This window comes from Sphingopyxis jiangsuensis (genome assembly GCF_016734905.1).
In the GTDB taxonomy this organism is placed as follows: Bacteria; Pseudomonadota; Alphaproteobacteria; order Sphingomonadales; family Sphingomonadaceae; genus Sphingopyxis; species Sphingopyxis jiangsuensis.
Genome location: NZ_JAERPO010000002.1, coordinates 113,333 through 228,250, shown reverse-complemented (window position 1 = coordinate 228,250; position 114,918 = coordinate 113,333). Strand labels below are relative to the sequence as shown.

General features: G+C 64.0%; 106 protein-coding genes, 1 tRNA gene and 1 pseudogene (2 of these 108 only partly in view). 80 read left to right on the top strand and 28 right to left on the bottom strand.

Features of this window, described 5'->3' with window-relative positions:
• The 9 genes from JI743_RS07785 to JI743_RS07745 form a co-directional block, all read left to right on the top strand.
• Positions 1-49, top strand: partial view of a ligase-associated DNA damage response exonuclease gene (locus JI743_RS07785; RefSeq protein ID WP_201927662.1) — the 3' end only. It extends 968 nt beyond the left edge of the window; 49 of the gene's 1,017 nt are visible here — the last part of the coding sequence; its start codon lies off the left edge, out of view; the stop codon is at positions 47-49.
• A complete protein-coding gene (locus JI743_RS07780; RefSeq protein ID WP_201927661.1) occupies positions 46-1,725 on the top strand; it encodes a cisplatin damage response ATP-dependent DNA ligase in 1,680 nt (559 codons plus the stop codon). The genes JI743_RS07785 and JI743_RS07780 overlap by 4 nt, the downstream gene beginning before the upstream one ends.
• A 192-nt stretch (positions 1,726-1,917) precedes the next feature.
• A complete protein-coding gene (locus JI743_RS07775) occupies positions 1,918-2,532 on the top strand; it encodes a superoxide dismutase (RefSeq protein ID WP_201927660.1) in 615 nt (204 codons plus the stop codon).
• A 210-nt stretch (positions 2,533-2,742) separates the two neighbouring features.
• Positions 2,743-4,122, top strand: coding sequence for an L-serine ammonia-lyase (locus JI743_RS07770; protein ID WP_201927659.1), 1,380 nt, complete (start codon positions 2,743-2,745; stop codon positions 4,120-4,122).
• Positions 4,123-4,367: 245 nt separating this feature from the next.
• A complete protein-coding gene (locus JI743_RS07765) occupies positions 4,368-5,480 on the top strand; it encodes an S-(hydroxymethyl)glutathione dehydrogenase/class III alcohol dehydrogenase (protein ID WP_201927658.1) in 1,113 nt (370 codons plus the stop codon).
• A gap of 17 nt (positions 5,481-5,497) precedes the next feature.
• Positions 5,498-5,884 (top strand): VOC family protein, encoded by a 387-nt coding sequence (locus tag JI743_RS07760; protein WP_201927656.1) that lies wholly within the window; start codon positions 5,498-5,500, stop codon positions 5,882-5,884.
• A 1-nt stretch (position 5,885) separates the two neighbouring features.
• A complete protein-coding gene (gene purU, locus JI743_RS07755) occupies positions 5,886-6,758 on the top strand; it encodes a formyltetrahydrofolate deformylase (RefSeq protein WP_201927654.1) in 873 nt (290 codons plus the stop codon).
• 53 nt (positions 6,759-6,811) lie between these two features.
• Positions 6,812-7,192 (top strand): VOC family protein, encoded by a 381-nt coding sequence (locus tag JI743_RS07750; protein WP_201927652.1) that lies wholly within the window; start codon positions 6,812-6,814, stop codon positions 7,190-7,192.
• A 12-nt stretch (positions 7,193-7,204) separates the two neighbouring features.
• Positions 7,205-7,705 (top strand): prolyl-tRNA synthetase associated domain-containing protein, encoded by a 501-nt coding sequence (locus tag JI743_RS07745; protein ID WP_201927649.1) that lies wholly within the window; start codon positions 7,205-7,207, stop codon positions 7,703-7,705.
• On the opposite strand, the gene JI743_RS07740 is transcribed toward JI743_RS07745, so the two are convergent.
• Entirely contained in the window at positions 7,702-8,610 is a 909-nt protein-coding gene (locus JI743_RS07740; RefSeq protein ID WP_201927648.1) for a LysR family transcriptional regulator, read from the bottom strand. The genes JI743_RS07745 and JI743_RS07740 overlap by 4 nt on opposite strands.
• 123 nt (positions 8,611-8,733) lie before the next feature.
• Between JI743_RS07740 and JI743_RS07735 the strand changes: the two genes are divergently transcribed.
• On the top strand, positions 8,734-9,486 hold the full coding sequence (locus JI743_RS07735) for an SDR family NAD(P)-dependent oxidoreductase (RefSeq protein ID WP_201927647.1): 753 nt from the start codon (positions 8,734-8,736) through the stop codon (positions 9,484-9,486).
• Positions 9,487-9,567: 81 nt separating this feature from the next.
• On the top strand, positions 9,568-10,416 hold the full coding sequence (gene fghA / locus JI743_RS07730) for an S-formylglutathione hydrolase (protein WP_201927646.1): 849 nt from the start codon (positions 9,568-9,570) through the stop codon (positions 10,414-10,416).
• Positions 10,417-10,465: 49 nt separating this feature from the next.
• Here the strand turns inward: fghA and JI743_RS07725 are convergent, their stop codons facing one another.
• From JI743_RS07725 to JI743_RS07705, 5 genes are all read right to left on the bottom strand, one after another.
• On the bottom strand, positions 10,466-11,443 hold the full coding sequence (locus JI743_RS07725; protein ID WP_201927645.1) for a quinone oxidoreductase family protein: 978 nt from the start codon (positions 11,441-11,443) through the stop codon (positions 10,466-10,468).
• Positions 11,444-11,594: 151 nt separating this feature from the next.
• Entirely contained in the window at positions 11,595-13,430 is a 1,836-nt protein-coding gene (locus tag JI743_RS07720; RefSeq protein WP_201927643.1) for a DEAD/DEAH box helicase, read from the bottom strand.
• A 66-nt stretch (positions 13,431-13,496) separates the two neighbouring features.
• Entirely contained in the window at positions 13,497-14,675 is a 1,179-nt protein-coding gene (locus JI743_RS07715; RefSeq protein WP_201927641.1) for a BaiN/RdsA family NAD(P)/FAD-dependent oxidoreductase, read from the bottom strand.
• Between the two features lie 6 nt (positions 14,676-14,681).
• Positions 14,682-14,861, bottom strand: a complete 180-nt coding sequence (locus JI743_RS07710) for a hypothetical protein (protein ID WP_201927640.1) — start codon at positions 14,859-14,861, stop codon at positions 14,682-14,684.
• The gene (locus JI743_RS07705) at positions 14,858-15,334 is read right to left on the bottom strand and encodes a GreA/GreB family elongation factor (protein ID WP_201928710.1); all 477 of its coding nucleotides are present in this window, start codon (positions 15,332-15,334) and stop codon (positions 14,858-14,860) included. The genes JI743_RS07710 and JI743_RS07705 overlap by 4 nt, the downstream gene beginning before the upstream one ends.
• Positions 15,335-15,490: 156 nt before the next feature.
• On the opposite strand from JI743_RS07705, the gene JI743_RS07700 reads away from it, so the two are divergent.
• From JI743_RS07700 to JI743_RS07665, 8 genes are read left to right on the top strand one after another with little or no spacing between them, the layout of a single operon-like run.
• The gene (locus JI743_RS07700) at positions 15,491-15,787 is read left to right on the top strand and encodes a BufA1 family periplasmic bufferin-type metallophore (RefSeq protein ID WP_201927639.1); all 297 of its coding nucleotides are present in this window, start codon (positions 15,491-15,493) and stop codon (positions 15,785-15,787) included.
• 11 nt (positions 15,788-15,798) lie between these two features.
• A complete protein-coding gene (gene bufB, locus JI743_RS07695; protein ID WP_201927638.1) occupies positions 15,799-16,665 on the top strand; it encodes an MNIO family bufferin maturase in 867 nt (288 codons plus the stop codon).
• Positions 16,658-17,356, top strand: coding sequence for an HvfC/BufC family peptide modification chaperone (locus JI743_RS07690; protein WP_201927637.1), 699 nt, complete (start codon positions 16,658-16,660; stop codon positions 17,354-17,356). The genes bufB and JI743_RS07690 overlap by 8 nt, the downstream gene beginning before the upstream one ends.
• A gap of 3 nt (positions 17,357-17,359) precedes the next feature.
• Entirely contained in the window at positions 17,360-17,818 is a 459-nt protein-coding gene (locus tag JI743_RS07685; protein WP_201927636.1) for a DoxX family protein, read from the top strand.
• On the top strand, positions 17,815-18,336 hold the full coding sequence (locus JI743_RS07680; RefSeq protein ID WP_201927634.1) for a sigma-70 family RNA polymerase sigma factor: 522 nt from the start codon (positions 17,815-17,817) through the stop codon (positions 18,334-18,336). Before JI743_RS07685 ends, JI743_RS07680 begins: the two co-directional genes overlap by 4 nt.
• 2 nt (positions 18,337-18,338) lie before the next feature.
• Entirely contained in the window at positions 18,339-18,980 is a 642-nt protein-coding gene (locus tag JI743_RS07675) for an NrsF family protein (RefSeq protein WP_201927632.1), read from the top strand.
• Positions 18,981-19,038: 58 nt separating this feature from the next.
• The gene (locus tag JI743_RS07670) at positions 19,039-19,794 is read left to right on the top strand and encodes a head GIN domain-containing protein (RefSeq protein WP_201927631.1); all 756 of its coding nucleotides are present in this window, start codon (positions 19,039-19,041) and stop codon (positions 19,792-19,794) included.
• Between the two features lie 43 nt (positions 19,795-19,837).
• The gene (locus JI743_RS07665; RefSeq protein ID WP_201927630.1) at positions 19,838-20,548 is read left to right on the top strand and encodes a head GIN domain-containing protein; all 711 of its coding nucleotides are present in this window, start codon (positions 19,838-19,840) and stop codon (positions 20,546-20,548) included.
• A gap of 24 nt (positions 20,549-20,572) precedes the next feature.
• Here the strand turns inward: JI743_RS07665 and JI743_RS07660 are convergent, their stop codons facing one another.
• The gene (locus JI743_RS07660; RefSeq protein WP_201927629.1) at positions 20,573-21,868 is read right to left on the bottom strand and encodes an MFS transporter; all 1,296 of its coding nucleotides are present in this window, start codon (positions 21,866-21,868) and stop codon (positions 20,573-20,575) included.
• 113 nt (positions 21,869-21,981) lie between these two features.
• On the opposite strand from JI743_RS07660, the gene pgsA reads away from it, so the two are divergent.
• Genes pgsA through JI743_RS07645 form a run of 3 tightly spaced genes read left to right on the top strand, consistent with a single transcriptional unit; the run spans position 21,982 to position 23,259 of the window.
• Complete coding sequence (pgsA, locus tag JI743_RS07655; protein ID WP_201927628.1) at positions 21,982-22,554, top strand: CDP-diacylglycerol--glycerol-3-phosphate 3-phosphatidyltransferase; 573 nt, start codon at positions 21,982-21,984, stop codon at positions 22,552-22,554.
• Positions 22,555-22,558: 4 nt separating this feature from the next.
• Positions 22,559-22,810 carry a MoaD/ThiS family protein gene (locus tag JI743_RS07650; RefSeq protein ID WP_201927627.1) on the top strand — a complete coding sequence of 84 codons (252 nt, stop codon included), beginning with the start codon at positions 22,559-22,561 and terminating at the stop codon, positions 22,808-22,810.
• On the top strand, positions 22,807-23,259 hold the full coding sequence (locus tag JI743_RS07645; RefSeq protein ID WP_201927626.1) for a molybdenum cofactor biosynthesis protein MoaE: 453 nt from the start codon (positions 22,807-22,809) through the stop codon (positions 23,257-23,259). Before JI743_RS07650 ends, JI743_RS07645 begins: the two co-directional genes overlap by 4 nt.
• A 275-nt stretch (positions 23,260-23,534) precedes the next feature.
• Here the strand turns inward: JI743_RS07645 and JI743_RS07640 are convergent, their stop codons facing one another.
• Complete coding sequence (locus JI743_RS07640) at positions 23,535-24,440, bottom strand: hydrogen peroxide-inducible genes activator (protein WP_201927625.1); 906 nt, start codon at positions 24,438-24,440, stop codon at positions 23,535-23,537.
• A 135-nt stretch (positions 24,441-24,575) separates the two neighbouring features.
• Here JI743_RS07640 and JI743_RS07635 point away from each other — a divergent pair, with 135 nt between their 5' ends.
• Positions 24,576-25,043, top strand: a complete 468-nt coding sequence (locus JI743_RS07635; protein WP_201927623.1) for an EF-hand domain-containing protein — start codon at positions 24,576-24,578, stop codon at positions 25,041-25,043.
• 935 nt (positions 25,044-25,978) lie between these two features.
• Here the strand turns inward: JI743_RS07635 and trmFO are convergent.
• Positions 25,979-27,325, bottom strand: a complete 1,347-nt coding sequence (gene trmFO, locus JI743_RS07630; protein WP_201927622.1) for a methylenetetrahydrofolate--tRNA-(uracil(54)-C(5))-methyltransferase (FADH(2)-oxidizing) TrmFO — start codon at positions 27,323-27,325, stop codon at positions 25,979-25,981.
• Positions 27,326-27,399: 74 nt separating this feature from the next.
• Between trmFO and JI743_RS07625 the strand changes: the two genes are divergently transcribed.
• Positions 27,400-28,095, top strand: coding sequence for a lysoplasmalogenase family protein (locus tag JI743_RS07625; protein ID WP_201927621.1), 696 nt, complete (start codon positions 27,400-27,402; stop codon positions 28,093-28,095).
• A gap of 9 nt (positions 28,096-28,104) precedes the next feature.
• On the opposite strand, the gene JI743_RS07620 is transcribed toward JI743_RS07625, so the two are convergent.
• Positions 28,105-28,914, bottom strand: coding sequence for an SDR family oxidoreductase (locus tag JI743_RS07620; RefSeq protein WP_201927620.1), 810 nt, complete (start codon positions 28,912-28,914; stop codon positions 28,105-28,107).
• A gap of 110 nt (positions 28,915-29,024) precedes the next feature.
• Here JI743_RS07620 and JI743_RS07615 point away from each other — a divergent pair, with 110 nt between their 5' ends.
• The 7 genes from JI743_RS07615 to JI743_RS07585 all read left to right on the top strand — a co-directional run bounded on the left by JI743_RS07615 (position 29,025) and on the right by JI743_RS07585 (position 37,307).
• The gene (locus JI743_RS07615; RefSeq protein ID WP_201927619.1) at positions 29,025-29,540 is read left to right on the top strand and encodes a hypothetical protein; all 516 of its coding nucleotides are present in this window, start codon (positions 29,025-29,027) and stop codon (positions 29,538-29,540) included.
• A gap of 255 nt (positions 29,541-29,795) precedes the next feature.
• Positions 29,796-30,053, top strand: a complete 258-nt coding sequence (locus JI743_RS07610; RefSeq protein ID WP_236659825.1) for a hypothetical protein — start codon at positions 29,796-29,798, stop codon at positions 30,051-30,053.
• Between the two features lie 104 nt (positions 30,054-30,157).
• Complete coding sequence (gene secA, locus JI743_RS07605; protein ID WP_201927615.1) at positions 30,158-32,893, top strand: preprotein translocase subunit SecA; 2,736 nt, start codon at positions 30,158-30,160, stop codon at positions 32,891-32,893.
• A gap of 373 nt (positions 32,894-33,266) precedes the next feature.
• Complete coding sequence (locus JI743_RS07600) at positions 33,267-34,706, top strand: circularly permuted type 2 ATP-grasp protein (protein WP_438870681.1); 1,440 nt, start codon at positions 33,267-33,269, stop codon at positions 34,704-34,706.
• A gap of 63 nt (positions 34,707-34,769) precedes the next feature.
• Positions 34,770-35,714: an alpha-E domain-containing protein gene (locus JI743_RS07595; protein ID WP_201927607.1), complete on the top strand. Its 945-nt coding sequence runs from the start codon at positions 34,770-34,772 to the stop codon at positions 35,712-35,714.
• Between the two features lie 13 nt (positions 35,715-35,727).
• The gene (locus tag JI743_RS07590; RefSeq protein ID WP_201927605.1) at positions 35,728-36,531 is read left to right on the top strand and encodes a transglutaminase family protein; all 804 of its coding nucleotides are present in this window, start codon (positions 35,728-35,730) and stop codon (positions 36,529-36,531) included.
• 44 nt (positions 36,532-36,575) lie between these two features.
• Positions 36,576-37,307 carry a proteasome-type protease gene (locus JI743_RS07585; protein ID WP_201927603.1) on the top strand — a complete coding sequence of 244 codons (732 nt, stop codon included), beginning with the start codon at positions 36,576-36,578 and terminating at the stop codon, positions 37,305-37,307.
• 12 nt (positions 37,308-37,319) lie between these two features.
• Here JI743_RS07585 and JI743_RS07580 read toward each other — a convergent pair whose 3' ends face one another.
• Together JI743_RS07580 and acs are read right to left on the bottom strand one after the other, a co-directional pair.
• Complete coding sequence (locus JI743_RS07580) at positions 37,320-37,517, bottom strand: hypothetical protein (protein WP_201927601.1); 198 nt, start codon at positions 37,515-37,517, stop codon at positions 37,320-37,322.
• 99 nt (positions 37,518-37,616) lie between these two features.
• Complete coding sequence (gene acs, locus JI743_RS07575) at positions 37,617-39,581, bottom strand: acetate--CoA ligase (RefSeq protein ID WP_201927598.1); 1,965 nt, start codon at positions 39,579-39,581, stop codon at positions 37,617-37,619.
• Positions 39,582-39,740: 159 nt separating this feature from the next.
• On the opposite strand from acs, the gene amaB reads away from it, so the two are divergent.
• Positions 39,741-41,240 carry an L-piperidine-6-carboxylate dehydrogenase gene (gene amaB, locus JI743_RS07570; RefSeq protein WP_201927596.1) on the top strand — a complete coding sequence of 500 codons (1,500 nt, stop codon included), beginning with the start codon at positions 39,741-39,743 and terminating at the stop codon, positions 41,238-41,240.
• Positions 41,241-41,355: 115 nt separating this feature from the next.
• Here amaB and JI743_RS07565 read toward each other — a convergent pair whose 3' ends face one another.
• From JI743_RS07565 to fsa, 3 genes are all read right to left on the bottom strand, one after another.
• The gene (locus JI743_RS07565; RefSeq protein ID WP_201927594.1) at positions 41,356-42,852 is read right to left on the bottom strand and encodes an acetyl-CoA acetyltransferase; all 1,497 of its coding nucleotides are present in this window, start codon (positions 42,850-42,852) and stop codon (positions 41,356-41,358) included.
• Positions 42,853-42,966: 114 nt separating this feature from the next.
• Positions 42,967-43,761, bottom strand: coding sequence for an enoyl-CoA hydratase-related protein (locus JI743_RS07560; protein ID WP_201927592.1), 795 nt, complete (start codon positions 43,759-43,761; stop codon positions 42,967-42,969).
• 184 nt (positions 43,762-43,945) lie between these two features.
• The gene (fsa, locus tag JI743_RS07555; RefSeq protein ID WP_201927589.1) at positions 43,946-44,596 is read right to left on the bottom strand and encodes a fructose-6-phosphate aldolase; all 651 of its coding nucleotides are present in this window, start codon (positions 44,594-44,596) and stop codon (positions 43,946-43,948) included.
• 203 nt (positions 44,597-44,799) lie between these two features.
• On the opposite strand from fsa, the gene JI743_RS07550 reads away from it, so the two are divergent.
• The 5 genes from JI743_RS07550 to JI743_RS07530 all read left to right on the top strand — a co-directional run bounded on the left by JI743_RS07550 (position 44,800) and on the right by JI743_RS07530 (position 49,316).
• A complete protein-coding gene (locus JI743_RS07550) occupies positions 44,800-45,009 on the top strand; it encodes a hypothetical protein (RefSeq protein WP_201927587.1) in 210 nt (69 codons plus the stop codon).
• Between the two features lie 69 nt (positions 45,010-45,078).
• Positions 45,079-46,440 (top strand): DNA repair protein RadA, encoded by a 1,362-nt coding sequence (gene radA / locus JI743_RS07545; RefSeq protein ID WP_201927586.1) that lies wholly within the window; start codon positions 45,079-45,081, stop codon positions 46,438-46,440.
• 10 nt (positions 46,441-46,450) lie between these two features.
• Positions 46,451-47,002: a CvpA family protein gene (locus JI743_RS07540; protein ID WP_201927585.1), complete on the top strand. Its 552-nt coding sequence runs from the start codon at positions 46,451-46,453 to the stop codon at positions 47,000-47,002.
• Positions 46,999-47,424, top strand: a complete 426-nt coding sequence (locus JI743_RS07535) for an iron-sulfur cluster assembly scaffold protein (RefSeq protein ID WP_201927584.1) — start codon at positions 46,999-47,001, stop codon at positions 47,422-47,424. The genes JI743_RS07540 and JI743_RS07535 overlap by 4 nt, the downstream gene beginning before the upstream one ends.
• 53 nt (positions 47,425-47,477) lie before the next feature.
• On the top strand, positions 47,478-49,316 hold the full coding sequence (locus tag JI743_RS07530; protein ID WP_201928708.1) for a cation:proton antiporter domain-containing protein: 1,839 nt from the start codon (positions 47,478-47,480) through the stop codon (positions 49,314-49,316).
• On the opposite strand, the gene aroB is transcribed toward JI743_RS07530, so the two are convergent.
• Positions 49,305-50,414, bottom strand: a complete 1,110-nt coding sequence (gene aroB / locus JI743_RS07525) for a 3-dehydroquinate synthase (protein ID WP_201927583.1) — start codon at positions 50,412-50,414, stop codon at positions 49,305-49,307. The genes JI743_RS07530 and aroB overlap by 12 nt on opposite strands.
• Positions 50,402-50,977, bottom strand: coding sequence for a shikimate kinase (locus JI743_RS07520; RefSeq protein WP_201927582.1), 576 nt, complete (start codon positions 50,975-50,977; stop codon positions 50,402-50,404). The genes aroB and JI743_RS07520 overlap by 13 nt, the downstream gene beginning before the upstream one ends.
• Positions 50,978-51,228: 251 nt before the next feature.
• On the opposite strand from JI743_RS07520, the gene JI743_RS07515 reads away from it, so the two are divergent.
• From JI743_RS07515 to JI743_RS07500, 4 genes are all read left to right on the top strand, one after another.
• Positions 51,229-53,028, top strand: coding sequence for a hypothetical protein (locus JI743_RS07515; protein WP_201927581.1), 1,800 nt, complete (start codon positions 51,229-51,231; stop codon positions 53,026-53,028).
• 23 nt (positions 53,029-53,051) lie between these two features.
• Positions 53,052-53,963, top strand: coding sequence for a tyrosine recombinase (locus JI743_RS07510; protein WP_201927579.1), 912 nt, complete (start codon positions 53,052-53,054; stop codon positions 53,961-53,963).
• Between the two features lie 11 nt (positions 53,964-53,974).
• Positions 53,975-54,922 carry an acetyl-CoA carboxylase carboxyltransferase subunit alpha gene (locus JI743_RS07505; RefSeq protein WP_201927577.1) on the top strand — a complete coding sequence of 316 codons (948 nt, stop codon included), beginning with the start codon at positions 53,975-53,977 and terminating at the stop codon, positions 54,920-54,922.
• 159 nt (positions 54,923-55,081) lie between these two features.
• Complete coding sequence (locus JI743_RS07500; protein WP_201927575.1) at positions 55,082-56,584, top strand: M48 family metalloprotease; 1,503 nt, start codon at positions 55,082-55,084, stop codon at positions 56,582-56,584.
• 105 nt (positions 56,585-56,689) lie between these two features.
• On the opposite strand, the gene JI743_RS07495 is transcribed toward JI743_RS07500, so the two are convergent.
• Together JI743_RS07495 and JI743_RS07490 are read right to left on the bottom strand one after the other, a co-directional pair.
• Positions 56,690-56,854 carry a Flp family type IVb pilin gene (locus tag JI743_RS07495; RefSeq protein ID WP_201927574.1) on the bottom strand — a complete coding sequence of 55 codons (165 nt, stop codon included), beginning with the start codon at positions 56,852-56,854 and terminating at the stop codon, positions 56,690-56,692.
• A gap of 138 nt (positions 56,855-56,992) precedes the next feature.
• On the bottom strand, positions 56,993-57,169 hold the full coding sequence (locus tag JI743_RS07490) for a Flp family type IVb pilin (RefSeq protein ID WP_201927573.1): 177 nt from the start codon (positions 57,167-57,169) through the stop codon (positions 56,993-56,995).
• Positions 57,170-57,235: 66 nt separating this feature from the next.
• Between JI743_RS07490 and JI743_RS07485 the strand changes: the two genes are divergently transcribed.
• Positions 57,236-57,664, top strand: a complete 429-nt coding sequence (locus JI743_RS07485) for a (deoxy)nucleoside triphosphate pyrophosphohydrolase (protein WP_201927572.1) — start codon at positions 57,236-57,238, stop codon at positions 57,662-57,664.
• Here JI743_RS07485 and JI743_RS07480 read toward each other — a convergent pair.
• Positions 57,661-58,512, bottom strand: coding sequence for a methyltransferase domain-containing protein (locus JI743_RS07480; protein WP_201927571.1), 852 nt, complete (start codon positions 58,510-58,512; stop codon positions 57,661-57,663). The genes JI743_RS07485 and JI743_RS07480 overlap by 4 nt on opposite strands.
• On the opposite strand from JI743_RS07480, the gene JI743_RS07475 reads away from it, so the two are divergent.
• From JI743_RS07475 to JI743_RS07460, 4 genes are all read left to right on the top strand, one after another.
• Complete coding sequence (locus JI743_RS07475) at positions 58,511-59,440, top strand: ComF family protein (RefSeq protein ID WP_201927570.1); 930 nt, start codon at positions 58,511-58,513, stop codon at positions 59,438-59,440. The genes JI743_RS07480 and JI743_RS07475 overlap by 2 nt on opposite strands.
• Positions 59,427-59,687 carry a glutaredoxin 3 gene (gene grxC / locus JI743_RS07470; RefSeq protein WP_201927569.1) on the top strand — a complete coding sequence of 87 codons (261 nt, stop codon included), beginning with the start codon at positions 59,427-59,429 and terminating at the stop codon, positions 59,685-59,687. The genes JI743_RS07475 and grxC overlap by 14 nt, the downstream gene beginning before the upstream one ends.
• A 3-nt stretch (positions 59,688-59,690) precedes the next feature.
• Positions 59,691-60,161: a DUF1178 family protein gene (locus tag JI743_RS07465; protein ID WP_201927568.1), complete on the top strand. Its 471-nt coding sequence runs from the start codon at positions 59,691-59,693 to the stop codon at positions 60,159-60,161.
• Positions 60,162-60,209: 48 nt separating this feature from the next.
• A tRNA-Arg gene (locus JI743_RS07460) sits at positions 60,210-60,286 on the top strand.
• 472 nt (positions 60,287-60,758) lie between these two features.
• Here JI743_RS07460 and JI743_RS07455 read toward each other — a convergent pair.
• Positions 60,759-60,927 (bottom strand): annotated as a pseudogene (locus tag JI743_RS07455) (integrase core domain-containing protein); the annotation flags it as partial.
• Between the two features lie 189 nt (positions 60,928-61,116).
• Here JI743_RS07455 and JI743_RS07450 point away from each other — a divergent pair.
• The 10 genes from JI743_RS07450 to JI743_RS07405 all read left to right on the top strand — a co-directional run bounded on the left by JI743_RS07450 (position 61,117) and on the right by JI743_RS07405 (position 76,081).
• Entirely contained in the window at positions 61,117-64,083 is a 2,967-nt protein-coding gene (locus JI743_RS07450) for a TonB-dependent receptor (protein WP_201927567.1), read from the top strand.
• A 109-nt stretch (positions 64,084-64,192) separates the two neighbouring features.
• Positions 64,193-65,716: a tryptophan halogenase family protein gene (locus JI743_RS07445; RefSeq protein WP_201927565.1), complete on the top strand. Its 1,524-nt coding sequence runs from the start codon at positions 64,193-64,195 to the stop codon at positions 65,714-65,716.
• A 14-nt stretch (positions 65,717-65,730) separates the two neighbouring features.
• A complete protein-coding gene (locus tag JI743_RS07440; RefSeq protein ID WP_201927563.1) occupies positions 65,731-66,447 on the top strand; it encodes a SapC family protein in 717 nt (238 codons plus the stop codon).
• On the top strand, positions 66,440-67,465 hold the full coding sequence (locus tag JI743_RS07435; RefSeq protein WP_201927562.1) for a cupin-like domain-containing protein: 1,026 nt from the start codon (positions 66,440-66,442) through the stop codon (positions 67,463-67,465). The genes JI743_RS07440 and JI743_RS07435 overlap by 8 nt, the downstream gene beginning before the upstream one ends.
• Before the next feature lie 5 nt (positions 67,466-67,470).
• Positions 67,471-68,973: a tryptophan halogenase family protein gene (locus JI743_RS07430; RefSeq protein ID WP_201928707.1), complete on the top strand. Its 1,503-nt coding sequence runs from the start codon at positions 67,471-67,473 to the stop codon at positions 68,971-68,973.
• 8 nt (positions 68,974-68,981) lie between these two features.
• On the top strand, positions 68,982-69,917 hold the full coding sequence (locus JI743_RS07425; RefSeq protein ID WP_236659824.1) for a glycoside hydrolase family 16 protein: 936 nt from the start codon (positions 68,982-68,984) through the stop codon (positions 69,915-69,917).
• A gap of 3 nt (positions 69,918-69,920) precedes the next feature.
• Positions 69,921-70,976 (top strand): LacI family DNA-binding transcriptional regulator, encoded by a 1,056-nt coding sequence (locus JI743_RS07420; protein ID WP_201927560.1) that lies wholly within the window; start codon positions 69,921-69,923, stop codon positions 70,974-70,976.
• On the top strand, positions 70,963-72,192 hold the full coding sequence (locus tag JI743_RS07415) for an MFS transporter (protein WP_201927559.1): 1,230 nt from the start codon (positions 70,963-70,965) through the stop codon (positions 72,190-72,192). The genes JI743_RS07420 and JI743_RS07415 overlap by 14 nt, the downstream gene beginning before the upstream one ends.
• A 72-nt stretch (positions 72,193-72,264) precedes the next feature.
• Positions 72,265-74,742: a glycoside hydrolase family 3 protein gene (locus JI743_RS07410; protein WP_201927558.1), complete on the top strand. Its 2,478-nt coding sequence runs from the start codon at positions 72,265-72,267 to the stop codon at positions 74,740-74,742.
• 40 nt (positions 74,743-74,782) lie between these two features.
• Positions 74,783-76,081 carry a sugar MFS transporter gene (locus JI743_RS07405; protein ID WP_201927556.1) on the top strand — a complete coding sequence of 433 codons (1,299 nt, stop codon included), beginning with the start codon at positions 74,783-74,785 and terminating at the stop codon, positions 76,079-76,081.
• Positions 76,082-76,281: 200 nt separating this feature from the next.
• On the opposite strand, the gene JI743_RS07400 is transcribed toward JI743_RS07405, so the two are convergent.
• Positions 76,282-77,838 (bottom strand): MFS transporter, encoded by a 1,557-nt coding sequence (locus tag JI743_RS07400; protein WP_201927554.1) that lies wholly within the window; start codon positions 77,836-77,838, stop codon positions 76,282-76,284.
• A 1,029-nt stretch (positions 77,839-78,867) separates the two neighbouring features.
• Between JI743_RS07400 and JI743_RS07395 the strand changes: the two genes are divergently transcribed.
• The 12 genes from JI743_RS07395 to JI743_RS07340 all read left to right on the top strand — a co-directional run bounded on the left by JI743_RS07395 (position 78,868) and on the right by JI743_RS07340 (position 97,127).
• Positions 78,868-81,900 (top strand): TonB-dependent receptor, encoded by a 3,033-nt coding sequence (locus tag JI743_RS07395; protein WP_201927553.1) that lies wholly within the window; start codon positions 78,868-78,870, stop codon positions 81,898-81,900.
• A 205-nt stretch (positions 81,901-82,105) separates the two neighbouring features.
• Entirely contained in the window at positions 82,106-84,289 is a 2,184-nt protein-coding gene (locus JI743_RS07390) for a polysaccharide lyase 6 family protein (protein ID WP_201927552.1), read from the top strand.
• Positions 84,286-86,451: a heparinase II/III domain-containing protein gene (locus JI743_RS07385; protein WP_201927551.1), complete on the top strand. Its 2,166-nt coding sequence runs from the start codon at positions 84,286-84,288 to the stop codon at positions 86,449-86,451. Before JI743_RS07390 ends, JI743_RS07385 begins: the two co-directional genes overlap by 4 nt.
• Positions 86,452-86,470: 19 nt before the next feature.
• Complete coding sequence (locus JI743_RS07380) at positions 86,471-87,745, top strand: MFS transporter (RefSeq protein ID WP_201927550.1); 1,275 nt, start codon at positions 86,471-86,473, stop codon at positions 87,743-87,745.
• A 12-nt stretch (positions 87,746-87,757) separates the two neighbouring features.
• Positions 87,758-88,510, top strand: a complete 753-nt coding sequence (locus JI743_RS07375) for an SDR family NAD(P)-dependent oxidoreductase (protein WP_201927549.1) — start codon at positions 87,758-87,760, stop codon at positions 88,508-88,510.
• A 42-nt stretch (positions 88,511-88,552) separates the two neighbouring features.
• The gene (locus tag JI743_RS07370) at positions 88,553-89,374 is read left to right on the top strand and encodes a rhamnogalacturonan acetylesterase (protein WP_330902220.1); all 822 of its coding nucleotides are present in this window, start codon (positions 88,553-88,555) and stop codon (positions 89,372-89,374) included.
• 119 nt (positions 89,375-89,493) lie between these two features.
• Complete coding sequence (locus JI743_RS07365) at positions 89,494-92,337, top strand: TonB-dependent receptor (protein ID WP_330902219.1); 2,844 nt, start codon at positions 89,494-89,496, stop codon at positions 92,335-92,337.
• Positions 92,338-92,360: 23 nt separating this feature from the next.
• Positions 92,361-93,254: an alpha/beta hydrolase gene (locus JI743_RS07360; protein ID WP_201927545.1), complete on the top strand. Its 894-nt coding sequence runs from the start codon at positions 92,361-92,363 to the stop codon at positions 93,252-93,254.
• Positions 93,255-93,336: 82 nt separating this feature from the next.
• On the top strand, positions 93,337-94,083 hold the full coding sequence (locus tag JI743_RS07355; RefSeq protein WP_201927543.1) for a FadR/GntR family transcriptional regulator: 747 nt from the start codon (positions 93,337-93,339) through the stop codon (positions 94,081-94,083).
• Between the two features lie 109 nt (positions 94,084-94,192).
• Positions 94,193-94,888: a 2-keto-4-pentenoate hydratase gene (locus JI743_RS07350; RefSeq protein ID WP_201927541.1), complete on the top strand. Its 696-nt coding sequence runs from the start codon at positions 94,193-94,195 to the stop codon at positions 94,886-94,888.
• Positions 94,888-95,907, top strand: coding sequence for a sugar kinase (locus tag JI743_RS07345; protein ID WP_201927539.1), 1,020 nt, complete (start codon positions 94,888-94,890; stop codon positions 95,905-95,907). The genes JI743_RS07350 and JI743_RS07345 overlap by 1 nt, the downstream gene beginning before the upstream one ends.
• 203 nt (positions 95,908-96,110) lie before the next feature.
• Complete coding sequence (locus JI743_RS07340; protein ID WP_201927538.1) at positions 96,111-97,127, top strand: formylglycine-generating enzyme family protein; 1,017 nt, start codon at positions 96,111-96,113, stop codon at positions 97,125-97,127.
• Between the two features lie 126 nt (positions 97,128-97,253).
• On the opposite strand, the gene JI743_RS07335 is transcribed toward JI743_RS07340, so the two are convergent.
• Positions 97,254-98,165: an EamA family transporter gene (locus JI743_RS07335; RefSeq protein WP_201927536.1), complete on the bottom strand. Its 912-nt coding sequence runs from the start codon at positions 98,163-98,165 to the stop codon at positions 97,254-97,256.
• Between the two features lie 183 nt (positions 98,166-98,348).
• Between JI743_RS07335 and JI743_RS07330 the strand changes: the two genes are divergently transcribed.
• From JI743_RS07330 to leuC, 3 genes are all read left to right on the top strand, one after another.
• Complete coding sequence (locus JI743_RS07330) at positions 98,349-99,692, top strand: phosphotransferase (RefSeq protein WP_201927535.1); 1,344 nt, start codon at positions 98,349-98,351, stop codon at positions 99,690-99,692.
• A gap of 10 nt (positions 99,693-99,702) precedes the next feature.
• A complete protein-coding gene (locus JI743_RS07325; RefSeq protein ID WP_201927534.1) occupies positions 99,703-100,998 on the top strand; it encodes an acyl-CoA dehydrogenase family protein in 1,296 nt (431 codons plus the stop codon).
• Between the two features lie 139 nt (positions 100,999-101,137).
• Positions 101,138-102,571 carry a 3-isopropylmalate dehydratase large subunit gene (gene leuC / locus JI743_RS07320; protein WP_201927533.1) on the top strand — a complete coding sequence of 478 codons (1,434 nt, stop codon included), beginning with the start codon at positions 101,138-101,140 and terminating at the stop codon, positions 102,569-102,571.
• Here the strand turns inward: leuC and leuD are convergent.
• Positions 102,553-103,137 (bottom strand): 3-isopropylmalate dehydratase small subunit, encoded by a 585-nt coding sequence (leuD, locus tag JI743_RS07315; RefSeq protein WP_227340426.1) that lies wholly within the window; start codon positions 103,135-103,137, stop codon positions 102,553-102,555. The genes leuC and leuD overlap by 19 nt on opposite strands.
• Before the next feature lie 118 nt (positions 103,138-103,255).
• On the opposite strand from leuD, the gene JI743_RS07310 reads away from it, so the two are divergent.
• Positions 103,256-103,762, top strand: a complete 507-nt coding sequence (locus JI743_RS07310) for a MarR family winged helix-turn-helix transcriptional regulator (protein WP_201927531.1) — start codon at positions 103,256-103,258, stop codon at positions 103,760-103,762.
• Between the two features lie 26 nt (positions 103,763-103,788).
• Positions 103,789-104,400, top strand: a complete 612-nt coding sequence (locus JI743_RS07305; protein ID WP_201927530.1) for an NADPH-dependent FMN reductase — start codon at positions 103,789-103,791, stop codon at positions 104,398-104,400.
• Here JI743_RS07305 and JI743_RS07300 read toward each other — a convergent pair.
• Positions 104,397-104,816: a MarR family winged helix-turn-helix transcriptional regulator gene (locus tag JI743_RS07300; RefSeq protein ID WP_227340429.1), complete on the bottom strand. Its 420-nt coding sequence runs from the start codon at positions 104,814-104,816 to the stop codon at positions 104,397-104,399. The genes JI743_RS07305 and JI743_RS07300 overlap by 4 nt on opposite strands.
• Before the next feature lie 166 nt (positions 104,817-104,982).
• Here JI743_RS07300 and JI743_RS07295 point away from each other — a divergent pair, with 166 nt between their 5' ends.
• The 7 genes from JI743_RS07295 (at position 104,983) to JI743_RS07265 (ending at position 113,294) form a co-directional block, all read left to right on the top strand.
• Positions 104,983-106,617 carry a long-chain-fatty-acid--CoA ligase gene (locus JI743_RS07295; protein ID WP_201927526.1) on the top strand — a complete coding sequence of 545 codons (1,635 nt, stop codon included), beginning with the start codon at positions 104,983-104,985 and terminating at the stop codon, positions 106,615-106,617.
• A 64-nt stretch (positions 106,618-106,681) separates the two neighbouring features.
• A complete protein-coding gene (locus tag JI743_RS07290; RefSeq protein WP_227340430.1) occupies positions 106,682-107,812 on the top strand; it encodes an alpha/beta hydrolase in 1,131 nt (376 codons plus the stop codon).
• Complete coding sequence (locus JI743_RS07285) at positions 107,813-108,793, top strand: phosphotransferase family protein (protein ID WP_201927524.1); 981 nt, start codon at positions 107,813-107,815, stop codon at positions 108,791-108,793. It abuts the gene before it with no gap.
• Positions 108,790-110,088, top strand: a complete 1,299-nt coding sequence (eno, locus tag JI743_RS07280) for a phosphopyruvate hydratase (protein ID WP_201927522.1) — start codon at positions 108,790-108,792, stop codon at positions 110,086-110,088. Before JI743_RS07285 ends, eno begins: the two co-directional genes overlap by 4 nt.
• Positions 110,085-111,005 (top strand): NAD(P)-dependent oxidoreductase, encoded by a 921-nt coding sequence (locus JI743_RS07275; RefSeq protein WP_201927520.1) that lies wholly within the window; start codon positions 110,085-110,087, stop codon positions 111,003-111,005. Before eno ends, JI743_RS07275 begins: the two co-directional genes overlap by 4 nt.
• Positions 111,006-111,020: 15 nt before the next feature.
• Positions 111,021-111,713 (top strand): alpha/beta fold hydrolase, encoded by a 693-nt coding sequence (locus JI743_RS07270; protein ID WP_201927518.1) that lies wholly within the window; start codon positions 111,021-111,023, stop codon positions 111,711-111,713.
• A gap of 15 nt (positions 111,714-111,728) precedes the next feature.
• Positions 111,729-113,294: a long-chain-fatty-acid--CoA ligase gene (locus tag JI743_RS07265; protein WP_201927516.1), complete on the top strand. Its 1,566-nt coding sequence runs from the start codon at positions 111,729-111,731 to the stop codon at positions 113,292-113,294.
• A 70-nt stretch (positions 113,295-113,364) separates the two neighbouring features.
• Here the strand turns inward: JI743_RS07265 and JI743_RS07260 are convergent, their stop codons facing one another.
• The 3 genes from JI743_RS07260 to JI743_RS07250 form a co-directional block, all read right to left on the bottom strand.
• On the bottom strand, positions 113,365-113,958 hold the full coding sequence (locus JI743_RS07260) for a VOC family protein (protein WP_227340431.1): 594 nt from the start codon (positions 113,956-113,958) through the stop codon (positions 113,365-113,367).
• A gap of 17 nt (positions 113,959-113,975) precedes the next feature.
• Positions 113,976-114,593, bottom strand: a complete 618-nt coding sequence (locus tag JI743_RS07255) for a glutathione S-transferase family protein (RefSeq protein WP_201927515.1) — start codon at positions 114,591-114,593, stop codon at positions 113,976-113,978.
• Between the two features lie 127 nt (positions 114,594-114,720).
• Positions 114,721-114,918 carry the 3' portion of an SMP-30/gluconolactonase/LRE family protein gene (locus JI743_RS07250; RefSeq protein ID WP_330902218.1) on the bottom strand. It continues 648 nt past the right edge of the window, so 198 of the gene's 846 nt are visible here — the last part of the coding sequence; its start codon lies beyond the right edge, outside the window; the stop codon is at positions 114,721-114,723.

Genomic DNA, 114,918 nt, shown 5'->3' with positions numbered 1-114,918 from the left:
GGCGCGCGCGCTGCATCTCGTCGGGCGCGATATGGAGGAAGAGGCGTGAAGGCCTTTGCCGCGCTCATCGACCGCCTTATTTATACGCGCTCGCGCAATTCGAAGCTCGCGCTGATCGTCGATTACCTCCGCCACACCCCCGATCCGGACCGCGGCTGGGCGCTCGCCGCGCTCACCGAAGCGCTCGATTTCCCCGCGGTGAAGGCGGGGACGGTGCGCGCGTTGCTCGCGACGCGCGTGGACGAGGAATTGTTCCGCCTGTCGCGGCATTTTGTCGGCGATACCGCGGAAACGGCGGCGCTGCTGTGGCCTGAAAAGCCCCTCCCCTTCAGGGGAAGGGTTGGGGTGGAGGCCGCCGGACTTGAGCAAGGGGGCGGACCCCCACCCGCTGCGACGAAGGAGCGGAACTCCCAAGTCTCGCCGCCCTCCTCTGAAGGGAAGGGCGGATTGAGCGTCTCCGACGCCGTCGCCGCCCTTTCCGCCACCACGCGCAGCGATGCGCCGGCGGTGCTGACCGGATTGCTCGACCGTCTGGACGCCGACGGGCGCTACGCACTGCTCAAGATGGCGCTCGGCGGGATGCGCGTCGGCGTGTCGGCGCGGCTTGCAAAACAGGCATTTGCGCAGGCGTTCGACGTCGGGATCGACGATGTGGAGGAGTTGTGGCACGCGATCCCGCCGCCCTATGAAGCGCTCTTCGCCTGGGGTGAGGGGCGCGTCGCGCGGCCCGACCTTGCCGACGTCGCCTTTTTCCGCCCCTTCATGCTTGCGCATCCGCTCGAAGGCGAAAGCATCGACCTTGCCGACTATGCCGCCGAGTGGAAATGGGACGGCATCCGCGTTCAGATCGCGCATGGTGGCGGCGAAACGCGCATCTACAGCCGCGGCGGCGAGGAAATCAGCGCTGCCTTCCCCGAACTCGTCGCGGCGTTCGATCAGGATGCGGTGATCGACGGCGAATTGCTCGTGCGCGGCGAGGTGCAGGGGGGAGAGGCCGCAAGCTTCAACGCGCTGCAACAGCGCCTCGGGCGCAAGACGGTGACGAAGAAAATCCTCGCCGACTTTCCCGCCTTCGTGCGTGTTTACGATCTGCTTGCGGTCGATGGCGAAGATTTGCGCGGCCTGCCGTGGACGGGGCGGCGGCGGCAGCTTGAGGCTTTTGTTCCGCGCCTTGCCGCGAGCCATTTCGACCTGTCGCCCCTGATCGAGGCCGGCGACTTTGCCGAACTCGCGGCGCTGCGTGCCGGTGCGCGCGACGCGGCGATCGAGGGGGTGATGCTCAAGCGCCGCGACGCGCCCTATGTCGCGGGGCGCCGCGCCGGGCTCTGGTACAAATGGAAGCGCGACCCGCTCACCGCCGATTGCGTGATGATGTACGCGCAGCGCGGCAACGGCCGCCGTGCGAGCTTTTATTCGGATTATACTTTCGGCTGCTGGAGCGAGGCGGGCGAGTTGTTGCCCGTTGGCAAGGCCTATTCAGGCTTCACCGACGACGAGCTGAAATGGCTCGACAAATTCGTCCGCACCAACACCGTCGACCGCTTCGGCCCGGTGCGCGAGGTTGAAAAGACGCTGGTGCTCGAAGTCGCCTTCGATTCGATCCATGCGTCGAAGCGGCACAAGTCGGGCCTCGCGATGCGCTTTCCCCGCATATCGCGCATACGCCGCGACAAGCCCGCCGAAGAGGCCGACCGGATCGCGACGTTGCAGGCGATGGTGACCTAGCGGGTGTCGTCATTGCGAGCGGAGCGAGGCAATCTCCAGCCATCGATCGCGCGATGTTGCTGGCTGGAGATTGCTTCGTCGCTCCGCTCCTCGCAATGACGTCGCTAAAACCGCAATTTTTCCCCGTCATGGGGTTGCAACCGCAGCCTCCGATACCGAGTTAGCCAAGCGACAGCAAAAAAGGAGACTGCCATGACGATCGCTCACCCCCCGCTCCCCTATGCCCACGACGCGCTCGCGCCGCACATCTCGGCGGAGACGCTGCAGACCCATCATGGCAAGCATCACAAAACCTATGTCGACAAGGTCAACGCCGCGATCGAGGGCACCGATCTTGCCGACAAGAGCCTCGAGGAAATCATCCACCACGCTGAGGGCGCCGGCAACAAGGGGCTGTTCAACAACAGCGCCCAGTCGTGGAACCATGCCTTTTACTGGAACAGCATGGCGCCGGCGAAGACGGCGCCCGAGGGCGATCTCGCCGCCGCGATCGACCGCGATTTCGGTTCGCTCGACGAGCTCAAGAAGAAGCTGAAGGATACGGCGATCAATCATTTTGCGTCAGGTTGGGCCTGGCTGATCGCCAAGGACGGCAAGCTGTCGGTCACCGACACGCACGATGCCGGGACCGAACTGGCGGCGGGTATCAAGCCGCTGCTCGTCGTCGATGTGTGGGAACATGCCTATTATATCGACCGCAAGAATGTCCGCCCCGACTATGTGAATGCGGTGGTTGATGAACTGCTCAACTGGGACTTCGCTGCGGAGAATTTCGCGCGCGACGGGGCGTGGACCTATCCGGCGTAAACCAATGATCCTCCCTGTGCCGTAGGCATGGGGAGGTGGCAGCGCGAAGCACTGACGGAGGGGCAATGGCGCGATGTTGCCGCCCCTCCACCACCTTTGGCGGTCCCCCTCCCCATCGCTTCGCGACAGGGAGTAATTTTATTGTAATCCGTAACGAAAATTGGCTCGCGCCGCCTATCCCGACGATCGTAATCCGCCTATAGGCGCGCCATGACGATCAGCCTGTTCGAACTCTTCAAGATCGGCGTCGGACCCTCAAGCTCGCATACCGTCGGCCCGATGGTCGCGGCGCGGCGTTTTGCACTCTGGCTCGACGAGCATGGTCTGCTCGCCCGCGCGATACATGTCGAGGCCGACCTGTACGGCTCGCTCGCGCTGACGGGGAAGGGGCACGCCGCCGACACCGCGGTCGTCGCGGGGCTTGCGGGCGAAATCCCGGCCTCGACCAGCCTCGCCGCGATCAAGGCGCATTGGGACCGCGCCGAAGGCGAGGGGTTCCTCTACCTGCTCGGCCGCCAGCGCGTGCGTTTCCAGCCCTCGCGCGACCTGCATTTCCAGATGCGCCAGCGCCAGCCCTTTCACAGCAACGCGCTCAGCTTCACCGCGCGCGACAATGACGGCGAAGTGCTCGCGAAGCGCATGTATTTCTCGATCGGCGGCGGCTTCGTCGTCGACGAGGAGGAGGCGGGGCGCAACAGCCGCGGCGGCGAGGATGAAGTCGATCTGCCCTATCCCTTCACCTCGGGCGCCGACCTGCTCGAAATGGGCGCGGCGTCGGGCAAGAGCTTCGCCGAGATGATGCTCGAAAACGAGCTTGTCCATCGCAGCATCGAGGAGGTCGAGGCGGGGCTCGATGAAATCGCCGCGGCGATGGACGCATCAATCGACGCGGGCTGCTGCAGCACCGGGACGCTCCCCGGCGGGCTCAAGGTCAAGCGCCGCGCGCCGCAAATCGCCGCCGACATCCGCGAACGGCACGAATCGAACCTCTGCGACCCGATGCAGATGATGGACTGGATCAACCTGTGGGCGATGGCGGTGAATGAAGAAAACGCCGCCGGCGGCAAGGTCGTCACCGCGCCGACCAACGGCGCGGCGGGGATCATCCCCGCAGTGATCCGCTATTACCGCCGCAGCTATCGCGGCGATGCAAAGGGCGTGCGCACCTTCCTGCTCGCCGCGGGCGCGGTCGGCGCGCTCTACAAGCGCAACGCCAGCATCTCGGGCGCCGAGGTCGGCTGCCAGGGCGAGGTCGGCGTCGCCTGCTCGATGGCGGCGGCGGGGCTGACCGCCGCGCTCGGCGGCACCAACGCGCAGGTCGAGAATGCCGCCGAGATCGGCATGGAGCATAACCTCGGCCTCACCTGCGATCCCATCGGCGGGCTGGTGCAGATTCCGTGCATCGAACGCAACGCGATGGGCGCGATCAAGGCGATCGACGCGAGCCGCATCGCGATGATAGGCGACGGCACGCATGTCGTCAGCCTCGACACGGTGATCGCGACGATGCTGCAGACGGGCCGCGACATGCGCGACAAATATAAGGAAACGTCGAAGGGGGGTCTTGCGGTCAGCGTCGTGGAGTGTTGATAGCCCCGTTTCCTCCGGCGTGACGATATCAGGGGCACCGACCTCAATCCTCCCTGTCGCGGAGCGATGGGGAGGGGGACCGCGCCCACAGGGCGTGGTGGAGGGGCGGCGACGGTTGCGCCATCGCCGCTCCGTCAGCGCTTCGCGCTGCCACCTCCCCACGGCTACGCCACAGGGAGGACGATGAGCGTCTTGCATTGCCGCCCCATTTGCCTGATTGGAGCGCCCGAGAAGGAGACCGCCCCATGAAGACCCGCGCCGCCGTCGCATTCGAAGCGAAGAAGCCGCTCGAAATCGTCGAACTCGACCTTGAAGGCCCGAAGGCGGGCGAGGTGCTGGTCGAGATCATGGCGACAGGGATTTGCCACACCGACGCCTATACGCTCGACGGGTTCGACAGCGAGGGCATCTTTCCGAGCGTGCTGGGGCATGAGGGCGCGGGTGTGGTGCGTGAGGTCGGCGCGGGCGTTACCAGCGTCGTCCCCGGCGACCATGTCATCCCGCTCTACACCCCCGAATGCCGCCAGTGCAAAAGCTGCCTTTCGGGCAAGACCAACCTCTGCACCGCGATCCGCGCGACGCAGGGCAAGGGGCTGATGCCCGACGGCACGACGCGCTTTTCGTACAAGGGCCAGCCGATCTATCATTATATGGGCTGTTCGACCTTCTCGAACTTCACGGTGCTGCCCGAGATTGCGGTCGCGAAAATCCGCGAGGACGCGCCCTTCCAGACGAGCTGCTACATCGGTTGCGGCGTGACAACCGGCGTCGGCGCGGTGATCAACACCGCGAAGGTGCAGGTCGGCGACAATGTTGTCGTCTTCGGGATGGGCGGCATCGGGCTCAACGTGATTCAGGGTGCGCGACTTGCGGGTGCGAACCAGATCATCGGCGTCGACATCAACCCCGACCGCGAGGAATGGGGCCGCAAGTTCGGCATGACCGAATTTCTGAATTCGAAGGGCATGAGCCGCGAGGATGTCGTCGCGACGATCGTCCGGATGACCGACGGCGGCGCCGATTATACCTTCGACGCGACGGGCAATACCGAAGTGATGCGTATCGCATTGGAAGCCTGTCACCGCGGCTGGGGCACCAGTATCATCATCGGCGTCGCCGAGGCGGGCAAGGAGATTGCGACGCGCCCGTTTCAGCTCGTCACCGGGCGCAACTGGCGCGGCACCGCGTTCGGCGGCGCCAAGGGGCGCACCGACGTGCCGAAGATCGTCGATATGTACATGACCGGCAAGATCGAGATCGACCCGATGATCACCCACGTCATGGGGCTCGAAGACATCAACAAGGGCTTCGACCTGATGCATGCGGGCGAGAGCATCCGCAGCGTCGTCGTTTATTGATTGCGAAAGAGGAAGCTATGTTCAGCCATGTGACGCTCGGGTCGAACGATATCGAGGCTAGCCAGACCTTCTATGACGCGATCCTCGGCGCGCTCGGCATCCCCGCGGGGCGGATCGACGAGCGTGGGCGCCTCATCTACATGCACGCCGGTGGGCGGCTCGTCATCACGCGGCCGGTCGACGGCAGGCTTGCCGCGTGCGGCAACGGTCATACGCTCGGCTTCCTCGCCGCCTCGCCCGAAGCGGTTGACGCCTGGCATGCCGCAGGGGTCGAAAATGGCGGCACCACCGCCGAAGACCCGCCGGGCGTTCGCCACGCGACCGAGGGGCGCACCGTCTATCTCGCCTATCTGCGCGATCCCGACGGCAACAAGCTGTGCGCGTCGCACAAGATTTCGGGCTGACATGGGCGCGGACAGCGGTGCTTCCTATGTGCTGACCTTCAGCTGCGTCGATACCGTCGGGATCGTCGCGGCGGTGACGGGACTGCTCGCGGAGCGCGACGGCTTCATCCTCGACAGCCAGCAATATGCCGACCTCGATTCGGGGCGTTTCTTCATGCGCGTCGAGTTTCGCGGCGCCGGACCGCGCTTTCCCGACACGCTTTCGGGAGTCGAAGCGGCGTTCGCGCCGGTCACGCAGCGTTTTCAGATGGACGCGCGGATCAGCGATGCGAGCGCCAAGCCGCGTTTCGTTATCGCGGTGTCGCAGGGCAGCCATTGCCTCAACGACCTGCTCCACCGCTGGTCGACCGGCAACCTCGCCATCGACATTGTCGGCGTCGTATCGAACCACGAGGCGCAGCGGCGGCTGTCCGAATGGCATGGTGTGCCCTTTCACTATCTGCCCGTCAGCGACGCAAACCGCGCCGAGCAGGAGGGGGCGATCCTCGACATCATGGCACGCGGCGGTGCCGACTATCTGGTGCTTGCGCGCTATATGCAGGTCCTGTCGGCGGATCTGTCGGCAAAGCTCGCCGGGCGCTGCATCAACATCCACCACAGTTTTCTGCCCGGCTTCAAGGGCGCGAAACCCTATCACCGCGCGCATGAGCGCGGGGTGAAGCTGATCGGCGCGACCGCGCATTTCGTGACGAGCGACCTCGACGAGGGGCCGATCATCGAGCAGGCGGTCGAGCGCGTCGACCATCGCGACTCGATCGACGAGCTGATCCGAACCGGCCGCGATATCGAGGCACAGGTGCTTGCGCGGGCGGTGCGCTGGGTCGCCGAACAGCGCGTGCTGATCGACGGGCGCAAGACGGTTGTCTTCCGCTGAACCAAGGCTCAGGATAAGTCGCTAATCGCAACGAATCAGCAGGAGTGGGAAGGATGTACAGCCACAATATGGTCGGGTCGAACGACCTCGAAGCATCGAAGAAATTCTATGACGCGACCTTCCAGGCGATCGGCGGCAAGCCGGGGATCGTCGACGACAAGGGACGCCTCGTTTACATGCACAACGGCGGCTTGTTCCTGGTGACCGCGCCGATCGACGGCGAGCCTGCCTCGGCCGGCAACGGCTGCACCATCGGTTTTGCGATGGACGGTCCCGAGCAGGCCGACGCATGGCACAAGGCGGGCGTCGAAAATGGCGGGACGGCAATCGAGGACCCGCCGGGCGTTCGCGAGGGCGGATTCGGTCAGCTCTATCTCGCCTATTTGCGCGACCCGTCGGGGAACAAGCTCTGCGCGCTCCACCGCGTCGTTTGAGCGGGGGACTTGATGCGCGGTGAAGCGGGCTTGCTGGCCGACCTTGAAACGCTGGCGATCCCTTTCACCGCGCACGAACATATTGCGGTGTTCACCGTCGCCGAAAGCGATGCGGTGAACGCCGATATCCCCGGCGCGCACACGAAAAACCTGTTCCTCAAGGACGCTGGCGGTGCCTTCTGGCTCGTTACCGTCCCGTCCGAGGCGCGCGTCGATTTGAAGGCGCTGCCGGCGGCAATCGGCTGCAAGCGCGTGAGCTTTGGCAAGGCCGAGGATATGCAGCGCCTGCTCGGTATCGCGCCGGGGTCGGTGACCCCGCTCGCCGCGATCAACGCCCAGCCGGGAAGTATCACTGTGGTGCTCGATGCGGCGCTGGCGACCGTCGACCGGGTCAACGTCCATCCCTTGCGCAACACAGCGACGCTCGGGCTGGCGGGGGCAATGATCCTCGACCTGCTTCGTCATTGGGGGCATGCACCAGTAGTGGCAGCGATCCCGGTGCAGGCGGGCTAACGCTCGCCGAACAGCTCGGGATTCCGGAACGCCTTGGCCAGGTGATCGATCCACGCCCGCACCAGTGGCGGCAAGCCGGTGCGCGTGGTGAAGACGAGATGGACGATCCCGTTCTCGCTCCGCCATTCGGGCAGGACCCGGACGAGCGTGCCCGCGCGCAACTCGACGGCGCAGGCGTGGTCAGGGAGGAGCGCGACACCAAGCCCGGCGAGCGCGGCGGCGCGAACGGCGCTGAAATCGTCGCAGCGCAGGCGGGGGCGGTGCCGGATGCTGTCGATGGTCCCATCGCGGTGCTCGAGCCGCCAGATCACGTCCGCGCCATCGCTTGCCGAGCTTAATGTCGGCATCTGCTTGAGCGCCGCGAGGTCGCTGCCCCCGACCAGGTTGGCGAGCGCCGGGCTAGCGATCAATATGCGGCGGCTGTGCGCGAGCGTCCGCATTGTCAGCGCCGCATCGGTGTCGAGCCGCGTGCGGACGCGCAACGCGACGTCGATCCGCTCGGCGATGACGTCGACGGGGCGGTCGGCGGCGAGTATCTCGATATTGCCCTTGGGATAGAGCGTCAGAAATTCGGGAAGCATGTCGGAAATCATTGGCACCAGACCGCTCGGGCATGACATGCGCACAGTGCCGCGCGGTTCGGACAGGCTCGCCTCGACCAGCGCCTCGGCGCGATCGGCGGCGGCGACCGCAAGCTGGCATTGCGCGTGAAAGGCAAGACCGATGTCGGTGACACGGAAACGCCGCGACGATCGCTCGATCAACCGCGCGCCAAGCCGATCCTCTAGCGCCGCGATGCGTCGGCTCAGCTTCGATTTGGGAACATGCAGCGCGCGTCCGGCGGGTGCGAAGCCGCCATTGGTCACCACCGCGTCGAAAAAGCGCAGATCGTTGAGGTCCTGCATATTATCGTTCTATCAATGGAACGATAAGTGTCAATATATCCCCCTACAGCAGATATCGTTGCGGATTTACCTCCTTCTCATCGGACGGCGAACGGTTCGCCGCTCACGAAAAGGAGAATGACAATGACCTATGATCTGACCAACAAAGTCGCCGTCGTCACCGGCGGGAACAGCGGCATTGGTCTCGGCATCGCGCAGGAACTCGCCGAACGGGGCGCCAAGGTATTCGTGACCGGGCGTCGTCAGGAAGAACTCGATGCCGCCGTCAAGCTGATCGGCCATGGCGCGGTTGGCGTTCAGGGCGACGTCACCAGCTTCGCCGATCTCGATCATCTCTATGATGTTGTCCAGCAGCATGGCGCGCCGATCGACATCCTCGTCGCCAACGCCGGCGGCGGCGCATTCCAGCCGCTCGGTGAAATCACCGAGGAGGAATTCGACCGCACCTTCGGCCTCAACGTCAAAGCGACATTGTTTACCGTGCAAAAGGCGCTGCCGCTGCTTCGCGATGGTGCGTCGATCATCCTGACCGGCTCGACGACTTCGACGCGTTCGGAACCGGCGTTCAGTGTTTATGGCGCGACCAAGGCTGCGATCCGCAATTTCGCCCGCAGCTGGATTCTCGACCTCCGCGATCGCAAGATCCGCGTTAACGTGATCGCGCCGGGTGCGACGACCACCCCTGGGCTCAAGGGTCTCGCCTCGACCGATGAGCAATGGAATGCGCTCGAAGGCGAGTTTGCCGCCCGGGTTCCGCTCGGTCGGCTCGCCGACCCGCGCGAAATCGGCAAGGTCGCGGCTTTCCTCGCCTCCGACGCGGCAAGCTATGTCAACGGCGTCGAACTCTTCGTCGACGGCGGTTTCGCCCAGATCTGATCGTCACCGAATTTCGCCCGGCCCCGTTGTCCGCAAGGACGGCGGGGTTGCGCGTGCGGGGCGTGCGCGGCACAAGGCGCCATGACCCTCGAAACCCTCTCCACCGTTCGCAGCCACGGCGGCACGCAAGGCGTGTACAGGCATGCGAGCACGACGACGGGCACCGACATGACCTTCGCGGTCTTTGTCCCCGAGCATGAGCCCGGCGCAAAGCTGCCCGTACTCTGGTATCTGTCGGGGCTGACGTGCACCCATGCCAATGTGATGGAAAAGGGCGAATATCGCGCCGCGTGCGCCGGACATGGCGTGATCTTTGTCGCGCCTGACACCAGCCCGCGCGGCGAGGGCGTGCCTGACGATCCCGAGGGCGCGTGGGATTTCGGGCTGGGAGCGGGCTTTTATGTCGATGCAACCGAGGAGCCGTGGGCCAAGCATTACCGGATGCGCTCCTATGTCGAGGATGAACTGCCGTCGCTGGTGCTGCGCAATTTCGCGAGCGCCGACCTGACGCGGCAGGCGATCAGCGGCCATTCGATGGGCGGGCATGGCGCGCTGACGATCGGGCTACGCAATCAGGATCGTTTCCGTTCGGTGTCGGCCTTTTCGCCGATCGTCTCGCCGCTGCACTGCCCGTGGGGCGAAAAGGCGCTCGGCCATTATCTGGGCGACGACCGCGAGGAATGGCGCGCCTATGACGCTTGCGCGCTGCTCGATGACGGGCTGCGCGTTCCCGACCTGCTCGTCGATCAGGGCGATGCCGACAATTTCCTGACCGAACAGCTGAAGACCGAGCTGCTCGTCGCGGCGTGCGAGCGGAACGGCCAGAACGCCGAAATCCGGATGCAGCCGGGGTACGACCACAGCTATTATTTCATCTCGACCTTCATGGCCGAGCATGTTGCGTGGCATGCCGAGCGGTTGAAGGCTTGAGACAAATGAAAGGCTCCCGTCTCTGCGGGAGCACGCACGAGCTTGTCGGTCAGGGCAGCAACAGCGTCGAACCCGTCGTCCGCCCGGCCGCGAGGTCGGCGTGCGCGCGGGCGGCATCCTGGAGGCCATAGCGCTGCCCGATCGTGACCGTCACCGCACCGCTGCCAATCATCTCGAACACGCGCGCGGCGCCCGCCGCCCGCTCGCCGGGGTCGAGATAATAGTCGAACAGCGTCGGCCGCGTCACGAACTGCGAGCCATGCTGCGCGAGAATGCCCAGGTTGACGCCTGTCACCGGTCCGCCTGCATTGCCATAGCTGACGATCAGCCCGCGCCGGGCGGTAGCTTTCAGCGAGACCTCCCAAGTCGCCATACCGATGCCATCGAAGGTCACGGGCACGCCCTGGCCATCGGTGATCTCGCGGACATGCGCCGCGACATCGTCCTGCTTGTAGCGGATGACATGGTCGGCACCCGCTTCGCGCGCCGCATGTTCCTTGGCTTCGGTGCTGACGGTGCCGATGACCGTCGCGCCGATCGCCTTGAGCCACTGGACGAGGATCAGCCCGACGCCGCCCGCCGCGGCGTGGACGAGGACGGGCCAGCCCGCCTCGACCTTTGCGCAGCGCTCGACGAGCGCCTCGACGGTGCAGGCCTTGAGCAAAGCGGCGGCGGCAATATCGTCGTCGATGGCTGAGGGCAGCTTGAACAGCGACGACGCCTTGACGAGCCGCGCGCTCGCATAGGCGCTGCGTTCGGGGCCGAAGGTCGCGACGCGGTCGCCAGGCTTGAAGCCGTGGACGCCTTCGCCGACGGCAACGACCTCGCCCGTCGCCTCGAGCCCCAGCCCGCCGGGAAGGTCGATCGGATAGGTGCCGTCGCGGTGATAAATGTCGATATAGTTGAGCCCGACCGCAGTCTGACGGACGAGCAGTTGTCCGGGGCCGGGATTGTCGAGCGTCACCTCGCGCCACTCTATGACTTCGGGACCGCCCTGGGTCTCTATGAAGGCTTCGATGGCTTTCATGGCGCGCGCTCCTGCTGTCCGGCCCATCTGGTGGGCCGAACCGGGGAACGCAAGTGTCGTGCGACCGCGCCATGCGTCATTGCGAGGAACCGAAGGCGAGAATTGCTTTGCCACGCTCGCAATGACGAGGTTTCAGATAATGGCCTGCGGTCTATTTCGCCGGGCGCCGCGGGCTGCGCTGGCCATAAGGCTTGGGCTTGTAACGGTCGGTATTGTCGCCGGGGCCACGCGGACCGCGCGGTCCCGCACGGTCGCGGTCGCCGCCGGGCGCGCGACCCAGTGTCGGGCGCTGTGCACGCCCGCGCGGGGCTTTGTCGCGACGCGGCGGATAGGTCGGACCGTCGGGTGCGGGCATGATCGAAACGCCGCTGTCGTCCTCGCCATCGGCATTGGCGCTGCGCTGCACCGCCTCGGCGAAGCGATCGGCGATCGCCCGGGGAATGTTGAACATCGTTTCCTTGGGGCCGATGCGGATCGCGCCGATCTCTCCCTTGGTCACATGGCCGCGGCGGCACAGCAAGGGCAGGATCCAGCGCGGGTCGGCATTCTGGTGGCGTCCGATGTTGAGCTTGAACCAGACGCTGTCCTCGAACCCTTCGCGGCGGTCGGCGCTACCGCGTTCGGGGCGCTCGAACCGCTCGCCGCGTTCGGGACGGCCGGCGCCGTCGCGGCCGCGCGGACCGGTGTCGATCAGATCCTCGGGCGGGGGCATCAGCGCACGGTGCGCGCGCACGAGGCTCGCGGCGATGTCCTCGGGCGTACGCTCGGCCATCAGCCGCTGCGCGAGTTCGATATCCTCGGGCTCGTGCTCGACGGGGGCCAGCAATTTTTCGATCAACCGCTCCTGATCGCGCTGGCGCACGTCGGCGGCCGTGGGAGCGTCCATCCATTCGGCCTGGATGCGCGCGCCGCGCAGCATGCCGTCGACGCGTCGGCGGCGCGGATAGGGGACGATGATGACCGCCGTGCCCTTCTTGCCTGCGCGCCCGGTGCGGCCCGAACGATGCTGGAGCGCCTCGGCATCGCGCGGAATTTCGACATGGATGACAAGGCTGAGGGTCGGCAGATCGATCCCGCGCGCCGCGACGTCGGTTGCGACGCAGACCTTCGCACGGCGATCGCGCAGCGCCTGCAATGCCGAATTGCGTTCGTTCTGGCTATGCTCGCCCGACAGCGCGACCGCAGCAAAGCCACGTTCGACAAGGCTGGCATGCAGGCGCCGGACATTGTCGCGGGTTGCACAGAACAGCATCGCGGTTTCGGCGTCGTGCAGGCGCAGCAGGTTGATCACCGCGCCTTCGATATCGGCGGGGGCAACGGTGACCGCCTGGTAGGCGATGTCGCCGTGGCCGCGATCCTCGCCGACGGTCGAGATGCGCAGCGCGTTCTGCTGGTAACGCTTCGCGAGCTGAACGATCGGCTTCGGAATCGTTGCCGAGAACAAGAGGGTGCGGCGCGTTTCGGGCGTGGCGTCGAGAATTTCCTCAAGATCGTCGCGAAACCCCATGTCGAGCATTTCGTCGGCTTCGTCGAGCACCGCGACGCGCAGTGCCGACAAGTCGAGCGCCCCGCGTTCGAGGTGGTCGCGCAAGCGTCCCGGCGTCCCGACGACGATCTGCACTCCCTGGTTCAGGGCGCGGCGTTCCTTGCTCGCGTCCATGCCGCCGACGCAAGTGGCGATTCGCGCGCCGGCCTTGGCATAGAGCCAGCCGAGTTCGCGGCTGACCTGAAGCGCAAGTTCGCGCGTCGGCGCGACGATCAACGCGAGCGGCGAGGTCGCGAAGGGCAGGCGTTCGCCTTCGACAAGCTGGCCGGCCATCGCAAGGCCGAAGGCAACGGTCTTGCCCGACCCGGTCTGGGCGGAGACCAGCAGGTCGCGGTCCTGTGCTTCGGGTTCGAGCACGGCCGTCTGCACGGGGGTGAACTCGCTATATCCGCGCGCGCTGAGAGCGTCCGCGAGGACGGGGGGAAGATTATCAAAAGACATTATATTCTCAATAGAAAGGCGGTCACCGGTGCGATGACGAGCCGACGTGAAAGGGGCTCAATGGGCTCAAATCACCTTGCCGGCGGCAACACCGCTGGCCCATGCCCATTGAAAATTATAGCCGCCTAACCACCCTGTGACATCTACGGCCTCGCCGACCGCATAGAGGTTTGCGACGCTTTTGGCCATCATTGTTTGCGACGACAGGCCGGCGGTCGAAATGCCGCCCGCGGTTACCTCGGCTTTCGCAAAGCCTTCGGTGCCGTTGGGGCGAAAGCTCCAACGCCGAAGGCGCGCTTCGGCATCGGCGAGGTTGCGGTCTGTCTGTGCGGCAAGTTCGCCCGGCAGTGCGATCCGGTCGGCCAAAGTCTCGGCCAAACGGTCGGGCAGTATCGCGCCCAAGGCAGCGCGAAGGGTCGCGCGCGGGCGATCGCGTTTGGCTGCGAGCAACCAGCCGGGTGCCGCGTCGGGCTGGAAATCGATCGCAAGCGGCTCGCCGTGGCGCCAATAGCTGCTGATCTGGAGGATCGCTGGGCCCGACAACCCCTTGTGCGTGAAGAGCGCCGCCTCGCGAAACGCTGCCTTGCCTGCTCGCGCCTCGACCGGGGTGGCGACGCCCGACAATTCGCGGAACAGCACATCGTCGCCGCCGAGCGTCAGCGGTACGAGCGCGGGACGCGGCTCAACGACTTTCAGTCCGAACTGACGCGCGAGGTCATAGGCAAATCCGCTCGCGCCCATTTTCGGAATCGACGGGCCGCCGGTCGCGATGACGAGATTGGGTGCGGCAAAATCGGCGCTGCCAAAGCGCACACGGAATCGTCCATCGCCATGTTCCACTGCGCCGACGGGCTGTCCGCAGCGGACGTCGACGCCCCCTTTGGCGCATTCGTCGAGCAACATCGCGACGATCTGTTTGGCCGACCCGTCGCAGAAAAGCTGGCCCAGCGTCTTCTCGTGATAGGCGATGCCATATCTTTCGACGAGCGCGATGAAATCGGCGGGGGTGTAACGCGCGAGCGCCGATTTGGCGAAATGCGGGTTGGCCGACAGGAAGCGGTCGGGTGCGGTGTGGATATTGGTAAAGTTGCAGCGCCCGCCGCCCGAGATCAGGATTTTCTTCCCCACCTGGTCGGCATGATCGAGCAGCAGCACGCGCCGCCCGCGCTGCCCGGCGACCGCGGCGCACATCATCCCGGCCGCGCCGGCGCCCAGCACGATGGCGTCAAATTCGGTGGCGGGCATCGCGGATCAGTGCAGCTTGGCGATCGAGAGGCCGTCGGCCTTGGCGCGCGCCTTCACCGATTCTTCGCTGCGCGTCAGCGCCTTGGCGATCGCCTTGAGCGCCATGCCTTTTTTGGCGAGTGTGTGCAGCTTGTCGATCTCCGATGCGATCCACGGCTGCTTGTGACGTTCGAACCGGTCTTTCATGCCTGCACCTTTGTGTCCGACGTCGCGGCGAGCACCATGATTGCGTCATCAACGCCCTGGAAAGCGACCAACTCCCCGACTTCCGCGCCCATCAGCGCGCGACCGATTGGCGCGGAAAAGGCGATCAGACCGGCGGCCGGATCGGCCTCGTCATGTCCGACAATGGTGATCTTCTTTTCCGCGCCATGCAGCCGATAACGCACGCAGCTGCCGACCCCGACCACGCCGTCGGCCGGCGGCGGCTGTACATCGGCGGTCGATTTTCGCGTGCCGAAATAGCGTAGCTGGCGCTGCAGCTTCTTGCGCGCCGCTTCGTCGGATTCGGCGGCCACCGCTGCCTCGAGCCGCGCAACTTCGTCGCAGAGCAGGCGTAACCCGCGCGGCGTAACGAGGTTCGCTCCGAGCGGGATCGGAAGCTCAAATTCGGGCTCTTTATGTTCGTCGTCGCTCTCGCGGCGAAAGGCTACGCTCATCTCTGTCATCCAGATTCCGGAAGAATTAACGCTTTGCTCCGCGAAGGTGGCGACAAGATGGCGCACATCCGGGCGGTGTAACCATTGCCCCCGCAGCCACGAACCGGAAGGCGATGCCATCCCTCGCATCATCCATCATTCAAGGGAGTATTCGCTATGACCAACACACTCAAACTGTCGCTCGCCGCTTCGGCCGTTCTTGCGATGGCCGCAGGCGCTGCCACCGTTCCGGCCGCCGCCGCCGATGGCGCCAAGGAAAAATGCTATGGCGTGTCGCTGAAGGGCAAGAATGACTGCGCCGCGGGTCCGGGCACGAGCTGCGCCGGCACCTCGACCGTCGACTATCAGGGCAACGCCTGGAAATATGTGAAGAAGGGCGAGTGCACGAAGATGGGCGGTACGCTGACCGCACACAAGGGCAACGCCAAGCCGGTGCCGCAAAAGGCCAAGTAAGGCCGCAACGCTTGTCGTCGTTCCGTTCCCCCGCGCTGCCCCTGCGTTCCGGCATAGGGCTGAAACCCCGGCACTATCCCGATGTGCTGGCCGCGGTCGAGCGGGGCGACGCGCCCGCCTGGGCCGAAATTCACCCCCAAAATTATTTCGGCGCAGGCGGGCCTCCGCATCGCTGGTTGACGGCGATTGCCGAGCATCTGCCGCTGAGTTTTCATTCGGTCGGGCTGTCGTTGGGCTCTGCGGCAGGCACCGACCCGGACGAACTCGAAGCGCTCGCGGCGCTGTGCGCGCGATACGCGCCCGCGATGGTGTCCGACCATCTGAGCTGGAGCAACGGACCGGAGGACAAGTTTCCCGACCTGCTCCCCATCCCTTATACCCACGCCGCGCTCGACCATTTCGCGCGCGAGGTCGGCCGAGTGCAGGACCGGCTGGGGCGAACGATGCTGGTCGAAAACCCTTCGCGCTACCTGGCCTATGCCGAAAGCGATTGGAGCGAGGTCGATTTCCTGCACGAGCTGTGCCGCCGCAGCGGTTGCGGCCTTCTCCTCGACATCAACAATATTGAGGTGTCGGCATTCAACCTCGGGCTCGACCCCGTGTCGTGGCTCGATGCCTTCGATCCCGCGTTCGTCGGCGAAATCCATGTCGCGGGTCACGCCGTCAAGGACGACGACATGGGCGGCAGAATCGCGATCGACGATCATGGTTCGGCGGTGCGGCCGAGCTGCTGGGCGTTGCTCGAGCGCTTCATTGCGCGCGCGGGGCCGAAGCCGGTGCTCGTCGAGTGGGATACGGATGTCCCCGAATTTTCCGTGCTGATGGCCGAGGCGCGCGCCGCCGACAGGGTGCTGGCCCGCGAGGCGCTCGATGCTTGACCGCGATCAGGCGGCGATTGCGGCGACGCTGCTGCACGGCCCCGACCATCTGCCGGATGGTTTGTTCGCAGGGGATGAGGCGGCCGTCCTGCGCGGCTTGCGCGTCCATGCGACAACGATCTTTCATGCGCGGCTCGTCGCGCTGGAGGAGAGTTTCCCGCGCACGCGCGAATTGCTGGGCGACGCCGAGTTCAACCGCCTGTCACGGCTGTTCGTCGAAGACGGCGGCGCCAGCGGGCGGTCGCTGACCGACATCGGCGATGGCTTTGCCGAACGACTGACGAACCGCGACGCCGCCGATCTTGCGCGTGCCGAATGGCTGTGGCTGCAGAGCTATCACGCCGTCGAGGCGCCCGCGCTGCAATTGGCCGATCTTGCCGGACTCGACGAAGCGACGCTGCTCGACCGTCCGACGCGGTGCCACCCGGCGGCCCGCTGCCTGGCGTTGGACAGCAATATTGCGCCGCTGCTCGATCCCGCCTTGCCGCCGGAAGCGCGCACCTTGCTGTTCGTCCGGCCGGGCGCCGACGTCCGGATCGTTGCAATCGATGCTTCGGTCGCCGCCGTGCTGGCCGACGCCGAAGAAATTTTGCCGCTCGGTAACCTGATCGCCGGTCTCGACGAAGCGCATCCTGACGGCGGCGCTGCGATTGCGGCGCTTATCGACGCAGGGGCATTTGAAAAGGTTTAGGGCATGAACAGCATCCTGACATTATACGACCGCGGTGTCGCGCTGGCGTCGAGCCGCGTGGTCGAGGGGTTTGCGCTCTTTCTGTTGCGCCTCGCGCTCGCCGGCGTTTTCTGGCGCTCGGGCCAGACCAAGGTCGTCGAAGGCAGTTTCTTCGAAATCAACCCGATCACCTATGACATATTCGAGAATGAATTTTCGGGCCTGCCGCTCGATCCGGCTATTGCCGTCCCGCTGACGACCTTTGCCGAGCATTTCTTTCCGATCCTGCTGCTTTTCGGCTTTGCAACGCGCATCTCGGCGGGGGCGCTGCTCGTGATGACGCTCGTCATCCAGATATTCGTTTTCCCCGATGCGTGGTGGCCGGTCCATTCGCTGTGGGCGGCGATGGCGGCGATCCTGATCGTGCGCGGCGGCGGGCTGTTCTCGCTCGACACGCTCGGTGCTAGACTGCGCGCGAAATGAGCATCGACGAACCTTCGCTCGCGCGCCTGATGGCGGCATCGCAGCGGGGGGATCGTGCGGCCTATCGATCGCTGCTTGCCGATTGCCGTCGCTGGCTCGAGCGCTATTACGCGCGCCGGATCGCCCCGCATCATGTCGACGATCTGGTGCAGGAAACGCTCGTGTCGATGCACCGCAAGCTTGCGACCTGGGACAGCAGCCGCCCGTTCCTGCCGTGGCTCGCGGCGATCGCGCGTTATCGCTGGATCGATATGCTCCGCCGCCAGCGCGACGTAGCCGAACTCGGCGACAATGACGCAGCGGTCGGCGCCGAGGACGAGGCGGTCCACGCCCGCCTCAGCATCGACCGACTGCTCCAGTTCTTGCCGCCGGGGCAGGCGCAGGCCATCACGCTGGTCAAGATCGAAGGCGCCTCGATTGCCGAGGCGTCGCGCATCTGCGGCCAGAGCGAGTCGCTCGTAAAAGTGAATATCCACCGCGGACTCAAGAAGCTCGCGCTCATGATTGAAAGCGAATGACAATGAAGCACGCATCGATCGAAGACCTGATCGACGGCCTTGCCGGTGAACTGGAACCGGTCCGCCCGCGTCGCGTTCTGCGCGGCTCGATCTGGGCGGCATCGGGCTGGGCTGTGGGCGCTACGGCTTTATTGTGGCTTCTTGGTATGCGGAGCGACATTGCCAGCATGCCGCCGCTGTCGCTCCTTTCCTTTTGGCTGATCGCGTCGGCGGGCATTGCGGCGACATGGAGCGCTGTGCGCATGGGGCTGCCCGGTGTTGGTCGCGATTATAGCGGTTGGCGCTGGGCGGGGCTTGCGGCGCTTTCGCTGCCGCTCGCTGCTGTTCTGGCGGGCCTTGGCGATAGCCACGCTGCGACCGAGGCGATCCATCGGGGAGAAGGGCTCCGCTGCACGATTCAAGGTCTGGTCGCGGGTATCGGCGTTGGTGCCGCGTTGTTTGCTTGGCTGAAAGGCGGCGCGCCGACTTCGCCCACGCGAGCGGGCTGGGTCGTCGGCATCGCGGCGGGCTCCGCAGGGGCGACGATCGTCGCGTTGCATTGTCCGATCGACAATCTGATGCACATCTCTCTGTGGCACGGCCTGGCCGTCGCGGGCGCTGCTGTTGCCGGGCGCATCATCCTGCCGCCGCTGCTGCGCTGGTAACAACTGGACATCGCCCTCCTACGTGTGTTAGCCATGCAATACACGCAGGAGATTGTTGATGCGCAGATTGACCTTGGCCGCCCTGCCGCTGGCACTGGGCCTGATGGTTTCCGGCTGTAACGCGAAGGAATCCGAGCGGGGAAGGACCGGCGAATCGGGCGCGACCGATTCGGGGCCGCAAACGACGCGCGACTATGCGCTGTCAGATTTCAGCGCAGTCAGCGTGACCGGACCCGACGATGTTCGGATCACGATGGGTGAGGGCTTTTCGGTCAGCGCCAGCGGGCCGCAGGCTGAAATCGACGAGCTGGAGATCGAGCGCGATGGTGACCGGTTGTCGATCGGGCGCCGCAAGAATGACTCGCTTTTCGGCGGCCGCAATCATGTCGGCGTGAAGATTGCGGTCACCATGCCGCGACTCACCGCCGTGCGCCTGACGGGATCGGGCGAGGTCGAGGCCGACGCGATGGAGGGCGATGCCGTCGAGGCGGTCGTCACCGGGTCGGGCGATCTGAAAGTCGCCGGGCTGACCGCGAAAAGCGTGTCGATGGCGATTTCGGGATCGGGCGACATCGACGTCGACAGCGGAACCGTCGACAGCGGTGAATATCGCGTTACCGGATCGGGCAATATCGAGGCCGAAGGGCTCGCCGCCCGGACGCTCGACATTTCGATCGCCGGATCGGGCGATGTCGACGCGCGCGCGACCGAAACGGCCAGCGTGTCGATCATGGGATCGGGCGACGCGTCGATTGCCGGCGGGGCGAAATGTTCGTCGCGGACGCTGGGCTCGGGCGAGGTGCGCTGCCGCTGAGCGAGTGGTGGCGCGCGCGCAGCAAAGGCGATAGGACCGCAGGATGAACCCTGCGATGCACTGGGCCGCGACTGCGGCTGTCGCCCTTGTCCTGTCCGTCCCCGCGGCGGCCGCCGAAAAGCGCTATGGCCTCACAAGTTTCGAGGCGATCGAAATCAACGCCGACGTCGAGGTCGAGGTTGTCGATCGTGCGCCGGTGAGCGCCGTCGCGACGGGGCCACAAGCGTCGCTCGACCGGTTGGAGCTCGAAACGCGCGACGGACGCCTTATCATCGGCCAGCGCAAATTTGCAGGCGACGAGGAGCGCAGGGCGCCGCACGGCGCAGTGGTCATCCGAATCAACGCCGCAAACCTGCGCTCGGCGACGCTCGCGGGCGCGGGTTCGCTGACGATCGATCGGCTCAAAGGGACGCGCGTGTCGATCGGGCTGCGCGGGCCGGGACGACTGGTCGTTGAGGACATCGCGACCGACCGGCTGCAGGTTGCGATGATCGGCAATGGCAGCATCACGCTGAACGGTAAGGCGAAGCAGGCGCAGATGACGTTATCGGGCGCGGGAATGGTCGATGCCGGTGGCTTGACCATCGACGAACTGGTGAGCGACAGCGAGGGCGCGGGCGATCATGTGATGCGCGCGGTCAAAAGCGCCACAATCACGTCGCGCGGCGTAGGGAAGACGATCGTCTATGGCCGCCCGACCTGCACCGTGCGCGCGCTGGGGAGCGGGACCGTGACTTGCGGGACGACGAAATAGGCCCGGCAGGAGCCGAGCCCCCCTTCAATCGCAGGCGCGGTGGAGTTTCACTGCCAGCCACGCCGAAATCAGGCACATCACCGCGCTCATCAACAACTGGTCGACGACGCCGACGCCGATCATGCTCAGGCCGAGCGCGAGCAGCGATCCGACGACCATTGCGCCCGAATTGACGATATTGTTCGCCGCAACGGTGCGCGCCGTCTGGTCCTTGGGCACGGTGGTGGTGAGAAAGGCATAGAGCGGGACGACGAACATGCCGCCGCTGATCGCAATGCCGAGCAGCGCGGCGAGCAGCGGAATGACGTCGGCGTGTCCCAGGAAGCCGCCGATACCGTACATTGCGCCTGAGGGGTCATGCTCCCAATTGCGGCAAACCCAATAAAAGGCGACGACAAAGACCCCCATCACGATGACGCTCGCGGGGCTGTAGCGCGCCGACACCTGCCCCTTGAGCAGGCGGTTCACCGCGACCGAGCCGATCGCGATGCCGATCGAGAAAATGGCGAGGAACAGGCTGGCGACGCTCTTGTCGGCGTGGAGGATATTTTTGACGAGCGGCGGGAACTGGATGAACAGCACCGCGCCGATGGTCCAGAAAAAGCTGATCGACAGGATCGCGAGGAACAGACGAGGGATGTGCAGGGTCGCGCTGACCAGCGTGATCGACGAGCGGATGATGTGCCAATCGATCCCGCGTTCTTCATGCTCGGGCGGGGCAGGTGGCACCTTGCGCCCGGTCCAATATCCAATCGCGGCGACCAGGATGACGCCAAGCGCGGCCCATTCGACGTCGATGATGCCGGCAAGGATCGTTCCCGCCAGGATCGCAATATATGTCCCCGCCTCGACGAGGCCGGTGCCGGCGAGCACCTCGTCCTTTTCAAGGTGCTGCGGCAGGATCGCATATTTGATCGGCCCGAAGAAGGTCGAGTGGACGCCCATCGCGAACAGCGCGAGCATCATCAGCGGAATGGCGATCAGGTGAACCGCAAAGCCCATCCACGCGAGGAAGAGGCCCGCGCCCCCGACGAGCATGATCAATATCTCGCAGAACTTGACGATGCGTATGATGCGCGCCTTGTCGCGCGTGTCGGCAAGCTGCCCGGCCAGCGCAGAGAGCAGGAAGAAGGGCAGGATGAACACGCCCGTCGCCACCGCGCTGAACAATGTTTCGGACGCTTCGTCGTTGAACACGCCGTAAACGACGAACAGCACCATCGCATTCTTGAACAGATTGTCGTTGAACGCGCCGAGAAGCTGGGTGACGAACAGCGGGAGGAACCGGCGTTGCTTCAGCAACGAAAAGGAGCCGGTCATGCAGGGTCCATTCTTTTCAGCATCCTAGTTGTGGCCCGGGGGGCTTATCGGTTAGGGATGAAGGGGTCAAAGCCCATTTTGGGTCTTGCGAGCGCTGTGTCGGAACAGGGGTCATGCTGAGTCTTCCCAATATCCTGACCCTTTCGCGTATCCTTGCGGTTCCGATCCTCTTATTCCTCCTTTGGCCCGGCGTCCGGGTCGGGTCGCACCAGCCGCTGGCGATCGATTATGCGCTCGCCTTTGGGCTTTATTGCCTGATGGGCATTACCGATTATTTTGACGGTTATGTTGCGCGCTCGCGCGGCACCGTGTCGCGGCTCGGCGCCTTCCTCGACCCCATCGCGGACAAGATCATGATTGCGGCGGTCATCCTGCTGCTGGTGTTCACGCGCGACATCGACGGCTATCATGTCATCGCCGCACTGATCATCCTGCTGCGCGAGATTATCGTGTCGGGGCTGCGCGAATTCCTCGCGACCTTGCAGGTGTCGATGCCGGTGACGCAGCTCGCCAAATGGAAGACGACCTTCCAGCTCGTTGCCTTTGGCGCGCTGATCCTTGCCGGGGCATTGCCCGCGATGGCGTGGATCAAGACGGTCGGGCTCGCATCGCTATGGGGCGCCGCGGTGCTGACTCTCATAACGGGGTGGGATTATCTCCGCGTCGGCCTGAAGCATATGGATTGATTGCATGCGAATTGCTTATTTTGCCTGGGTGCGCGAGCGAATGGGCATCGCCGACGAAAGCGTCGATCTGCCCGCGAATATCGCGAATGTGGCGGCGCTCGTCGGTTGGCTGGCGGCGCGCGATGCGCGGGGCGCGCATGCCTTTGCCGACCCCGCGCGCGTTCGCGCCGCGGTCGATGGCGTGATGGGCGGTCCCGATGCGGCGATCGGCTCGGCCGAGGAGGTTGCGCTCTTTCCGCCGGTGACGGGCGGATGATCCGCGTCGCCGTCCAGTCGGGACCGATCGACGTCCCCGCCGAGCTCGACATCCACGATGGTGGCGGACATGGCGCAAGCGCGAGTTTCGTCGGGCGGGTGCGCGGCGAGGACGATCTTGTCGAACTGTTCCTCGACCATCATCCTGTGCTGACCGAAAAGGGGCTTGCCGAGCTGGCGCATTCGGCGACGGACCGCTGGAAGCTTTCGGCGTTGACGGTGATCCACCGCGTTGGCGCGATGGCGGTGGGCGATACGATCGTGCTCGTCCTCGCGAGCAGCCCGCACCGCGCCGAGGCGCTTGCGGCGACCGAATTTCTGATCGATCGGCTCAAGACCGACGTGATGCTGTGGAAGCGGCAGACATTCGCCGACGGCCGCGTCGAATGGGTCGAGGCGCGCGGCAGCGACCGGAAGCGGTCGGAGCGGTGGGACGAGGGGTTGAGGTAACCTTGTCCGACGGGATGTTTTGCGGCGAGATCCCGGCCTCCGCCGGGATGACGATGGAAAATATGTCGCATTCCGGTCCATTTCAGACCTTCGTCATCCCGGACTTGATCCGGGATCCACGACCGCGCTGAAGTCATGGACCCCGGGTCAAGCCCGGGGTGACGACGAACCGTGATTACGACTTGGTCGCTTCGGGACGTTCATTATTACAGGCCCGACGCGGGGCCCAGCCTCGCGCTTCGGCAATGCTCGCCCAACGGCGTCATGGCGTCCGCCTAATTCGCCTGATGCTTGCGGAAAATATCGGCGAGCAGCTTGAATTCGTCGGCGCGCGGGCTGCCCTTGCGCCAGACCAGGGCGATGGTGCGCCAGTCATGGTCCGAATCGAGCGGGCGCGTGTCGATGTCGGTGTGGTCTAGGATGCCGGCGGTGATCGCCATTTGCGGCAGCATCGTGATGCCGAGCCCATTGTCGACCATCTGCACCAGCGTGTGGAGCGAAGTCCCCATCATGCGCGCGCCGGCGCGCAGCTCGGGCCGGTTGCACGCGGCGAGCGCGTGGTCCTTGAGGCAGTGCCCGTCCTCGAGCATCAGCATCTGCGCGGGGTCGATCTGGTCGGCGCTGACGACGGCGGGGAGTTGTTCGGCCTGCTCGCCCGGAAAGGCGACAAAGAGTGCGTCGTCGAACAGCTTGTCGCTCTCGACGTCGCCGCAAGCATAGGGGAGGGCGAGGAGCACGCAGTCGACGACGCCGTGGTGCAGCGACTCGCACGCCTGCGCGCTCGGCTCCTCGCGCAGGAACAGCTTGAGCGACGGGCGCTCCTTGCGCAGCCGCGGGAGCAGTCCGGGGAGGAGGAAGGGCGCGATTGTCGGAATAACGCTCATGCGGAGTTCGCCGACCAGCGGCGCCGCTGCGGCTGCGGCCATGTCGGCCAGTTCTTCCGCCTCGCGCAGAACGCGGTGCGCCTTTTCGACGATCGCATTGCCGAGCGTCGTGAAGCGCACGACGCGGCGTGTGCGCTCGACCAGCGTCTGGCCGAGCAGCGTTTCGAGCTCGCGAATCCCCGCCGAAAGCGTCGATTGCGTGACGTTGCACGCATCGGCGGCGCGGCCGAAATGACCATGCTCGTGCAGCGCGACGAGATATTGCATCTGCTTGAGCGAGGGCAGGTAGTTGTGCATTAATCGAATATAGCAATCGCTGCGGAAAGTTTAAACAATCCGGACGATTGAAATTTTGCGGCCATTATGGCGGCGTCGGTTGCGCCGCGCCGATCCCGCGATAGATTGCCCCTCCGGGTTGGGCGAGGGCGAGCGATGGCGGTTTCGCGATTTCTGGTCGGTGGCTTGGCGAGCGCCTTGCTGCTGACCGGCGGGGTGTTCCTGTGGAAAGGCCATAGTCAGGGCGGCGATGAGGCGGTCGTGCCAGCGCCGCCACCGGCGCTGCCGGCGATTCCTGTCGCTGGAGCCGATGCGCCTACCCGCGGTCCGGCCCCGCCCGAACTTCCCGCCGCGAAGGAGGCATCGCGCGAGGAGCGGCGCTTCAATCGTTACGATCGCAACCGCGACGAACGAATCAGCCGGGTCGAGATGCTGTCGACGCGCACCGCCGCGTTCCGCAAGCTCGACAAGGACGGAAACAATCTGCTGACCTTCGAGGAATGGGCGGCGGCGACCAGCGAGCGTTTCGCGGGCGCGGACGCCGACAAGTCGGGCGACCTGACCCGCGCCGAGTTCGCAACGACCGCGCCGAAGCGAGCGGCAAAGCCGAAGTGTCGTTGCTGAAGAAGTAGAGACAGGGCGGACTGTCCGAAAAGCACCAAAAGTCGTAATCTCGGTTCGTCGTCACCCCGGGCTTGACCCGGGGTCCATGACTTCAGCGCGGCCGTGGATCCCGGATCAGGTCCGGGATGACGAAGGTGTTGTAACGACCGGTTGCGGACGTTCGATCCTCCCTGTGCCGCAGGCATGGGGAGGGGGACCGCCGCCATAGGCGGTGGTGGAGGGGCGGCGGCGTTGCGCCATTTGCCCCTCCGTCAGCGCTGCGCGCTGCCACCTCCCCATCGCTGCGCGACAGGGAGGATTCAGGGCGGCTGGCGAGTGATCGCGATCCTTTTTTCATCGTCATCCCGGACTTGATCCGGGATCCGTAGCCGCCCCCTCGTCGTGGATCCCGGATCAAGTCCGGGATGACGAAACTAAGTGGGCAAGTCCGCATTCCGCCCCGTTTTCCCCATTCGCTCCCGATCTAGTCGCAATGACGTGAATCGACCAATTGCGGACATCGATTGTCCGTCGAAGTAATGCACGATATGAAGCTTTAATGGTCCTGCTCATCGCAATCCCACCTGTGCTAATCATTCTGTCTAGCTTATTGCTAGGCAAAGCATTCAAGGAGCGTTTCCCAACGCGCTGGTGGCTTCTCCGCCTAGGCCTCGCTCCCCTGATTTTTCTGAGTTTGGCATGCTACATCATGGCCACTCCGACGCCGATACCTTACGACTATGACGAGAACATACATGGAGACTCGGGGCGGATGGATTTTCTTGCCATCATGGTGTTTGGCTTGGTTCTGCCGACGGTATACGTCGCCGTCGCATTTCCCGTTTCGGTTGCATATGCGCTTTGGAAGCGGCGAACTGCATCGCAGGCTGACTAACTCCGCGACCGCTTTCCAACCCAAAACCGCCGTTCCGACGCCCCATCCCAGCCGTGTTCGGTTAAGCCGCCACGCCCTGCGCGAGTTTCATCCATTCCGCCAGCGCCTTGCCTGCCCGCTGCGTGTAACCGAGTTTGCGGTCCTTCTTGCGGACGTCCTCGGCGAGCGGGGGGAAGAGGCCAAAATTGACGTTCATCGGCTGGTAGCTCGCCGCATCGGCGCCGCCGGTGATGTGGCCGAGCAGTGCGCCCAGTGCGGTCTCGGGCGGCGGCGGCGGTAGCGTGCGGCCCGCGAGTTCGGCGGCAGTGAAGCGCGCGGCGACAAGGCCGATGGCGGCGCTTTCGACATAGCCTTCGCAGCCGGTGATCTGTCCCGCAAAGCGAATATGCGGCGCCGATTTCAGGCGAAGCTGGTCGTCGAGCAGTTCGGGCGAACGAATGAAGCTGTTGCGGTGCAGCCCGCCCAGCCGCGCGAACTCGGCCTTTTCGAGGCCGGGGATGGTACGGAACAGTTCGACCTGCGCGCCATGCTTGAGCTTGGTCTGGAAACCGACCATGTTCCACAGCGTGCCGAGCGCATTGTCCTGCCGCAGCTGGACGACGGCATAGGGCCAGCGCCCGGTGCGCGGATTGTCGAGGCCGACGCCCTTCATCGGGCCGAAGCGCAAGGTTTCGACGCCGCGTTCGGCCATTACCTCGATCGGCATGCAGCCTTCGAAATAGGGCGTGTCCTTTTCCCACTCCTTGAACTCGGTCTTTTCGCCGTCGATAAGCCCCTGAACGAAGGCGTGATATTGGTCCTTGTCCATCGGGCAGTTGATATAATCCTTGCCGTCGCCGATCGGCCCGACCTTGTCCCAGCGGCTCGCCATCCACGCGACGTCCATGTCGATGCTGTCGCGATAGACGATCGGCGCGATGGCGTCGAAAAAGGCGAGCGCATCCTTGCCCGTCGCGGCGCCGATGCTCTCCGCCAGGCTCGCGGCGGTGAGCGGTCCCGTCGCGACGATCGTCATGCCCTCGGCAGGCAGCGTGTCGACGCGTTCGCGGACGATGGTGACGTTTGGATGTTCGGACAGCGCGCGCGTGACGCCGCCCGAAAACAGGTCACGGTCGACCGCAAGCGCCGATCCGGCTGGCACCTTTGTCGCGTCGGCTTCGCGCAGGATGATCGAGCCGAGCGCGCGCATTTCGCGGTGGAGGAGGCCGACGGCGTTGCTGTCGCCATCGTCGCTGCGAAAGCTGTTCGAGCAGACCATCTCGGCCAGCGTGTCGCCCTGATGCGCCGGGGTCATGTCGCCGCCACCGCGCATTTCGGAGAGGCGGACGCGGAAACCCGCTTCGGCGAGCTGCCACGCCGCTTCGGAGCCCGCGAGGCCGCCGCCGATGATGTGAATATCGTGACCCATTTACCGTGTCCGTTGACTTGCACTTCGTTCGCCGCGCACTAGGCCGGTTGGGACCAAGATGCAAAGGGGCGGGAATGAGCGGGGAATCGAGCTGGGATCGCGCACGCTGGCTGTGGCTCGCCGCGCTGCTGGGCGGCGCAAGCTATTTCGGCGCGGTGCTGGCCGGTTGGGACGGTCCGGCGGTTCATTTGTGGAAGGCGTCGGGTGTCGGTTTGCTCGCGGTCTGGGCCTGGGCCAACGCGCGCGATGGCGGCGGACGGATGATCGCCGCGGCGCTCGCGTTCGGTGCGCTCGGCGACTGGCTGCTCGACGCGGTCGGGATGCTTGAGGGCGCGGCGGCTTTCGCTGTCGGCCATTTGATCGCGATCACGCTCTACCTGCGGAATCGACGCCGCGCGCTCTCACCGTCGCAGCGTCTGCTCGTCTGGGTGCTCGTCCCGATGTCGCTGCTGATTGCCTGGTCGCTGACGCGCGAGGCGCCGTTGCTGCAGATGGGGGCGGCGATCGCCTATACCGGCGGCGTAGCGGTGATGGCGGCAGCCGCCTGGGCGAGCCGTTTCCCGCGCTATCGCACAGGCACCGGCGCGATGATGTTCCTGGCGAGCGACCTGTTCATCTTTGCCGGGGCGAGCGGCAATTTGTCGAAATCGGTGACGGTCTGGCTTGTCTGGCCGCTCTATTTTGCGGGGCAGGCATTGATCGGATGGGGTGTGGTCGGCACCCTGGCGCGCGAACGGGTCATCGATAACCGGTCGCCGAATTCCGACTGACCCGGCGTATCAATGCGGGGTGGACACCGCGCCGAGGCCGTCGATCTTTTTCGACTGTTTGGCGATCAGCCCGGGGAACCAGCGCGACAGGCGCGCGAGGCGTTTGGCGAGTTTGCCGACCGGGACATGGACGCGGTTGCCGTGGACTGCCTCCCACGCCGCTTCGGCAACGCGTTCGACCGGGGAGATTTCGAAACCTCCTTCGGCGAGCCGCGTGCGTGCGGGCTCGTTGCTGTCGGCGCTGACCTGATCGAGCAGGGGCGTGTCGATGAACCCGGGCATCAGCGAGCGCACCTTGACGCCATATTTCGCGAACTCGATTTCCAGCCCCTCGGTCAGGCCGCGTACCGCGAATTTGGTTGCCGAGTAGACGGCAAGCCCCGCGACGCCGTAAAATCCCGACGCCGATCCGGTGTTGAGGATCGTCGCCCCCGGCGTCGCGCGGAGCAGCGGCATCGCGGCATAGATGCCGTTGACGACCCCGCCGAAGTTGATTGCGATCAGCCGGTCGGCCTCCTCGGGCGGCATGTCGAGGAACTGGCCGCCCGAACCGATGCCGGCGTTGTTGAACAGCACATCGAGCCGCCCGCCCGACGCGGCGGCGAATTCGTCGAGCGCGGCGCGCCACTGGTCGCGGTCGCGCACGTCCATCACGTGGCGCGACGACGCGCCTTCGGGAAGAAGTGCAGCGGTCTCGTCGATCCCCGTGCGGTTGACGTCGGCGATGCCGACGAACCAGCCTTGCGCGGCAAAGTGGCGCGCGACCGCGCGGCCGATGCCCGATCCGCCACCGGTAATGAAAATCGCCTTGCGCCCCATCCTGTCCCTCCTGACATCGGTGTAAGTCCGAATTGATGCGAGCGCGTGGCAAAGGTCAAGCAGCAATCGCCGCTTGGCATCGTGGGCGCGGGATTGTTAGGAGGGCGGCGATGCTTCGCGGCCTGCGCCTGATCCTGTTGAGCTTGCTTGTCTTTTGTGCGGGCGCATCGCTTCCGGCGCGCGCCGATGTCGAGGTCAGTTTTTACAGCCATGATTTCGGCGACCGCTTTCCCCATGCGTTCATCGTGATGAAGGGTCGCCTCGACGCGTCGGGCGAAGCGGTCGATGCAAGCTATGGCTTCACGGCGACGTCGGTCAGTCCGGCGATCCTTTTCGGATCGGTCAAGGGACATGTCGAATCGTCGAATCCCGATTATATCGCGAAGAGCGACCGCCAGTTCAGCGTAACGGTCGACGATGCGACCCACGCGCGACTGGTCGCCAAGGTTCGTGAATGGAGCGAGCGCAAGCAGCCGAGCTATAATCTGGGCAAACGCAACTGCGTCCATTTCGTGATGGAACTCGCCGAAATCGTCGGGCTGAAGGTCAATCGGAACAGCAAATATTTCAAGAAGCCCAAGAGTTTCCTGGGCGAGGTTCGCGCGTTGAACCCGCAATTGGGATGAGGGTCGCTTTTGTTCCTCATGCGCGTCTTCTTTTCCTCGTCATCCCGGCGAAGGCCGGGATCTCACCCTCTCGGTTTTACGCACCGGCGCGGTCGCGGCCTTCGTCGGGATGACGGAAAGATCAGTGTTCGCGCCTCAGCCCAAATCGAACGACTCGCTCCCCTAGACTGAGCACTGCTTTCACCCTATGTTCAGGCTCTGGCGCGCAAAGCGCGTCGGCTGGACGTAATGAGGGGCCTGTCCTTGCGTTTGTTGTTGACCCTTTTGGCGCTGCTGACCGGTCTGGCGACTGCCGACCGTGCCGTTGCCGCACCCGCCGCACCCGCGGCGATGGGGTCGCTCGTCCTGATTACCGAAGCGGCGAACAAGGCTGAGGCGGACAACGCCAATCGGCGCCCCGCCGCGACGCCCGCGACCCGGCGCAGCTCGGACATGCCGTGCATCCGGCCGCGCAAGTCCGCACCGCCGCACACTCCCGGACTTTTGACGCGCAGCGACCGCGCGCTCGAATAGCAGGAAGCGCGCCGTTGGCGCGCTGACCGTCCCGTCCGCGCGGGACCCATCTCTATTTGCGGCCTCAGCGTCGCTTTCCCAAATTGAAATCCAAGGATAATTTGATGTTTTCTGGCATTGCCAAAAGCCTGTTCGGCTCGTCGAACGACCGTTATGTCGCGTCGATCCGCAAGATCGTCGACAAGATCAACGCCTTCGAACCTACGCTCGAAGCCTATGACGACGATATGCTGAAGGCGCAGACGCAGAAGTTCCGCGACCGGCTCGCTTCCGGTGAAACGCTCGACGATATTTTGCCCGAAGCCTTTGCGACCGTCCGCGAGGCGTCGAAGCGCACGCTCGGCATGCGCCACTTCGACGTCCAGATGATCGGTGGCGTCGTCCTCCACCGCGGCGAAATCGCCGAAATGGCGACGGGCGAGGGCAAGACGCTGATGGCGACGCTTCCCTGCTACCTCAACGCGCTTGAAGGCAAGGGCGTACATGTCGTCACCGTCAACGACTATCTCGCCCGCCGCGACGCCGAATGGATGAGCGCGGTCTATGGCTTCCTCGGCCTGACGACCGGCGTCATCGTTCCCAACCTCAATGAAATGCAGCGGCGCGATGCGTATAACAGCGACATCACCTATGCGACGAACAACGAACTGGGGTTCGATTATCTGCGCGACAATATGAAGTTCGACCGCGCGCAGATGGTCCACCGTGCGTTCAATTTCGGCATCGTCGACGAGGTCGATTCGATCCTGATCGACGAAGCGCGAACGCCGCTGATCATCTCCGGCCCGACCGACGACAAGTCGGAAATGTATGTCCGCGTCAACGAGGTCGTCCACCAGCTTACCGAAGATGATTATGAAAAGGACGAAAAGTCCAAGTCGATCAACCTGACCGAAGACGGCACCGAGCATGTCGAGCGATTGCTCGAAGCCGCGGGGCTGCTTCAGGGCAGCAACCTCTATGACATCGAGAACACGCAGGTCGTCCATCACGTCAATCAGGCGCTGAAGGCGATCGTGATGTTCAAGCTGGACACCGACTATATCGTCAAGGACGGCAAGGTCGTCATCATCGACGAATTCACCGGGCGCATGATGGACGGCCGCCGCTGGTCCGACGGCCTGCACCAGGCGGTCGAGGCGAAGGAGGGTGTCAAGATCGAGCCCGAGAACCAGACGCTCGCGTCGATCACCTTCCAGAACTATTTCCGCATGTATCCCAAGCTTTCGGGCATGACCGGCACCGCCGCGACCGAGGCGGCCGAATTCTTCGACATCTACAAGATGAACGTCGTCACGATCCCGACCAACCGTCCGATCGCGCGGATCGACGAGGAAGACGAGTTCTACAAGAATATCACCGACAAGTTCGGCGCCATCGCGCGCACGATCCGCGAGGCGCAGGAGCGCGGCCAGCCGGTTCTCGTCGGCACTGTGTCGATCGAAAAGTCCGAGCTGCTGTCGTCGTTCCTTGAAAAGGAAGGCGTCGCGCACAGCGTTCTCAACGCCCGCTTCCACGAAAGCGAAGCGCACATCGTCGCGCAGGCGGGCCGTTCGGGCGCGGTGACGATCGCTACCAACATGGCGGGCCGCGGGACCGACATCAAACTCGGCGGCAACGAGGAATTCCGCATCGAGGACGAACTGAAGGACATGCCCGCCGGTCCGGAGCGCGATGCCGCCGAGGCGCGCATCCGCGAAGAGGTCGCCGCCGAGCGCGAGGCGGTGAAGGCCGCGGGTGGCCTGTTCGTGCTCGCAACCGAGCGGCACGAAAGCCGCCGTATCGATAACCAGCTACGCGGCCGTTCGGGACGCCAGGGCGACCCCGGCCTGTCGAAATTCTACCTCTGCCTCGACGATGATCTGCTGCGCATCTTCGGTCCCGACACCTTGTTCGCCAAGATGATGAACAAGAATCTGGAGGATGGCGAGGCGATCGGGTCGAAATGGCTGTCGAAGGCGATCGAGACCGCGCAGAAGAAGGTCGAGGCGCGCAATTACGACATCCGCAAGCAGGTCGTCGAATATGACAACGTCATGAACGACCAGCGCAAGGTCATCTATGAACAGCGCGGCGAGATCATCGACAGCGAGACCGTCGACGATGTGATGGTCGATATGCGCGCCGAGACGGTGAACGCCATCGTCGCCGACGCCTGCCCGCCGGGAAGCTATCCCGAACAGTGGGACATTGCCCAAATGAAGGAGCGCGTCGCCAATATCCTCGACCTCCACCCGCCGATCGACGAGTGGATGCAGGAAGATGCGGTCGATCCCGAGGTGTTCGAGGAGCGGCTGCGCGAAATGGCCGATGCGACCGCTGCCGAAAAGGCCGGACAGGTCGAACAGGAAACGTGGCGCGGGATCGAAAAGTCGATCCTGCTCCAGACGCTCGACCATCATTGGAAGGAGCATCTGGCGACGCTCGACGCGCTACGGCAGGTCGTGTTCCTGCGCGCCTATGCGCAGAAGCAGCCGATCAATGAGTATAAGCAGGAGGCCTTTGCGCTGTTCGAGCGCATGCTGTCGAACATCCGCGAGGATGTGACGCGCACCGTTGCGCGGATCGATTTCCAGTTCCAGGAACCCGAACCGATGCCGCTCCCTGAACTGCCCGATTTCCTGACGACGCACATCGACCCCTTCACGGGCGAGGACAACAGCGCCGACCATGATGCCGGATCGCTCGGCGTCATCGCGAATACGCTGCCGCCGATGCAAGTGCCCAAGCACGACATCGCAAGGGGTGAAAATCCCTATGCGGCGCTCGAAATCAGCCGCAATGCGCCGTGTCCGTGCGGGTCAGGCCGCAAATACAAGCATTGCCACGGGGCGATTTGACGCAATCATGCCCTCCCCTTCAGCGGAGGGCAGCGAGACTTGCGAGCTTGCTCGCTTAGTCGCAGCGGGTGGGGACCATCGGCCTTGCGCAAGGCCGATGGTCCCCACCCCAACCCAGTGTCAGGTAAACCGTCCCTCGGACGGTTTAGGTCATGCCGGGGGCATGACCGGCCTGACACTCCTAAAGGGGAGGGGCTTAATGCGAGCAAACCCCTGATCCTGCCATATCAATCGGCGCCATGAGACCGCTTGCCAAAGCGCGGACGCCTGATTAGCATCCCTTTCATAAGCTCGACGGCCACGTAGCCGGAAAGCGCCCTGCAGCTGGAACAATGGGTGCCGCGTGCCGCGCGCCGCGCGGCCTGTCGATGGCATGCTGCGTAGAAAGGGCCAGCGCATTTCCTTCTTCGACGAAATGACGGGCCATGGGGGCGACACGAGGCCGCCTTATCGCGACTTTTGCGACTGGTTCGAGGCCGAGGATGTCGCTCGCATCCAGCGCAAGGCGCAGCAGGCCGAGGCCTTTTTCCGTACCACCGGCATCACCTTCAACGTCTATGGTGCCGACGACGCCGATGAGCGGCTGATCCCCTTTGACGTCGTGCCGCGCATCATCGCCGCGAGCGAGTGGCGGCGCCTGTCGCGCGGAATCGAGCAGCGCGTGCGTGCGCTCAACGCCTTTCTTCATGACATTTATCACCGGCAGGAGATTTTGCGGGCGGGGCGCGTCCCCGTCGAACTGATCGCACGCAATGAGGCTTTCCTGCCGATGATGATGGGAATGGACCCGCCGGGTGGTGTTTACACCCATATCAGCGGCATCGACATCGTCCGCACCGGTGCCAACGAATTTTATGTGCTGGAGGATAATGCGCGCACCCCGTCGGGCGTCTCCTACATGCTCGAAAACCGCGAAACGATGCTCCAGATGTTTCCCGAACTGTTCGCGAAAATCGACATTTGCGAGGTCAGCGATTATCCGCTCAACCTGTTGAAGTCGCTGGCGGCCTGCGCGCCCCCCGCATGCGGTGGCACGCCGACGGTCGCGGTGCTGACCCCCGGCATCCACAACAGCGCTTATTTCGAACATAGCTTTCTGGCCGACCAGATGGGGGCGGAACTGGTCGAGGGGCATGATCTGCGCGTCGTTGCCGGGCGCGTCGCGATGCGCACGACGCGGGGCTATACGCCGATCGACGTCCTCTATCGCCGCGTTGACGACGACTTCCTCGATCCGCTCAATTTCCGGCCCGACTCCATGCTCGGCGTGCCGGGTATATGGGACGTCTACCGTGCCGGGGGCATCACCATCGCCAATGCTCCGGGGACGGGCATCGCCGACGACAAGGCGCTGTACAGTTACATGCCCGACATCATCGAATTTTATACGGGCGAAAAGGCGCTGCTTCCCAATGTGCCGACGTGGCGTTGTTCGGACCCCGAGCATCTGCGCGAGGTGCTCGACAAGCTGCCCGAGCTGGTGGTGAAGGAGGTTCACGGGTCGGGCGGATATGGGATGCTCGTCGGCCCGGCGGCGAGCAAGAAGGACATTGCAGCATTCCGCAAGAAGCTGGAGGCGAACCCCGGCAATTATATCGCGCAGCCGACGCTGTCGCTGTCGACCGTTCCTATCTTTACCAAAGCGGGGCTCGCGCCGCGGCACGTCGATTTGCGCCCGTTCGTGCTGATGTCGCCGCAAGGTATCCGCATCACCCCCGGCGGCCTGACGCGTGTCGCGATGACCAAGGGGTCGCTGGTCGTCAATTCGAGCCAGGGCGGCGGGACCAAGGATACGTGGGTGCTGGAGGATTGATGCTGGATTCCATCTTGCCTCTTCGTTTCTCAGCCCGCTCTTCTGAAGGGGAGGGGTTATAAGATGCTGGGCAAGACCGCCGGATCGCTCTTCTGGATGGCGCGCTATCTTGAGCGGAGCGAGAATAATGCGCGGTTGATCGATGCGGGTTTCCGCATCGCGCTGACGCGGTCGAGCACCGCGCAGGCCGAATGGCGGTCAGTGCTCGTCACGGCGGGGCAGGATCAGCTTTTCCGCGACGCGCATGGTGAGGATTACAGCTCGTCGCGGGTCGTCGATTTCATGCTGCGCGACCCTGCGAACCCGTCGAGCATCCTCTCGGTGGTCAAGCACGCACGCGACAATGCACGCACCGCGCGCACCTATTTAACCCGCGAGGTTTGGGAGGCGGTCAATACGAGCTGGATGACGCTGTGCGCCGACCTCAAGCGGCAGGTGCGCGAGGATGATCTGCCCGACACACTCACCACGATCCGGCAACAGAGCGCGCAAGTGCGCGGTGCATTTGCAGGCACGATGCTGCGCAACGACGGCTACAATTTTGCGCGGCTCGGGACGTTCCTCGAACGCGCCGACAACACCGCGCGCATCCTTGACGTCAAATATTATCTGCTGCTTCCCTCGGTCGCGCATATCGGAACGTCGATCGACAATGTGCAGTGGGAGACGATCCTGCGGTCGGTGTCGGCGCACCGCGCCTATCGCTGGCTGTACGGCGCAGAGATCAGCGCGCTCAAGATCGCCGAATTTCTGATCCTCTATCGCCAGTTACCGCGCAGCCTCGCCTTTTGCTGCGACAAGATGAACAGCAATCTCGGCTGGCTGCACCGCAGCTATGACGAGGAGCCGGAGGCGGCGCGGATGGCGTCGTCGATGTGTCGCGACCGGCTTTCGCGGCCGATCCAGGCAATCTTCGACGCGGGACTCCATGAATATATCACCGAGTTCCTCTCAGCCAACGCCGCGCTCGCCCGCCAGATCGAGCGCGATTTCCGGTTCGTCGAATGAGCGAGGCAGTGAAATGCGCCTGAAGGTCGAACATGTCACCCATTATCAATATGATGTGCCGGTCTCCTATGCGCTGCAGCAGGTCAAGCTGACTGCCAAGGATCGCCCCGACCAGCAGGTCGTTCACGATTGGCAGATCGCGATCGAGGGTGGCGAGCACCAGCTTCATTACACCGACCATCATGGCAATGGCGTCGACCTGATCGCGGTCGACGGCGGCTCGCAAGAGCTCGTGATCCGCTGCACCGGCGATGTCGAGTTGTTGACGATCGACGGGGTGATCGGTCCACATCGCGGACCGATGCCGCTGTGGAGCTTTTTACGCTCGACGCCGCGGACGCGCGCGGGGCGCGGCGTGCGGGCGCTGACAGCACAGCTCGGCCGCGATTTCGCATCGGGCATCGAACGCGCGCACGCACTGTCGGAGATGGTGATCGAGGCGCTGCCCTATCGTATCGGGATCACGACAGCCGAGACGACCGCCGAACAGGCGCTCGCGGGCGAGGGCGGCGTCTGTCAGGACCATGCCCATATCTTCATCGCGGCGATGCGCCACCTCGGCCATCCGGCACGCTATGTTTCGGGCTATCTGATGATGGACGACCGGACGCATCAGGACGCGACGCACGCCTGGGCCGAAGCGCATTTCGACCATATCGGCTGGGTGGGTTTCGACATCAGCAATGGCCACTCGCCCGACCAGCGGTACATCCGCGTCGCGACCGGGTTCGACTATCATGACGCGGCGCCGGTGCGCGGCATGCGCTATGGCGTCGCCGAGGAAAATCTGGTTGTCCAATTGCAGGTCCAGCAATAAGCGGACCGGACGACCGGACAGGCGGGGCGGGGAAACAGGACAAGATGACCTATTGCGTGGGGATGCGGCTGAACAAGGGGTTGGTGTTCATGTCGGACACCCGCACCAACGCCGGCGTCGACGATATTTCGCAGGTCCGCAAGATGCGCAGCTGGCACGTGCCCGGAGAGCGCGTCATCACGTTGATGTCGGCGGGCAACCTCGCGACGACGCAGGCCGTGGTCGCGTTGCTCGACGAGCGCACCAAGGCGCCCGAGGAGCGCCATCCTTCGATCCTCGAAGCGCCGTCGATGTTCCAGGTCGCGACGATCGTCGGCGAAACGCTTCGCCAGATCGTCAAGCGGCATACCGACGAGGGGCCCGAAGCCGAGTCGCTGTTCCGCGCTTCGCTGATCGTCGGCGGGCAGATCAAGGGCGCCGAGCCGCGGCTGTTCCTCGTCTATCCCGAAGGCAATTTCATCGAGGCGGGCGAGGACAATCCCTTTTTCCAGATCGGGGAAACCAAATATGGCCGTCCGATCATCGTCCGCACCTATGACCCCGCCATGTCGTTCGAGGATGCGGTAAAGCTGCTCTGCGTCTCGTTCGATTCGACGATCCGCGCCAATGCGGGGGTCGACTTGCCGATCGACCTCAAGATCCACGAGCGCGACAATTTTGTCGGCGTGGTTGAGCGCCGCTTTGAGCGCGACGACCCCTATTTCCGCCGCGTGTCCGAGGCTTGGGCAGAAGCGCTGGGGATCGCGCTGGCCGAGCTTCCCGACTTTCGTTTTTGATGCGGCGCGCGGTCAGCCGTTGCGGCTGCCGCCGGTGGAGTTCTTGGTCGACCCGCCTTGAACGACATGTGCGAGCTCGTGCGCCGAGGCGCCGTCGCCATTGACGTCGCCGGTCGCGACATAGACGCCGCCAGTGAAACCGCCGCCCACCGCCGCTTCGAGATCGGTGTCGCTCAACTCGGCGGGCTTCTTTTCGGTCTTCTTGCTCATTCCACATTCCCTTCCATACCGTCGCCTGTTGCCTGCATGATGGCGGAATCGAACCACTGCCGCTGTGCTCTATAGCACAGAAGCGCAGAATCGGACATTTCAGCGGTTCTTCCGCCCCGCGATCAGCCCGTCGACAAGGGTGGGGTCGGCGAGCGTTGAGGTGTCGCCGAGCGACCCGAAGTCATTTTCCGCAATCTTGCGCAGGATGCGGCGCATGATCTTGCCCGAACGCGTCTTGGGAAGCGCGGGGGTGAAGTGGATATGGTCGGGCGTCGCGATCGGCCCGATTTCGGTCCGCACCTGCTGCCTCAGCTCGGCAAGCAGCGCGTCGCTTGGCTCGATCCCGGCGTTGAGCGTCACATAGGCATAGATGCCTTGCCCCTTGATGTCGTGCGGGAAGCCGACGACCGCGGCTTCGGCGACCTTGTCGTGGAGCACGAGCGCGCTTTCGACCTCGGCGGTTCCCATGCGATGTCCCGACACGTTAATGACGTCGTCGACGCGCCCGGTGATGCGCCAATAGCCGTCGGTGTCGCGGCGGCAGCCGTCGCCGGTGAAATATTTGCCGCGATAGGTCGAGAAATAGGTCTGGATGAAGCGATCATGGTCGCCATAGACAGTGCGCGCCTGCCCCGGCCAGCTGTGCGTAATGCACAGATTGCCCTCGGCCGCGCCGCCCGTCTGCTCGCACACCAATGTCTTGCCCTCGGCATCGACGAGCTCGGGACGGATGCCGAAAAAGGGCTTGCCCGCGCTGCCCGGTTGCATCGGATGCGCGCCCGGAAGCGTCGTAATCATGATCCCGCCGGTCTCGGTCTGCCACCAGGTGTCGATGACGGGGACGCGGCCCTTGCCGACAATCTGGTGATACCAGCGCCACGCCTCGGGATTGATCGGTTCGCCGACGCTGCCGAGCAGGCGAATCGAGGAGAGGTCGTAGCGCGTCACATAATCGTCGCCCTCGCGCATCAGCGCGCGGATCGCGGTCGGCGCGGTGTAGAGGATGTTGACGCGATGCTTGTCAACCACCTGCCAGAAGCGGTCATGGTCGGGGTAGTTGGGAACCCCCTCGAACATCAAGGTCGTCGCGCCATTCTGAAGCGGGCCATAGACGACGTAGCTGTGTCCGGTGACCCAGCCGATGTCGGCGGTGCACCAGAAAATCTCCCCCGGACGATAGTCGAAGCCATAATAGAAGGTGCTGGCGGTCCAGACGCTGTAGCCGCCGACGGTATGGAGCACGCCCTTCGGTTTGCCGGTCGATCCCGATGTGTAGAGGATGAACAGCGGGTCCTCGGCGTTCATCGGCTCGCACGGGCATTCGTCGCCGACATCGGCCGACAGCGCATCATACCAGTGGTCGCGACCCTCCTTCATCATGATGTCGCCGCCCGTGTGCGCGATCACGAGCACGGCTTTGACATCGACGCGCTCGAGCGCCTTGTCGACATTGGCCTTGAGCGGCACGGTCTTGCCGCCGCGCAGCCCTTCGTCGGCGCAGATCACCCAGTCGCTGCCGCAATCCTCGATGCGGCCGTGGATCGCCTCGGGCGAGAAGCCGCCAAACACGACGCTGTGCACCGCACCGATGCGCGCGCAGGCGAGCATCGCGACCGCGCCTTCGGGGATCATCGGCATATAGATGGTGACGCGGTCGCCCTTTTGGACACCCATTTTCTTGAGCGTGTTGGCGAAGCGGATGACGTCGGCGAGCAGCGCGGCGTAGCTGATATGCCGCGTCTCGCCGTTGGGCGCGTCGGGTTCGAAGATGATCGCGATGCGGTCGCCGTGACCCGCGGCGACATGGCGGTCGACGGCGTTGTGGCAGAGGTTGAGGACGCCATCCTCATACCATTTGATTTCGACGGGGTCGAAGGTCCAGCCCGCAATCTTTGTCGGCGTTTTGATCCAGTCGACACGCTTCGACTGTTCGGCCCAGAAGGTGTCAGGATCGGTGACGCTTTGCGCGTAGAGTTTCTCGTACTCGACAGCGGTGCAATGCGTGCGGGCTGCAGCGTCGGCGGGAACGGGAACCAACGGCTCGGAGGGGGGAAGGTCGGTCACGGCAGCTCTCCTGTATTTTCGACCATCCCCTTAGCCGTTCGCAGCGCGCGAAGTCGAGATGCCCTTATGCGTGCGTGCTGAGGCGCAGCCTGACGACACTCGACACGTGCAGGGGGAGGGGGTTAGAGGCAGCGCGCTGTCAAGATGAAAGGATAAGCCATGGTCGGGATCGGAGAAGAAACCGGACAATTGCTCGACGCTTTGGGCGTCGATCGCGTCCTGTGGACCGACGGTCCTATGCTAGCGCTCTCCCCCCTGACAGGCGAGCAGATCGCAAAGGTTCGTGTTGCCGCTCTCGTCGACATCGACGCAGCGTTCGACGCCGCGACTCGCGCCTTTGCCGCATGGCGCCATGTCCCTGCGCCGCGACGCGGCGAACTCGTGCGGCTGTTCGGCGAGGAGTTGCGTGCTGCAAAAGACGATCTCGCGCGGCTCGTGACGATCGAGGCGGGCAAAATCCCGTCCGAGGCCGCGGGCGAGGTGCAGGAGATGATCGACATCTGCGACTTCGCTGTCGGCCTTTCGCGCCAGCTCTATGGCCTGACGATTGCCACCGAGCGGCCGGAGCACCGGATGATGGAGGTGTGGCATCCGCTGGGCGTCGTCGGCGTGATTTCGGCGTTCAACTTCCCGGTCGCGGTATGGGCGTGGAACGCGGCGCTTGCGCTCGTCTGCGGTAACAGCGTGGTTTGGAAACCTTCCGAAAAGACGCCGCTTACCGCCTTGGCAACGCAGGCAATTTTCGAGCGCGCAGTTGCGCGTTTCGGCGATGCACCCGAAGGCTTGTCGCAGTTGCTGATCGGCGGCCGCGAGGCGGGCGAGGCGCTGGTCGACGATGCGCGCGTCGCGCTCGTCTCGGCGACCGGATCGACGCGCATGGGTCGCGCGGTCGCGCCACGCCTGGCGGCGCGGTTCGCGCGCGCGATCCTTGAACTCGGCGGAAACAATGGCGTGATCGTCGCGCCCTCGGCCGACCAGGACCTCGCCCTGCGCGGCGTGGCATTCGGGGCGATGGGAACGGCGGGGCAGCGCTGTACGACGACGCGGCGGCTGTTCGTCCATGATAGCATCTATGACGGCTTCGTCGCGCGGCTGAAGGCCGCCTATGCGAGCGTCGCGGTTGGCAATCCGCTCGAGCGCGACGTGCTCGTCGGCCCGCTGATCGACCGTGCGGCCTATGACGCGATGCAGGCGGCGCTATCGGCGGCGCGCGACGCGGGCGGCAGCGTCCACGGCGGCGAACGGATGGGCGAGGGCGACGCCTATTATGTCCGCCCAGCGCTCGTCGAAATGCCGGGACAAATAGGGCCGGTGTTCGAAGAGACGTTCGCGCCGATCCTCTATGTCATGCGCTACGACGATCTGGACGCGGCGTTGATCCAGCACAATGCCGTCGCGCCGGGGCTGTCGTCGGCGATCTTCACCACCGACATGCGCGAGGCCGAGCGTTTCCTCGCGGCGAGCGACTGCGGCATCGCCAACGTCAATCTTGGGACGAGCGGCGCCGAAATCGGCGGGGCGTTCGGCGGCGAAAAGGAAACCGGCGGCGGGCGCGAGAGCGGGTCGGATTCGTGGCGCCAATATATGCGCCGTGCGACGAACACCGTGAATTATTCGGACACACTGCCGCTGGCGCAAGGGGTGAGTTTCGAGATCTGATCTCAACCCTCGTCATTGCGAGGAGCCGAAGGCGACGCGGCAATCTCCAGTGCTCGGCCCTGCGCCGGGTTGTTAGCTGGAGATTGCTTCGCTTCGCTCGCAATGACGACGGCCGTTAAGCCTTCCGCCAACCATAACCATCCCCGATCGCCACGACCCGCCCTTCGCTCCCGACCGGTTCCGCCATTCCATCGGTCAGAAACCCCAGCATCGCTGCATCGCTCACATCGACATGCGCCAATGTCCGCTTTCCCTCGGGCGTGCGCGCGACGATCGCGCCGGCGCGCGGGCTGCCGTCGCGGCGGTAGAAGACGGTGTAGCTCTCGATCGTCGCCACCCCCGCATAATCCTCGACGAGGTCGGGCACCGGGCCACGCTTCGCTTCGGCTTCGGCCTGATAGTCGAAATCCTGCGGAAAGCTTGCAGCGGCGATCGGTGTTTTGCCCAGCACTATGCAATGATTGTCCGTAGCGAACCCCCCGTTGGCGAAGAGGAAGCCATAGCGGCCCTCCTTGCGAAGCCTTTCGACCATCGAGACGATCGCGTGGCTCATATAATTGGCGATCGGCCCGCCGCCGAAGGTGAGGCCGCCGAACACGCTCGCGGGGCGATCCCACGGCCAGCCGAGGATGCGCCGTGCCATTTTGGGGACGCAGGGAAAGCAGCTGTAAAGCTCGACGCAATCGAAATCGTCGGCCGCCATGCCGTTGAGGTCGAGCGTGCGGTCAATCGACACCTCCATGCTGACGCTATGGTCATAGCGGTCGCGGCGGAGGATGCTCGGCGGCTCTTTCGCTGCCGCGCCCATGCCCACGTAAATGAGCCTGTCCTCGGCAATGCCGCGCCGCCGCGCTTCGGCGAGGCTCGCGACGAGGAAGCCGGCGCCCTGGTTCACCGACGAATTGGCGACCATCAGCTTTGAGTAGGGAAAGGCGATCCGGCGGTTGCGTTCGTCGACGCGGAGGATGTCGGCAGGGGTGGCGGTCGTCCTGATCCACGCGCTGTCGTTTGCGGCAGCGACTTCGGAAAAGCGCGACCAGATCTCGGCGCTCTCGAACTGCGCTTCGGCAAGGCTTTGTCCCCAGGCGGCGCGCGTCGCATTTTCATAGAGCGGATAGACATCGACCGGCGCGGCGAGCCCGTGTTTCTGCGCATAGTCGGGTTCGCGCCGCGTCGCGACCTTGCGGATTGCGTTATAGCTTTTGTCCTCGCCGGTCGCGGCCTTGGCGGCGCGGCCCGCTGCGGTGCGCAGCGCTTCGCCGCCAACGATCGCGGCGAGTTTGACCTCGCCTGCGCCGATGCGGTTCGCGGCCTCGTTGAGCAGGCGAACCGGCGTGTCGCCGTGCGGCGCGGCGGACTGATAGTTGATCGCGGGCGCCGCGCCGATCGCAGCGGCTAGCGGTTCGCACAGCTTGCCGAGATGATGGAAGCTGATCTGGTCGACGATCGCAAGGCTGTCGATGGCGGACAGCGGCACGCCTGCGTCGTCAGCCGCCACGTTCAGCGCCGCGACCATCAGGCCGAGCGAGTCGAGCCCTTCGTCGGGGTCGTCGGGGCGGTCGTTGACCTGCCCGACACCGATAATCACCGGGATGCGTTCGGCGTCGGTCATCCAATTTCTCCGTTAGTGTCGAGCGAAGTCGAAACACCCTGAGGACAGGCGCCAAGTCGATGCGCATCTCGACTTCGCTCTACGCGAACCGAAACGGCATCAACCGTCATTGTGTCAGCGCGCTTTCCATTCGGGCTTGCGCTTCTCCGCAAAGGCGCGCGGGCCTTCGCGCGCGTCTTCGCTGCGCATCAGCGCGCTCCGTTCGAGCGTGTTATGCTCCCAATAGGGCGCGTCCGCGGCGATGCGGCCGTCCTGGATGCCGAGCGCGACGCGCTTGGTCGCCTGAACCGACAAGGGCGCGTTGGCGGCAATTTTTTCGGCAATTGCGAGCGCGGCGGGCATGAGTTCGGCGAGCGGGACGACATGGTTGACGAGGCCATAGTGCGCGGCGCGCTGCGCGCTGATCGGATCGCCGGTGAGCATATGTTCCATCGCCAGTTTGCGTGGGAGTTGCTGGGCAAGGCGAAAGGCGCCGCCCGCCGCGGCAAACAGCCCGACCTTCACCTCGGGCAAGCCGAACTGGGCATGATCGGCGGCGACGATGATGTCGCTCATCAGCGCAATCTCGCACCCGCCGCCAAAGGCGAAACCGTTGACCGCCGCGATGACCGGCTTTGAGATCGGATGCGCGACCATGCCGGCAAAGCCCCACGCCTGCTGCGCGGGATCATCGGGGTAGAGCCTTTCGCGGCGCGACAGCGCAACCAGATCGGCGCCCGCGCAAAAGGCCTTGTCGCCCGCGCCGGTGATGACGACTGCGCGGATTTCGGGGTCGGTCTCGGCCTCTTCGAGCGCGGAACCGATGCCAATATGCACGGCGGCATTGACCGCGTTGCGCGCCTCTGGCCGGTTGATCGTGACGATCAATATGTGGCCGCGGCGCTCGGTAAGGATGGTGGTGTCGGACATCGCGAATCTCTCCCTTTCGGGCGAGTATCGCGGGTGGTTGACGTTTACGTCAACTGGAAAGGTCGGCGTTACCCCTCCAGTTTTCGTCATTCCGGCGAAAGCCGGAATCTCGACGTCGCAAATTGATGCACTGGCGAGATTCCGGGCTTCGCCGGGGTGACGACTGGATGATGGAGCGAAAGCCTCAGATCGATTGGCCGGTCTTTGCCCAATCCGCAAGGAAGCCCTCGATGCCCTTTTCGGTCAGGACATGCTTGAACAGCCCCTTGATCACCGCGGGCGGCGCGGTCATCACGTCGGCGCCGATCTTGGCGGCTTCGAGCACATGGATGCCGTGGCGGACGCTCGCGACGAGGATTTCGGTGCCATAATCATAATTGTCGTAAATCAGGCGGATGTCGGCGATCAGCTGCATGCCGTCGAAGCCATTGTCGTCGTGACGACCGACGAAGGGCGAGACGAAAGTCGCGCCGGCCTTGGCCGCGAGCAGCGCCTGGTTCGCCGAAAAACAGAGCGTGACATTGACCATCGTGCCGTCACTCGTCAGCTTCTTGCAGGTCTTGAGCCCGTCGATCGTCAGCGGCACCTTGATGCAGACATTGTCGGCGATTTTGCGGAGGACTTCGGCCTCCTTCATCATCGTTTCATGGTCGAGCGCGACGACTTCTGCCGAGACGGGACCGTCGACAAGCGCGCAGATTTCCTTGGTCACTTCCTTGAAATCGCGCCCCGATTTGGCGATCAGCGACGGGTTGGTGGTGACGCCGTCGAGCAGGCCGGTCGCGGCGAGTTCCTGAATGGCGTCGATTTCGGCGGTGTCGGCAAAGAATTTCATAGGAGTGTCAGGGTTCCTGCTGGGCCACGCGAGGGCGGCGACGAATCGGTTTTGCTGCTATAACGTGAAAGCGGCGTCTTTGGGTGGTAGAATAGGACTTCAACTGTGTCGTTACGCACAGCGGTGCGTTGCGAATCGTGACAGACGGCCTGCGTCACGGAGCCGACCACATTGGCGCTCCAGATACGAAGAGGATGAACGTCATGGGAAAGAAGGATATTAAATCGGCGCCCACCGCCATCGACGAAACCGATCTGGACGCGGTTCAGGGTGGCGCGATCCAAAAGGTGCGCGATGCAGCATCGACAATAAAATGTGGTGTTACCGACGCCCCCGTCGATGGCGGGACGGCAGCGATGGGCGATGGCTCGGTCAGGTCCATTTCGTCGAACATTTCGACCAACGGCGGCTGACAGCCACAATCGGCCGCCCATTGCGGTAAAGAGGCTAGCGTTCCGTCTTTGTTCCCGTTAAGCGGGGGCATGGCCAAAGCGAAACGCCAATATGTCTGCCAAAATTGCGGGTCGGCGACCTATCGCTGGCAGGGGCAGTGCGCCGATTGCGGTGAGTGGAACACGCTGGTCGAGGAGGCCGCGGAAACGGCCTTTTCGGCGAAGCATGACCTGAGCAAGGGCGGGCGGACGATCGCGCTCGAAACGCTCGATGCCGCGAGCCCGATGCCCGAACGGATGCTGTGCGGGATCGCCGAATTCGACCGCGCGCTGGGCGGCGGCTTTGTTGCGGGATCGGCGACCTTGATCGGCGGCGATCCGGGAATCGGCAAATCGACGTTGCTGCTGCAGGCCGCGGGACGGCTCGCGAAGGCGGGCAAGTCGGTGGTCTATATCAGCGGCGAGGAGGCGGCGGCGCAGGTGCGACTGCGCGCGCAGCGGCTGGGGCTTGGCGATGCGCCGGTCGCGCTCGCGAGCGCGACGTCGGTGCGCGACATTCTCGCGACGCTCGACCGGCAGACCGTCGATTTCGTCGTCATCGATTCGATCCAGACGATGCACAGCGACCTTATCGACAGCGCGCCAGGGACGGTCAGCCAGGTCCGCGCAAGCGCGCAGGAGTTGATTCGCCACGCCAAGGACAGCGGCGCCGCGCTCGTTCTCGTTGGCCATGTGACAAAGGACGGGACGATCGCCGGTCCGCGCGTGCTCGAACATATGGTCGACACGGTGCTCGCCTTCGAGGGCGAGCGCAGCCACCAATATCGCATCCTGCGCGCGGTCAAGAACCGCTTTGGCGGGACCGACGAGATCGGTGTGTTCGCGATGGGCGATGAGGGGCTGGGCGAGGTCGCCAACCCGTCCAGCCTGTTTTTGACCGACCGCAGCGGTGACGTTCCGGGGTCGGTGGTCTTTCCTGCGCTGGAAGGCACACGCCCCGTGCTCGTCGAGGTGCAGGCACTCACCGTTCGCCTAGCGAGCGGCGCAACGCCGCGGCGCGCGGTCGTCGGCTGGGACAGCGGGCGGCTCGCGATGGTTCTCGCGGTGCTCGAGGCGCGCTGCGGGCTGCAGATGGGCGGCGCCGAAGTCTATCTGAATATTGCGGGTGGCTATCGGCTCACCGATCCGGCGGCGGACCTCGCGGTCGCTGCGGCACTGATCTCGGCGTTCAGCGAGCGGCCGGTGCCGTCGGACGCGATCGTCTTTGGCGAATTGTCGCTGTCGGGCGAAGTGCGCCCCGTCGCGCACGATGCTCTGCGCCTGCGTGAGGCAGCAAAGCTCGGCTTTTCAAGAGGATGGGGGCCAAAGGGAATGAAGGGTGTGAACGGGATCGGCGTCACCGGCTTCGGTCGGCTCGGCGAACTCGTTGACCTGATGCTCGGGCGCGACTAGCCCCCCGAACATGGGTAGTCTGACCGCTCTCGATATCATCGTGCTCACGCTCGTCGGCGGTAGCGCCATCCTCGGTTTTTCGCGCGGACTGGTGCAGGAGGTGACAAGCCTTCTCGCCTGGGTGCTTGCGATTGCCGCGGTGCGATTCCTGCATCCGCTCGTCACCGGCTGGCTTGTCGATTGGGTGGGAACCGATGGCGGCGCGGCGGTGCTCGCCTTCGTGCTTTTGTTCGGCGGGGTGTTCGCGATAGCCAAATGGGGTTCGCGCGCGATGGGCCAGCGCAGTCGCGCGTCGCTTGTCGGCGGGTTCGACCGTGGGCTGGGTGCGGGTTTCGGTGCGGTCAAGGGGCTGATGATCGCGACGGTCGGCTTCATGCTCGTCTCGTTCCTCTATGACATCGGCTATGGCAATGCGCAGCGCCCGGCGTGGCTGACCGAAAGCCGCAGCTTTCCGGCGCTCAACGCTACAAGCGCGGCGCTCAGCCGCGTCATCGCCGAGCGCCGCGCAGAAGCGCGCGAGGCGGCCGAGGAGCAGGCCGCTCCCGTCGGGGACGACGCATGAGCGCGCTCTATAACCGCGACATTTTGTCGCTGGCGGTCGCGACCGCCGAATATCCCCCGATACCGGCGGCGCGCCACCATGCGAGCGCCCGCGCACCACTGTGCGGCAGTGCAATCATCGTCGACATCGACAGCGACGCCGATGGACGCGTCGCGCGCGTCGGGCTGCATGTCGAAGCGTGCGCGCTGGGGCAGGCGTCGGCGGCTTTGCTCGCGCGCCACGCGCCGGGCCGCGCAATCGTCGATCTGCGCACCGCGCGCGACGGCATCGCCGCCTGGTTTGCGGGTGAGGGCGACTGCCCCGACTGGCCGGGATTCGATCTGCTGGCGCCTGCGCGCGATTATCCTGCCCGCCACGGTGCCATCCTGCTGCCCTTCGATGCAGCGCTCGTCGCGCTCGAAGGCGTCGGGGCAGCGGCGTGACGCCGCTGGTTCTCGCAACCGCGACCGCCGCCGCCGGATCGGCGACCGACACGATGCTGTTCGAAGGGGCGATCCTGCTGGGCGTCGCGACCTTGTTCGTGCTCATATTTCGTCGGCTCGGCCTTGGTGCCGTGCTCGGCTATCTGATAGCCGGAGCGCTGGTGGGGCCGCATGGGTTCGGTCTCGTCGGCGGTGCCGAATCGAAACTTGCGATTGCCGAAATCGGGATCGCTTTCCTGCTTTTCCTTGTCGGACTCGAATTGCATCCGCGCCGCTTGTGGCAGCTGCGCCGCGCGATTTTCGGCCTTGGCATGGCGCAAGTCGCGATCACCGGCCTGATCCTGACCGGGCTGATTTTCCTGACGCAGGGGTTCAGCCTTGCCGCCGCGATCGCGCTCGGGCTTCCGCTTGCGCTGTCGTCGACCGCGCAGGTTCTGCCAGGGCTCAAAAGTTCGGGGCGCATCAACTCGCCCTTCGGCGAAAAGGCCTTTTCGATCCTGTTGTTTCAGGATCTCGCCATCGTTCCGTTGATCACCATCGTCGCGGCGCTGTCGCGCGCGCCTGCCGATCCGTCGGCGCCTCCGGGCGGGACGCTTGCTCTCTATACGGTTGGTGCGATTATCGGACTCGTCCTCGCCGGGCGTTTCATTCTGAACCCCCTGCTCAAGCTCATCGGACGCTATGGCGAGCGCGAGCTGTTCGTGGTGGTCGGGCTGCTCGCGGTGCTCGCGAGTGCGGCGTTGATGCACAGCCTGCACCTGTCGACCGCGCTCGGGGCCTTTGTTGCAGGCGTCATGCTCGCCGACTCGCCCTATCGGCACGAGATAGAGGCCGATGTCGAACCTTTCCGCCTGATCCTCCTCGGCCTCTTTTTCCTCGCGGTCGGGATGGTGCTCGACATCAATGTCGTGCTCGCCGATCCGTTGCGCGTCGTCGGGCTCGCAGCGGCTCTCGTCGTCGTCAAACTCACCGTGCTGACATTGCTCGTTCGCATTTACGGCAAGTCGTGGAAGACCGCGCTCGGGCTCGGGCTGTTGCTCAGCCAGGGCGGCGAGTTCGGATTCCTGCTCTTCACGCAGGCGCAACAGGCCTTGCTCATCGCGCCCGAGGCCGCGAGCCTGTTCAGCGCCGTCGTCACCCTGTCGATGATTTCGACCCCCTTCCTGATGCTGTTCGCCCGCAACCTTGAATTTGCACCCGACCGCGACAGGCCGGCGATGGACGGACCGGAAGAGGCGCCGCGCGGCTCGGCGCTGGTCATCGGCTACGGCCGTTTCGGCCAGACGGTCGCGCAGATGCTCCACGCGGTCGATTGTTCGGTGACGCTGATCGACAAGAAGCCAAGCCAGATCGAGCGGTCGGGACGGTTCGATACCAAAGTCTATTATGGCGACGGCTTGCGGCTCGACCTGCTGCGGCGTGCGGGCGCCGACGAGGCGAAGCTCATCATCTATTGCATCGACGACGCCGCTTTCGACGCCGCGACTCTGAAGCCAGTGGTCGAGGCTTTTCCACACGCAAAGGTTCTCGCGCGCGTGTTCGACCGCCGTCAGCTGATTGCGATCGACGGCGCGGGGACGAGCGGCGCCGTGCGCGAGGTATTCGAAAGCTCGGTGGCGCTGGGCCTGATGGCGCTCGAACAGCTCGACATCGATCCACGCGAAATCGCCGATGTCGAAACCGCGCTGCGCCAGCTCGACGCAACGCGGCTCGCGGCGCAGATGGACGAGGGTAATTTGTCGGCGGGAATGGACCACCGCTTCAAGCCAGGCGGCGGGCGCGAGTCGGCGAGTGTGCTCGAAAAGCTGCGCCAGCGGCGACAGGCCGCAAAGACTGCGCATCATGGCGAAGAGGCGGAGCAGGCCGCCGACCCCGCACCGTCAGCTGGCTGAGCGTTCCGCGTCGAGAAAATCGGCGACGATATCGAGGCCATAATCCTCGGTAACGAACGAGCGGCCGATGCCGCGCGTCAGGATGAGCGGCAGTTTGCCCCCGCGCACCTTCTTGTCGTGCGCCATATGCGCGGCGAGCGTCTTGCCATCGGCCTTGATCCCCGCGCTCGCGAGGCCGTGCGGCAGGCCGACATCAGCGAGGTGCGCGGCAACACGGTCGGCATCGGCGGCAGGGCACAAGCCCTGCGCCGCCGAAAAGCGATGCGCGAGCGCCATGCCGGCAGCAACCGCTTCGCCGTGGAGCAGCTGGTCCGAATAGCCCGTCTCCGCCTCGAGGGCGTGGCCGAAGCTGTGGCCGAGGTTGAGGAGCGCGCGCACATCGAGCGTTTCGCGTTCGTCCGCCGCAACGATACGCGCCTTGGCCGCGACGCTGTGCGCGATCGCGCGCGTTCGGGCTTCGCTGTCGCCCGCGAGCAGCGCCGCACCATTTGACTCGCACCAGCCGAAAAAGTCGGCCTCGTCGATGAGGCCATATTTGACGACCTCTGCATAGCCCGCGGCGAGTTCACGACGCGGCAAGGTGGCAAGCGTTTCGGGATCGATGACAACCAGCGAGGGCTGATGGAAGGCTCCCACCAGATTCTTGCCCGCGGCAACGTTTATCGCGGTCTTGCCGCCGACGCTGCTGTCGACTTGTGCGAGCAGGGTCGTCGGAACCTGGATGAAATTGCACCCGCGCTTGACGATCGAGCAGGCGAAGCCGACCAGATCGCCGATCACGCCGCCGCCGAGCGCGATGACATGGTCGCCGCGCTCCACCCCTTCGGCAATCAGCCACTCGGTGACGCGGGAGAGTCCCGCCCAGCTCTTGCTCGCTTCGCCCGGATCGACCCTGAGCGAGGAAAAGGAAATGCTCTCGGCCGCCAGCCCGAGCCCGAGCGCGGCGAGATAGTGGTCGGCGACGTGGCTGTCGGTGACGATCATCGTTCGCGGGCGCTTCAGCAACGGCGCGACGTGCTCGCCGATCGACCGGATCAGGCCGTCGCCGATCAGGATGGGGTAGCTGCGCGAGCCGAGTTCGACGGTCAGGCTTTCCATGATCCAAGTGCCTCCATGATATCGCGGACCGTATATTCGTGCGGGCTCGACGCCGAACTGACGCGCAGATGCGCCTCGGCATAGACGGGGTTGCGCACCGCGGCGAGCTCGCGCAGCACTTCGCCCGCATCGCGCCCTTTGAGGAGCGGACGGTGGCTGCGCCGCGCCACGCGTTCGACGAGCGTCGGAATGTCGGCGTCGAGCCAGATCGACAGCGCGTCGCGCTGGATCAGGCTGCGGGTTTCGTCGTTCATGAAAGCGCCGCCGCCGGTCGCGAGCACGAGCGGCTTGCCCGACAACAGGCGCGCGATCACCCGCCGCTCGCCGTCACGGAAATGCGCCTCGCCGAACCGGGCGAAAATATCGGCGATGGTCATGCCCGCCGCGCGCTCGATCTCGTCATCGGCATCGGCGAACGGCATGCCAAGCCGCTGCGCGAGCCGCCGACCGATCGTCGACTTGCCCGATCCCATCAGTCCGACAAGCACGATCGGCCGCGCACGGATCGATGCGGGGATCGCCTTTGCGCTCAGCGGCGTGGGGCTTTTCGGGTTTCGCGACATGGTGGGCGCGGCTATACCGCCCGAGCCGCGCGGGACAATGGTTTTCGCCGGTTTGAAAATCGGACGAACTGCAGGCACGGGATATTGCGCGACGGGGGCAGATCGGGAAAGAGCCGGTGGATCACACGGGGCATCGTGTTGATTCTGACGCTGCTGGCCCTTTGGCTCTTTCTGCTTTTCATGGGGCGGCCGATCGAATCCCGGACGATAGAGGTGGACGTGACCGACGTTTTGGCCGAAAGCGCGGCGCAATGACGAAGAAATTGCTGACGCTGACATTGGGCCTCTCCGGCTCGGCGATTGCCGCGGCGCTCGTGCTTCCGGCGATTGCGCAGGAATCGCTGCTTCCCGAGGGTTTTGGCAGCCCGCCCGAAACCCCCGCGCCGCGTCCCGCACCGGCACCGACCGCGACGCCGACGCCTTCGCAGGGCACGCCGCCCGCCTCCGGAAGCGTCGCGCCGCCCGCCGTCACTCCCACCGTTCAGGCCGGCGACAGCGACGACGGCGAAGACGAGGAAGAGGTCGAACCCGGGACGCTCAAATACGACCTTCCGCCGGGCACGCGCCGCAAGCTGACGCGCGTTGGTCCGCTGACGCCCGACACGGGCGGACTAGTGCCCGATGCCCTCGGCGTGCGCGGACAATATGCCGCAGCGATCATGCGCCACACCAACGGGAATCTGGCGTCGCGTTGGGGTCAGATATTATTGCGCCGCGCGCTCGCGTCGGCGCTCGACACGCCGTCGACGATCAACGGCGCCGATCTTGCCGCCGATCGCGCCGCGCTGTTGCTGCGCATGGGGGAATCGATCGCCGCACGGATGGTCGTCCAGTCGGTCGATTATGACCGCGCGTCGCCGCGGCTCGTGCAGGTCGCGCAGCAAAGCTATCTCGCGACCGCCGATCCGGCGGGCATGTGTCCCTATGTCCCCGCCGGCCTGGCGCATGGCGACGAACATACTTGGCGGCTCGCCTCCGGTATTTGCGCAGGGTTGTCGGGGGAGGCGGGACCTGCCGGCTGGGCGATTTCACGCGTCCGGTCGAGCGGGCGGATCAAGAATTTCGACGTCCTCATCGCCGAACGCGTCCTCGGCGCAACGGGAGCCGGGCGTCGCTCGACGACCATCGAATGGACGAACGTCGACCGCCTGACGAGTTGGCGATTCGGCATGGCGACCGCGACCGCGGTCGAGGTGCCCGCCGAGCTTCGCGCCGCAGCTCCCGATTATATGCGCAGCTGGACCGTCCTCGCGCCGATGAGCGAGATGGCCGACCGCGTCGCCGCCGCGCCGACCGCCGCTGCGCGGGGCGTGCTGTCGAGCGATGCCTATGTGTCGTTGCTCAGCGCCGCATCGGAGGTGGCCGAGCCGTCGGCCGAACTCGCCGACCAAGTCGCGTTGCTGCGCACCGCCCATGCGGGCGAAACGGGTGCCGACCGCTATGCCGCGATGGAAAGCCTGTGGAGCGGTGCAACCGGGGCCGCGCAAAGCTATGCCGCGCTCGTCGCGACAGCGCGGGCAGCGGCGGGTGTGCCGACATCGGCCGACGTTGACGACGATCCGTGGCAACTTTTGGGCTCGATGCTCGCGGGCGGCTATGATCGCAACGCCGCAGCCTGGGCGCCGAAACTCGCGGCAGGATCGCGCGCGTGGGGCGTCCTGGCCGTTGGCGCGCCGCGTCCGCTTGGCGGCACCGATGCGGGTGCAATCGGAAATTTCGCGGGCGATGACGACAGCGCCGATTCGCTGCGCTCGAAGTTCCTGCTTGCTGGCCTGTCGGGGCTCGGGCGGATCGATGCGGGAGAGGCCGCGTCGGCGGCGCGCAGCCTGAACGCCGACCTTGGCAAGCAGACGCGCTGGACGCGTGCGATCATGGCAGCGGCCGAGCGCCGCGAACCCGCTATGGTCGCGCTGATCGCTGCGGCGGGGATGCAGGGCGAATGGGCCAAGGTGCCGCCTTATCATCTCTATTACATCGTACGTGCGCTGCGCGAGGTTGGGCTGGAAGCCGAAGCCCGCATGATTGCGGCCGAAGCGCTCGTCCGTGTTTGAGCGGCGCGCGGCGCTGAGGAACAATGGCTGACGGGTCGCTGATCGACCGTTTTCTCGAGATGATGGCGGCCGAGCGCGGGGCATCGCGCAACACGCTCGTCGCCTATCGCCGCGACCTTGAACAAGCCGCCGAGTTGGTGCGCGGGACGCTGGGCAACGCCGACCAGGCGGCGCTGCGCGATTTGATGGCGGCTTATTCTTCGCTTGCGGCGAGCAGCGCGGCGCGCAAATTGTCCGCGCTGCGCCAATTCTATGCTTTCCTGCTCGACGAAGGCGACCGCAGCGACAACCCTGCGCTCGACATCGCGCGGCCCGCGACGCGGCGTCCGCTGCCGCGCATCCTGTCGCACGCCGACGTCGAGCGGCTGTTCGCCGTGGCGAGCGAGGAAGCGGCAGGAGATGCCCCGCTTCCCGCGGCTGTTCGCCTGCTCCTCCTCCTTGAATTGCTCTATGGTTCGGGGCTGCGCGCGAGCGAACTCGTCAGCCTGCCACGCCGCGCGGTCGGCGGGGCGCGCGAATTTCTGATCGTACGCGGAAAAGGCGACAAGGAGCGGTTGGTTCCACTGTCGGCGCGGGCGCGGACGGCACTCGACCGCTGGCTGCCGCTGGTGGGCGACGCTTCGCCGTGGCTGTTTCCGTCAGGCAAGGCGCATCTGTCGCGCGTGCGCCTGTTCCAGTTGCTGCGCGATCTCGCGGCACGCGCCGGGATCGAACCGGCGTCGGTCAGCCCGCACGTGCTGCGCCACGCCTTTGCCACCCACCTGCTCGAGGGCGGGGCAGACCTGCGCACGTTGCAGACGCTGCTCGGTCATGCCGACATTGCGACGACCGAAATTTACACGCATGTCGACAGCCGCCGCCTTGTCGAACTGGTCAACCGGCGTCACCCGCTGGCGGGGATGGACGGCGTTGACCTGAAGCCGCCTTCGGCCTAGCGCTCTGCGCCATGACAGGCTTTCTTGATTTCGAAAAACAGGTGGCGGCGCTCGACCGGCAGATTGCGGAACTGCGCGAAATGGGCGGCGATCCGACGCTCAACATCGACAATGATATCGCAAGACTGGAGGATAAGTCCTCGAAATTGTTGCGCGAAATCTATGCCAAGCTGACGCCATGGCAAAAGACGCAGGTTGCGCGCCATCCCGATCGCCCGCATTTCAAACATTATGTCGCGGGACTCTTCGACGACTGGATGCCGCTCGCGGGCGACCGCAATTTCGGCGACGATCAGGCGATCCTCGGCGGGCTTGCGCGCTTCCGCGGACGCCGCGTGATGGTGATCGGTCACGAAAAGGGCGACGATATTCCCTCGCGCATGAAGCATAATTTCGGGATGGCAAAGCCGGAGGGCTATCGGAAGGCGATCCGTCTGATGCAGCTTGCCGACCGTTTCGGGTTGCCGGTGGTGACGCTGGTCGACACGTCGGGCGCTTTCCCGGGAATTCAGGCCGAGGAACGCGGGCAGGCCGAAGCGATCGCGCGTTCGACCGAACAATGCCTCGCGCTTGGTGTGCCGATGGTTGCGGCGATCGTCGGCGAAGGCGGATCGGGCGGCGCGATCGCGCTCGCGGCGGCGAACCGGGTGCTGATGTTCGAACATGCGGTCTATTCGGTGATCTCGCCCGAAGGCTGCGCGTCGATCCTGTGGCGCACGTCGGACAAGGCAGCCGATGCGGCAGCGGCGATGAAGATGTCGGCGCAGGATTTGCTGGCGCTCAAGATCATCGATGCGATCGTTCCCGAGCCGGTGGGCGGCGCACACAGGGCGCCGGAAATTGCGATCAAGTCGCTCGGCGACGCGATTGCGCGCGAGCTCGACAAGCTGTCGGGGCTGCCGCGCGATGCACTCCTCGCCGCTCGCGAAGAAAAATTCCTGGCGATGGGCCGCGCCTGAGAGCAGCGAGCCGCGCGCCGGAACCTGAACGGCGTTCGTCGCGTTCCCTATTGCATGACCGCCAAGCGACGGCCTGCTCGCCCCGCTTGCGCCCCATGCAATCAGGGATAAACAGACATGACGATCGCGAAACTGGGAGGTTCACGGATGGCTCGCTCGATGACGGCGCTCGCAATGGTCGCCGCGCTTGCCGGATGCGCAATGGCGGGGGGCAGCGCGACCGCCCCCGCCGATGCGCGCACCACCGGCGAAATAAAGACGGCGACGACCATTTCGGCCGCCGAGCGCAAACAGGGCGCCGATGCACACCCGCAGTTGCTCCAGGAATTCGGGGGCGCCTATAGCGGGTCGCAGACGGCCTATGTGGGCCGGGTGGGCCAGAATATCGCGGTGCAGTCGGGGCTCTCGAACGCGCGCAGCGATTTTACCGTCACCTTGCTCAACTCGCCGGTGAACAACGCCTTCGCGATCCCGGGCGGATATATCTATGTCACGCGCCAGCTGATGGCGCTGATGAATGACGAGGCCGAGCTGGCGGGGGTGCTGGGGCACGAGGTCGGCCATGTCGCGGCGCAGCACAGCAAGAAGCGGCAGAGCGCGGCAACACGCAACACCATCCTCGGTGTGCTGGGCGCCGTGCTGGGCGGCGCGATCGGCGACCAGGGTGGCCTGCTCGGCGGGCTCGGCGGCCTTCTCCAGAACAATGCGATGCAGGTCGCACAGCTGGCGACCCTTGGATTCTCGCGCGGACAGGAACTGGAAGCCGATCAGCTGGGCGTCCAGTATCTGCGTAGCGCCGGCTATGACACGCTCGCGCTGTCGACGATGCTGGCGAGCCTTGCGAACCAGACGAGCCTCGAGGCGCGCCTGTCGGGCGGCGATGCGCGCTCGCTCCCGGAATGGGCGAGTACGCACCCCGATCCGGCATCGCGCGTCCGCAACGCGCAGACGCTCGCGCAGCGCTTCGGCGGCAGCGGCGGTATGCGCAATGCCGACACCTTCCTCGCGTCGGTCGACGGTGTGCTCTATGGCGACGACCCGGCGCAGGGCGTGGTCGAGGGACGCGAGTTCATCCATCCCGACCTGCGGCTGCGCTTCACCGTCCCGAACGGCTATGGGATGCAGAATGGCACCACCGCCGTGACCGTCAGCGGCAACGGCGGGCAGGCGCAATTCACGACCGGCGCCTATAATGGCGACATGAACGCTTATATCGCGTCGGCCTTTCGCGTGGTGGCGGGCAACACGACGCTGTCGCCGGGGACGGTCCAGCGCACGACGGTGGGCGGCATTCCCGCCTATTATTCGGTCGCGCGCGCGAATACCCAGTCGGGACAGGTCGACGTCACCGTCTTTGCCTATGAATTTTCGGGCAGCAGCGCCTTTCATTTCGTGGCGCTGACGAAAGCGGGCGGTGCGGGGACGTTCAATTCGATGTTCAACAGCGTCCGGCGGCTGAGCGCGAGCGAGGCGTCGGCGGTACGTCCGCGGCGGATCGATGTGGTAACGGTGCAAAGCGGCGATACGGTAGCGAGCCTGTCGCGGCGCATGGCCTACACCAACTATCAGTCCGAACGCTTCCAGGTGCTCAACCGGTTGAATGCGGGGAGCCGACTGACGCCGGGGCAAAAGGTCAAGATCGTCGTTTACGCCAACCGTTGAGGCCAAGCGCCCGACATGGGAAGAATCGAAAAGGGCGGTGGATTGCTCCACCGCCCTTTCCTTTATCGTTCGTGCGCCGCGATCGAGTGCGGCGACGCGAATGGCTTACTTATCGAGGCCATCCTTGACTTCTTTGAACGTACCGCTGACGCTTTCGCCGACCGCGGTCATCGCGGTGATGCCGGCAACGGCGATGAGAGCGGCGATCAGGCCATATTCGATGGCGGTCGCGGCCTTGGTGTCGCGAACGAACTTTTTGATGAACTTCATGTCTGGTCTCCTGACAAGTCACTTACCCTGTTGACAGTCTGGTCGTGGTCAACACTGGCCGGTTTAAGTGGAATTGGTTTTGAAAAACTTAATGCCAACACGGGCAAATCGCTGGTTGAAGTCCCGAATTCGGACATTTCAGCGGCCTATGGCGTCGGCTGTCGTGTCGGACACATTGTTCCACATGGCGATCGCCGATTCACCGACCGCAGTCATGGCGCCCAGCGCCGCCATAAAGATGAGCGCCAGAATCAGCCCATATTCGACGGCTGTGGCGGCCCTGGTCGACCGCATCAGCCTGATAATGTTGCGCATTGTTCCACCCCTAACTGAAGTGATAGTTCCCGAGGCTGCCGACAATCGCACAGGAAGGTTAACAATTTGTCCGTAGAAAATGGCGGAAATCCGCCGAATAATTGTCTCATTGTAGTCGCGGCGGCGCTCGTCGATCGCGACGGTCGGCTGCTCGTTCAGCAGCGTCCCGAGGGAAAGCCGATGGCGGGGCTGTGGGAGTTTCCGGGCGGCAAGATCGAGCCTGGCGAAACGCCCGAAGCGGCTCTGATCCGCGAATTGCACGAGGAACTGGCGATCGATGTCGAGGCGGCGTGCCTTGCGCCAGCCTGTTTTGCAAGTGACACCCTCGGCGATCAGCACCTGTTGCTGCTCGTCTATGTTTGCCGCAAATGGCGGGGGGCGCCCACCGCGCAGCACGCGAGCGCGCTGCGCTGGGTCCGCCCCGTCGAATTGCACAGCCTGCCGATGCCGCCTGCCGACAAGCCGCTCATCGGGCTTCTGGAAGCGCTGGTTTAATCCTTCGATTTCAGCGCGTCGGCCAGCGACGCCGTACCGCTGCCGCGGCGTGCGGGCTTCGGCTGGTCGGGATGCGGTGCCCAACCGCTGAAATGGACAATTCGAAACTGTTCGGCGGTCCGGCCGTCGGGATCGGCTTGCGCAGCAAAGGCGGCAGCGACCAGCGCGGCCTCCTCGCGCGTCAAGGGCGGCGGTGCGGCGGCCATCTGGTTCGACAGGCCGGCCGCGCGCAGGTCGCGGACAAGCGCAAAAAAATCGCCATAACGCACCGTCAGTGCGTCGACATCGACGACAGGAAGCGCAAAACCGGTCCGCTGGAGCAGATTGCCCATCGCCGATAGGTCGATTTGGGGATGCAGGCGCGCGACTGAACGAACACCCTCGCTGACCAGCGCGCGCCGTAGTCGCGCAAGGCTGCCGTCGCCGACGAAAGCGCCCAGAAGCAGCCCGTCGGGTGCGAGCAGCGCGCGCATGCGAACGAGAGCGCCCGGCACGTCGTTGACGCTTTCGAGGCCGCCCGGCCAGACAATCAGGTCAAAGCTTTCGAACGGCAGATCGATCGCATCGGCCTCGCCGACCAAGGCACCGCGTGCGGCGGCGAGGCGCGGCCCCGCTTCGAATAGCGTTAGCGTGTTTGCCGCAGCACGCAACTGGTCAGCGAGAGCGGCATCGTGTGCGCCGATGAGCAGGACGCGCGGCAACGGGCGCGTCACCATCGCAAGCCGGTCGAGCAAGGTTTCGGCGATGATCGGCGCAAGGAAGTTCGCTTCGGCGGGCTGGACGCCCATCCGGTCGCGCTGCGCGCGGAGGCGTGCGGTCGAAAAAAGCGGGGCAGGGGGATGCGCCATGCGCGCGCTTGTGCCGTCGCACGCGATGCTTCACAAGCCCCTGATGGACACGGCAGCGGGGGACGCCGAAATCGCCGGGGTGACACGGGCGCCTGACCTGTGGCGTGCGCTGCGCGCTGCGGCGTCCGCGCTCGTCGATTACGCGCTGCCGCCGCGTTGCCCGGGGTGCGGCGTGATCGTCGGCGCCGACCGGCAATTTTGCCTTGAGTGCTGGTCGGCGCTCGATTTTCTCGACGGTCCGGCGTGCATGCAATGTTCGATTCCGTTGCCCACTGCGCTGGCAGCGGCGCCGCTGTCGTGCGGCGCATGCCTTGCCGACCCGCCGCCGTTCGACGGTGCCCCCGCAGCGGTCGCCTATGGGAAGATCGCGCGGACCGTGGCGCTACGTCTCAAATATGGACGACGCACCGGGCACGCGCAGTTGATGGCGCAGTTCATGGCGCGGCGGCTTGCGGCGCTGGGGCCAGTCGACGCGATGCTCCTTGTGCCGGTGCCGCTGCATCGCTGGCGGCTCTGGTCGCGGGGGTTCAACCAGGCGGCACTCGTCGTCGATGCGCTCGCGCGGCTGACGGGCGCCGAGTGCGACCACCGGCTGCTCCTGCGCACCAAATCGACCGCATCGCTCCGCGGCAAGCGGCGGCGCGAGCGTGAACGCATCGTTGCGGGCGCCTTCGCATTGGCGCCGCATGCCAAGGCGCGCGCGGCCGGACGCCATGTCGTGCTGATCGACGATGTCCATGCCAGCGGGGCGACTTTGCGCGCCGCGGCGCGCGTTCTGCGCCGCAGCGGCGCCGCGCGCGTGTCGGCACTGACATGGGCGCGCGTCGTTCCCGAATCTCTGATGACTGGCAACATATTTGACTTTGCGTCGTTGGATTCCGATATCAATGACGAAAGGATGACAGGTAAGCCAAATGGCGAAGATTGAAGTTTATACGAAATTCCTCTGCCCCTTCTGCACGCGCGCCAAGTCGCTGCTCGACAAGAAGGGAGCCGAATATCGGGAAATCGACGTGACCATGGACCGCGCCGGCTTTGATGCGATGGTCGAGCGCGCGGGCGGACGGCGGACGGTTCCGCAGGTGTTCATCGACGGACGCCACATCGGCGGCAGCGACGACCTCGCGGCGCTCGACGCGGGCGGGGCGCTCGATACATTGCTGGGATCGGCCTGACCCGTGATTGTCTTTGATCTTTGCTGTGCGGCCGGCGATCACCGGTTCGAGGCTTGGTTCGCGAGCAGCGAGAGTTTTGCCGAACAACAGCAACGCGGGCTGATCGCTTGCCCCGTGTGCGGCGACGGCGATATCAAAAAGGCAGTGATGGCGCCGCGCGTCGGTGCCAAGTCGAACAGCCGTGCTGTATCAGCACCCGCCACACCCACCACGTCGGGCGATACGCCGCTCTCGCCCGAACTTGTCCGCCGCGTGGTTGCCGAGATCGCGGCGAAGCAGGCCGAGCTTCTGCCCCAGTCGCGCTGGGTCGGCCGCGAATTCGCGGACGCCGCGCGTGCCATGCATGAAGGACGTGCGCCCGAAGATCTGATCCACGGCCAGGCGTCGCCCGACGAGGTGCAGGCGCTTCACGACGACGGGATTGCGGCGCTGCCACTGCTCGTCCCGATCGCGCCGCCCGACGCGGTGAATTGAGCGGCCTGATTGACGCTGCCCGCTCCGCGCCGCTAAACGAACCGCGGCGCGCCCGTAGCTCAGCAGGATAGAGCATCAGATTCCTAATCTGGGGGCCGTGGGTTCGAATCCCGCCGGGCGCACCATTTTTCAATGACTTACATTAATCTGGTCCCAAGACTTCTTTAACTGAGGTCTTGCAGACTTGGGCATTCGAAAGATCCCTCAGTTCTGGAGAGTTTTTGACCGAAGCGAACGTAGGCTACTTGCACCAGCAATCTCATAGCAATCACAGATTTGCGGCAGCGTCGTTCCTGCGTCAGCTTCGCGCCTCGTGTCGGTCCTTTAAGTCACCATTGTACAATGCCTGAAAGAGGTCATTCTTTCGTCGCTTGCACCGAGACGCGCTTGCGCGACTAATTCCGTTAGAACGGGCAAGCTCTCGTAGTTTGAGCGCAGATCGCGCTTCACGATAGACGCTGGAAACTCGGCGGTGCCGACAATGCTCGGAGCCTTGGGGGCGCGCGCCCTATATTTCCCCCACAGGTGGTGAGCCGGACTCGGCGATTTCGCAGGCCCCAACTTGATCGGATCCCACCAAGTGGCCCGGGCGGAATGTTAGTGCATTGACGCCTCCATCGCTGGCGTTGGCCGTAAGTGGAGCGAAGCGGAACCGGACGGCAACACTGGCGATGGAGCGGTCTCCGGCGCCGGTGGCGGTATCCCAGCGAGTTGTGCGGCTGAACAGTGTTGTAATGTCGCCGCAGGCCTCGATCAGGATGCGGGCCGCATGCCCGGCTTCGCGCAGGGCGGATCGCGCGTAGGCGGTTCGGGCAAAGATCGCAGGCCGCCGCTTTGCTGGACGCTGCGATCAGCACGACAGCGCTTGACGAAGTGAACGTTATCATTTAGGTGAACGTTCACAATTAGCGCGGCAACCGTGCGCAAACGCATAGTCCTGGGGAGGAATTCGCCAATGAATGATTCGCGGAAGCTCAATTTCGGTCGCTTGGCGATGAGCGCCTCGCTGCTCGCGATAGGTGTAGCGGCGCAGCCGGCATTTGCGCAGGATACGTCGGCCTCGGGAGACAATGAAGAAGATGTGATCATTGTCACCGGTATCCGTGCGAGCCTTGAGCAGGCACAGGATATCAAGCGCAATGCGCAGGGCATTGTCGATGCTATTTCCGCCGAAGATATTGGCAAGTTCCCAGATACCAATCTTGCAGAGTCGCTCCAGCGCATCACCGGCGTGTCGATCGACCGGGCGAGTGGCGAGGGCTCGACGGTTACGGTTCGCGGCTTCGGTCCCGAGTTCAATCTTGTCGTGGTGAACGGCAGGCAGATGCCTACGTCAACTCTAGGTGACGGTTTCTCGGCGCCCTCGACGCGCAGCTTCGATTTCGGCAACCTCGCCGCCGAGGGTGTCGCCGGGGTCGAAGTCTACAAGTCGGGTCGCGCGTCGTTGCCCACGGGCGGCATAGGTTCGGTGATCAACATAAAGCTGCCGCGTCCGCTGGATCGTCCCGGACTTAAAGGCAGCATCGGCGTCAAGGGCGTTTACGATACGTCTCAGCTATACGGAACCGATATAACGCCTGAAATTTCGGGCATCGTCAGCAAGACCTTTGCGAACGACACGATCGGCATTCTGCTCGCAGGCTCTTATCAAAAGCGCAATGGCGGCCAAGCGCAATTCACTGTTGGCAATTGGCGGCCGGGCTATACGGGCGCGGAAAACAACTGGGGTACGCTGGCGCAACCGGGTGACCCGCGTTTTGCGAACATCGAGAACCGGCCTGGTCCCACCGACATTTACCAGGTTCCGCAGAACGCGGCCTATGATTTCTATGATTTCCAGCGCGAGCGGATCAACGGCCAGGCGGTCTTGCAGTTCAAGCCGACCGATACGCTCGATGTGTCGTTCGATTACATCTTTGCGCAAAATACCTTCGAAAGCCGCCAGAGCAGCATCGGGGTATGGTTCAATCACAATGACACGTCCAGCAGCTGGACCGACGGTCCGGCGGCGGGCGCCAACTTCTATGCCGAGAATTTCTTGGCAGCCGAAGGCAAGGATCTGGCGATAACCGGCGCCGTCGGATCGAACCGCAATATCAACCATTCGCTCGGCGGTAATATCAAGTGGGAAGGCCCCTGGGGGCTGCGCCTCGAACTCGATGCTCACCATTCCACCGCGGAATCGAAGCCGACTTCGCCCTATGGCAGCGGGATTGCCGTCGGTACGGCGATCTTCGGCGTGGCGAGCCAGCGCGTCGACTTCACCACCGATATGCCCGTCATTTCGGTCGCAATGCACCCCGGATCAGAGGTCGAGGCAGAGAATATTCGGCCGGCAGGCAATGCTTTCCGCAACGCCTATATGAAAGATACCATCGATCAGGTCAGCCTGCGCGGCGGGTTCGATTTTGATGCCTCCTTCATCGAGAGCCTCGACTTCGGTGTCAGCTATATCGAAAACGATGTGCGCACCGCATTCGGTGTCATCCAGAATGACACATGGGGCGGGACGCTCTCGGCGGCCGACACGCCCGATTCGCTGTTCACTCCGCGTGCACTTTCGCCGGACCTGGCCGGCATGAACGGGTCGAACAGCCAGGGGATCATCCCGACCTATTTCTTGATCGATACCGAGGGGCTTATCTCGCTTCTCGACGACAGGCTTGGAATCTGCGACGCTGCGCCGGGCGACACCTGCCTTGCGCCCTATTCAACCGACCGCCGCATCCTCGAAAAGTCGATCACGCCGTGGGTGCAAAGCTTCCACAGCTTCGATCTGGGTGAAGCTAGGGCCAATCTGCGCCTTGGGCTGCGCTACGAAAAGACAAAGGTCACGTCGCGCGCGCTCGCCGAGATTCCGACCGGCACGATCTGGGTCGCGCAGAACGAAATCAGTCTTGTCAAAACCCCTGGCACCGATTTCACCACGCTTAAGGGCGAGTATGAAAATTGGCTTCCCGCGATCGATTTCGACCTGTCGCCATTTGAAAATGTGAAGCTGCGCGCATCGTATAGTCACACGATTACCCGTCCTGACTATGCCAGCATGCAGGGCGGAATCACGCTCGCACAGCCGCTCCGCGTCGGCGCTGGCGGCAGCCAGGCAAGCGCAGGCAATCCGGCATTGCTCCCCTACAAATCCAAGAACGTCGATTTGTCTGCGGAATGGTATTATGACCGCGGCAGCTACGTGTCGGTGGGCTTCTTCAACAAGAAGGTCAGCAACTTCATTGCAAACGACACGACCCAGACTCCCTTGTTCGACCTGCCCGACCCTTCGCAAGGCGCTGCTGCCACCGCGGCACGCCAGGCGATCGGGCCGAATGCGACCTTCGACCAGATCGTCGCCTGGGTGCAGGCCAATCGCCCGGCGGACTATGTGGCCGGCGTTGGCACCGCGGGCGGCATTGCGGGTCGCTCGGGCGATCCCGACGTCATATTCACCTTTACCCAGCCGTCGAACAGCGACCAGCAGGCGCGGTTGTGGGGTTGGGAGTTCGCAATCCAGCACAATTTTTGGGACACGGGCTTCGGTGCAATCCTCAATTACACGATCGTCAACAGCGATACGGCGTTTGACAACACACTGCCGTGGACCACGACGCAGTTCGCGGTGCCAGGCGCAAGCGACAGCGCGAATGCCGTGCTCTATTATGACAAGGGCGGCCTGCAGGCTCGCATAGCCTACAACTGGCGCGACCGGTTCCTGTCAGGGAAGGATCAGGACCCCTATTATATCAAGTCCTATGGCCAGTTTGACGCCAGCCTGAGCTATGAATTCCGCGAGGGTCTCACGGCATTTGTCGAAGGCATCAACATAACCAACGCCGACCGAACCGGGGTTCGGCGCAACGATCGCGCCATATTTTTCGCGGCGCCAGGCTATGCGCGCTATTCGGCAGGCGTCCGCTTCACCTTCTGATGAAGCCGGCGTGACCCACAGACTGTAGTGATGACGATGGGCCGCATTGCTTCTGCAGTGCGGCCCCATTGTTTTGTTTCCTCGTCAATGTCGGATATCTGAAAGCGCAATGGAGCGTTCGATTCAAAATGTGGTGATCGTGGGAGGAGGGACGGCCGGCTGGCTGACGGCTTGCGTCCTTGCCGCGCGCAGGCCCGATCTGTCGATCACCTTGATCGAGGCGCCCGACATCGCATCGATCGGCGTGGGCGAGGGTACATGGCCGACAATGCGCGAGACATTGGCGACGGTCGGCATCGCGGAAGCCGAATTCTTGCGCGCGTGCGACGCCTCGTTCAAACAGGGGTCCCTATTCTGCGGCTGGGTCGATGGTGCACCCAGCGACCGCTATCTCCACCCGTTTTCGCCGCCGCCGCACGGCGACATGCGTGACCTGTTGGCGGGCTGGCGGACCAGCGAGCCCGTCATGCCCTTTGCTGCGGCAATGACGCCGCAGGCTGCGATCTGCGAACGCGACCTTGCCCCGCGTCACCCGGCAATGCCCGATTATGCCGGAACCGTGAATTATGCTTATCACCTCGACGCGGGGAAGTTTGCGCAGCTGCTCGCACGCCACGCGACAAGCCGCCTCGGTGTGACGCATATTGCCGCCGAAGTTACCGGAACCGTCGCCGGGAGCGGCGGCGATATCATGTCGCTTACGCTGCGCGATGGCGCGTCGGTCGAGGGCGACCTCTTTGTCGACTGCAGCGGACAGGCCGCCCTTCTCATCGGCGGGCATTTTGGCGTCGAATGGATCGATCGCTCGGATGTTTCGTTCAATGACCGCGCGCTTGTGGTGCAGGTGCCCACCGAAGCTGACAATATCATCGCTTCGCAAACAGTCGGCACCGCGCATGAGGCCGGCTGGATCTGGGACATCGCGCTGCCGACGCGACGCGGGGTCGGCTGCGTCTATGCGGCACGCTTCATGAATGATGCCGAGGCCGATGCGGTGCTGCGCAATTATATCGCGGCGCACATGCCCAAAGTCGATGCAGCCAGGCTGACGCCGCGCGGCTTGTCCTTTCGTACGGGGTACCGGGCGCGGTTCTGGCAGAACAATTGCATCGCCATCGGACTTTCTGCAGGGTTTATCGAGCCGCTGGAGGCTTCGGCGATCGTCATGATCGAACTTTCGTTGCGGGCGCTTGCCGACAATTTCCCGGCCAGTCGCGCCTCAATGGACATTCATGCGCGGCGCTTCGATGCGCTTTTTCGCTATCGCTGGGAACGCATTGTCGACTTCCTCAAGCTCCACTATGTGCTGAGCCGGCGCAAGGAACCCTATTGGCAGGCACAGCGCGATCCCACGACGATCCCCCCCCGGCTCGCCGAGCAGCTTGCCCTTTGGCAAGACCAGCCTCCATCGACTTGGGATTTTCCGCAGATCGACGAAGTCTTTTCAGCCGCAAGCCAACAATATGTGCTCTATGGCATGCGTCCAGGCGAAACGGCGTCGGCGCCTCGCGGTCGGTCGGACGCATCCGCCCGCCTGGCTGACATATCCGAGCGTGCTCGCACACTGGTTGCCGCGCTGCCAGCGAACCGCGCCTATCTCGCAGCGCTTGCGGCGCAGCCCGCATCGAGTTGAAAGCCTTAATGTCGATGAGCAACCACCAAATCCTCAATCCGGCCGACCATGCCGAGTTGCGTGTCCATACGAGGACAGGGTCGGAATTTGGCGACAAAGTCATGGCGTGCCTCGCGGTTCCCAATGAGTTTCGCCGCCTGGCGACCGACTATCCGATATTGTTCCACTACGATCGAGAGCGAAGCAGCTTTTCCGCGCTCGCACTCATGGGGTTTGAAAAGGGCGAAAACCTGTTTCTCGACGGGGATGACTGGCTCGCTCCCGCCAAACCGATGGCGCTGGCGATCCAGCCATTTCTCATCGGGCGTTCGCGCGATGGCGGTGCACAGGCACAGGTACATATCGACCTCGACCATCCGCGCATCGCGAGCGGGGGGGATGGAGTTCGCGTGTTCGACGATGCAGGCCGTCCGACACCCTATCTCGAACAGGTCATGTCCATGCTCGCCGAGCTTGATGAGGGACATCGGGCGAGTGCGGCGTTTTTCGCGGCGCTCGACCGCTATGAACTGCTCGAACCCTTCGCGCTGGACGTCCCCCGCGAGGGCGGCGGCGAGCACCGGCTGGTCGGTTACCAGCTGATTAACGAGGACAGACTGCGTGCGCTTGAACCCGGCGCCATAAGCGAGTTGCATGCGGCAGGGCATCTGCTTCCGCTGTTCATGGCGCTCGCCTCGCTCGGCAACCTTGGTAAACTTGCGCGCCGCCGCGCTTCGCGAAATGATGGCTGAAGGGGAAAGCCTCTTGGACGGTCTCCCTCGGGTCCCCGAACAGCTCGTCACGCCTGGCGCACTCGACGCCAAATTGTCCGAAGCGCAAAAACCCTTCGTCGTGCGCGGTCTTGCGGCGCATTGGCCGTTGGTCGAGGCGGCGAATGCAGGCGATGCTATGGTGCGCAACTATCTGGTTGAACACGCGCGTCCGCGCAGCTTTCCTGTCAATATCGGCGAGCCGGGCGGCGGTGACCGGCTTTTCTACGATGCACAGATGGGAATGAATTTCAGGATGGCGCAGGGTCCGCTCGGCGAAATAATCGACGGAATCCTTGCCAATATCGGCAAACCCGACGCGCCGGTCATCTATCTCTCGTCGATCGACATGGATGGATATTTCGACGGTCTGCGCGAAGAAAACCGGTTGCCGCTCGGGAATCGCGTTCCGATCGAAAGTGTCTGGATCGGCGGACGTACACGCATCGCCGCGCACAATGACGTGCCCCACAATCTCGCGATCTGCGCGACGGGGCGGAGGCGATTCACCCTGTTTCCTCCTGAAGAATTTCCCAATCTCTATCTTGGGCCGCTTGAAAATACCCCAGCTGGTCGTCCTGTCAGCATGGTCGATTTTGCGGCGCCTGACTTTTCTCTCCACCCTCGCTTTCGCAATGCCCTTGAGTGCGCCCAGGTCGCGGACCTCGCGCCGGGCGACGCCATTTTCATACCTTCTCTCTGGTGGCATCATGTCGAAGGCCTCGCGCCGTTCAACATACTCGTCAATTATTGGTGGAGCGATGCCCCCAGTTTCCTTGGAAAGCCGGAAGATGCGCTGTTTCACGCGATCCTCGCACTGCGCGATCTGCCGGATGCAGATAAGGCGCGCTGGCGCGCGCTGTTCGATCATTATGTTTTCGCCAATGGAGCCGAAGTGACTCAGCATCTGCCTCCCGATGCGCGCGGGATTCTTGCGCCGCTCACACCGCACAGCGCGGGACAGATCCGCGCGCGGCTGCTACGCAGCCTGTCCCGATGACGCGTATGACCGGTCCTTCCGCCAAGCTCCAGGTGGTCATTGCCGGCGGCGGCACCGCAGGTTGGATGACCGCGGCAGCTTTGTCCGGCACATTGGGCGCGGCCATCGACCTGACGCTGGTCGAATCCGATGCCATCGGCACGATCGGCGTTGGCGAAAGCACAATTCCGCCGATCGTCCTGTTCAACCGACTGATCGGGATAAACGAAGCCGAATTCATGCGCGCGACCCAGGCGACGTTCAAGCTCGGTATCAAGTTCGAGAATTGGAAGGATGTCGGCAGCAGCTATTTCCATTCCTTCGGAACCACGGGCAAAGATCATTGGTCGGCAGGCTTCCAGCATTTCTGGCTTCATGGCCTGACCCGCGGGCACGACCAAGCTTATGATGATTATTGCCTGGAGCTGAAGGCTGCGCTCGCGGGCAAGTTCGCCCATCTGCCCGACGACCGCATGAACTACGCCTACCAACTCGATTCAGCGCTTTATGCCGCCTTTTTGCGCAAGCGCGCCGAGAAGGATGGCACCAAGCGCATCGAAGGGCGGATCGCCGCTGTAGAACTCGATGGTGCAAGCGGCGATATTGCCGCGCTGGCGCTTGATGGCGATCGGCGGGTGGAAGGGGATCTGTTCATCGACTGCACGGGCTTTCGTGCGCTATTGATCGAAGGCGCCCTGCATGCCGGGTTCGACGACTGGACCCATTACCTACCCTGTGATTCCGCGATTGCCGTGCAAACGGCGAGTGTGGCGCCGCCCATCCCCTATACGCGGGCGATCGCACATGATGCCGGTTGGCAATGGCGCATCCCGTTGCAACATCGTCAGGGCAATGGAATCGTCTATTGCAGCCGTTATCTTGGCAAGGGCCAAGCGCTCGATCGGCTCCTCGCTTCCGTCGAGGGTGAGGTGCTGACGGAACCCAACGTCATAGGGTATCGCACCGGGGCACGGCGCAAACAGTGGCATCGAAACTGCGTGGCCGTGGGGCTGTCGGGCGGATTTATGGAGCCGCTTGAGTCGACGTCGATTCACTTGATCCAGCGCGCGGTATTGCGCCTCATCCGGATGCTGCCTTCCGGGCCGGTGAGTGATCGCGACATTGCCGAGTTCAACGACCAGCAGTTTGCCGACATGGAACAGATCCGCGACTTTCTCATCCTTCACTACAAGGTGACCGATCGGCGCGATTCTCCCTTCTGGCGCCAGTGCGCGGCGATGCCGGTCCCGCCGAGCCTCGAACAGAAGATCGAGCTGTTTCGCGAAACCGGCAGGGTGTTCCGCAAGAACGAAGAGCTTTTTGTCGAGAATAGTTGGGTTCAGGTGATGATGGGCCAGGGCATCACTCCGCAGCGCTACCATCCGATCGCCGCCAAACTTCTTCCAGAAGAACTTGAATCATTTCTCGCGATGTTACGCGACGGCGTCACCCGCACGGTGGCGAACCTGCCCGCTCACGACGCGTATATCGCTCAATATTGCGCGGCCGGCGAACCGCAAAACGCATGACATTGGCTTTGGTCATCGCGCTCGCTCTGGAGGCTGGGCAGGCGCCCCCCGCGAAGCCGGAGCAGCATGGCTGGGCACTGGTCTGGTCGGACGAATTCGATGGCAAAACGCTCGACCCTGCGAAGTGGGGTTTTGACGTCGATTGCTGGGGCGGGGGCAATGACGAGCGGCAATGTTACACGGCCAGCGCCCGCAATGCCACGATCGAGAATGGCAGTCTGGTGATCACCGCGCGCCGCGAAGAGGTTAGGGGGCCCGCACTCCCGCAGCGCATGCGAAAACAGTCGCCAAGTCCGGCGGCCGACGTGACGCGTGAATTCAGCTCTGCCCGGCTAACCACGCGCGGCAAGGCCTCGTGGACCTATGGCAGGATCGAGGTGCGTGCCCGTCTTCCGCAAGGACAGGGCACCTGGCCTGCCATCTGGATGCTCCCGGAGGAAGATATTTACGGGGGCTGGGCGGCGTCGGGCGAGATCGACATCCTCGAAGCGGTGAATCTTGGTGTGACCTGTGATGCCTGTCCCGGGGGTCGTGAAACCAGGATATTGGGGACACTCCATTTTGGTGGAGAATGGCCCGGAAACAAGCACAAGGGCGATGAAATGGCGTTCCCCGACGTGCTTGACGGCGATTTTCATACCTATGCACTTTTCTGGTATCCTGATCGCATGGTCTGGCAAGTGGACGGCCGGACATTTGCCGAACGCAGGCTTGGCGAATGGTCGACAACCGCCTCGGATCGCCCGACAGCACCTTTCGACCAGCCGTTCCATCTCATCCTCAACCTCGCGATCGGTGGACGGCTCGCCGAGTCTCGGGGGCTAGGCGGCGTAGGTCTCGGCGGATATCCCAAGCGAATGGAGATCGATTGGGTTCGGGTCTGGCAAATCGGAGGCACAGACGTTAGCCCCGCAACTGGCCAACCGGCTGAAAGGGGCAAATAGTAGATGGCGAGACGCCGCCAAGCGGTGACGATCAAGCATGTGGCAGCCGATGCCGGCGTGTCGCTGCAAACCGTCAGCCGCGTGATCAACGATGAACCCAACGTGCGCTCGGCAATGAAGCGACGCGTCCAGGCGTCGATCGACAAGCTCGGCTATGTGCCATCAATCGCCGCTCGCAGGATGAGCGGATCGCGCTCCTACCTCATACTTGCGATAAACGACCGCGATCGTACCATCGCTGACTGGACGGCAAGGCAGGGTACCGATTGGGTGGACCAGATGCTGCTCGGCGGTATGCTCAAATGTGCCGAATATGGCTACCGGCTTATATTTGAACTCGTCGATACGCATAGTGACCATGTTGAGCGCGAACTTCGTGCGACCATCGCGGCGCTGCAGCCCGACGGCGTGATCCTGACGCCTCCCCATTCCGACAACCCGCTGATCGTGAAGCTTCTTGAGCGACAGCGTATACCATTTGTGCGGATCGGATCGCGGAGCGAAGGGGCCGGATTCGCATTGGTGATGGACGATGAAGGAATGGCACGCCGCGCAACGCGTCACCTCATCGACCTTGGTCATCGACGCATTGCTTTCATTTCGGGTTCGGATGAATATCCGCTAAGCCAGTGGCGTGTCGACGGGTGGGAAAGCGAGATGCAGGCCCAGGGCCTGGAAATAGGCGGACTCATGGCGCGAGGCGATTTTACGTATGAATCGGGTGCTGTTGCAGCGCGGCGGCTTCTGGACCTCCCCGACCCTCCATCCGCCATCATTGCCAGCAATGACCAGATGGCGCTTGCCGCGCTCGAGGCTGCGCGCGCGCAGGGCGTCGACGTTCCGTCGCGGCTTTCGCTTGTGAGCTTCGACAATACCCCGATCGTCCGCTTTACCCGGCCAACGCTTACCGCGGTCGACCAACCTGTCGCAGAAACGGTGTCGCGCGCCGTTGAACTGATCATCAAGGCGCAGCGAGGCGAGGGGCTACCGCTGCAGCCCGTGGTGGTCGAAGGCGGCTTCGTCGCGCGCGAGTCAACGGCGGCGCATGCACAGGGATGATTTCGCGCGCCGGGACCCGGCCCAGCGCAGCCATCAGTCGCTCGTCTTCATGCTGCTCTATGCCTTGGCGGTCGCCGGCGGGACCATGGCCTATGTTCCCTTTCTGACGATCCTGCTTCCCTCGCGCGTTGCGGAGCTTGCGGGCGCCGCCGATGTCGAATGGCTTGGATTTCTGACTTTCGCCGGCGCGATTGCAGCAAGCATAGGCGGCATATTCTTTGGCTGGCTGAGCGACGTGACCCGGAATCGGCGAGGGTGGATATTGACCGGTCTTCTCCTGACGGTGGCCCTACTGCTCGCGATGCCGTTGGCAAAGGATATCGTCTCGCTCCTCGCCATCATTATTTGCTGGCAGTTTTCGCTGAACATGATGCTTGGACCGCTCGCGGCCTGGGGTGGAGATCTCGTCCCTGACGACCAGAAAGGCCTGCTTGGTGGGCTGCTTGCGTTTGCTCCGGCGCTAGGGGCATGGTCGGGAGCGCTCGTCACCCTGTCGGTTCTTGTCACCTTCGAGACGAGACTTCTCACATTAGCGTTGCTGATCAGCTGCGCGGTGCTGCCCGCGACGGTATTCGCTCGTCCACGCCGTTTCGAAGACCTCACGCGTCCTCCGTCGATCGGTCCCGACGGGCGCATCGACGTCCTGCCGAAAGGACCTGCGGTTCGCATGTGGCTCGCACGTTTTCTCGTGCAGATTTCCGAGGCCGCGCTGTTCGCCTATCTCTATTTCTGGTTCAGATCGATCGACCCTGACATGGGCGACAACGAAAAGGCACAACTGTTCGGGATCGCGGTTTCCGTTGCTATTCCGATTGCCCTTTACCTGGGGCGCTGGTCCGACCGTAACGGTCGTCCCTTTCTGCCTTTGATGGTCAGCAGTGCGATTTCAGCAGCAGGCATGCTTGCCATGGCACTGGCCAACTCGGCCGACTTCGCCAAGCTCGCCTATCTCCTCTTCGGGATCGCCACGACTGTATTCCTTGCATTGCATGCCGGCCAGACGCTCCGTATCCTCCCCCGTTCAGACCGCCGTGGACGTGATCTCGGCATCTTCAATCTGACCAACACGCTTCCTTCTCTCATCATGCCGCTTCTGACGCTGTCGGTCGTCCCCGGTTTTGGGTTTGAGGTCCTGTTCCTGCTGCTTGCCGGATTGACCGTGGTCGCGACGCTGATTTTAGCGACGATTTCGCGTCGCAATCCCGATCGCACCTAGCCCCCTTGATTTTGGACGGCGTTTCTGACAGTCAGTTATGAGAACGTTCACAATGATCAAAAGGGAGAGACGATGCGGCTGAAATCAACAGGAGCGGCCCTTGCATTCCTGCTTGCCGCGACCGCGGGCGCAGCTGTCGCGACGGAAGACAAGGCGATGCGGGTCCATCCGGAAATCTGGCCCGCTGCACGCAGCCCCCACGCGATCAGCAATGCCTCGACCGAGCGCCGGATCGACGCGCTTCTCGAGCGTATGACAATCGAACAGAAGGTCGGGCAGCTGATCCAGGCCGACATTAGCGCGATCACCCCTGAAGATCTTGAAACCTATCCGCTTGGTTCAATCCTCGCCGGGGGCAATAGCGGTCCATATGGCAACGAGCGTTCAACCGCCGCCGACTGGGCTCGTCTCGTCGGCGAATTTCGTGCGGCCTCGCTACGGCCGCGCGCCAACGGCGTCGCGGTGCCGATTATCTTTGGGATCGATGCCGTCCATGGTCATAACAATATTCCGGGTGCGACGGTCTTTCCGCACAATATCGGGCTCGGTGCGGCGCGTGATCCCGGTCTAATTCGCCGCATCGGCGAAATCACGGCTTCCGAGATTGCGGCAAGTGGTATCGAATGGACCTTTGCGCCGACACTTGCCGTGCCGCGCGACCTGCGCTGGGGCCGTTCCTATGAAGGCTATGCGGCCGATCCGCATCTCGTCGCTCGATACGCAGAAGCCATGACCCTGGGACTGCAGGGATCGCTCGTGCCGGAACAGACGATCGCGAAGGACCGCGTCGCTGCCACGGCAAAGCATTTTCTGGCCGACGGTGGAACCGAGCTTGGCAAGGATCAGGGCGATGCGAAAATCGGCGAGGCCGAACTCGTGGCCGTGCATGCGCAGGGCTATCCGGCAGCGATCGACGCTGGAGCGCTAACGGTCATGGCAAGCTTTTCAAGCTGGCACGGCACCAAACACCACGGCAACGAAGACCTCCTCACCACCATCCTCAAGAAGCGGATGGGCTTTGAAGGATTTGTCGTTGGCGACTGGAACGGCCACGGGCAGGTTCCCGGTTGCAGCGTTACCGATTGTCCGAAATCGATCCTTGCGGGACTGGATATGTTCATGGCCCCCGACAGCTGGAAGGGACTTTACGCGTCGACCCTCGAACAGGCGAAGGCGGGGACCATTCCGGCGGCGCGGCTCGACGATGCAGTCCGCCGGATTCTGCGGGTGAAGTTCAAGCTGGGACTTTTCGACGATGGTCGGGCTGTCCAAGCGGATCCCTCGAAGATCGGTGCGCCGGACCATCTGGCCGTTGCACGCGAGGCGGTCGCCAAATCGCTCGTCCTCCTTAAGAATAACGGCAACTTGCTTCCCATTCGGCCAGGCGCGCGTGTGCTCGTGGCCGGCGCGGCGGCCGATAATATGGCGATGCAATCGGGTGGTTGGACGATCAGCTGGCAAGGTACCGACGTAACCCGCGACGATTTTCCCAACGGCCAGACCATTTGGGAGGGAGTGGCGAAGGCGGTCCGCGAGGCTGGAGGCAAGGCGACACTTTCGATTGACGGAAGCTTTGCAACCAAACCTGACGTAGCGATCTACGTATTCGGCGAGGAGCCTTACGCCGAGTTTCAGGGCGATGTGCCGACACTTGACTACCAACCGGTCGATCCTGTCGATCTTGCCCGGCTCAAAAGTCTGAAGGAGGCAGGGATTCCCGTCGTTGCGGTCTTCATATCGGGGCGTCCGCTCTTCACAAATCCCGAGATCAATGCCGCCGACGCTTTTGTTGCGGCATGGCTGCCGGGCTCGCAGGGGGCGGGTGTGGCCGACGTGCTGGTCGCCCGCCGTGACGGCAAGCCGACACGTGATTTCAGCGGCACATTGCCCTTCGCCTGGCCGGCGACGGCGGTTTCTCCCGTTTCAGATGCGCTGTTTCCGATCGGATACGGACTTCGCTACGATGCCCCTGCCATGGTCGGAATATTGTCCGAAGACCCCGGCATCGACGTCGCAGCAGCGCTCAATCTTGAGAATTTCTTTGCCGGCGGACGTGCGCGTACCCCCTGGACGATGACCATCGGAGACGATGGCGGTGTGAGGCCCGTCGAATCCGCCTTGGCAGTCAGTCCGAATGCGATGATTTCCGTCAGGTCGGTAGACGTTATGGCGCAGGAAGACGGCAAGCAGTTCCGATGGTCGGGACCGGGAACCGTCCAGATTGCGGGGCCGAACGCCGATCTTACACGTCATCTCGACCAGGACATGGCGTTGCGCCTCGATATTCGCGTCGATGCCATAGGTGAGGATCGCGTGAGCGTCTCACTCGGAAATGCCGCTGTCGATGTGACCGATTGGATCGGCGCCGCTCGCGCGGGCAATGTATCGTCGCTGCGGATACCTCTGCGCTGTTTTGCCGATCGCGGCGCCGATCTCCAGCGGGTAGGAAATCCGCTCACCCTTGCGGGGCATGATCGTCTGGTGCTGACACTGCTTGCGGCACGAGTTGAGGCCGGAACGGCGTCATCCTGTCCTTCCGAAGCGGAATAAAATTCCGCCACTTTGCAACCAAACCAGAAGGAGAGAGACGATGGCTCTGGCGCCCGACATTTCATCCAGCACCGATCCCGTCGCCATCGAAGGCGAGGGGACGCATGTCGACGCGCCCGAATTGCGCCTGTTCGTCATGGGGCTGTTCTTCATTTTCGGGGGCATCACCAGCCTCAACGATGTCCTGATCCCGAAACTCAAGGAGCTGTTCACGCTCAACTACACCCAGGCGATGCTGATCCAGTTCTGCTTTTTCACCGCCTATCTGGTAATCGGAATTCCGGGCGCAAAGCTGGTCAAGAAGATCGGTTACATGCGCGGTGCAGTGGCCGGACTTCTGACGATGCTGGTCGGCTGCCTGCTGTTTATCCCGGCGTCACAACAGGCGGTTTACGGACTCTTCCTCCTCGCGCTGTTCGTGCTCGCGAGCGGGGTGGTTATCGTGCAGGTCGTCGCCAATCCGCTGATCTCGCTGCTCGGCAAGCCGGAAACGGCGCACAGCCGTCTGACCTTTGCGCAGGCGTTCAATTCGCTCGGCACGACGGTCTTTCCTTTCTTTGGCGCGACATTGATCCTCGGCAGTCTCGCGACGGTCAGCGCCGACGAGCTGTCGGGCGCGGCCCTTGACGCCTATCGCACCGCGGAAAGCCAGGCGATCGTCAACGGCTATCTGGGCATAGCGGCGGCGCTCGCGGTGGTCGCAGCGGCGGTGTGGATGTTCCGCAACCGGCTGAAGGGAGAAAAGCACGAGGAAAGCGCGGGTCTTGCCGGGCTCGACCTGATCAAGCGCCCGCGCTTCGGCTTCGGCGCGCTGTGCATTTTTCTCTATGTCGGCGCCGAAGTGTCGATCGGCTCGCTGATCATCAATTATCTGGCGCTCGAGCGTGTGCTTGGCGAGCCCGAGGCGGTCGTCGGCTGGATGATCATCTTCTACTGGGGCGGAGCGATGGCTGGTCGATTCATCGGGTCGCTGGCGATGCTACTGGTCAGCCCCGGAAAACTGCTCGCCAGCGTCGCGGCAGGCGCGATCACCCTGATCCTCGTCTCGTCGAACAGCAGCGGCGAAATGGCGGCGAATACGCTGCTTGCGATCGGGCTCATGAATTCGATCATGTTCCCCACCATATTCAGCCTCGCGTGCGAAAAGCTCGGGCGCCGCGCGGCCGACGGGTCGGGGATCATCAATGTCGCGATCTTTGGCGGCGCGGTCGTTCCGCTCGCGACCGGCGCGCTTGCCGATCTGACCGGAAACCTCGCCACGGCATTGCTGCTACCCGCGCTCTGCTATGCCGTCATCGCCTGCTTTGGCATTTATGCAAGGCGACCAGCCGCCGCTTGAACGAAAAATCGGGCGGCGACCATCCGGTTGGTCGCCGCCCGCTGGTCCGCCCATTTGCGGCAAAACAGTCATGCAACTCTATGCGAATGCGCCTGCCATCCTTGGCCTGGTACAGCGCGTCATCTGCCGCCATGCGCGTGCGGCGCGCCTCAGGCGACCTTTCTGGTCGACGCGACGGGTGAAATACGCCGACCCACCGTTCAAAGGCCGGCCTTATCGAATATATGCCCTTGAGGGTCGAGATCGCGCAGGTCGGTTCCGCGGGTTTCGCGGCCATAACGGGCGAGGAGAATGATCGCGACGGCCAGCACCGGCATAATTGCCAATATGCTCGCCCTCAGCGACGGGACGATTGCGAATATTGCGAGACCCGTCGCAAAAACGCCTCCCAATTTGCTCGATGCCGCGACCCAGCCGGTGTTCCGGGCGCGGACCTTCAGCGGAAAATTCTCGGCGCTGTAGGGAAGCAACATAGCGATGATGGCATTGCTCCCGATGATGAGAAGTGCAGCCGGCAGCAACGGTGATGCCGCGTCGACAAGCGCAAACCAGAGCATCCCGCCAAGCCCTGCAAGCGTCGCAAGCGACGCAGCAAGGAGCGACAATTTCGTACTCCATGCGTGATAGAGCCAGGCAACGAAAAGCACCGTGGGAAACGCGACAAGCGCGGAATCGGCCAGCAGTCGGCTCGACGATGAAACGCTGTATCCCCGCGCCACCAGTTCGGCAGGAAGCCATAGCAGCAAGCCGAAATTGACGAGACTCCATGCAATCGCCGTGAGGTTCAATGCCGCCATGCCGCCCGCAATTCCGGATCGTCGAGTTGCCGGTTGCGGGCGCGGCGGCGCTTGCTCGGCGGTTCGCACACCTGATCCAAAACGCGCCATGACCCGCCGCGCTTCTGCGTGCCGTCCGCGCGCCATGAGGAACTTGGCCGACTCCGGGATGAGCGCCCCAAGCGCAACGAGGGCAAGGCCGCTCGGCAGATTGACCAGCCATAAAATTCGCCAACTCAGCAGCGGTTCGAGCCACGCGGCAACGAGACTCGCGGCGGCGTAACCACCGGCTGCGCCAAGGCCGCCCACGAGTACAAGACTCCAGCCCCGGTGAGGACTGGGCATCATTTCGGCGAGCAGCGCATAGCTCACGGGCAGCATGCCGCCCGCCGCCGCGCCCATCATGAAACACATGGCAATGTTCCAGGCCAGGGAGGGCATGGTTCCACAAACCGACGTGCCAACGAACATGACGGCAGAAAGAAGGATCGTCGCCTTGCGACCGTAAACGTCCGCAATGGCGCCCCAGACGATCGACCCGGTTACCGTTCCGACAAGGGCCGCAAACGGGACGAGCGAAACGGCTTCGCGTGACAGCCCATATTCGTCCATCATTCCGGGAATGACAAATCCAAGACTTGCCGGTTTCATGATATCGATGACAAGCGCGAGGGCCAGCGCTGCCATCAGTCGCCAATGGGCGGGTGACAGCGGGGCATCCTCTGGCGCCGAAACAGACAGACGATTAGCCTCCGCAACCTGCCGGGCAATATTGGGGGGAAGCAGTCCCCATGCTGCTATTCCGACACCCGCCGCGACAAGCACCATCCCCGCGATCATAAGACCGTCCATCGGCATTCCGCTCATGCGGAATCCCATGTCGCGGCCCATCCAGAACATCGGCGCATGGGCGATCACTCCGATCGTTACCGCTGCTACGCCTGCAAGGAAGAGCGAAGGGCTCCGACCATTTTCTACCATATTGACCTTGGCAATCTGATGGCGCGTGATGGACGGAACCATAGCGTGATAGCGGACCGGCACCGGTGCACCCTTGGACCTACAGTATTTCTTCTTGGCATCAAGCGTGCATGCGTGAGGCTCGTTGACAGTGATGGGAGGTATCGGGAGTTACCCGCGCATCCAAGCATCAACGATCCAACCTTCGTCCAACTTGTGGATCGCATCCGAACCGCATTGATACCAGAATCGGCCAATTATGGTCATTTACGACGCGTCAGCCAATTCAACCTGGCCGAGGTTCGCGAGCGTCGAGAACTATTGCAGCTACGTGCCGATCCCACGTGTTCAAGGCTTCGCGCTGTTCGTCCTCATACTCGTAACGCTGGTACGTGTCCGCGACGCCCGCCCGCGGCCCTCCCATTTGCTAATCTGGGAGCCGTGGGTTCGAATCCCGCCGGGCGCACCACGCACATGCAAGAAATTGATATGGTTCACTAAATTGCCACTGCGGTCAGCGGATCGGCGCCCTTTTTGCGCGTCTCTTGCAGGCGGATGCGATGCCGTGGCCGGAGACGCAGGTTTCGGAGCGAGGATTGAGCGCATTATCCGTGCGCGTCTCTGCAAGCGATTTTTGCGGCCACCGAGACATGGATAGCGCCAGATAAAACCCAGGAGCCGGTGCTGGTCGGGCCCACCGAGCGGGAGCGCGGGCAGCATGAGCAGGCGCCTGCTGGCAAGCGTTGCGGGCTGGGTGTCATCGAGAATGACGGTGGTCTTGTCGAGTGCGAGATAGGCGAGGCGCGCGAATCGCCCGACATGGCGGTTGCCACATTCATGGGCGCATGTCCGCCGGCACTTCTTCGGCAAATACGGATTTCGCGACCGCCCCCAAGACCAAATGCTGGCGACAAGCCATTGGGCAAAGGCTGTTCCGACCGCGGCAGACCAAATTGGTATGACAATATTGGCGGCATAATTCATAAAATTGATTGACAAAAATGGACTGGCCATTATGCCTGACAAAAATAGTCAACGAGGGAGAGGTAAATGTCGATGTCTGTCGGCGGCACCGTTTCGGCCGCGCCCAATTTTCGCCCGCTCGCAAAATTTCTCGTCGGAACGGCGTTGGGGGCGATGCTGGTACCGGGGATTGCTTTCGCGCAGGGGCAGCCCGCCGAAGCGAGCGATGACGATGCGATCGTCGTGACCGGCATCCGCAGTTCGTTGCAGAGCGCCCTTTCGGAAAAGCGCAATGCCGACAGCCTGATCGAGGTCATTCAGGCCGAGGATATCGGTAAGCTGCCCGACCAGAACCTTGCCGAAGTTCTTGAGAATATCACCGGCGTTCAGATCACACGCGAGGCAGGCGTCGGCACCGGCGTTCAGATCCGCGGTACCAATGACAACCGCGTCGAGATCAATGGCGTATCGACCGTCGGGTCGGGTTCGGGCCGCGGCGGTATCAGCTTCGAGGACGTCAGCGCCTCGATCATCGCCTCGGTCGAAGTGACCAAGGCCCCCGAAGCCAAAACGATCGAAGGGTCGGTCGGCGGCACGATCAACCTGCGTACGATTCGCCCGCTCGACTTGCGCGAACCGCTCATCGCCGCACGGGCGCAGGGCGAATATAGCGAGCTGTCGAAGAGCGTGACGCCCCGCCTGTCGGCGACCTTCGGCAATAAATGGTCGACCGGCATCGGCGAGATCGGGATTGTGCTCAGCGGCAGCTATGCCCAGCAGGAAGCGACATCGTTCCGCCCGCGCGTCGACCTTGACGGCGGACTTGTCGAAAATGTCAACGCGACGGTCATCCGGAACGGCGTGACGGAAAATCAGGCCACACAGCGCCCCGCGGCGCAATCCTTCGATTTCGTCGGCATCCAGTTCCTCAATCAGGAGCTCGAGAATTTCGAATATGATACCAAGAATTTTGCCGGCACGATCGAATGGGCGCCGAGCGACAATCTGAAATTCTATTTCGACACCGTCTATAACGACCAGGAACGGCGGCAGGACAGCTCGCGCGTCCAGGGTTCGGGCGTGAGCGTGCTGGTGAACCACAGCGTGCCCACCTCGTTCCGGACGGTCGATTTCGGGACGCTCGACGGCGTGAAACTCGGGAGCATTCAGGTCGCCGAGACGGGCGTGCTCGAACCCGATCTGGTGGTCGACCGCGACGACCCGAACCTGCGCTTTTCGAGCGACGTCGGCGCCCGCCTGACCAAGAGCGAGATTTATCGCCTTGGTACAGAGTTCAGCTCTGGTCGTTTCTCGGGCCGTGCCGAAGCATCGCGGTCGGTTTCGAACACGTCCAACCCCGACCTCAGCACTACGTTGAATTTCATCAACCCCAATGCGCCCGTCTTCACCGGCAACGACAATGCGGTGCCGTTCAAATATGACCTGTCGGGTGGGTCGCTACGGTTCGGGATCAATTTCGATTCGCCGCTCGCGCCGACGGTCGCCCAGTTGCTCGATCCGAACAATGTCGTGCTGCAACAGGTCGTCATCGGCAACGACAGCACGCGCAACAAGGAAGACGCCTTCCGCCTCGATATGGCGCTCGACACAGAGGATTTGACGCCTTTCTTCAAATCCTTCGACATCGGTTATCGCTATAACAAGTCGACCAGCACGTTCAACGACGTCGGCACGACGCTGACGCTCAGCGCGCTCAACGACAGCCCGCGCGGAACCTTGTTCGCCGACCTGCTGGTGCCCGGCCCGAATAATTTCGGCGATGGCGACGGGCGCGATCTGTTCTTCAAGGATTTCATCCTGATCGATCCGGACCGTGCGTTCAGTGACCGCGAGGGGACGATCGACATCCTGCGTCAGGCGCTTCTCGCCGCCCCCGGCGGTCGCGTATTGAACGACGCGTCGGCCAATTCGGCTGGCTTTTTCACGATCAACGAAACGACGCACGCGGTTTATGGTCAGGCCAATTTCGAAGCCGGTCCGGTGCGCGGCAATCTCGGCTTGCGCTGGCTCGACACGCGTCTCGATTCGATCGGCAATTCGGTTACCGGCAATACGGTGACGCAGGTCGTGACCCGCGGCGGTTACAGCAAGCTGCTGCCGCGACTGAATGTCGTAGCCGACCTCAGCGACGACATTCTCCTTCGCGGCAGCTGGGGCAAGGACATCAACCGCCCTGATTTCGACCTTTTGTCGACTTCGGTCTCGTTCGTGACGAGCGAAAATGCTGCGGTGTCGATCGGGAACCCCAATCTGCGGCCGGAGACCGTCACCTCCTATGACGCGTCGGTCGACTGGTACTTCGCGCCGGCGTCGGTGCTCAGCATCGGCGTGTTCCACAAGAAGCGCACCGATCTGTTCGTAACGCAGCTGGAAGATGCGCCGCTCGACGCCAATGGCTTCCGCGACATTACGGCGCCGTGCGAAGGCGGCGGCATCTATAACCCCATCGCATTCCGCAACCAGCTGTCGCCGATCGGCGGTTCGGGCATGTGCGTGCCGATACTGACGACGGTCAACGACACCGGCAACACGACGCAGACCGGCATCGAGGTCGCCGTCCAATATGACCTGTCGCAGTTCGAGGATGCGCTCGGCTTTGCATCGGGCTTCGGCATCGTCGCAAACTATACGTATCAGAAGTTCGGCGGCGGCGACGCGGTTAATGAATCGGCCGTGCGTGGGACCGACATCTTCAACGCCATCAACGGCATCTATAACGACGCCAATTTCGTGCCGGTCGTCGCTAAGCAAGGCCTGCTCGATTTTTCGAAGCATGCGTACAACCTGACGCTTTACTACGAGAAATACGGGCTGTCGGCGCGCGCGCGCTACACTTGGCGCAGCGCGTTCCGCACGCTGGATACGGTGGGCGGCGCGACGCTGGCGAGCACCTTCGGTTTCCCCGTTGTGACCTCGGCGCGCGGGCAGCTCAATGCCAGCGTCAATTATGACGTGACCGATTTCCTCAACATCGGGGTCGAGGGCGTGAATCTGACCAAGTCGAAGATCTCGCAATATTGTGTGAACGACGGCGCGCTGCTGTGCGGCGAGGGGCTGCCCGACCGCCGCATAACCTTTGGGGCATCGCTGCGCTTCTAACGCGGAGCATGCGGGCCATCCGGCAGCCGGTCACCGTCCAGACCGCGCTGCCGGAACCGCGGAAACGTGCGCGAGTGGATAGACCAATCTGGCAGTTTGACAGTAAGAATTTGTTGCCATTGTCCTACCTCTTGTATAGACCAGTTTTAGATAGACAATGTTGGGAGAGGCAGTGATACTTCGTTCGGCTTTGATGGCTGCGCTCATGGTCTCGGCATCCGGGACCGCATTCGCCCGTGACGTGCTGGTCCGCGATCCGGCGCAGTTCAAGGCTGCGGTCAAAGCCGCCCAGCCCGGCGACACCATCCTGCTTGCCGATGGCGAGTGGCGCGATTTCCAAGCGGTGTTCACCGGCGCCGGAGTTGCGGACAAGCCGATCACCCTTGCTGCACAGACCAAAGGCAAGGTGGTGCTGACCGGCCAATCGAATCTGCGGCTCGGTGGCCGGCACCTCGTCGTTTCCGGCCTTGTCTTTCGCGACGGTTTCAGTCCGACCGGCGAGGTCATATCTTTTCGCCGTGACTCAAAACAGGTCGCCACCGATTCCCGCCTGACCGAGGTCGTCATCGACGGGTTCAGCAAGCCCGATCGTCGTGCCGAGGATATTTGGGTGGCGCTTTACGGGACGGGCAACCGTGTCGACCATTCGCATTTCGAGGGCAAGACCAACGCCGGTGTCACGCTCGCGGTCATCCGTCCGAAGGGGCAGCCGGGCGCGAACAGCCACCGCATCGACCACAATTATTTCGGGCCGCGTCCGCCGCTCGGGTCGAACGGCGGCGAAACGATCCGTATCGGCACCAGCGAGGAATCGCTGACCGACAGCAAGACGATCGTCGAGCGCAACATTTTCGACCGTTGCAGCGGCGAGGTCGAGATCGTTTCGGTCAAGGCGGGCGGCAATATATTGCGCGACAATCTCATCCTTCGGTCGCAAGGCGCCTTTGTCTTGCGCCATGGCAATGGCAATCTGGTCGAGCGCAATGTCTTTCTTGGACACGGGATACCCGATACGGGCGGCGTGCGCGTCATCAATCGCGACCAGATCGTCCGCGACAATTATTTTGAGGGACTTGCCGGCTCGTCGTTCAAAAGCGCGATCACCGTGATGAACGGCGTGCCGAACTCGGTCATCAACCGCTACCATCAGGTCGCCAATGCGCGCATCGAGGGCAACAGCATTGTCGACAGCGCGCGCATCACACTTGCGGCGGGCGCCGATGCCGAACGCTCGGCGGCGCCGGTGGGCAGCCGGTTCGAACGTAACCTGATCGTCGGTGCGAAGGGCGGCGACCCGTTCCGCGCCGAGGGCGATGCGAGCGGAATCGCGATGGCGGGCAATGTCGCTGCCAGCGTCGACAAGCCAATGTTTTCCAGCGGGATCGTCTATCGCGAGATCGAGCTGGAGCGCGCCGCGAACGGCTTGCTCTATCCGGTCGATCCGGCGCTCGCCTCGGTCGGCGCGCCGCGCGACCTTGTACCAGTGAAGCGTGAGGAGGTCGGCGTTCGCTGGTATGGCGCAACCGGGTCAGGGGCTGCGTTCGGCAGCGGGCGCACCATATCTGTAGTCCCTGGCGCGCTCGCCGATGCAGTTGCAGGCGCGAGCGCGGGGGACACGCTGTCGCTCGCAAGCGGGACCCACGACGTTGCGGCGCCTCTCGCTGTACAGAGCCGGCTGACCATCGCGGGCGCCCCCGGTGCCAAGCCGATGCTGCGTCTCGGCGGAACGGGGCTCGCGCGGATCGCCGCGGGCGGCGGTCTGCGCCTCGAAAATCTGGACATCGATGCCCGCGGCGTGCGCGGCGACGCGGTGCTGATCGCGGTGGAGGCAGGCGTCGCGCCCAATTACGAGCTGGCGTTCCACGGCGTGACAGTTACGGGTCCGGGCAAGGATACGGGGCTTGCGGGGGTCCGCATTGCACCGTCGACCTTCGCCGACGCGATCACGATCAGCCAAAGCCGCTTTGCCGATATGGACATCGTCGTCGACGGCACCGGCGAGCAGGAGCCGAAGGGTTGGTATCCCGCCGAACGACTGACGATTGAGAAGAGCGAATTCGTGCGCGTCGCGATGGTCGCCGATCTTCTGCGCAAGGGTACCGACGAAAGCACCTTCGGACCGTGGTTCGCGATGCGCGATTCGCGCGTTGCCGAAAGCGGCGGAGATGCACCGTCGCTCCGCGTCACCGGCGCGCAGCACGTCAAGATCGCGCAAAACCACTTTACCCAATCGAGCGGCGTCGAGGTGATCCACACGGTCGGCGCGCCCGATACGAAGATCGTCCGCAACCGCTTTACCGCCACCCCTGCGCCCCGGATCGGAGAGACGATGTGGAAAGGTGCGCCGCGTGGTACTGTCGCCGACAATCAGGTGGAGGGGCAGCCGTGACCCGCCTCCTCGCCCTTTGTCTCGCGGGAACCGCGCTGACGGCAAGTGCTGCGGCAGCTTTTGCAGCGCCGCCCGAAGCGGTCACAGCCGACCATGCCCCGATCTTCGCCGCCGAAATCGAGCGCGCGGCGCGAGAGGTCGATGCGTCGATCCGCGCAGGCATCAACGTGCCGGTGCCGAAGGACCCCGGCGGCGGCTTCACCCACGAACAGCATAAGCGCAACTATCGCACGATCTTCGCGGCGGGCCAGCTTTACCGCTTGACCGGCGAAGCGCGCTACCGCGACCATGTGCGCGACCTGCTGCTCGCCTATGCCGATCTCTATCCCGGCCTTGGCCCGCATCCCGCGCAGGCGAACCAGACGGCGGGGCGGCTCTTTTGGCAAAGTCTGAATGACAGCGTTTTCCTCGTCAATGCGGTGCAGGGCTATGCGCCCGTTCGCGCGGCGCTGAGCGCCGCCGATCGCCAGCGCATCGACGATCGTGTGATCCGCCCGATGGCGCAGTTCCTCTCCGACGGGTCGCCGGAGGTCATCGGGCGGATCCACAACCATGCGACCTGGGCATGCGCGGGCGTCGGGCTCGCGGGCTATCTGCTCGGTGATCGCGAACTGGTCGACAAGGCGCTGCTCGGGCTCGACAAGAGTGGCAAGTCGGGCTTCCTGCGCCAACTCGACCTGCTTTTTTCGCCCGACGGCTATTATGCCGAAGGGCCCTACTACCAGCGCTATGCCATTCAGCCGTTCGCGGTCTTTGGGGCAGCCATTGCGGCGAACGATCCCGACCGCCGCATCTTCGACTATCGCGACGGGATACTGAAAAAGGCGATCCGTACGACGGTCGACGTTACGCACAATGGCCATTTCCTGCCCATAAACGATGCGATGCCCGACAAGACGCTGCGGACCGAGGAGCTCTATCACGCGGTCGCGATCGGCTATGCCGCGACGAAAGACCCGGCTTTCTTGTCGATCGCCAAATGGCAGGGGCGCACCGTATTGACGCCAGAAGGACAGGCGCTCGCCGCCGACCTTGCGGCGGGCAAGACCGCCCCGTGGAACTTCGGCTCACGGCTGCTCGGAGACGGGCCGGAGGGCAAGGACGGCGCGCTCGTGCTGCTCCGCGCGCGACCGACGATCGACGGGCCGCTGCTCGTCGCCAAGAACGGCGTGCAGGGAATGGGGCATGGACATCTCGACCGGCTCAACTGGCTCTATTTCGACGATAATGGACCGGTGATCACCGATTATGGCGCGGCACGCTTCCTCAATGTCGAGGCCAAGCAGGGCGGGCGCTATCTTCCCGAAAACGACAGTTGGGCGAGCGCGACAGTCGCGCACAATACGCTCGTCGTTGACGGCAAAAGCCAGTTCGACGGCAAGTGGCGCGTCGGCGAAAACCATCCCGCGCGGCAGCTGTCGACCGGCCTCGAAGGCCCGACGCGCTGGTCGATCGGCGCGATCGATCAAGCTTACAAGGGCGTCGCGATCCGCCGCGCGCTGGTGATGCTTGACGTCGACGGCCTCGCCGAACCCCTGATCCTCGACCTCCTCCAAGCCTCGAGCAGCGGCAGGCATGTCTATGACCTGCCGCTGCATTTTTCGGGGCATATCATCGACAGCGACATCGAATTCGCGCGGAACCTTGCCGAGCGGCCCGTGCTGGGGAGCGCGCACGGCTATCAGCATCTGTGGGTCGATGGCGAAGGGAGCAAGGCGGGCAAGGCGCGGCTGACCTGGATGAAGGCGAGCCGTTTCTACTCCTATCATGCGCTGCCTCCTGCGGGCGCGCGCTATCTGATCGTCGAAAGCGGTGCGAACGATCCTGCGTTCAACCTGCGGCGCGAGCCGGCCCTGATCCAGCGCGTCGAGGGCGCGACCGACGCGAGCTTCGTCGGACTGCTCGAACCGCATGGCAGCTATGACGCATCGGCCGAAACCGTCGTCGCGAGCAGTGCGCGCGTCGCCGCGCTCGATCATCGCCGCGTGCCGGACGCCGACCTCGTCATCATCACGCTCGCCGACGGGCGCCGCATTGCCGTGGCGGTCGCGTCTGACGTCGCGGCGGGCACCGCGCATCGCATCACGCTGGACGGGCGCCAGCTTGGCTGGACGGGTCCGGTCGGACGCTTCGACCTCGCTCCGGCGGGCGCAAAAAAATGATTCCGAAGGGAAAGATATAATGCACGGACGTTTGCGCTGGTGCGTCATCGGCCTGATCGGCCTCGCCACCGTCATCAACTATATCGATCGCAACGCGCTCGCCGTGATGTGGCCCGAAGTGTCGAAGGATATCGGCGCGACGAAGGAGGATTATGCTCTCCTCGTCACTATCTTCATGATCTTCTACGCGCTCGGACAGTCGCTGTTCGGACGCATTTTCGACGCCATCGGCACGCGCATGGGCTTCACCCTGTCGATCGTCGTCTGGTCGCTGTCGATTGCCGCGCATGCGTTCGTCCGATCGATGCCGCTTCTCGTCGTGCTGCGCGCTTCGCTGGGGATCAGCGAGGCGGGGAACTGGCCCGGCGCCGCCAAGGCCAATGCGCTGTGGTTTCCGTCGCGCGAACGCGCTTTTGCGCAGGGGATATTCAACGCCGGCGCGTCGCTCGGCGGGATTATATCGGCGCCGCTGATCGCGCTGCTGTTCGTGCAGTTCGGCTGGCAGGGAACCTTCCTGCTGATCGGCGTGCTCGGCTTCATCTGGCTTGTGCCGTGGCTCTGGTTCTACAAGGCCGACCCCGAAGGTCACCCGCATATCAGCGCCGAAGAGCGCGACTATATCCTTTCCGGCCGCACCGAGGCGGGGCAGGACGATGCGCGCCGTATCCCGCTCGGCGAACTGCTGCGCCACCGGCAGAGCTGGGGCGTCATCCTCGCGCGCTTTTTCCTCGATCCGGTCTGGTGGCTGTTCGTCTCGTGGCTACCGATCTATCTCGCCGAAACCTTTGGCTTCGACGTCAAGCAGATCGGGCTGTTCGCCTGGGTGCCCTTTGTCGGCGCGATGCTCGGCAGCCTGTTCGGTGGCTGGCTCGCGGGCCGGATCATCGGCGCAGGCGGCGGCGTCCACAAGGCGCGTACCACGGCGATCGCGCTCGGCTGTGCAATCATGCTGCCTGCGCTGCTTTTCACCATCCGCGCCGACGATCCGCTGACCGCGGTGCTGCTGATCGCCTGCATCCTCTTTGGCTTCCAGACCGCGATCGGCAATATCCAGACACTGCCCAGCGACTTTTTCGGCGGCGGCGCGGTCGGCAGCCTTGCCGGGATCAGCGGCACTGCTGCGGTGGCGGGGACGCTGATCACCACCTGGCTGGTGCCCGTGCTCACCAAGACAAGCTACGCGCCGATCTTCGCGCTTTCGGCGGCGATTGTGCCGCTCTCCTTCCTCGCTTTCCGCCTGATTGGCGGTCGGGTCGAACCGGTCGCTGCCCGGGCAGCAAACTCTCCAGAATAAGGAATGAACAGAATGAACTTCGAAGGCAAAACCGCACTGGTAACCGGTGGCGGACGCGACATCGGCCGGTCGGTCTCGATCGCGCTGGCACGCGGCGGGGCACGCGTCGCGATCAATTACAACAGCGGGCGCGAGGCGGCCGAAGAGACGCTGAAGGCCATCAAGGATGCCGGAGGTGATGCTTTCCTCGTCCAGGCCGACGTCACCGACAGCGGTGCGGTGCGCGCGATGCTCGACGAGGTCGGGGTGGCGTTCAGCGGACGGCTCGACATCCTCGTCAACCTCGCAGGCGGCATGGTTGCGCGCAAGACGCTCGGCGAAATGGACGAAGCCTTTTTCGACCATGTGATGACGCTCAACATGAAGTCGGTGTTCCTGGTCATGCAGGCGGCGCTGCCGTTCCTTGGCGAAGGGTCGGCGGTCGTGAACGTATCGTCGCAGGCGGGCCGCGATGGCGGCGGTCCGGGCGCGTCGGTCTATGCGACCGCGAAGGGGGCGTTGATGACCTATACGCGCGCGATGGCGAAGGAACTGGGTCCGCAGGGCATCCGCGTCAATGCCGTGACGCCCGGCCTCATCGGCACGAGCTTCCACGACATCTTCTCGAAACCCGAAGGGCGCGCCGCAGTTGCCGGCAACACGCCGCTGCGCCGCGAAGGTCATCCCGACGAGGTTGCCGAGACGATCGCCTTTCTGGCGTCGCCAGCCGCAAGCTTCCTTGCGGGCGTCTGCCTCGACGTCAACGGCGGGCTCTACTTCTCTTAAAACTGGCCGCGGGGGATGGGACTCATGCGACATTGTGCTTTGGTGGCTGCCGCCGTCCTGCTTGCAGGCGGCGCGCAGGCACAGGAACGCCACCGTACCGATGCCGAGCCGATCGCGCCCTACAAGATCGTCCTCGTCGGCGACTCCACCATGGCGCCGCACAGCGGCTGGGGCGGCGCCTTTTGCGCGAAGCATGTGAAATCGTCGGTCGCGTGCGTCAACGCGGGACGCGGCGGGCGGAGCACGCGCAGCTATCGGCAGGAGGGGTCATGGGACATCGCGCTCGCCGAAGCGCGGGTCCCGGGGTATCGTGCGACCTATGTGCTGATCCAGTTCGGGCATAACGACCAGTCGAGCCAGCCCGAACGCTGGACCGACGAGACCATCGAGTTCCCGGCGAACCTGCGCCGCTTCGTCGGCGACGTGCGCGGGGCAGGGGCAATCCCCGTGCTTGTCACCCCGCTGACGCGGCGTGATTTCAAGGACGGCAGGCTCAAGAATACGCTCGCAAGCTGGTCTGACCAAGTCCGCGGCGTCGCAAAGGCGTTGGACGTGCCGCTCGTCGACCTCAACGCGCTCAGCGTCCGGCAGGTTCAGGAGATGGGCGCCGAAATGGCGACCAAGCTGGCGCAGGAGCCGCCGAGCGACACCGAACTCGCCGCCGCACGCGCTGGCACGACCTTGCCCGCGCCGCCTACTCCGCCGACGCCTCCGCTAATAGAAGGCAATGGTCCGCGCGGTCAGGTGACGCGCAAGTTCGATTACACGCACCTCGGCGACATTGGCGCCGAAGTAACCGCGCGGCTGGTGACGCAGGCGCTTGCGCATGCCGTACCGGGATTGCGCAGCCAACTCATAAAATGAGGAAATTGGCCTGAAAAATTGGCCAGTCCATACCGGCTTACAAAATGGTTGACATAAACGCGATTTTGGCTGACGACATTGGTCAGAACAGAATCGATATGCCTACAGGGAGAGATGAAGTGATTTCGCACAATCGGGCCTCGCTGCGCGCGCTGCGCACCGCCATGCTGACCGGCGCCGCATCGACGATGCTCGCCTCCGTTCCTGCCGTCGCTCAGGACGATGCCGACGACTCCGATGCCATCGTTGTCACGGGTATTCGCGAGACCATCCAGAATTCGATCAACACCAAGCGTGAAGAGACGGCGATCGTCGACGCACTGTCGGCCGACGACATCGGCGATCTTCCCGCGCTGTCGGTTGGTCAGGCGATCCAGACGATCACCGGCGCAACGACGCACCGCGAAAAGGGCGATGCGTCCGAAATCGCGCTGCGCGGCCTCGGCCCTTTCCTCAGCAATTCGACCTTCAACGGACGCGACGCCTCGAATGGCAGCGGCGACCGCTCGGTCAACTTCAACCAGTTCCCCTCGGAGCTCGTGAACAACATCAAAATCTACAAGACGCAGCAGGCAAGTCTGATCGAAGGCGGCGTTGCGGGGACGATCGAGATCGGCACGCTACGTCCGCTCGACTTCGGCAAGCAGCGTCTGCAGGGTGAAATCAAGGCGCAGTATAATCCCTATGGCGATCGCATCGTGGGCGAAGGCGGCATCGGCTGGCGCGGGACGCTGAGCTATGTCGATCAGTTTGCGAACGACACCATCGGCATCGCCATCGGCGTTCAGCGCAACGACACGAACAACCCGGAAGAAACGTTCGCCGCGTCGACGACCTGGACCGCGTGCGAGGCTGCGGTTGTCGTCGCCAACAATAATTGCAACGAATATACGCGCGCCGAATATGCGCAGCCGCGCGCATTTTATCTGGCGCCGAACGCCTATACGTTTCGCCAGATCAGCGAAACCGATCGCCGCGATGCCATTTTCGGCGCAATCCAGTGGCGTCCGTCCGACAGGGTCAACGTCAACCTCGACGTCCAATATTCGGACCGCACCTATGTGGAGAACCGCCGCGACCTGAATTTGTCCGAAGGGCGCTATGGCATCACCAATGCCGTGTTCGATGACAATGGCGCGCTTCGCAGCTTCAATGGTCTGTCGTCGATCGAATCGAACACGATCGAACTGTCGCGTTCGGAAGAATATCTGGGCGGCGGCCTGTCGGTCGAATGGATGCCCACCGACCGGCTGACGATCACGCTCGACGGCTCCTATTCGCGCACCATCCGGGTTGAGGATGAACGCAACGCGCGCCTGCGCACCGACGCGTTCGATGTCAACGGGGTGCGGACCGCCATCAACAACCAACGCATTCCTTACACCTATGAACTGAAGCCGGGCAGTTTCATCCCGACGATCACGATCGATCCGCGTTTCGACCTCAACAACCATGACCTCTTCTGGGACGATGCGCGCTTCCGCCGAGACCAGAGCCGCCGGTACAACCGGATTGTCGCGGGCCGTGCCGACGCGCGCTATGAAATGGATGGCTTCCTGAGTTCCATTGCCGCTGGCGGCCGCTGGTCCGAACTTGTGTATCGCGACTATGATGTCCGCAACGGCGACTTCAATTTCAATCCGCCGATTACCGAAGACAACCGGATCAACAATTTGTGCCGCGTTCAGGCCTTTCCGCAGCGTGATTTCCTGTCGGCTGCAGGCGACGCCAACGGCATCAACAGCTGGGCGACCTTTGACCTCGATTGTCTGTTCCGCGAATATATGGGGACCGAGGACCCCGGCGCGCTCGACGACAAGCGTTCGGTCGCCAATCGCGATGTCACCGAACGCACGCTCGCGGGCTATATCATGGCCGAATATGACGCCGACCTGGGTTCGATGCCAGTGCGCGGCAATTTCGGGGTGCGCGTCGTCAACACGCGCGTGGTGTCGAACGGGTTGCGCAGCGACCTCGATGTGATCGTGAACCCCGACAGTTCGCTCCAGCTCGTCACTACGGGCGATTTCGAAACGGTTACGATCAAGAGCTCGACCACGCGTATCCTGCCGAGCGTCAATGCGATCTTCGAGATTGCGCCGAATACGCTGTTCCGCCTCGCGGGCTATCGCGCCATGTCGCGTCCGGCGCCGAGCGCGCTCGGCGCGGGGCGCACGATTACGCTGGAAAGCGGCAACAGCTTCACGTCGATCGAGGATGCGATCAACAATATCAACGCGAACGGCAGCCCGCGGCTCAAGCCGCTGATGTCGTGGAACGCCGATGCCGCGATCGAATGGTATCCGAACAAGGATAGCATCCTGTCGGCGACCGCCTATTACAAACAGTTCAACGGCGGTTTCCAGCCGGTGATCATTGATGAAACGTTCAACATCGGCGGGCAGGACGTTGTGGTGCCGGTGGCGCAGACGCGCAACAGCCCCGACAAGTCGCGTATCTACGGCTTCGAACTGACGGCGGCGACGCGGTTCAGCTTCCTTCCGAAGCCGCTCGACGGGCTCGGCGCCAAGGTCAGCTACAACTATGCCGACTCGAACTTCGTGACGCACGACATTCGCCTGGGCGATGCCTATGATCCGGTCACCGACAGCGTCCAGCCGGGGATCATCGCACCGGCGAACCTTTCGGGCTATTCGAAGCATGTCCTGTCAGCTCAGGCCTATTATGAAATCGGCCCGATCTCGCTGCAGGGCATCTATAATTATCGCGCCAGCTATTATCAGGATTTCGTCGGCGGCAACGCGCAGCTGCGTTACGTCGGACCGAGCGAAACAGTCGACCTGCGCGCTTCGCTGGCACTGATGAAGGGCGTTTCGCTTCGCTTCGAGGCGATCAACATCTTCAACGACCCCAAGGAAACCTACATGCCGGTATATGGCAACGCGCGTCAGTACCATTATTATGGCGCGAAATATTTCATCGGCATCCGGGCGCGGATCTGAACCGGCGCGGCGTGAAAGGGGCTATGCTCTCGTGGGTCGCAGCGGCGACTGCGGTGCTTCTGGTGCCGCAGTCTGCCATTGCATTCGAGGGCGAAGCGCCAGCACGCGCGGTGCGAGATGTCGTTTATCGCCAGATCGGCGATACCGCGCTGCATCTCGACGCCTATATCCACCCGGCCGCGGCGAAATCGCCCGTGCCGGTGCTCATCCATTTCCACGGCGGCGGATGGGCGCGGGGCGCGCGGCCTGATGACTGGACGGGGTTCCGGTCCTACCTGGCTTCAGGGTTTTCGGTCGTAACTGTTCAATACCGGCTCGCGGGCGAAGCCAAGGCACCTGCGGCGGTCGAGGATGCGCGCTGCGCGCTCCACTGGGTCGAAGCCAATGCCGCTGCGCTGGGCTTTGACTCCGATCGCATTGTCATATCCGGGACCTCGGCGGGGGCGCATCTGGCGCTGATGGCGGGCTTGCTTCCCGAAACCAACGCCATCGATGCACCCGAATGTCGCAGCCCGCCGCGTGCGGCTGCGATTATCGACCATTATGGACCCACCGATCTTGCTGCGCTGGGGGCGCGCAGCGGCGGACTGCACCCGACAGTTACCAACTGGATAGGCGCACATCCCGATGCGGCCGATCTGGCGCGGCAAATGTCGCCCGTAAATTGGCTGTCGGCGAGCAGTCCGCCCATATTCATTGCGCACGGCGATGCCGATCCGGTCGTCCCCGTCGCCCAATCGCAAATGCTTGCGCGGCGGCTGGGCGAATTGGGGGTGGCACACGACTTGTTCGTTGTTCCGCAGGGAGGGCATGGAAAATTCGACGTCGCCTCGCGGGACGCGATGACGAAGCGGATATTCGCTTTTCTGTGCGCCTTGGAAATCGTGGACAAAGGAGCGTGCGGCGATGAAAATTGATCCGGGCACACGGTTATGCTTCAAAATTGTCATACCGGATTGTATGGACTCTCTCCACCATAAGCGGGGAGACGATTGAGACATGGCTGAACGCCGCCTTTTCGAAGAGATCGCCGACGCCATTCGCGGCATGATCGAGGACGGAACCTATCCGCCCGGAACGCGCCTGCCGGGCGAGCGTGAGCTGTCGGAGCAGTTCGAGGTGAGCCGCGTGACGATCCGAGAGGCCGAGATCGCGCTGCAGGCGACGGGATGGATTCACATTCGCACCGGTGCGGGTGCTTATGTCGAATCCGAACTGCCGAGCGACAGCAAGAGGCTGCCGCAGGTCAGCGCGTTCGAGGTGACCGAGGCGCGTTCTTTGTTCGAAGCCGAGGCCGCGGCGCTCGCCGCACCGACGATCGCGGCCGAAACGCTTGAGAAGCTTGACGAGCTGCTTGCCGCCATGGCCGACGAAAAGGCGAGCGAGGATGAAATCAACGCGATCGACCGCGAATTTCACCGGACGATCGCGGCGGCATCGAACAACAAGGCAATCATCCACGTCATCGAAAATCTGTGGCGGATGCGCACAGAGCTGCCCGAGGTGAAGGAAAGCCACTCGCTCGTCTGCCGCAAGAACAGCAAAGCGCGGCAATCCGAACATGCCGACGTTGTCGATGCACTGCGCAAGCGCGACCCGGCGGGTGCCCGCCTCGCCATGCGGCGGCACTTCAACCGCCTGCTCGAATCGATGCTCGACGAAACCGAGGAGCGCGCGCTCGACGAGTTGCGTCGCCGCGCCGCCGAGAGCCGCGAACGCTATCTACTGAGCGCAAAGCTCGCCTGATGCTGCGTTTGCCGCGCTCATGAGCATTTCTGTGCGTGTCGGCGACGCGGCTGCTGTCTTGTTGGATGCGCGCCGGTCGGGAACAGCGTTGCCGGCGTTCCCACAACCTTTGCCCAAGACGCTGGATGCCGCCTATGCAATCCAGCAGCAGATGATTGCGGCGCTTGGATTGCCGGTTCTTGGCTGGAAGGTCGGGCGGATTCCCGTTCCGCTGATCGTGTCGCTCGGCGCCGAACGGCTTGCCGGTCCGGTATTTCGTTGCGCCGAGATCGCCGACGGCGCGCTTGCCGAAGCGTCCGTGTTCATCGGCGGCGCAGGGGCGATCGAAGCCGAGGTCATGCTGCGCCTCGACCGCGTTCCGGATCATATTCCGTCGCCGGAGGAGGCAAGGAACCTTGTAAGCGAAATTCGCGCGGGTTTCGAGATCGCGAGTTCGCCTGCACCCGATGTCCATGATCACGCACCCTTCGGCATCATTGCTGATATCGGGATCAACAACGGCATCCTGCTGGGGCCGGCACTTGACGCCGCCAGCTTCGACCGGCTGGAGGTCGACACGGCGATCGAAGGCGCGAGCGTCGGAACCGGACGGGCCTGCGATGTGCTCGACGGCCCGTGGGGATCGCTCCGTTTCCTGGTTGATTTGCACCTGCGCGGCGTTATCGCGCTGGCGCCCGGCCAGTGGATATCGGCTGGAGCGATCACGGGTGTCCACCCCATTCTTCCCGGCCAATGCGCGACCGCGTCCTTTGGTCCGGCGATCCATATCGGCTGTACCGCCGTCCCCGAAACCGGAATATCCTGATGACCCTTACATCCCGCCGCGTCGCCTGTTTTGGCGAAATCGTCATGCGCGTCTCGGTTCCCGCGGGCGAGTTGCCGCTGCAATCGCCCCGCTTCGACGCCTGGGTGGGCGGCGCCGAAGCCAATGTTGCGGTTGCACTGGCTGCGATGGGTCATGGCAGCCGCATGATCAGCGCCGTGCCGACCGGTCCTATTGGCGACGGCGTCCTCGCCGAACTGCGCCGCCACGGCGTCGACACCGCGCGCGTCGCGCGCGGCGATGGGCGGATGGGCCTTTACTATCATATCCCCGGCGGTCCGATGCGGGCAGCCGAGGTGGTTTATGACCGCGCCGCATCGGTATTTGCCGAGACTGAGGCGCATAGCTGGGATTGGCCGGCGTTGCTGGATGGAGCCGAATGGCTGCATGTCTCGGGCGTGACGCCTGCGCTGGGGCCGCGTTCGGCCGAAGCCGCGCTCGCGGCGGTGCGCGCCGCGCGCGCCGCAGGGATGGGGGTCTCGTTCGACGGCAATTGGCGCGGCCGGCTGTGGGAGCGCTGGCAAGCCGAGCCTGCCGCAATTCTGTGCGCGATCGTCGAGCAGGCGACCGTACTGTTCGGCAACCATCGCGACGCTTCGCTGCTTCTCGGACAGGAGTTTTCGGGCGAGGGTGAGGACCGGCGACGCGCCGCGGCGTTGGCGCTGCTTGAGCGCTTTCCGGCGCTCGATCTCGTCGCGTCGACCGCGCGCCATATTGTCGGCGCCGCCGAGCATCATATCGCTGCGCGCGTCGATTCGCGCGACGCCCATTCAACGACCGGCGATGCCGTCATCGCGGCCATCGTCGACCGGGTCGGCACTGGCGATGCTTTCGCAGCGGGGGTGCTCGATGCGCTTTGGCAGGGCAGCTCGCTCGCGACGATCGCAAATCAAGGTTTGTTGCTATCTGCGCTCAAACACGGACTGCGCGGCGACCTTGCACCCTTTTCGCGTGCGTCGGTCGAACAGGCGTCGATGCAGACCGGCGACGTCGCGCGCTGAATTTGCCGCGTAACGGCAGGGTCGCTGCCCGTTCAGCGGGGAGCGGTCGCTCAACTCTCAGAGAGCCATGGGATGGGGCAGTTGCGGTCGCGCAGCTCCTTGCCAAATGGGGCACGTCAAGTACGGTAACGTATCACTTGTCGAATTCACCCCCGCGCGGCTGCGAAGGGGGAGCGCACAGTTGAAGACGGAGTAGGCAAGGCTTGTCCAGATTTTTTGCGTCGACGGCCGTCACTGCGGCGATCCTGCTGACTGTGGCCGCCGGTTGCAGCGGCGACGACAGCAGGGGTGAGGCCGCGCAGGTGTCAGCCACGCCGCGCAGCTGCCCGGCAATTGCCGACACGCCGGTTCAACTCGCCGGCGGCAGCTTTGCGATGGGTGAAGAGGATGTCTATGCCGAAGAGGGACCGGTGCGCCAGACGACGGTCGCGGGATTCTGGATCGACCCGCACGAAGTGACCAACCGCCAGTTCGCCGAATTCGTCGCGGCGACGGGCTATGTAACGGTTGCCGAAAAGCCGGTCGATCCCACGCAATTCCAGGTTCCGGCGGATCAAATCCCCGCGCATATGCTGGAACCCGGCTCGGCGGTCTTCACCCCGCCCGACTTTCCCTCGAACAACTACGCCGACTGGTGGGAATATATGCCGGGCGTCAACTGGAAAAAGCCGTACGGTCCCGACGGCGCCGATGCCGTACCGAACGAGCCCGTCGTCCACCTCGCGTGGGACGATATGATCGCCTATGCCAAATGGCGCGGTGGGCGTATTCCGACCGAGGCCGAATGGGAATATGCGGCGAGCGCGGGCAAGCGATCGACGAATGTCCAACCCAAAGAGGCGAACAGCTGGCAAGGCGCTTTCCCCAACCACAATGCCGAAACCGACGGGTTCAAGGGCGTCGCGCCGGTCGGCTGCTACAAGCCCAATGCCAACGGCCTTTACGACATGGTCGGCAATGTGTGGGAGGTGACGTCCGACTATTTTCGTCCGGGGCACGATCCCGAGGACAAGGTGAACCCGAAAGGGCCGAGCGAAAATGCGGCCTATGATCCCTATAACCCCGGCATGGCGTCGCGCACGGTGAAGGGGGGCAGCTATCTCTGCGCGCCCAACTATTGCCAGCGCTATCGGCCGGCCTCGCGCCAGGGGCGCGACCCGGGCCTCGGCACGAGCAATGTGGGATTCCGGCTGGTTTACGACAGCGAACCAAAGGCCTGAGCTGATCGACCGAGGACATTTCGTTGGCGCTGTCGCAACTGCCGGCGGCGCTTCACCTTTCGGTCCCGATCGTTCGGAATGCGAGTTTCACGGGGCTTTTGGAATCGATGACATGCCCGCTCGATCTCAGGCTGCGGCGAGTAGCGCCATGATGACGCCCGCTGCGACGAGCAACAGGCCCAATATTTCCTGCACGCGGACCTTGTCGCGCAGATAATAGCGGGCGAACGCGATGGTGAATATAACCTCGACCTGACCGACGATCCGCACGAGCGCCGCCGGGGCGGCCGCAAAGCCGATGTACCAGCAGGCTGATCCGAGCGCCGAAAGCAGGCCGACCTGACTCGACGTTCGGAACGACCGTTTGACACCGCGCAATGTCTCGCGGTCGCGCAGGCTCGCCCATGCAAGATGCAGGCTGGATTGTATCGCCATGACCACAACCAGCGCGACAAGCGCTGAACCGACCGTATCGACACCGGAGAGTTCGGCTGTCGCGAGTTTGATGGTAATCGCCGCGCATGCGAACATCGACCCGGCGCCGAGACCGCAGAGGGCGGCAGGTTGCCTGAATGCTTTCCACGCCTGTCGCGCGGTCACGCCCTGACCGACAAGGGCGAGAATGAGGACGCCGGTCACGCCGACTATGATGCCGGCCCAGGCGAGCAGCGGAAGTTGCTCGTCTAGGAAAAGGGCGGTCACCAATGCGACCTGAATCGCCTCGGTCTTGGAAAAGGCCGTGCCGGCCACGAAGCCGCGATGGCCGAACGACAGGATTAACAGAACCGTCCCCGCCATCTGGGTGACGGCCCCGGCAGACGAATAGGCGAGAAACGCGGTCGTGAGCGGTGGGACCGGTGCGCCGAGGATGGCGAGCCATGCCGCCGCGAAGAGGCAGGCAAAGGGAAGGCCGAACAGATATCGCACGAGCACGGCGCCGCTGACGCTGAGTTCGGCGCGCAGGCGCTGTTGAAGTGCTGTCCGCCATGCCTGGAACAGTCCGCCGAACAATGCGGCGGGAAGCCAGATAGGATTCATGCGTGCGACATCCAGGTAACAACTCTTGCAAACACTTGTGGAATGTTGAGCCTCCCTCTTGCATGTTTTGGCAAGGCGCGCCTATATAATTAGCGTTCTAAGTATTGTCGAGCCGGTCGCGGCTTCATTGGGGCGGGGAGTGGATTGGCAGATGACCGCGCGGGAAATGTAGAGCTGGGAGTGATGACCGGTCTGATCGACCTGCCTGCTGCGCTAGCGGTAACGATGCGCCGCCTGCTCGGGGATGGCGACCTCACCGACTTGCGGCGACTTTCGGGCGGCGCGAACATGGAGAGCTGGGCTTTCGATTGGGGAATCGAGGGCTATGTTCTCCGCCGGGCGCCGTCGGCCGAATATATGGCGGACCGGCCATTCGGCCACGCCGACGAAGCAGCGCTGGTCCGCGCGGCGCACGCTGCGGGCGTCAAGGCGCCCGAGGTGGTCGGCGTGCTTGCTGAAGCCGACGGCATGGGTACGGGCTATATCATGCGCCGCGTGGACGCCGAGGTGAATCCGGCACGGATTCTTGCCGATCCACCGCCTTCGCTGCTGTCCGACCTTGCGCTCGAGCTTGCGCGCATCCACGCAGTCCCCTTGGCGAGTATCCCCGATGCGATCCCACTGATGGATACCGCTGCGGCGCTTGCCGAGCTCAAGGCGCGCTTTATCGGGTACGGCGGCGACCGGCCGATCATCGCGCTCGCAATCCGGTGGTGTGAGGAAAATTTGCCCGCGCCCACCGGGTCGGTGCTCGTCCATGGCGATTATCGCATGGGCAATATCATGGTCGATGCCGATGGGCTCGCCGCGGTGCTTGACTGGGAACTCGCGCATCGCGGCGACGCGCACGAGGATCTCGCCTTCGGGTGTATGGCGGTGTGGCGTTTCGGACGGCTCGACCATCCGGCGTTCGGCGTCGGCGATCTGGAGGAATTTTTCAACCTTTACGAGGCGGCAGGCGGTGTGCCCGTCGACCGGCAGCGTTTCCGCTTTTGGCTCGTTTACAGAACGCTCTGGTGGGCGCTCGGCTGCCTGCAGATGGGAGCGGCGTGGCGCAGCGGCGCCGACCGCAGCGTCGAGCGCGTCGTTGTCGGACGCCGGACGGCCGAGCAGGAGATCGACCTGCTCGCGCTGCTCGAAAGCGAAGCGCCCGCCGCCGCGCGCGAAGCCGCCCTGCCGGCCGCACACCGGGCCCCAGCCGAGGCGGCCGGCGAGCCGACCAACGGCGAGATCGTGCAGGCGGTGCGCGACTGGATCGATATGGCGATCAAGCCGCACGCCGAGGGGCATGCAAAGTTCGAAGCGGTGGTCGCGATGAACGCGCTCGGTATTGTGGCGCGCGATCTCGAAGCGGGCGTGCGTGCCGAGTATGCCGATCTGGCGCGCGCGCTGCTCGGCGGCGAGCGCACGCTCGCCGAACCGGGGCTGCTCGCCCGGCTGCGCCGCGCCGCGCTCGACAAATGCGCGGTCGACAGTCCGAAATATCCGCCGCTTGCCCGCGCCCGTGCGGCGTGGGGCATGCAATAGGGGAAGACATATGGATTTCGCCGTTCCGGCTGATTTGCAGGCCTATCTCGCCGAACTCGACGCTTTCATCGAAGCGGAGATCAAGCCGCTCGAACAGGCTGACGACAATATCCGCTTTTTTGACCATCGCCGCGAGCACAGCCGCACCGACTGGGACAATCAGGGGTTGCCGCGCCACGAGTGGGAAGAGCTGCTGAAGGCCGCTACGCGCAAAGCCGATGCGGCGGGCCACTGGCGCTTCTCGGCGCCCAGGAAATATGGCGGCAAGGACGGGTCAAACCTGTGGATGGCGGTGATCCGCGAGCATCTCGCCGCCCGGGGCCTCGGCCTCCACAATGATCTGCAGAACGAGCACAGCATCGTCGGCAATTTTCCCTTCGTCGAGATGTTCGAGCAATTCGCGACGAGCGAGGAACAGAAGCAGGAGTTCATCCTCGGCGGGTTCGAGGGCAGGCGCCGCACCGCCTTCGGCCTGACTGAGCCCGATCATGGCTCCGATGCGACACATATGGAGACGCGCGCGGTGCGCGAAACGCGGGACGGCGTCGAGGGCTGGCTGATCAACGGGCGCAAGATGTGGATCACCGGCATGCACGTTGCCACGCATTGCGCAACTTTTTGCCGCACGGACGGCGAAGACGGCGATGCCAAGGGCATCACCTGCCTGCTCGTCCCAACTGGCACGCCCGGCATGACGGTCGATGAATATATGTGGACGTTCAACATGCCGACCGACCATCCGCGCATGACGTTCACCGACGTCTGGGTTCCCGACAGCGCGCGGCTCGGACCCGAAGGCGGCGGGCTGTCGATCGCCCAGAGCTTTGTCCACCAGAATCGTATCCGGCAGGCGGCGTCTTCGTTGGGCGCGGCGGTCTATTGCATCGAGGAAAGCGTCCGATACGCGCGTGAACGCAAGCCCTTCGGCGAGGCTCTCGCGAAGAACCAGGCGATCCAGTTCCCGCTCGTCGAATTGGCGACGCAGGCCGAGATGCTGCGCCTTTTGATCCGCAAGACCGCGTGGGACATGGACAACACGCCGCACAAGGAAATCGAACGCACGCTGTCGGACAAGGTCAGCATGTGCAATTATTGGGCGAACCGCCTCGTCTGCGAGGCCGCCGACCGCGCGATGCAGGTGCATGGCGGCATCGGCTATTCGCGGCACAAGCCATTCGAACATATCTATCGCCACCACCGCCGCTACCGGATCACCGAAGGGGCGGAAGAGATCCAGATGCGCAAGGTGGCGGCCTATCTCTTTGGTTATCTGGGCCCGCGGCGCGAGACGATCGGGCGCATCTGAACCGCTCGCTGCGCTCACACCCAGGGCGCGAGTATGCCGGCGGTGCGACGCTCACCCAGCGTGCGAATTGCCTTGCCCATCTCCTGCCATTGCCGTTATAAGTTAGCTATCTAAGTATTATTGGAGCGGGCAGGCTTTCATGACATTGCGGCGGGCGTGCACCCTTTATGACAAGATCTGGGACGCGCATACGGTCGCGACCGACGAGGGCGAGACGATCCTCTATGTCGACCTGCACCTGCTCCACGAAGTGACCTCGCCGCAGGCCTTTGCGGGTCTTGCTGCCGCAGGCAGGGCGGTTCGGCGCCCCGAGCTGGCACTTGCTCTTTCCGACCACAATGTCCCGACGCACGGACAGTATAGGGGACCGCAAGGGGTGGCTGACCCGGCTGCGCGCGCCCAACTCGAGGCGTTGGCAGAGAACAGCCGGCGGGCAGGGATTGAAAGTTTTGCGATGGGCGATCCTCGCGGGGGGATCGTGCATGTCGTCGCGCCCGAGCAGGGGCGCTCGCAGCCGGGGATGACCATCGTATGCGGAGACAGCCATACCTCGACCCACGGCGCCTTCGGCGCGCTTGCTTTCGGTATCGGCACATCCGAGCTCGAGCATGTTCTTGCGACCCAGACCATCCGGCAACGCAAGTCGCGCAATATGCGGATCAGCGTCGACGGGATGCTCGGTCCTCATGCCGGCGCCAAGGATCTCGCGCTCCACCTGATCGCCGCGCTCGGCGTCGATGGGGCGACGGGGCATGTCATCGAATATGCCGGATCGGCGGTTCGCGCGCTGTCGATGGAAAGCCGCATGACGCTGTGCAACCTCAGCATCGAAATGGGTGCGCGCGCAGGGCTCGTGGCGCCCGACGAAACGACGTTCGAATATTTGCGCGGGCGCCCCGCCGCTCCGACGAGTGCGGCCTGGGCGGCGGCGGTTTCCCGCTGGCGCGGCCTGCCGAGCGATGCCGAAGCGGCGTTCGACCGCGAGTTTCGCCTCGACGCGCACGATGTTGCTCCGATGGTGAGTTGGGGCACCCTCCCCTCGCAGGTGATTGCGGTCGACGGTGCCGTTCCCGATCCTGCATCGATGCCGACGGCCGAGGCGCGTGCTGCCGCGGCGCGGGCGCTCGACTATATGCAGCTCACGCCGGGGACGCCGCTTCGCGACATTGCGATCGACCGCGTTTTCATCGGAAGCTGCACGAACAGCCGCATCGAGGACTTGCGCATCGCCGCCCGGATTGTTCGTGGGCGCCTTGTGGCGCCGCATGTGCGGGCGCTCGTCGTCCCCGGCTCGGGGCTCGTCAAGCGACAGGCGGAGGCCGAAGGAATCGATGCCGTGCTGCGCGCAGCGGGCTTCGACTGGCGCGAACCCGGCTGCTCGATGTGCGTCGGAATGAACGAGGACCGGTTGCAACCTGGTGAACGCTGTGCAGCGACCTCGAACCGCAACTTCGAAAATCGCCAGGGGCGCGGCGGGCGGACACATCTGATGAGTCCAGCACTGGCCGCCGCGAGCGCGATCGTCGGCCGCATTGCCGACCCCGCCGCGCTCGATCAGGCGCGCGCTTCATAACGTGCGATCGCCTCCGCGTGGCGAAGCGTGCGTGCGATGTCGTCGAGGCCTTCGAGCAACGCGTGGCGGTCGTCGGGATCGATGGAAAAGCCAGTGGACTCGCCATCGGCCAGCGAGATCATTTGCCTGTCGAGGTCGACATCGATCAGCGCCATATCGGCCATGCTCGCCGCGCGTTGCAGCCGCGCACATTCCGCATCGGGCAGGCGAATGAGGAGCAAGCCGTTCTTGCGCGCGTTGTTCGCGAATATGTCGCCGAAACTCGGCGCGACGACGCAGCGGATACCGAAATCGGTGAGCGCCCAGACGGCATGTTCGCGCGACGATCCGCAGCCGAAATTGCGGTCGGCAATCAGGATCTGCGCATCGCGATAGGGCGCGCGGTTGAGAACGAAGGCGTCGCGCTCGACGCCCTGCGCGTCGTAACGCAGCTCTTGGAACAGGTGTCGACCGAGGCCCTGCCGCGTCAGCGCGGTCATAAACCGGGCGGGAATGATCATGTCAGTGTCGACATTGGCGAGCGGCAGGGGGGCCGCGATACCCTTCAGGCGTTCGAACTTCCGCAAGCTGCGCTCCATGCAATTAGTATTCTAAGTAAATGAACGTGTGTCGCCTGTCCACTGGCTTCGAAGCATATTGCCGACCGAATCATAGGGCTCTAAGATTTGGGAAAGGGGAGAATCTTTGGCAAAAGAGAAACAGCGGTTCCGTCACCCGGCGGAATATTACACCGATCCCGAGAACAGCATTGGCTATCTCGCCCGAATCGTTTTCCGGTCCTTCTCGCGATTGCTCGAGCGCAGCACGCTGGAGCATGACGTGTCGGCGGGACAGTGGCGCTTTCTGCGCCAGCTCTGGCGCGAGGACGGGATCACGCAGCGCGAGCTGAGCGAGCGCGTCGGGATGCGCGAGCCGACAACGGTCGTCGCGCTCAAGGGCCTCGAAAAGGCGGGCTTCATCACACGCAAAAAGACCGATGCCGACCGGCGCAAGACCTATATCTATCTGACACCCCATGCGAAAAAGCTCGAGCTGATCCTCGCACCGATGAATGCCGAGGTGCATGAGGTCGCGACGCGCGGGATGAGCGACGAGGAGGTGGCGACGCTGCAGGCACTGATGCGGCGCGTCATCGCCAACCTTGCCGACGAAACCGCCAAGCTCTCTGAACTTTCTGACATCAAGGCCTAGAGCGCCCTCTTGCGAAACGCCCGCCAATGATTAGTATTCTAATCAAATCGGACAGGGAGGGCGAATTGGCAAAGATTGCGGTCATCGTCGGGAGCGTGCGCGAATGCTCGTATAACCGCGCGCTGGGCAGGCTCGCGATCGGCGCGCTCGAATCGCACGGCGCGAGCGTTGCCGACGTCGATCTCGGCGATTATGATTTGCCCCTCTATTCGGCCAAGCTCGAGGCCGAGGCTTTTCCCGAGGAAGCGCGACGGCTGAAGGCGCTGTTCATGGCGCAGGACGGGCTGTTGTTCGTGTCGCCCGAATATAATGGGTCGGTATCACCGCTGCTCAAGAACGCCATCGACTGGGCCTCGCGCCCGAGCGGCGACGAAAGTGCGGTCGCGCTCAGTGCCTATCGCGGCAAGGTGACGGCGCTGATGGCGGCGTCGGTCAGCCCCTTCGGTGGGCTACGCGGGCTGATGCACCTGCGCCAGATCCTGTCGACCGTCCAGACGCTGGTGATCCCCGACCAACTGCTCGTGCCCAATGCGCATATGGCGTTCGACGAGGGGGGCAACCTCAAGGACGCGCTGCCTGCCTCGCTCGTCGATGTGGTGGCGGCGCGGCTCGTGACGGTGGCGCGCTCGCTCGCTTAGGCGGGCTGTTCCATATTGTCGCCCCAGTCGGCTTCGAGCGCCGCGAGCAGTGCGTCGAAGCGATCGTGCCCCAGCCTTTCGGCGAGCTGGTCGCCGAGTCCGTCCATCGCGCGCTGCGCATCCTGCCGCATCCGCGCGCCGGTTTCGGTCAGCGACACGATCATATGGCGCCGATCGGTCGGATCGGGCGCCAGCTGGACGATGCCAAGGCCGACCATCTGATTGATCGTATTGTGCACCGCCTGCCGCGACAGGCCGAGGTTGCGCGCGATATCCGACGGCCGCACGACGCCGGTGACGATATTGGTCATTACCATCGACTGCGGTCGACTGATGTCGGGCCAGCCGCGCGCGCGCAGCCGTGCCTGCAGGCCTTCGTCCAGCCAGCAAAAGCGTTGAAAAAGTGCGATAATCAATTGGTTTGTGCGCATCTGACGGCCACGAATGCCCCATACCGGCGACCGATCGCCCGAGGCGGCCAAGCTAATGGACCGCGGCGGGCGAAGCAAGGCACGGCAGCGTTGCAATGCCATAATACTTAGTATACTATCTTTCTCGACAATGAAGGGAGAGAGGCTCCGCATGGACGGTTTGATGCAGAATGCGCCGCTGACGGTCGACCGGATCATCGATCATGCGGCGGCGTGGCATGGCGCGCGCGAGATTGTGTCGCGCGATGCCGATGGGCATGTCACCCACGCCGATTATGCCGCGGTCCATGCCGACGCGAAGCGCGTGTCGAATGCGCTCGCGGCAGAAGGAATTGCCCGCGGCGACCGGGTGGCCACGATGGCGTGGAACGGTGCGCGGCACCTGGCCGCTTGGTATGGTGCGGCGGGAATGGGCGCGGTGTTGCACACGCTCAACCCACGGCTTTTCCTCGAGCAGATCGCCTATATCGCCAATCATGCCGGCGACCGGCTGCTCCTCGCCGATCCGGCGGTTGCCGATCTGGTCGGCGAACTGCTGCCGGAGGTTCCGTCGATCGAAAAGGTGATCTTCTTCTGCGACGAGGCTTCGCTCCCCGCCACACGCTATGCGGCGGTCGCATTCGACAACTGGATTTCCGGCCATTCGGACGAATATGCGTGGGGTGGGTTCGATGAAAATGCGGCGTGCGGGCTTTGCTATACCAGCGGCACGACGGGCAATCCGAAGGGGGTGCTCTATTCGCACCGTTCCAACTATATCCATGCGCTGATGACCCTGCAGCGCGACGCGCTCGCTCTGTCTGCGCGCGATACCGTGCTGTTGGTCGTGCCCATGTATCACGCCAACGCCTGGGGCGTCGTCTATTCGGCGCCAGCGGTCGGCGCAAAGCTCGTGCTGCCGGGGCAAAGGATGGACGGCGAGTCCATCTATAATCTGATTGAGGCGGAAGGCGTGACCTATTCGGCGGCGGTGCCGACCGTCTGGCAAATGCTGCTCCAATATATGCAGGACAATGGCAAACGCTTCACGACGCTCGAACGCGTGACCATCGGCGGCTCGGCCTGCCCCGAGTCGCTCGTCCGCACCTTCCGCGACGATTATGGCGTCGACGTCATCCAGGGGTGGGGCATGACTGAAACCTCGCCGCTCGGCACGGTGTCGGTACCCAATGCTTCGGTCGCGGCGAAATCCGATGGCGAGCAGATGACGTACAAGCTCAAACAGGGGCGGCTGCTTTGCGGGCTCGAGATGAAGCTGGTCGACGACGCGGGCAATCGCTTGCCGCACGACGGCAAGACGCCCGGGCGGCTGATGGTGAAGGGACCGACGATCGCGCGCAGCTATTATGGTGGGGAGGGCGGCGACGTACTCGACGCCGAGGGATTCTTCGACACCGGCGACGTCAGTACCATCGACAGCGAAGGCTATATGCAGATCACCGACCGCGCGAAGGATGTCGTCAAATCGGGCGGCGAGTGGATCAGCTCGATCGAATTGGAAAATATCGCGACGGGGCATGAGGCGGTGGCGGTGGCCGCCGTGGTTGGCGTAGCCCACCCCAAATGGGACGAGCGGCCGATCCTGCTCTGCCAGCTCAAACCCGGCGCGAGCGCGACCGGCGACGATGTGCGTGCCTATCTCGATGGGCGGATCGCGAAATGGTGGATGCCCGACGACATATTGTTCGTCGATGAAATTCCCCTCGGTCCGACCGGCAAGATCGACAAGAAGGCGATCCGCGCAGGGCTCGAAGCCTATGAACTGCCGTTCGAGGTCAGTCGATAACATGGAACCCGCTCTCGTCATCCCGGACCGGGATGACTACGAGCTGCAACAAGCAGGAGAGGCGATGATGGACCCGAACGGGATCGAAGGGCTGGACGCACAATTCATCGGCCGCGTTTCGCCGACCGCGCCGCGCATCCAGGCGGGCGGCCATCCGTGCCAGGGCATCTATTGGACTGAGGCGGGCAAGCGCCCGAAGGTCGCGATCATCGCCACCCATTATAATGTCGATTTTTCCGAACATTACATCGCCCCATATTTCGCGCGGCAGGGTTTCGGCTTCCTCGGCTGGAACACGCGCTATCGCGGAATGGAGGATCAGTTCCTGCTCGAGCACGCGATCGTCGACATCGGCGTCGGCATGCAATGGCTGAAGGAGGAGGCCGGGGTCGAGGCGATCGTCATCCTCGGCAATTCGGGGGGCGGTTCGCTGATGGGCGCCTATCAGGCCGAAGCCATTGCGCCGACGCTGACCGACCGTCTGCCGGCCGCCGGGCAGGATGCGCTTGCCAGTCTGGTGAAGGGCGACCTTTATATCAGCTTCAACGCGCATCAGGGGCGGCCCGAGGTGCTCACCGACTGGATGGACGCATCGGTGATCGACGAGAATGACCCGGTCGCGACCGACCCCGAACTCGACCCGTTCAACCCCGACAACGGCCCGCCCTATTCGGACGATTTCATCGCCCGATACCGCGCTGCCCAACGGGCGCGCAACCAGCGCATCACCGATTGGGCGAAGGCCGAATTGAAGCGACTCAGCGATGCGGGCATCCCCGACCGCATCTTTCCGATGTTCCGCTGCTGGGGCGACATCCGCTGCGTCGATCCGGCGATCGACCCGTCCGACCGCAAGCCCAACTGGTGCTATCGCGGCGACCCCGCGATCGCCAACCGCACCCCGAGCATCGGGCGGGCGAACACGATCAAGACCTGGCTCAACATGTGGAGCCTCGAAACCTCGCCGTGTCAGGGCCAGCCGCATCTCGCGAAACACGACACCCCCGCGCTGGTCGTCCAGGGCACCGCCGACACCGGCGTCTTCCCGAGCGATGCACGCAAGATCTTCGACTTTCTGGGCACGGAGGACAAACAGCTCGAACTGATCCCCGGGGCGCACTATTTCGAGGATTCGATCGAAGAGCGCCGGAACGCTGCCGACCTGGTCGGGGCATGGGTTCGGGAGAAGCTGTAAGTGGACGCGACTGGCGCGGCCCTGATCGACGACCTGCGCGGCGCCGGCATTGTCGTCGCTGACGATGCGGCGGTCGAACCGTTGACCGGCGGCGTTTCGTGCGACGTGTGGAAGGTCGAAACGGCGTCCGGCCCGCTCGTCGTCAAGCGCCCGCTCGAACAATTGCGCGTCGCCGCCGACTGGCACGCGCCGGTCGAGCGCGGTGCGAGCGAAGTGCGCTGGCTGCAGCGCGCGCAATCGGTCGATCCGCGCATGGCGCCCGAGGTGGTGGCCGAATTGCCCGGCTATGGCTTTGCTATGCGCTTCGTTCCCCACGCTCCCGTGTGGAAGGATGAGCTAGTCGCGGGTCGTGTCGATCCCACCTTCGCTGCCGCGGTCGGCGCGCGCATCGTCGCGGTGCATGCTGCCACGGCGGACAGCCCCGCCGACCGCGATGCATTCGCCACCGACGCGATGTTCCGCGCGCTGCGTATCGACCCTTTTCTGCTCTATGTGGCGCAGCGCGATAAGGCTGTCGCTGAACCGCTTTATACGCTCGCCGACGAACTCGCTTGCTCCAAGCGCGCGCTGGTGCATGGTGATGTCAGCCCGAAGAATATCCTTGTCGCACCCGCCGGCCCGCTGTTTCTCGACGCCGAATGCGCGGTTTATGGCGACCCCGCCTTTGACCTCGCCTTTTGCACCACGCACCTGCTGCTCAAACTCGTCTGGCTCGATGACGGGCGGCTGCGCGACGCTGCTGCCGCGCTCGTCACGGCCTATAGCAACGGCATCGATTGGGAGGACGCAGACGCGCTGATGCTCCGCGCCGGCCAGATCGCCGCAGCGCTGCTGCTTGCGCGGGTCGAGGGCAAGTCGCCCGCGCCCTATCTGACCGACCCCGATCACAAGTGCATCGTCGCCGAACAGGCGCGCGCACTACTGCTGTCGCCCGCGCCGCTGGGCGCGCTCGTCACTGAATGGAAAAGGACAATATCATGAGTTCGCGCATCGCGGCTGTCACCGGCCGTCAGATTTGGGATTCGCGGGGACGCCCGACGGTCGAGGCCGAAGTGACGCTCGAATCGGGCGCGGTCGGGCGCGCGATTGCGCCTGCGGGCGCGTCGCGCGGTGCGCATGAGGCCATCGACCTGCGCGACGGCGGGGCGGCATTCGGCGGCTTCGGGGTGAACAGTGCGGTCGCTGGCATTGGTACCGAGATTGCGCGCGCGTTGGCGGGTCAGGACGCGCGCGACCAGGCGGCGGTCGACAGGCTTCTGTGCGATCTCGACGGCACGCCCAACAAGGCGCGGCTTGGCGCCAATGCCGTGGTGGCGGTGTCGATGGCAGTGCTCCACGCCGCCGCGGCAAACGCGCGCGTACCGCTTTGGCGCTACCTGGCTGACGGACGCAAGATTCGGACTCCGCTGCCCGAGATCCAGATTTTCGGCGGCGGCGCCCATGCCGGGCGGCGGACCGATGTGCAGGATTTCATGGTGATGTGCCCCAGGGCGGGAAACTTTCGCCGCGCGCTCGAAATTACCGAGGAGGTCTATCGCGCCGCGGGCAGGCTGATGGAGGCCAAGGGGCCGCTCTCTGGAGTCGCCGACGAAGGCGGCTGGTGGCCCAATTTTGCGTCGAACGAAGATGCGCTCGACACGTTGACCAAGGCCATCGAGGCGAGCGGGCACCGCGCGGGCGAAGACGTGTTCATCTCGCTCGACATTGCCGCGAACGAGCTTGGCGACGCGGCGGGCTATGACCTCGCGCTCGACGACCGGCGGCTGTCGGGCGAGGAAATGGCGGCCCGCATCATCGAATGGGCGGGACGCTATCCGATCCTGTCGATCGAGGACCCGGCGGGGCAGGACGATTGGACGACGATGGCGGCGGTCACCGCCAGCATCGGCGACCGGGTGCAGATCATCGGCGACGATGTTCTCGTCACCAATGCAGAGCGCGTCGCGCGGGCGGGCGATGCGGCGGTCTGCAATGCCGCGCTCATCAAGGTCAATCAGGTTGGTACGGTGACCGAGGCAAAGGCCGCGATCGAGGCAGCCGTCCAGCGCGGCTGGGGCGCCATCGTTTCGGCGCGGTCGGGCGAGAGCGAGGATGTCACCATCGCGCATCTCGCCTCCGGCTGGGACGCGGGGCAATTGAAGGTCGGCAGCTTCACCCGCTCTGAACGCATGGCGAAATGGAACGAAATGTTGCGGATCGAGGAGGCGTTGGGAAGCGACGCCGAATGGGCGGGGTTCTCGGCCTTTGCCGGATCGATCGGCCAGGTGACGGCATGATCGTCCTTCACGCACGTCCGAGCCCCGGTTTTCGGGAAGCCGTCGATGCTATTTTCGGCCCCGGCGTCGTGACCCATGTCGACGAAGCCGCGCCGCTTGATGATGTGGCGGGCGAGATTAGCGCGCTGCTGCACGTCCTGACCCCGGTAACGGCCGACTTTATCGCCTCGGCGCCCAATCTCAAGCTGATACAGAAGCTCGGCATCGGCGTGAACACCATCGCGCTTGATGCCGCCCGCGAGCATGACGTTGCCGTATGCAACATGCCGGGCACCAACAGCCAGGCGGTCGCCGAAATGGCGCTGTCGCTGATGATCGCGGTGCTGCGCCGCACCTGCTTCTTTGATGCGCGCACGCGAGCGGGCGAGGGCTGGACCGCCGATCCATCGGAACTCGACTTGGTCGGCGAGATTAAGGGGCGCACCGTCGGTCTCGTCGGTTTCGGCCATTCGGCACAGCGGCTCGCGCCGGTGCTCGAAGCGCTGGGGGCGAGGGTCGTCTATACGGCGCGTAGCGAAAAGCCCGTCACCTATGAGCATTGGCCGCTCGACCGTCTGATCGCGCAAAGCGACATCGTCTCGCTGCATATGCCGCTCACCGACGACACCCGCGCGAGCATCGACCCTTTTGCGATGAAGAAGGGCGCGGTGCTGGTAAATTGCGCGCGCGGCGAGCTGATCGACGAGGGGCGGTTGGGCGAGGCGCTGACAAGCGGCCATTTGCGCGGCGCGGGGCTCGACGTGTTCGCCGAAGAGCCGCTGCCGCGCGGCAATCTGCTGCTCGGCCTGCCCAATGTCGTGCTCGCCCCGCATATCGCCTGGCTCACCCCCGAAACGCTCGTGCGAAGCCTGACGGTGGCGCATGAAAACTGCCGCCGGCTTGCCGCGGGCGAAGCGTTGCTCCACCGCGCCGTTTGATACGGACCAAGCGCCATGACCCTCCCAATTTTTCTCATCACCGGCCAATTGCTCACCGAAGCGGTATGGGCGCCCTTGCGCGAGGCGTGGCCCGACCGGGAGCTTGTTGTCGCCGACAATAAGAGCGACGACAGCATCGAAGCCTTTGCCGCGCGCCTGCTCGAAAATGCGCCGCCGCGTTTCGCGCTGGTCGCCCACGCAATGGGAGGCTTTATCGCGTTCGAGGTGATGCGCCGCGCCCCCGAACGTGTCGAGCGGCTGGCGCTCGTTTCGACGCTCGCCCCGGCCGACGGTCCAGCGCAGACCGTGCGGCGGCAGGGCTATATCGACCTCGTCGAAAGCGGAAAATTCGAACAGGTCGTCGAGGAACGCATCCCCATCCTCTTCCCCGAGGAAAAACGCGCCGATGCCCGCTTGCTCGGCATCGCGCGACAGATGGCGGCCGACACGGGCGCCGAAACCTTCCTCGCGCAGCAGCGTGCGATCATGGCGCGGGTCGACAGTCGCCCGCGGCTCGGGGACATCGCGGTGCCCGTGCTGCTTGTTCGCGGCGATGGCGACGGTATCGTGAGCGCGGCGCACCATGAAGAAATTGCCGAGGCGATCCCCGGCGCCCGCTCGGTGACAATCGAAGGTGCAGGCCATCTGCCGATGGTCGAGGCGCCGGACCGGTTCCGGACGATCCTTGCGGCGTTTCTGGATGAATAGACAAGGGATTGGGCGATGATCGACCTCGATGCAATTCGGACGCTGGCGGACATCCCGGCGGCATGGGCGCGGCGCCGGGGCGATGCGGTGGCGGTCAAGTTCGAGGACCGCGAGACGAGCTTTTCCGAACTCGACGCGCGTGCAAACCGCGTCGCGCACGCCCTGCGCGTGACAGGGTTTCGCCCGGGCGACCGGGTATCGGCACTCACCAAGAACCACGATAGCTGGTATCCGCTCTTTTTCGGAACGGCGCGGGCACGTGCCTGTTTCGCGCCGATCAATTGCCGCCTCGCACCCGCCGAGATCGGCTTCATCCTGGGCGACGCTGCGCCCCGACTGCTGTTCGTCGGCGAGGATTTCTTTGACTGCGCGCTGGCGGCGGTCGCCGACCTGCCGGCCCCGCCGCTGCTGATCGCGCTTTACGGCGAACATCCCGCATTCCTGCCCCTCGAGACGTGGCTCGGTGGTGCGGGGGATGCACCGCTCGCAGACGCGCCCGAGTTAGCTGATGATGTGCTGCAGCTATACACGAGCGGCACGACGGGGCTGCCGAAGGGTGTGGTCCTGACCAATCGCAATTATCGCGCCTTCCTCGAAGCCGCGACGGAGGTCGATGGCTTCGCCTATGGCGAGGATGAAACCGTTATGATCGTCATGCCCCTGTTCCACGTCGCTGGGACGAACGTCAGTTTCTCGGGATTGGCGCAGGGCGGGCGGCTGGTTCTCGTCAAGGATTTCGCTGCTGCCGACGCGCTGCACATGATGCGCCGCGAGCGGGTTGCGCATGCATTCCTGGCGCCTGCGATGATCCAGATGATGCTGCTCGACCCGGGGGCGGTGGAGGGGGGCTTCCCCGAACTCCGCTCGATCGCCTATGGTGCGTCGCCGATTGCCGAGGATGTGCTGCGCCGTGCGCGGCAGGCCTTCGGCTGCGACTTTGTGCAATTTTACGGCATGACCGAATCGGCGGGGGGCGGCTCCTATCTCGCCCCTGCCGCGCACGACTTGCCGGGCAAGCTGACCTCGTGCGGCAAGCCGTGGCCGGGGATCGAAATGGCGATCCTCGACGGCGATGGGCGCGCGCTGGGCGTCGGCGAGATCGGCGAGATCGCCATTCGCGGTGCAATCGTGATGAAGGAATATTGGGACCGCGCGGCGGCGACCGAGGAAACGCTAGCAGGCGGCTGGCTCCACACCGGCGACGTCGGATGCCGCGATGCCGACGGATTCTATTACGTCCACGACCGCATCAAGGACATGATCGTTTCGGGCGGCGAGAATGTCTATCCGGCCGAGGTCGAAAGCGCGATCATGGGCTGCCCCGGTGTCGCCGACGTCGCGGTCATCGGCGTTCCCGACGACAAATGGGGCGAAGCCGTGAAGGCGCTGATCGTCCCGGCGGCCGGGGCGCAGCCCGACCCTGCGGATATCGTCGCCTGGGCACGCGAGCGGATCGCGGCCTACAAGGTTCCGAAAAGCGTCGAGTTCATCGATGCGCTGCCGCGCAATCCGTCGGGCAAGGTGCTTCGCCGCGAGTTGCGTGCGCCCTTCTGGGAAGGCCGCGACCGCGCGGTCGGATAAGCGTCGGAACTTCAAAAAAGGAACCCGGCCAATGGCCGGGTCGAGGAGGAGTTCCAGTGGCTCTGGAAATTCAAGCTGCGGTCGCCGGGGTTCGGCCGGTGATCAGTCCTTCGCGCCGCGTGCCGTCGGCCTGCATCGGATCGTGCGCGACATCGCTGTCGTCGAATTCCTTCGTCCAGGCGGCAAACTCGAGGCAGATGCCGTCGGGATCGAAGAAATAAATCGAGCGGACGAACACGCCGGGGTGCAGTTCTTCTGCGAGGTTGGTGTCCGAATCGTCGTGATTGAGGACGCCCGAAACCTTCACGCCCTTTTCGGCGAGCCGCGTACAATACTCGTCGAATTTGTCGGCCGCGACATTGATCGCAATATGGTTCATCGACCCGTGCGCCGACGTGAAATCGCCTTCGCCCGGAAGTGCCTGCGGTGCCGAAACGCCTGGGACGCCGGGGCGCGCATTGTTGAACCAGAAGAAGGCGATGCTGTCGCCGTTGCCGACATCGAAAAAGAAATGCTGGCCGCGCCCGCCCGGCAACTCGAGCGTCTTGATGAGCGGCATACCGAGTATGTCGCGATAAAATTCGACCGTTTTCGCCATGTCTTTGCACACCAGCGCAAGGTGGTTGATGCCGCGAAAATCGAACTCCGGATTTGTTTCCGCCATTATCCGTCTCCTTTGGTTCAGTTATTGTTCGTGCTGGGGCGGCTCGTCATCCGCTCGTACCAGCGCAGGACATGCGTTGCAGCGGGGTCGATCGGCTGACCGACCGACGCGCCGAAATGGAGAAAGGCGAACAGCATGACGTCGGCGAGCGTCAGCCGGTCGCCCGCGATGAAGTCGCGACCCGCGATCAGCGGATCGAGCCACCGGATGCCATCTTGCGTCGTCGCCTTCAGCCCGTCCGCTGCCTCGGGCAGGCAGCGCACCCGCGTTTCGAACAACGGCAGCCCTTCGGCGAAGCGGAAGCCGTTGGTCAGCGGCTCGCAGATTTTCAGGTCGACACGGCGGGCCCACATTCGCGTCTGCGCCCGCTCTTCCGGCGTCGTGCCGATCAGCGACGGATCGGGGTAAAGCTCTTCCAGATATTCGCAGATTGCGGTGATTTCGGTGAGGATTGACCCGTCGTCGAGTTCCAGCGCCGGGGTCTGGCCGGCGGGGTTGACCTCTACATTATAGGGTGCGCGGCGGTTTTCACCCCCGCGCAGGTCGATGACGGCCTCGGGGATCTCGATTCCCTTTTCGGTCATGAACAGCTTCACGACACGCGGGTTGGGACCGACGCTGTTATAGAATTTCATGCTGTCCTCTCTCTTGGCTCTTTACCATTACAGCGGCAAATCGTCAATTAAATTGACAGATATGAAGCGCGAGCCCCGGTCGTGGCCAGCGGACGCGATAAAGCGTTCCGGTTGTCGATGCGGTGATTTAGGCGTCGCGGCCGTCAGGGCCGCCAAAGGCGATGTTGGTGATGCCGATATCGGGGAGCGGCACGAACTCTGGCGCGCCGCCCGCGGGATCCAAAATGCTGATGCCGCCCTCGACCATCGTCGCGACGCAGACGCGCCCGCTCGCCTCGACTGCGAGACTGTCGAACAGACGAAAGGCGGGCGGCGTCCCGACAAA

Excerpts from the sequence above, each read along its gene's own strand:
- JI743_RS07775 (WP_201927660.1), top strand. The coding sequence starts at position 1,918 with ATGACGATCGCTCACCCCCCGCTCCCCTATGCCCACGACGCGCTCGCG.
- JI743_RS07770 (WP_201927659.1), top strand. The coding sequence starts at position 2,743 with ATGACGATCAGCCTGTTCGAACTCTTCAAGATCGGCGTCGGACCCTCA.
- JI743_RS07765 (WP_201927658.1), top strand. The coding sequence starts at position 4,368 with ATGAAGACCCGCGCCGCCGTCGCATTCGAAGCGAAGAAGCCGCTCGAA.
- JI743_RS07760 (WP_201927656.1), top strand. The coding sequence starts at position 5,498 with ATGTTCAGCCATGTGACGCTCGGGTCGAACGATATCGAGGCTAGCCAG.
- purU (WP_201927654.1), top strand. The coding sequence starts at position 5,886 with ATGGGCGCGGACAGCGGTGCTTCCTATGTGCTGACCTTCAGCTGCGTC.
- JI743_RS07750 (WP_201927652.1), top strand. The coding sequence starts at position 6,812 with ATGTACAGCCACAATATGGTCGGGTCGAACGACCTCGAAGCATCGAAG.
- JI743_RS07745 (WP_201927649.1), top strand. The coding sequence starts at position 7,205 with ATGCGCGGTGAAGCGGGCTTGCTGGCCGACCTTGAAACGCTGGCGATC.
- JI743_RS07740 (WP_201927648.1), bottom strand. The coding sequence starts at position 8,610 with ATGCAGGACCTCAACGATCTGCGCTTTTTCGACGCGGTGGTGACCAAT.
- JI743_RS07735 (WP_201927647.1), top strand. The coding sequence starts at position 8,734 with ATGACCTATGATCTGACCAACAAAGTCGCCGTCGTCACCGGCGGGAAC.
- fghA (WP_201927646.1), top strand. The coding sequence starts at position 9,568 with ATGACCCTCGAAACCCTCTCCACCGTTCGCAGCCACGGCGGCACGCAA.
- JI743_RS07725 (WP_201927645.1), bottom strand. The coding sequence starts at position 11,443 with ATGAAAGCCATCGAAGCCTTCATAGAGACCCAGGGCGGTCCCGAAGTC.
- JI743_RS07720 (WP_201927643.1), bottom strand. The coding sequence starts at position 13,430 with ATGTCTTTTGATAATCTTCCCCCCGTCCTCGCGGACGCTCTCAGCGCG.
- JI743_RS07715 (WP_201927641.1), bottom strand. The coding sequence starts at position 14,675 with ATGCCCGCCACCGAATTTGACGCCATCGTGCTGGGCGCCGGCGCGGCC.
- JI743_RS07710 (WP_201927640.1), bottom strand. The coding sequence starts at position 14,861 with ATGAAAGACCGGTTCGAACGTCACAAGCAGCCGTGGATCGCATCGGAG.
- JI743_RS07705 (WP_201928710.1), bottom strand. The coding sequence starts at position 15,334 with ATGAGCGTAGCCTTTCGCCGCGAGAGCGACGACGAACATAAAGAGCCC.
- JI743_RS07700 (WP_201927639.1), top strand. The coding sequence starts at position 15,491 with ATGACCAACACACTCAAACTGTCGCTCGCCGCTTCGGCCGTTCTTGCG.
- JI743_RS07690 (WP_201927637.1), top strand. The coding sequence starts at position 16,658 with ATGCTTGACCGCGATCAGGCGGCGATTGCGGCGACGCTGCTGCACGGC.
- JI743_RS07685 (WP_201927636.1), top strand. The coding sequence starts at position 17,360 with ATGAACAGCATCCTGACATTATACGACCGCGGTGTCGCGCTGGCGTCG.
- JI743_RS07680 (WP_201927634.1), top strand. The coding sequence starts at position 17,815 with ATGAGCATCGACGAACCTTCGCTCGCGCGCCTGATGGCGGCATCGCAG.
- JI743_RS07675 (WP_201927632.1), top strand. The coding sequence starts at position 18,339 with ATGAAGCACGCATCGATCGAAGACCTGATCGACGGCCTTGCCGGTGAA.
- JI743_RS07670 (WP_201927631.1), top strand. The coding sequence starts at position 19,039 with ATGCGCAGATTGACCTTGGCCGCCCTGCCGCTGGCACTGGGCCTGATG.
- JI743_RS07665 (WP_201927630.1), top strand. The coding sequence starts at position 19,838 with ATGAACCCTGCGATGCACTGGGCCGCGACTGCGGCTGTCGCCCTTGTC.
- JI743_RS07660 (WP_201927629.1), bottom strand. The coding sequence starts at position 21,868 with ATGACCGGCTCCTTTTCGTTGCTGAAGCAACGCCGGTTCCTCCCGCTG.
- pgsA (WP_201927628.1), top strand. The coding sequence starts at position 21,982 with ATGCTGAGTCTTCCCAATATCCTGACCCTTTCGCGTATCCTTGCGGTT.
- JI743_RS07650 (WP_201927627.1), top strand. The coding sequence starts at position 22,559 with ATGCGAATTGCTTATTTTGCCTGGGTGCGCGAGCGAATGGGCATCGCC.
- JI743_RS07645 (WP_201927626.1), top strand. The coding sequence starts at position 22,807 with ATGATCCGCGTCGCCGTCCAGTCGGGACCGATCGACGTCCCCGCCGAG.
- JI743_RS07640 (WP_201927625.1), bottom strand. The coding sequence starts at position 24,440 with ATGCACAACTACCTGCCCTCGCTCAAGCAGATGCAATATCTCGTCGCG.
- JI743_RS07635 (WP_201927623.1), top strand. The coding sequence starts at position 24,576 with ATGGCGGTTTCGCGATTTCTGGTCGGTGGCTTGGCGAGCGCCTTGCTG.
- trmFO (WP_201927622.1), bottom strand. The coding sequence starts at position 27,325 with ATGGGTCACGATATTCACATCATCGGCGGCGGCCTCGCGGGCTCCGAA.
- JI743_RS07625 (WP_201927621.1), top strand. The coding sequence starts at position 27,400 with ATGAGCGGGGAATCGAGCTGGGATCGCGCACGCTGGCTGTGGCTCGCC.
- JI743_RS07620 (WP_201927620.1), bottom strand. The coding sequence starts at position 28,914 with ATGGGGCGCAAGGCGATTTTCATTACCGGTGGCGGATCGGGCATCGGC.
- JI743_RS07615 (WP_201927619.1), top strand. The coding sequence starts at position 29,025 with ATGCTTCGCGGCCTGCGCCTGATCCTGTTGAGCTTGCTTGTCTTTTGT.
- secA (WP_201927615.1), top strand. The coding sequence starts at position 30,158 with ATGTTTTCTGGCATTGCCAAAAGCCTGTTCGGCTCGTCGAACGACCGT.
- JI743_RS07600 (WP_438870681.1), top strand. The coding sequence starts at position 33,267 with ATGCTGCGTAGAAAGGGCCAGCGCATTTCCTTCTTCGACGAAATGACG.
- JI743_RS07595 (WP_201927607.1), top strand. The coding sequence starts at position 34,770 with ATGCTGGGCAAGACCGCCGGATCGCTCTTCTGGATGGCGCGCTATCTT.
- JI743_RS07590 (WP_201927605.1), top strand. The coding sequence starts at position 35,728 with ATGCGCCTGAAGGTCGAACATGTCACCCATTATCAATATGATGTGCCG.
- JI743_RS07585 (WP_201927603.1), top strand. The coding sequence starts at position 36,576 with ATGACCTATTGCGTGGGGATGCGGCTGAACAAGGGGTTGGTGTTCATG.
- JI743_RS07580 (WP_201927601.1), bottom strand. The coding sequence starts at position 37,517 with ATGAGCAAGAAGACCGAAAAGAAGCCCGCCGAGTTGAGCGACACCGAT.
- amaB (WP_201927596.1), top strand. The coding sequence starts at position 39,741 with ATGGTCGGGATCGGAGAAGAAACCGGACAATTGCTCGACGCTTTGGGC.
- JI743_RS07565 (WP_201927594.1), bottom strand. The coding sequence starts at position 42,852 with ATGACCGACGCCGAACGCATCCCGGTGATTATCGGTGTCGGGCAGGTC.
- JI743_RS07560 (WP_201927592.1), bottom strand. The coding sequence starts at position 43,761 with ATGTCCGACACCACCATCCTTACCGAGCGCCGCGGCCACATATTGATC.
- fsa (WP_201927589.1), bottom strand. The coding sequence starts at position 44,596 with ATGAAATTCTTTGCCGACACCGCCGAAATCGACGCCATTCAGGAACTC.
- JI743_RS07550 (WP_201927587.1), top strand. The coding sequence starts at position 44,800 with ATGGGAAAGAAGGATATTAAATCGGCGCCCACCGCCATCGACGAAACC.
- radA (WP_201927586.1), top strand. The coding sequence starts at position 45,079 with ATGGCCAAAGCGAAACGCCAATATGTCTGCCAAAATTGCGGGTCGGCG.
- JI743_RS07540 (WP_201927585.1), top strand. The coding sequence starts at position 46,451 with ATGGGTAGTCTGACCGCTCTCGATATCATCGTGCTCACGCTCGTCGGC.
- JI743_RS07535 (WP_201927584.1), top strand. The coding sequence starts at position 46,999 with ATGAGCGCGCTCTATAACCGCGACATTTTGTCGCTGGCGGTCGCGACC.
- JI743_RS07530 (WP_201928708.1), top strand. The coding sequence starts at position 47,478 with ATGCTGTTCGAAGGGGCGATCCTGCTGGGCGTCGCGACCTTGTTCGTG.
- aroB (WP_201927583.1), bottom strand. The coding sequence starts at position 50,414 with ATGGAAAGCCTGACCGTCGAACTCGGCTCGCGCAGCTACCCCATCCTG.
- JI743_RS07520 (WP_201927582.1), bottom strand. The coding sequence starts at position 50,977 with ATGTCGCGAAACCCGAAAAGCCCCACGCCGCTGAGCGCAAAGGCGATC.
- JI743_RS07515 (WP_201927581.1), top strand. The coding sequence starts at position 51,229 with ATGACGAAGAAATTGCTGACGCTGACATTGGGCCTCTCCGGCTCGGCG.
- JI743_RS07510 (WP_201927579.1), top strand. The coding sequence starts at position 53,052 with ATGGCTGACGGGTCGCTGATCGACCGTTTTCTCGAGATGATGGCGGCC.
- JI743_RS07505 (WP_201927577.1), top strand. The coding sequence starts at position 53,975 with ATGACAGGCTTTCTTGATTTCGAAAAACAGGTGGCGGCGCTCGACCGG.
- JI743_RS07500 (WP_201927575.1), top strand. The coding sequence starts at position 55,082 with ATGACGGCGCTCGCAATGGTCGCCGCGCTTGCCGGATGCGCAATGGCG.
- JI743_RS07495 (WP_201927574.1), bottom strand. The coding sequence starts at position 56,854 with ATGAAGTTCATCAAAAAGTTCGTTCGCGACACCAAGGCCGCGACCGCC.
- JI743_RS07490 (WP_201927573.1), bottom strand. The coding sequence starts at position 57,169 with ATGCGCAACATTATCAGGCTGATGCGGTCGACCAGGGCCGCCACAGCC.
- JI743_RS07475 (WP_201927570.1), top strand. The coding sequence starts at position 58,511 with ATGCGCGCGCTTGTGCCGTCGCACGCGATGCTTCACAAGCCCCTGATG.
- JI743_RS07480 (WP_201927571.1), bottom strand. The coding sequence starts at position 58,512 with ATGGCGCATCCCCCTGCCCCGCTTTTTTCGACCGCACGCCTCCGCGCG.
- grxC (WP_201927569.1), top strand. The coding sequence starts at position 59,427 with ATGGCGAAGATTGAAGTTTATACGAAATTCCTCTGCCCCTTCTGCACG.
- JI743_RS07450 (WP_201927567.1), top strand. The coding sequence starts at position 61,117 with ATGAATGATTCGCGGAAGCTCAATTTCGGTCGCTTGGCGATGAGCGCC.
- JI743_RS07445 (WP_201927565.1), top strand. The coding sequence starts at position 64,193 with ATGGAGCGTTCGATTCAAAATGTGGTGATCGTGGGAGGAGGGACGGCC.
- JI743_RS07440 (WP_201927563.1), top strand. The coding sequence starts at position 65,731 with ATGAGCAACCACCAAATCCTCAATCCGGCCGACCATGCCGAGTTGCGT.
- JI743_RS07435 (WP_201927562.1), top strand. The coding sequence starts at position 66,440 with ATGGCTGAAGGGGAAAGCCTCTTGGACGGTCTCCCTCGGGTCCCCGAA.
- JI743_RS07430 (WP_201928707.1), top strand. The coding sequence starts at position 67,471 with ATGACCGGTCCTTCCGCCAAGCTCCAGGTGGTCATTGCCGGCGGCGGC.
- JI743_RS07420 (WP_201927560.1), top strand. The coding sequence starts at position 69,921 with ATGGCGAGACGCCGCCAAGCGGTGACGATCAAGCATGTGGCAGCCGAT.
- JI743_RS07415 (WP_201927559.1), top strand. The coding sequence starts at position 70,963 with ATGCACAGGGATGATTTCGCGCGCCGGGACCCGGCCCAGCGCAGCCAT.
- JI743_RS07410 (WP_201927558.1), top strand. The coding sequence starts at position 72,265 with ATGCGGCTGAAATCAACAGGAGCGGCCCTTGCATTCCTGCTTGCCGCG.
- JI743_RS07405 (WP_201927556.1), top strand. The coding sequence starts at position 74,783 with ATGGCTCTGGCGCCCGACATTTCATCCAGCACCGATCCCGTCGCCATC.
- JI743_RS07400 (WP_201927554.1), bottom strand. The coding sequence starts at position 77,838 with ATGGTAGAAAATGGTCGGAGCCCTTCGCTCTTCCTTGCAGGCGTAGCA.
- JI743_RS07395 (WP_201927553.1), top strand. The coding sequence starts at position 78,868 with ATGTCGATGTCTGTCGGCGGCACCGTTTCGGCCGCGCCCAATTTTCGC.
- JI743_RS07390 (WP_201927552.1), top strand. The coding sequence starts at position 82,106 with ATGGTCTCGGCATCCGGGACCGCATTCGCCCGTGACGTGCTGGTCCGC.
- JI743_RS07380 (WP_201927550.1), top strand. The coding sequence starts at position 86,471 with ATGCACGGACGTTTGCGCTGGTGCGTCATCGGCCTGATCGGCCTCGCC.
- JI743_RS07375 (WP_201927549.1), top strand. The coding sequence starts at position 87,758 with ATGAACTTCGAAGGCAAAACCGCACTGGTAACCGGTGGCGGACGCGAC.
- JI743_RS07360 (WP_201927545.1), top strand. The coding sequence starts at position 92,361 with ATGCTCTCGTGGGTCGCAGCGGCGACTGCGGTGCTTCTGGTGCCGCAG.
- JI743_RS07355 (WP_201927543.1), top strand. The coding sequence starts at position 93,337 with ATGGCTGAACGCCGCCTTTTCGAAGAGATCGCCGACGCCATTCGCGGC.
- JI743_RS07345 (WP_201927539.1), top strand. The coding sequence starts at position 94,888 with ATGACCCTTACATCCCGCCGCGTCGCCTGTTTTGGCGAAATCGTCATG.
- JI743_RS07335 (WP_201927536.1), bottom strand. The coding sequence starts at position 98,165 with ATGAATCCTATCTGGCTTCCCGCCGCATTGTTCGGCGGACTGTTCCAG.
- JI743_RS07330 (WP_201927535.1), top strand. The coding sequence starts at position 98,349 with ATGACCGGTCTGATCGACCTGCCTGCTGCGCTAGCGGTAACGATGCGC.
- JI743_RS07325 (WP_201927534.1), top strand. The coding sequence starts at position 99,703 with ATGGATTTCGCCGTTCCGGCTGATTTGCAGGCCTATCTCGCCGAACTC.
- leuC (WP_201927533.1), top strand. The coding sequence starts at position 101,138 with ATGACATTGCGGCGGGCGTGCACCCTTTATGACAAGATCTGGGACGCG.
- JI743_RS07305 (WP_201927530.1), top strand. The coding sequence starts at position 103,789 with ATGATTAGTATTCTAATCAAATCGGACAGGGAGGGCGAATTGGCAAAG.
- JI743_RS07295 (WP_201927526.1), top strand. The coding sequence starts at position 104,983 with ATGGACGGTTTGATGCAGAATGCGCCGCTGACGGTCGACCGGATCATC.
- JI743_RS07290 (WP_227340430.1), top strand. The coding sequence starts at position 106,682 with ATGATGGACCCGAACGGGATCGAAGGGCTGGACGCACAATTCATCGGC.
- eno (WP_201927522.1), top strand. The coding sequence starts at position 108,790 with ATGAGTTCGCGCATCGCGGCTGTCACCGGCCGTCAGATTTGGGATTCG.
- JI743_RS07275 (WP_201927520.1), top strand. The coding sequence starts at position 110,085 with ATGATCGTCCTTCACGCACGTCCGAGCCCCGGTTTTCGGGAAGCCGTC.
- JI743_RS07270 (WP_201927518.1), top strand. The coding sequence starts at position 111,021 with ATGACCCTCCCAATTTTTCTCATCACCGGCCAATTGCTCACCGAAGCG.
- JI743_RS07265 (WP_201927516.1), top strand. The coding sequence starts at position 111,729 with ATGATCGACCTCGATGCAATTCGGACGCTGGCGGACATCCCGGCGGCA.
- JI743_RS07260 (WP_227340431.1), bottom strand. The coding sequence starts at position 113,958 with ATGGCGGAAACAAATCCGGAGTTCGATTTTCGCGGCATCAACCACCTT.
- JI743_RS07255 (WP_201927515.1), bottom strand. The coding sequence starts at position 114,593 with ATGAAATTCTATAACAGCGTCGGTCCCAACCCGCGTGTCGTGAAGCTG.